The sequence below is a fragment of the Sulfurimonas lacustris genome (assembly GCF_059705355.1).
Genome location: NZ_AP046125.1, coordinates 115344 through 230686 on the forward strand (window position 1 = coordinate 115344; position 115343 = coordinate 230686).

The window sequence follows — 115343 nt, forward strand, 5'->3', positions numbered from 1 at the left end:
TTTTTATCTTGGGGAAACAAATTCTTAAAACTTCTCAATTGTTTTCAGTGAACAATGAAAAAGAGTTTGCAAATTTAATTGGTTTTGAAATTGAGCAAAAAGAGTTTAAAAATATTCCAGATAATAAATTTTTATTTTCTGATAATTTAATTTCATTATGGAAAAAATCATTCACAAATTCAATAGCACTTGGCAATAATAACTTTCAATTTTATAATGGAATAAAGACAGGCGATAATAATAGATTTTTATCAGAAAAGAAAATAGATGATAGCTATAAACCCATTATAAGAGGTAGAGATTTTTATAAATATACCCCTTTACAAAATGAATTATTTGTTCTTTTTGACCCTGAACAGTTATGGAGCAATACGAATGAAGCTATGTATTTAGTTGATGAAAAGTTAATATTTAGACAAACTTCTGACCATTTAGTTGTCACATATGATAACTTACAAAAATTTACTATGGATACAACACATATTTTATTTGATAAATCTCAAAAATTTAATCATAAATATTTACTTGTTGTTTTAAATTCAAAGCTCTTAAATTTTTTATATCAGATTATAGTCCCAGAAATTGGAAAAGCTTTTTCTGAAGTTAAAGGTGTTAATTTAAAACGATTGCCAATTAAAGAAATTTTAGAAAGCGAACAACAACCCTTCATCCAAAAAGCCGACAAAATGCTGGAGTTAAACAAAAACCTTCAAGAGACAAAACAAAACTTCCTAAACGAACTAAAACTTGAAAAACTCACAAAAAAACTCCAAAATTTTGAAGAACTGACATTTGAGGAGTTTATAGCAGAATATACAAAATCCCTCAAACTAAAATTTGCCGACAAACTAGCCCAACGCAACTTCAAACAAGAGTGGCAAGCCATCTTTGAAAACGACAAAACCCTTACATGTAAACTAAAAACAGAGATAACTAAAACCGACAAAGAGATAGATAAAATGGTGTATGAACTTTATGGTTTGAGTGATGAAGAGATTGCGATTATGGAAAATCAATGTTCCTCGTTCCCATCATTCTGATGGGAATGCATACGTGAGTTTATATGGTTGCAATATGTGTTCCAATGCGGGAGCATTGGAACGAGAGAAAAATTCTACTTTTAAATAAAGGAAAAAAATGAGCGAAGAAGAAAAAAACAAAAACAATCCGTTGCATGGTGTTACGCTGCAGTATATTTTGGAGACTTTAGTTGAGCGTTACGGGTTTAAAGAGTTGGGGAACAAAATAGACATTAGATGTTTTTTGATAAATCCGACCATAAGCTCATGTTTGAAGTTTCTTAGAAAAACACCGTGGGCGAGGGCTAAAGTGGAAGAGTTGTATATCAGAGAGTGTAAATAGATGGAGATACAGTGTTCATAAATAACCTAGCCTACGAGGCAAGTGCGGGGAGCGGGAAGACTTTTATGCTTGTCGTGCGTTATCTTAGCCTGCTTTTTAAAGGTGCGCAGCCATCAAAGATACTTGCTCTTACTTTTACAAACAAAGCCGCAAACGAGATGCAAGAGAGGATTGTGCAAACTCTTGAGGAGTTGGAGAGTAGAGGTGAGCTAGATGAGATAGTCAAGGTTACCGAACTTTCCCGTGAATTTTTGCTTGCAAATCGCGGGAGGGTTTTAGGCGAGTTTTTAAATGCTCATACGAAAATTATGACGATAGACAGTTTTTTTACCCAGATTTTACGCAAATTTTCACTCTATGCCTCTTTGATGCCCGACTTCTCAACATTTGCTTCTCAGCATGAACTCAAGCTTCTCTCCCGCTTTTTAAAAGAGGTGCGTGTTGCACGAAAGAAAGAGACACTGCTTAACCTCTCGCTCTTCTCGCAAAAGCGTATAACAGATATTTTTGAGCTTCTGGATGAGCTTTATATCAAGTTTGCAGAGCTTGGCGGGATTGAGTTTACAAAGCAAAACAGCGAACTATTTGAGCAAGAGGCACTCTCTTTGACGGCGGAGTTGAAGAAGATAGTCTCCTCAAACGGCGCAGCCTCTTCCACGGCTATTCGCTCAGTCGAGGCGGAGAGTTTTGAGGATGTTGTAAGTAAAAGCTGGCTTGAGAGGGATAGTCTGGACTATAGAACATTTGCAAAATGCTACACGCCGGAGATGGATGTATTGCTTTTGAAGATAAAAGATGCCATCAGAGCGCAAAACAGAGCCAAAGAGCAGAACTTTTTTTATGCTTTAAAAGAGCTTGTCGCTATCTACATCAAGAGTAAAAAAGCACTCTATAAAGACGACAGCGAGCTTGGGTTTAGCGACGTTACCTACCTTGTTTATGAGATTTTAAACCGCATTAACGATAGTGATTTCCTCTATTTTAGGCTGGATGCGCAGATAGAGCATATGTTGCTTGATGAGTTTCAAGACACAAGCATCTTGCAGTACGAGATACTCAAACCGCTCATAAATGAGATAACATCGGGCAAGGGGATTTTTGACAACGGCAGCTTCTTTTTTGTGGGAGACGTGAAGCAGTCCATCTATAGGTTTCGAGGCGGCGTGAGCGCACTTTTTGATGCGGTAAGAGAGGAAAATGGCACTGAGGTGAAGAAGCTCTTAACCAACTACCGTTCGCAAAAAGAGGTTGTCTCTTTTGTAAACAGTGTCTTTGAACGCAAGATAAAAAACTACACACCGCAGCTTGTAAAAGAGGGTGTGAACGGCGGATTTGTTGAAGTTTTGCAAAGCGATGAGGTGTTGCAAGAGGTTGTTACTCAGGTGCAAAGGTTGCTTCAAAGCGGTGCAGATATTAATGAGATAGCTGTTTTATGCGCCACAAACGGCGATGGTATTGCCGTGCAAGAGGCTCTTCATGCCCAAAATATAGAGGTCGTCACAGAGACCACCACAAAACTAATCAACCAAAAGAGCATCAAAGCTATTTTGGAGTATCTAAAGTACCAATATTTTGGCGAGGAGATATACAAAGAGAACTTTTTTGCACTTATCTCACAGCAAAAACGCTCCATCAAAAGAGTAGATTTAAACAAAAATGCGCTCTTGGATATCATAAAAGGAGCTATTGATGAATTCAAGCTCTTTGAGAGCGACTTTAATCTTATGAGATTTTTAAATGAGGCGGCAAGATACGGCGACATAGAGGCTCTTCTTTTTGAGTATGAGCGAATGGACGCAAGCGCAGCCGCATCCGAGTTGGAGGGTGTGCGTGTGCTTACTATCCACAAATCCAAAGGGCTGGAGTATGAACATGTCATAGTGATGGACAGGCTTACAAAAGCTCCAAGCCCACGTGATGCAATCATCTACGAGTATGAGGGCATAACCCTCAAAAACATCTATCTTCGTATTAAAGGCAGAGATATGGTGGATACGCAGTACGCCGCCGCACTGCAAAAAGAGAGAACCCTTGCGCATGAAGACAGCCTTAATGCGCTTTATGTGGCATTTACAAGAGCAAGAGAAAATCTTATCATCGTTACTAAAACAAAAGATTCGATGTTTGGCATATTGGAGTTGGAGGCGCAAAAACATGGTGTGCTTGCGTGCAAAACTCAAGCCCCAAAGATGCCAAAACTCTTCCATCCGCTTGCATATAAAGAGCTTTACTATGGAACACAAAACGATATTTTGGTAGTTGAGACGACGCATGAAGAGGATTTTGAGTCCATAAACTTTGGCATAGCGATGCACTATATGCTTGAGATGCTCCCGACATTTGAGACAAAAAGTATCGACTTTGCAAAAGATATGACAAACAACAAATACGGCGCACTCTTGCAAGAAACAGAGCTGGATGAAATTCAAAAAAGAGTTGGTATGCTTCTTGAAAACAGCGAATTTTTTGAGCTTGTTCAAGGTGAATGCTACAGAGAAAAGGCACTTCGCTACAAAAACACCCTTCGCTACATCGACCTTTTGGTAAAAAGTGAAAATGGCTACAGGGTTATCGACTATAAAAGTTCACTCTCTTTTGCGGATGAACATTTAGGACAGGTAAGCTCTTACATCCAAGCAGTAAGGGAGATAACCAATGAAAAAGTAGAGGGATATATCGTCTATCTGTTACAAAATTGTATAAAAATTGTCAAAGTAGAAGAAATTTCTAAGTTAAAATAAAGTTTTTGAACCCTATAATAACCTTATACAAAAATAAATTTATAAAAAAGGGGTGGAGTGTGAAGAGTATATTTATCATTTTTTTTCTTCTATTTACCTCTTCACTCTTTGCTCAATCAAATGTTTCTTCAAAAATCCAAGCTCCTTATCTTATAGTTGATGAGACAAGTTCGATCCCATTACACCAAGTTTTAGCCAAGGCGGAGGAGTATTTAGGAACTCCGTATCAATTTGGAAATGAAAATGCAAAGCGTACAGATTGTTCTGGATTTACACAGCAGGTTTTTGGTCAGTTTGGTATTGAGCTTCCAAGATCTGCAAGTGAGCAGTCCAAATATGGCAAAAAGATAGATGTTAAAGATTTGCAAGTAGGTGATTTGCTTTTCTATCGTACCTATAAAAAAGGACCTTCGCACGTTGCTATTTATGCAGGAAATGGGCAGATAATCCATGCATCCTACAAGGCAAAGCGAGTTCAATATGATGCTTTTAATAAAAGATACTACAAACAGCGTTTTTTATATGCTAAGCGTATTGCTTTGAACGAACTAACCCCAACAGAAACACAAAACTAAATTCCTCCCCTTTAACCTTAAAAAAAGCATAAATTAAGTTATTTATAAGCTTAAGAAGATATACTTCCATCAATTAAACAAGCATTTTATATGTGATGTTAAGAAAATTACTTGAAAGGTTCAAGAATGAAATTTACGAAAATTGCTACTCCTGAACAAATCGATCAAAAATGGGTTTTGATTGATGCTGAAGGTAAAACTTTTGGTCGTATTATTACTGAAGTAGCAACAATACTTCGTGGTAAAAACAAGCCATGTTTTACTCCAAATATCGACTGTGGAGACTATGTTGTAATTGTGAACGCTTCTAAAGCAAAGTTCAACGGTCTTGGTAAAATAGCGAACAAAGAGTACTTCTCTTACTCTGGTTATTTTGGTAGTACAAAAAGTATCAAGATGACTGAGCTTTTAGAAAAAAATCCTGAGAAGCTTTACAAACTAGCTACTCGTGGTATGCTTCCTAAAACAAAGCTTGGCGCTAAAATGATTAAAAAATTAAAAATTTATGCAAGTGCTGAGCATCCTCACACTGCACAATTAGCTAAGTAAGGATAAACTATATGAAAAAAGTATATGCAACAGGACGCCGTAAGTCGTCAATAGCAAAAGTATGGTTAACTCCAGGTAATGGTAGTATGAGTATCAATGGTCTTTCATTAGACGCATGGTTAGGCGGACTTGAAGCAAAAAAACTTCGTGTAAAGCAGCCTTTGGCTCTAACAAAACAAGATGCTTCTGTTAATATCGTAGCTACTGTACTTGGTGGTGGTTTTGGTGGTCAAGCTGACGCTCTTCGCCATGGTATTTCTCGTGCATTAGTACGTTTTAACCCAGAGTTAAAAGCTATCCTTAAACCTGAAGGCATGATGACACGTGATTCACGTATCGTTGAGCGTAAAAAGCCAGGTAAGCGTAAAGCTCGTCGTTCTCGCCAGTTCTCTAAGCGTTAATCGTCTCAAGAACTTTTTTATCAGTGCTTTTTGCACTGGTATCTCCTCCTTTAAAATTTTCCTTCTGATAACTTTGCTATAATCACTAGAAAAAGAGTACTTTTGCGCTACTTCCTATTTCTGTTTTTATCATTACACCTTGTAGCTTCCACGCTCCATCTTGCAACTTCAACCAATCCATCAAGACTAAACCCCATCTTAGCAACCGATTCAAGTTCTTCAGAGATAGCGGGCTTTTTGTTCAACGGACTTGTAAAATATGACAAAAATTTATCGACCATTGTTGGCGATTTGGCAAAGAGTTTTTACTTTGAAGATGATAAAACACTTATTTTTAAACTACATGAAAACGTCAAGTGGCATGACGGCGAAAAAATGGGCGCAAGTGATGTTGTTTTTACATATAACGTACTTATATCATCAAAAATAAGTTCTCCTTACAGCGCCAATTTTCGTTTTGTACAGAGCGTGGAAGCAGTAGATGAACTCACAATAAGAGTAAAATATAAAGAGCCTTACTTTAAAGCGCTTGAGATTTGGATGATGGGTATCTTGCCCCAGCATCTGCTAAAAGATGAGCAAAATCTTATGAACTCCTCTTTTAACACAAAACCCATTGGCACGGGAGCATATAAACTGGCACAGCTAGAGCACTCCAAAAATATTTTACTTGAAGCATTTGATGGCTACTTTGAAGGGCGTACCAAGATTGATACCATCTCGTTTCATGTTATCGCAGACCCTATGACACGCTTTTTAATGCTCAAATCCGGTGTACTTGACGTTGGAAGTATTGAGCCGATGCAGTATGAAAGACAGCTAAATAGTGATTTTTTTGAGAAATTTAACATTTATGAAAATATCTCGCAATCCTACACCTATCTTGGTTTCAATCTACGCAACGAGAAGTTTCAAAATCCAAAAGTAAGAGAGGCTCTCTCTTTGGCAATCAACAGAGAAGAGCTGACAAATATCCTCTTTTTTAGCCATGCAAAGGTGTGCACGGGTCCATTTCTGCCAAACACACCGGCATTTAACGAAAATATAAAAGCACCAAAACAAAATATACAAAGAGCAAAAGAGCTTCTAAAAGAGGCAGGTTATGATGCAAAAAATCCTTTTACTTTTGAGATTGCAACCTCAAATTCTAGCGATATAAGACCCTACGCTGCACAGATTTTACAGCACCAGCTTAAAGAAGCAGGAGTGGTCGTAACACTTCGTGTGATGGAGTGGCAGGCATTTTTAAATATGGTGGTTTTTCCTCATAAGTTCGAGAGTGTACTTCTTGGATGGGGGCTCTCGCCAACACCTGACCCTTATATGTTTTGGCATAGTAAAAGTGATAAAAAAGGTGGATTTAATCTTGTTGGATATCACAATACAAAGATGGACGGGATGATTGAGGAGTCACAAAGCATGGTCGATAGCAAAGAGCTTGCTGCCTTGTGGAGGGAGATGTTTGCCATAATTACGGATGCAAATCCCTATCTTTTTTTGTTTATACCAAATTCTATCACAGCAGTTAACAAAAATATAAAACACATTGAGCCAGCCCCTAGCGGTATCTGGCATAACTATATAAAATGGGAGAAATAGTTTGATAATTTTATTTGATTTAGATGGTACGCTTATTGATTCGACCGAAGCGATTTTAGAGTCGTTTCATCACTCTTTAGCAGTACACAATCTTCCTTCTCAAAAGGATGCCAAGATAAAGGAGCTTATCGGGTATCCGCTTGATATTATGTATGGAAATTTGGGAATCAACGCTGTACATGTAGATGCCTTGATAGCGACATACAAAGAGCACTACAGAGATATTTCTAGAGAAAAAACTGAGCTTTTACAAAACGCCAAAGAGGCGGTATTGTTGGCAAAAGAGTTTGCGACTTTGGGGATTGTAACGACAAAAACAGGTTACTACTCCAGAGTGCTTATGGAATATTTTGGGTTAATGGAGCATTTTGATGTTTTGATAGGCAGAGAAGATGTTGAGCATCCAAAACCTCATGCAGAGCCAATTTTTAGGGCTTTAGAGAAATTAGAGAGCGCAAATAAAGAGATTTGGATGATTGGAGATACAAAGCTTGACTTGATTGCGGCAAAAAACGCAGACGTGAAATCTATTGGTGTTTTGAGCGGTTATGGTACGCACGAATCATTGAAAGAGTTTACAGATATGATATTTAATGATGCATTTGAGGCAATGAAGTATCTTCAAAAGAGAAAAAATAACACATTAGTCTAGGTTGGTAAAAAAGTAACACATATCAAGCTATCTTTAAGAGCAACTTGTCTAAAATAAGAGGCTAATAAGAGAAAAGGAGAGTTTATGCTAGAGATTAGATGGCATAGTCGTGCTGGACAAGGTGCTGTTACAGGTGCCAAAGGTTTGGCAGATGTTATTTCTACAACCGGTAAGCATGTGCAAGCGTTTGCGTTTTACGGATCCGCAAAACGAGGAGCGGCAATGACGGCTTACAACCGTGTAGATGATAAAGTGGTTATGAATCATGAAAAATATATGAGACCTGACTATGTCTTTGTTATTGACCCTGCTTTAGCGATGACTACAGATGTTACTATCAACCATAAAGAGAGTACAAAATACATTATTACCACTCACTTGAGCACTGAGGAGCTTGTAAAGGCGCAACCGAAGTTAGAGGGTAAAGAGGTTTATACTGTTGATTGTATCACTATCGCAAATGAGACTATCGGGCGTGCAATACCAAACACACCAATGCTTGGTGCATTTATGAAAGTTTCTGGAATGTATGACATTGAGTTTTTTAAAGAGAGCATGAAAAGAGTTCTTGGAAAACTGCCGCAAAAAATTATTGATGCTAATATGTTCGCTATTCAGCGTGCATACGATGAAGTAAAGTAAGGAACTGATTATGGCAAAAAAAGGTTGGGATGAGTTTGAAATCGGAGCTATGCTTCGTACATTCGACGGAAAGATAGATGATATCGCTGGAACAAGACAAGAGGATCGTGCATACTCACAAAACAGCTCATACACTGCAAGTGTTGCGGACTGGAGATTAATTAAGCCTGTATTTAACAAAGACTACTGTATTGACTGTCAGTTTTGTTGGATTTACTGTCCAGATGTCTCGATAGTTTCAAGAGATAAAAAACTAATCGGTGTCGATATGGATCACTGTAAAGGGTGTGGAATTTGTGTAGAAGTTTGTCCAACAAATCCAAAATCACTCTTAATGTTCCCAGAACAAGCAGATGAAGAGACAGAGATTGCTAATTGGCCTAAAAAAGATGAGGAGGAAGCGTAATGGCATTTGAAAAAATGGAACTAAAAGATATAGAAGTATGGGACGGAAACCGTGCAGCTGCTCAGGCACTTAGACAAGCTCAAGTAGATGTTGTTGCGGCATACCCGATTACGCCATCGACTCCTATCGTTGAAGGCTACGCACAGTTTACAGCTGATGGATATGTAGAAGGCGAGTTTGTTATGGTTGAATCAGAGCATGCGGCGATGAGCGCATGTATCGGTGCGGCGGCTGCTGGCGGACGTGTTGCAACTGCAACATCTTCTCAAGGCTTTGCACTTATGGTTGAGACACTCTACCAAGCTTCTGGTATGCGCTTGCCAATCGTACTCAATGTGGTAAACCGTGCACTTGCAGCACCTCTTAATGTAAATGGTGACCATTCAGATATGTATTTAGGTCGTGATAGTGGCTGGATTCAGTTTGATGCATACTGCCCACAAGAGGCGTATGACCTCAATCTTATCGCTTTTAAAGTAAGTGAAGACCATGATGTAAGACTTCCTGCGATGGTCAATCAAGATGGTTTTATGACATCACACACTGCGCAAGGTGTCCATACGCTTAGCGATGATGCGGCGTATGGTTTTGTAGGCGAATTTAAACCTATGAATGATATGCTTGACTTCGAACATCCAGTAACGCATGGTGTACAAACGGAAGAAGATTGGCACTTTGAGCATAAGGCACGCCAACACAACGACCTGATGACAAAAGTACATCCTAAGATAAACGCAGCGTTTGCAGAGTTTGAAAAACTCACAGGACGTAAGTACAATCTTGTTGAGAAGTACAATATGGATGATGCTGATGTTTGTGTTGTATGTCTTGGAACGTCTGTTGAAACTGCACGTGAAGTTGCTCTTGAGATGCGAGAACAAGGTATCAAGGCTGGCGTTGTCGGACTTCGTGTTATCCGTCCTTTCCCATTTATGGAAGTTGCAGAAGCGCTCAAGGGTATCAAAGCTATCGCAGCACTTGATAGATCATCTCCAAATGGTGCGGCAGGAATGCTCTTTAATGAAATAGCAGGATCGCTTTTCAATACTGATACAAAAGCACTTCTTTCTGGGTATATTTATGGACTTGGTGGACGCGACTTGACAAAAGCACATCTAACAGCACTCTATAAAGAGCTTCAAGCAAACGTTGATGCGGGCAAAGTAACTACTCCACTACAACAATTTATCGGTGTTCGTGGACCGAAACTAGCGTATTTATAAGGAGACGAGTGTGAGTGAAATAAAAAATATAAAAAACTTAAAAGAGTTTTCGACATCAGCTGACCGTTTTGAGGGTGCAAACCTTCTATGTCCAGGGTGTGCGCACTCTATCATTGTTCGTGAAGTTTTAAATGCAACAAATGATGATATGGTTCTCTCTGCTTCAACAGGTTGTCTTGAAGTTTGTACAGCAGTTTATCCATATACTTCATGGGATGCTTCTTGGATCCATATTGGATTTGAAAACAGCTCAACAGCAGTTGCTGGTGCTGAAACGATGCATAAAGTGTTAAAAAGAAAAGGGCGCCTAAAGCAACCAGATCGTAACCCTAAGTTTGTCTCTTTTGCTGGAGATGGTGCGTCTTATGACATCGGTTTTCAGTGGATTTCTGGATGTATGGAGCGCGGACATAATATTATGCACGTTGTTCTTGACAATGAAGTCTATGCAAATACAGGTGGTCAGAGATCATCTTCTACACCGATAGGTTCTTCTGCAACAACTTCTCCTGCTGGAAAAGTAAGTTATGGGGAGAAGAAAAACAAAAAAGATTTGATGGGCATTATGGCTGCACATGGCATCCCGTATGCAGCGCAAGTTTCTCCAAACAAGTGGAAAGATATGGTAAAGAAGATTCAGCACGGTTTTTCTGTTGAAGGACCTGTATTTATCAATGCTGTTTCTCCATGTACAACAGAGTGGAAATTTGACCCTAAAGATACGATGCACTTAGCAGATTTGGCGACAGATACGCTTGTTTTTCCTCTTTATGAGATTATCGATGGTAGAGAGCTTAATATCACTTATAGACCGAAAAACGTTATTCCAGTTGAGGAATATCTCGCTGCTCAAGGACGTTTCAAACACCTCTTTAAAGATGAGTATAAATACTTAATCAAAGAGTGGCAAGAACGTGTAGATGCTCAGTGGGCATACCTACAACGTCGTGAGGAATCTCGCGTATAATTCTCTTTTTTGGCATTTTGCCAAAAAAGATTATAACTCTTTTTTTGCTTCTGAAAAATAGTATCCTTGTGAATAATCAACTCCAATACTCTTTACAATCTCAAATATCTCTTCGTTTTCTACAAACTCTGCAACTGTTTTCATTCCTAGTTTTTTAGAAAAATCAACAATGGTTGAAACGATAAGAAGTGCATTTTTATCTTTGTTAAGGTTTTTTATGAGTGAACCGTCAATCTTGAGATAATCTGCCTGCATCTTGATAAGGTACTCAAAATTGCTATAGCCTGTTCCAAAATCATCGATTGCGATTTTGCAGTTATATTTTTTCGCTTCACGGATAAAGTCGGTGATACCATCGAAATTATCTATAGATTCAGACTCTACAATCTCAAAAATAACTCTTGAGCCGATACCGTACTCTTGGAGCATTTGAAGGATGTAGGAAGTTGTTTGCGGCTCTAAAATATCTAAAATAGAGAGATTGATGGAGAAGTGTATATCTTTGTCTTTAAAGAGCTCAAATGCTTGGTATATGACCGCTCTTGTAATATCTGCATACTGGCGTGTCTGTTTTGCAACGCTTAAGAAGTGCACGGGAGAGATTGCCTTAGAGTCCTCAACGATTCTCACCAAGCACTCGTACTTGTTTTTTTGAAGTGTTGCATTGTCGATAATAGGCTGATAATAAGCTTGCAGATTCCCCTCTTTGATAGCGTGTGAGAGTTTTCTTGTCCATCGGATGTTTTCTTTGTATTGTTGCTCTAGTGAGATTTCTGGTGTGTAGAGAAGGTAGTCGATATTGCTTTTTTTGGCGATTTTAAGTGCCATATTTGCTGTTGCAAGAAGTGACTCTTTTGGCTCACATGAGAGACCAGCACTACAAGAGAGAAGAATCTCTTCATTGCGGACATAAAATTTCTTTTTGATAAGCTCCAAAACAGCCTTTGTTTTCTCAACAAGCAGCTCTTTGGAGTAGTCCACAGCCAAGGCGATAAACTCATCTCCTTGAAGTCTGTAAAATCTGAAATTTTTGTCATGTGAGATAAATTCATAAATCTTATCTGCAGTAGATTTGATAACCAAATCACCAAAATCATGTCCGTAAAAATCATTGATTTGTCTAAAGTTATCTATGTTAAAGATGACGATAGAGAGATTTTCCAACCTTTGCATATCGTTGTTTAGTCGGAACCTATTGCCACATCCTGTGAGAGAGTCTGTATTTGCAGCACGCTCAAACTCTTCTCTATGACGCATAATCTCTGTAATGTCAAAACGTATTTGGAAATACTCAATAATGTTGCCATCAAGACTTTTGATAGGAACAATCGTTGTTTTTGTCCAAAAAACCTCTCCTGTTTTTGCTCTATTTTTGATGATGCCATCCCAAAGAGATGAGTGGTTTGCAACATGCTCTTGCGGCGCAATGATAAAATTGAAATTTTCTCCTACAAGCTCTTCTTGGCTAAAGTGGCTTATTTGTAAAAACTTTTCATTTGCATAAGTGATAACACCATGAACATCTGTTCTTAGCAGAATAGTGCTTGAATCAATCGCCTTTTCATACTCTTTGGAGAGGTGCATCGAGCAGTTAAAGTTGTTGGTTGATATCTTGAGCTGGTCTTCAAAATACTTTGTAATCTCTTTTTGGGCTGTTATGTCGGTGCGCATAGCGATATACTCGATGATATCGCCCTCTTTAGAGATAATGGGGCTGATAATGGCTTTGAGCCAATGTGTTGTGCCATCTTTTGAGAGGTTTTTTACCTCTCCTACCCATGGTTGTTTTAAATCTTTGATAGTGTGCCATAGAGCGGCAAATGTTTCTGGGGATGAGGTAGGATGCTTGACAACGTTATGTGTATGTCCAAGAAGCTCCTCTTTTGTGTAACCGCTTAGTTTGCAAAACTCATCATTGACATAGGTGATGATTCCGTTTGCATCTGTTTTTGAGACGATGAAGCCTCCATCTACGGTTGCTTTATACTGCTCTAAAAGAAGAAGAGAACTATCATATTCGCCCTCAAGAACGGTTGCAGAGAAGAGAATCTTTCTTGTGATAGCAAGGAGCAAAAAGGTGACAACAATTGCTGAGATAGCCAAAAAGAGCAGCAGGGTCATAAGTTTGTATGAGGTGGAGTCTAGTTTTTCATTGATAAGCGTATAAACGGTAGCAAAAAGATGGTCCTCTACCTTTTTGAGCGAATCTATACTATGTGTCGCACTCTCAAACCATAGAGCGCTAGAGAGAGTAGCAAGACTCTCTTGTCTTTTGCTTAGAACAATATCTATCATTTCAAGAGAGTTTTGTACTTCTTTGCCTACAAAAGTTTTTTCATAAAAGTGAAGCATCTTTGGGTCTGCGGTAAGTTTAAAATTTTGGGTCTCAAGATGATAGATACTGAGATACTCCATTAAGTGTGAAAAGCTCTCTTCTGAAAAATCTTTATCTGAGAGAATTTGTGTGACAAGCGCTCTGATCTCTCCAAAGAACTCTTTTGCTTGGGAGAGATGGCTGTAGGATTGGATATGGTTTCGATTTGTCTTCTCATCTATAGAGGAGGGGATGATTTTGATGAGGCTTAAAAGCGCTGCTATGTTTTTGGTGTAGTACTCTCGTACCTGATTGGTCGTTTGCTTAGGTAACTGGAGTTGCTCCCTTTGCAGTAAGCTATCAAGAAGCGTGATGGAGTCGTTGTTTATGCAGGTTTTGCAGGAGGTAAAACGGCTTCTTAACTCTTTTATGGAAACATCTGAGGCTTTACGAATCTCTAAAAGCTCTTTGAGTTTTACATCGCTTTTTGCATCTGAGACAATCTGAGTTGTAACTCCTCGCTCAATTTGCAAAAGATGCACAACGCGTGAGATACCCTCTGCTTCCAAAATATGGTGTTTGGAGAACTCTAAATTTTTCTTCTCATCCATGATGTTTGAGATAAAAGTGAGTGAAAAACCTATAACAAAAAAGAGGGGAATTACTAAGAGAATAAGTAATTTTAATTTTAGATCCAATTTCATTTTATAATGCCTAAATTGTTTATTTTTTGATGTGAGTAACGAAAGCTATTTTAGCATAATTGGGGGTTAAAATGAGATAAAATTGTCACAAATTAGTTTTTTTGTAAGGGAAGTTGAGAAAATAGAGAAAAAAAAGAAGCTCCATCCAAAGGAGTGGATGGAGTGCAGAGGTAAAAGCCTAGTAAATTTCTTGGCTTGGGTGGTTAGGTTTGTTTGTTTCAACAGTCCCGTTGTTTGTATCGTATGTTACGACTGTATCAGCCCCAAGAGCACCTAAAGTTAATGCGATTAGTAAAATCAATGTTTTCATTGTGTATCCTTTTTTGTTAAGAGAGCGTTACCCTCTAGTTTGATAAGCCACTTTGGCAACATATCTTTTCTTGTGTTCAAGAGAAGATAACTTTTAAATCGGAGAAATTTTATCCGATTTTACTTTTAGGCATTATAGAGTTTTTAAAGTAGGTGTTTTCTTTAAGCTTTCTTTTTGTTCTCTCCTTGTTTTGGTGTCATGGTTTCCACTGGGTATTTTTCTCAAAAACTAAAAGCAATATCTCCCTTAGGCTCTCAATCATCTGCGGACTTAGCTCTTTTTTGTTGCAGTAGAGAAAAAAGGGAACGGTGTTGAGCATAGACTTTTTAAGTCTTTTTCTAAGCGTTGAGACTTCATCGATGGGGATGAGATTTTTACTGCCATAAAGAGAGAAATCTTTTGAAATACCGAGGTTAAAAGAGACGATTTGAAAAGCAAAAGCGACATTTTTTCCACTCTCATAGTGCATTACAAAGTTTTGGAGCGAATTTCTCAAGATAGAGAGTTTCGCTTTGCTGATGTAGCCAAAACTTTCACGAAATTGGTACTTTTGTGTCATGCTAAAGCCTAAAACATCATAAAAATCATTGAGATTTTTCCAAAGAGAGTGGAAGTATTTTTTGCCAAAGAGCACCTCTTCGTAAATCATAAGCATCTTTTTCGTCTCTTTTTCTTTGGAGTATTTGAGCACAAAATACTCCTCCTTAAAGAGTGAAATAAGCCAGTTTTCATCAAGCAGACTGATGGTGTCTAGCCTCTTTTGGTTTGACGCGGCATCCAAAAAACTCCACAACATGGATATGTCGTTTCGTTTGGCTTTTGTTTTTTTCCTGAAGTGCTCCTCGGCAAGATATAGGATAAGATTTTCAAGCATGGCATCTTTTTTTGCTATCTCATGGTTGAAAATTACCTTTTTGTAGAGGTTAAAACGCATCTCAAGCATATGTTCGATATCTAAAATGGCACCCTCAAAAAAACTAACCCTGAATTCCTGGTTTTTAAGGCTCAAAACACTCTGTTTTGCTATGCGCAGCAAATCAACCGCTCCGCCGATGTAGCCGCTTGCAAGCATGTCTCGGTTGATATAGTCAAGTCTGTCTGCATCAATGGTTGCGTCGATGAAAGAGTGAAGCACGCCAAAATCAAACCCGCCAAATGAGGCATCTTGGAGGATGTAGTCAACGACTTTGTAAACAAGTGCGATGTACTCTCTCTCGCTCTCTTTAGTAAAATCTTGGAGTATCTCATAGTCAAGGAGCATTTTTGTAAACTCTACGCCCATCGCTTCATGGAGCACTTGAGTGTTTTTTTCTGTAAGCTTTTCGTAAAAATCCAAAAATTTCTGCTCTTTTGGGTTGCACTCTTCTTGGAGCGAGAGCTTTTCGTAGAGGCTCTGCATCGCATACTCGCTTTGATGTGAAAATGGCAAATGCCCAGCGTCATGGAGTAGCCCTACAAGTCGGAGCGCTTGGAGTGAGATAAGATAGGCATACTTCTCTTTGGCGTTTTTGAGCGGGATAAGAAACTGGTAGAGTGTATCATCTTCGAAAAGTTCACACTTTTTTATCTTGCTTTTTATAGAGAGTTCATCTTCGATTTTGAGGATAACTTTGTATAAGTCTTTTAAAAAAAAGGAGCGAACATCACTTTTTGCGTTTAAAAGCGCACCTTTGTACATATGAGAAGCAAGGTGCATCGTCCCCAAAGAGTGAATATATCTTTTGGTGTTGATGGAGGGAAAAGCAAAGTAGGCAAGCGCATTTTGCGTGATAAACTGGAGACGGCTTAAAATCTTGGTTTGAAGGACTTTGCCCTCAAACTTTGTGTATTCGATATGACTGTAAATGGTGTCGTTGATAAATCTATTTGTCATTAGTCTTTTCAAATACTCGTTCGCTAAACTCCGCAAACTTCCCTCGCACTGCTTTTTCAAGTTCTATGGCAAACATACTAAGTTCAGGATGTTTTGCTCTTGTCTGTTTGAGAAGTGTTGTCAAACCGTTGTTGTATTTGTTTAAGTAAAGGTTGTCAATCTGTCTGTTTGAGCCGATAACCACCGCCATGCAGGTCTCATCAAGTCGTGAGAGGATAAGCTGTGTTGTCTTTTCACTGCTGTTTTGCCACTCGTCCATGATAACGATAGCCTCGCTGAGCGTTCGCCCTCTTGCTTCTCCTGGCCAGAGTGTTTGGACGTCGTATCGCGCCATTAGCTCTTCTGTTTTGGAGCGGATGGATTCGGGATTTTCTGCATTTACCCCTTTTTTGAGTCGTTTTTTGGCTATGAACTCCATGGTGTCACTCAGTGCCATATTGTAGATGCGAAACTTCTCGTCATTTCCCGACAAAAAGCCCACTTCAGCTCCTCTGTCGATGGACTCAATGGAGTTTCGTACATAGACTATCTTGTCATAAAGCCCCTTGTCTATAAGGCGCATTGCCGCCACAAAAGACATAAGTGTCTTGCCGCTTCCCGCTTTTGCGTCGATAACGAGGAGGTTATAGACATTTTCGATGATGGCTTTAACAAAAAATTTCTGTTTTAGATTTGCAGGTTTGACGGCAAGAGGATAAAAATCGCTCTCATCCATGACCAAAACTCTCTCATTCGCAACGATGCCATATGCACTATTCCCGTCACTTGACTCAAATGTGTAGCAAAAGTTCTCGGGTGTATATGTCTCATCTATCTCTTTGATGTTTTGGAGATTGAGGTTGTTAAAAAAGATAGACTCAAGCGGTGCGCTTTTTACAAAGGAGAAGTCTGGAACTTCGCTTTTATCGTCATTGAGTGTTTGGGTTTTTATGTTTTTGAAGAGTGCAAATGTTCGTGCATAGATGTCAATGGAGATAAAGATGACCTTTTGCCCTTTGTAATAGTCTCTTGCAACCTCCGCAACCTCGATGATGCGCTTGTCATTGCTCTCGGAGATATGGTGCTGTTCTATCTGGGTGTCGTAGCTGTCTTTTGAGATGATGTGAAGGATGATGTCGCCCTTATAGAGCTTGACAACTTTATAGTTTGACTTGTAATCTATCTCTTTGATTTTGGTGGAGGCTAAAAATCTGGCAAACTCTCTTGAGTAGTAACCAAGTTCGTTTGGGAGTTTCTTTTTGTCTTCAAGTTCAAGCAGTACCGTTTCAGGTACTACGACTATGTTAGAACCATTATCGCTTAGGGTCTCTATATTTTGCACATTTTGCAAAATAATGTTGGTGTCTATGACATAAACTTTATCTTTTTTCATGCCAAAATAATAGAAGATGTTTATTACGGCATGATTACTTTAGCGGACTTCTTTCACAGCCTAGATCCTGAATCAAGTTCAGGATGACGTCCAACTGTCATTCCAAGCTTGACTTGGAATCTAATTTTTAGGTTATAGAAGAAGTCCAGTTAAAAACCGCCTAAAAAGGCGGTTATAAGTGTGTATTCCCACAATAAGGGCATTTTTTTGCGGCTACGGGGATGCTCATCGCACACTCATCACAGATTTTCTCAGCAGGCGGTGGCGGTGGCGGGACTTCCTCTTTTGCTCTAAGTGTGTTGTAGCTCTTTACAAGCATAAACATAACTGTTCCCAAGATTAAAAAAGAGATAGTATCGTTGACAAAAACACCTATTTTGATAGCAGGTGCACCTGCTTTTTCAAGGTCTGCGAGTGTGTTGTAGCTGTTACCGTCCAGTGCCAAAAATAGGTTTGAGAAATCAACTTTGCCAAGCAACATACCCACAGGCGGCATGATAATGTTTTTTACAAGCGACTGCACAAGCGTGGCAAACGCCGCACCAAAGATAAAACCAACCGCCATATCGACCATGTTTCCCTTGATGAGAAACTTTTTAAACTCTTCTAACATTGCACACTCCTATTCTTTTGCGTTATGATGTTATTGTACACTCTTTTATCTAGGGCTTCAATAAAGAGTTTATGTTCTCTTCTAGCTGAGATGTAAAATTGATGCGTTTTGCTGCAACTAACTCATGTTTAGGTATTGCGTAATTTCCAGTTGAAGATTCAATCATGACAACATCATTTTGTTTTCTAAAAAATGACATTTTTTGAACATCATAAATATGTAAATTTTCAAGCACTAATTGAGGACTGTTTTTATGTATTTTTGCTAAATCTTGCTTTGGCACGATTGTTTGCTGTGCTGGCATTTGTGGTGTGTTTTTTGCATACTTTGGTTCATCTATTTGAAATTGCTCAGTCTTTGATGGGTCTGTATAAACATATCTATCGCAATATCCTGTTTGGTACAACATTTCTATGCCCCATTTTTTTTGGTAACACGCTACACCCAGTGTTTTAGACTTTACCTCTAAAGCTTGTTTTTCATCAATCTTTTCATATATTAAGGCTTTTTCATAAGTGTTTAATTCATTGATTTTTGAACATGGATGGTTCTTGTCGCTCATGCTATAGTTTTTATAATAGTCTCGATTTATTCTTAAATAATGGTCTCTATATTCTGAGTACATAGAAGAACAATTTTTAAGTCTCCAACTATAATGCCCTTCCCCATGAACAAATGACAAAAAGACAAAAAATAATATGAATAATTTCATAAGTTAACCTCTTTTTTTAAAATGTACTATTATGTCAGATAATTTTTTAACAAATAATAAATTTCATAGATTTTTTATGTTATTTTTTATCGTTTTTACACCCTTTCATAACTTTTTTCCAATCAAAATCAAAATTTTTGCTGATGTACGCTTTGTGGTGTGGTACGGTGCATTTTGAGCAGTCTTGATGTACTGCGCCGCCGTATCCGATGGTTGAACCGTTGTTGATTTCACAGCGACTGAGTATCTTTATGTCGTTGTATGTGCCAAGACCGTTGTCGTTAAATCTGAAGTTTGGGCATCCGCATAAGTAGCAGTTTAACTCTCGCATGTCATGGCATTTTTTGCCCATTTTGTAGAGTGGGCAGAAGTTGTTCTCCTCTTTGGCCATGTTTTCATACGCAAAATAGTCGATGATTTGCTCTTGCGTCAAACCTTTTGCTACAAGTTTTTCTATTATCTTTTGATGTTTTTGGGCGTGTTGCTCAAACCACTCTTCATAGCTCATCGTAACATATTCTCTTTTTTAACGCTAAGTTTGTCGTACATCGCTAACATGTTAGTGTAGTCGTTATGGAGTGTTATATCTATCAAGAAATCTTCACCTGCCAAAATAGCGGCTGCTTTTGTAACGGCACTTTGCGTGAAAATGGCACAAAGCCCCTCTTCATACTCCTCAAAATCAAGCCCCTCATCCTCCATGCACATCAGCTCTGCAACGACCCGTGCTAGTTTGTTAGACCCAAGTTCGAGAAGCTCCTGTGCGAGTTCTCTCTCATCCAAAAGAAGGTATGTTTGCGCTTTAAACTCTGCCATGGTAAAAGGCTCATCGAAAAGAACTCCTATATATTTTCCAACATCAAGTGAGGCATCAAGAGGCTCTATGGCATCTAAGATGTCCTCCGCATCATAGTCGCCAAAGTTCAAAACCATATCACGGATGGCTTTGCCGCTGTTTTTGTTGTTATAGATGAGGTCTTCTATGGGGTAAACCTCTGAGAGGCTGGGGATGAGAATCTGGCATGCGTAAAACCCGAGATAGTCATACTCTCTTATATATATCTGCTTCTCTAGCTCTTTTGCGATAGCGACTAAAAAATCAAACTCTTTTTCTCTTGAGTCTCCCTCGTACTGCCATGGCGCAAACTCAAAACTCTTTTTTGCACTCAAAAATCCAAATCCGAGTTTTCCGTTGGAATCGACAAAATGTGACTCAAGATTGAAACTATCAGCAACGATGCTCATGTCAAATGTCGGTGTCTCAAACCCATCCAAACTATCCAAATCCCGTCCCTGCATAAGCTCAGTCATGGTTCTCTCCAAAGAGACTTCTAGGATGGGATGCGCTCCAAAAGAGACAAAAAGCGTTGCATTTTTTGGGTTGATAAGTGAGATGGCAGTGACGGGAAACTTCCCGCCGAGTGAAGCATCAAGCACCTCAACGATGTAGCCTCTCTCTCTTAGTGCCGTTACATCGGCATAAACTTTTTCAAATGATGCAAGAACTTCATGTGGAAAATGGGGGAGGGCGTAACCGTTTTTGATGATTTGAAGTTTTGCATAACGCTCGTAAATCTCGCTAAGTGCTTGGATAAGTGCTTCTTTTTTGGAGTTGCCCGCCGCTAAACCGTTGCTAACATAGAGGTTGTTTAAGATATTGATAGGGAAATAGATTTTTTCGCCATCTTCTAACAGTTCAAAGGGCAGAGCAACGATTTTGTCCTCATGGTCACTGTTAAAATCAACCAAATCTTCATCGCTAAGTTCGCCCTCTGGGTCGTAAATGTTAAGCAGTTCATCATCCAAAAAATCCCCGCCAAACTCAAAAGCGACTTCATCAGGGTAATGTTTGCGTGAGGGAAGATAAAAATCGCTAAAAAAATTGTTGGTTTGCAGTCTCTCTATGTATTCGCCAAGTGCGCTGGCGATGGAGGCTTCGCTTGAAATCCCCTTGCCGTTTGAGTAGATATGCTCAGGTGCTTCGGTGGAGGCAAGATTTAGGGAATAACAGTTTGTTAGCGGATGTTTTGTTTGTGAAAAAATGGTTTTGCACCCCACATCCTCAAGCACTTTTTGCATCTTAGCGATGGACTCTTCTAGCGGAGCGGTTTTTGATAGTAGGTTCATTCTTTATTCCTTTTGAACGATTTTACCAAAAAATAGAGAATCAGCATCTGCACAAAGAGAAGCAAAAAGTGCATAGCGTAAACCTGCTCCTCTTTGTTAGCAATAGCAAAAGCCACCTCCAAAAACTGGTAAAAAAGGTAAGAGAGCAACATTCCTGCTAGATACCCTTTTTGCTTTGTCACATCTACTAAAGAGAGCAACATGCTTTTTTTGAGAAAAAGTGTCTCCGCACGCATGAGGTAAGAGCCAAAAATAAAGGTGAATTGGTAAGAGGCATAGAACAAAAACGCACTTGTATAGCTGTAGGAGAAGAGCAAAAAGTACAAAACCGCTAGAAGTATCACTGCCTCCACAAGTGCGAGGATGACAAAAAAGTAGCCAAGCGTGAGTATCTTATGGTAAAGCTTCGCCACAAAAAGCATCCCAAGAGCCAAAACAATCCCGCCCAAACTATAGACGGACGGCTCAAGCGGAGCGTAAAGCGTAAAGATACTCCCAACCGAAATGCCCAAAAAAAGGGAGTTTAGGAACTTGTAGTGGAGGAAGCTTCTGAGGGCGATTTTTTGGATTATCAAATTTTTAGCCTAAACCCTGCGATTGCAGTAGTTGTAAAGTTTACAGGATATATAGCGTCATCCCTTGTCCATAAACCATTTTTTTGATTAAAGAGATTGTTCACTTTGGCAAAAAGTTCTAAGCTGTCTTTTGTATAGGTTATAGATATATCAGTGCTTTTGTAAGCATCCTGTTTTTGCGTAAAACTGTTTGAGAAGTCATCTGCGGCGTATGCTTCTGAGCGATATACCTGTGTAAGCGCAAAAACAGTATTTTTGTTTGGTAGATAACTAAGTGTCGCTTTGATGTTATGGTCTGAAACACCTGGTAAATTATTGCCAGAATAGTTCTCTTCCTCATCAATAATGGCTCTGACATAGTTATAGTTGAGCGCAACATTGAATTCATCTGTCACTAGCCATTTGTCGTAAATATCCAAGCCGTATTTGTAAGATTTGTCAATATTGGTATTTGTCCAAGTTGTTGGATTGAGATAAATTTCATCTTTTAAATCAATGTAAAAAAGAGAGATTTTGAACTTGTTTTTTGGCTTTATATTGTTGTAGCCAAGTGTATAGTTGTGGGACTGAGAAGGTTTTACATAGCCCATGAAATCTCCCGTAAGCCAGTTAAATAGCCTATCTAAGCTCGAAGATTGATATGAGTGAGCATAGTTTGTAAAAAGAGACTGCTCTTTATCAAGCATATAGTTGTATCCCAGTTCAACACCGTGAAGTTTGTCCTCTTGATCATCTCCTGTTTTACTCTCAAAAGAGATATCTTCGTATCTGTAACCTGCTTTTAAAGTGCTTCTGCCAAAATAGAACTCGCTCATAAAAAAAAGTGCATTATTTACCTTTGTAAGGTCGTTGTTTGTATTTACGAGATTGCCGTCAAATCTCTCATAACCAACGGTAAAACTAAACAAATCATCAACATAATCAACCGTTGACTTAAAAGAGTTGTAGTCATAATCGGTAGTTGATTTATTGTTCCAAAATGGACTTTGGTAGTCTTGGATGGACTCTTTTTTTTCACGGCTACCATCTATATTTAGAGAGATTTTGTCATTAAAACGATAGCTTATTCCCAAGTTTAACGCATCGGTATCATACCATTGTTCAGTAAGTGTGCTTCCTGTTTGCTTTGGATTTTCATTGTATGCATCAAGCGTTAAAGAACTCGTATAGAGTACATCAGTTCTTGCAAATGAGGCACCCACTCTTAACTCTAGTTCTTCAACTGGAAGATAGGAGAGATTGAATGTTCCTGTTGTCAAAGAGTTTTCATCCTTGTCGCCACCACTGTTGATATTGCGAATCCCATTGCTTTTTTGTGCTTCACCACTTGCTGAGGCAGAGAGTTTTTCATCGCTGTGACCGAGGTAAAAAGAGCCATCGGCAGTGCCGTGTGTTCCCATATAAACAGCTACCTCTTTGGCACTTTTTTTCTTTGTTGTGATGTTGATTGCGCCTGCATTTGCTCCATCACCGCCTACAACAATACCACTAGATTTTATAATCTCTAGTCTCTCTATAGAAGCTGGAGAGATGGCGCTAAGAAGAGGTGGAACCATGTCGATGTTATTGATTTTTCTGCCATCTATAGTTATGACTATGTTTTGATAGCCATCCCCAATCCCATAGCCTCTCATGTCAAGTTTTTGCGTGAAAGGATTTCCGTAAGAGGGCATAGTTATCACTGAAGTTTGCTGATTTAAAAACTCATAGATATTTTGCACATGTGCTTTTTCTATCTCCTCGGCAGTGTATATTTCAACAGCATCGGTTGCTCTCAGTTCGTCTGTTTTGATAGCGGTTGAAGTTACGCTAAGGGGCTCTAGCTCAATATTTTGAGCGACTAATACGCTTGAAGCAAGCAGTGATAAAAGTATCTTTTTTTTCATCTTTTTTCCATATTTTAAATTTTTTTGTCGGTTAAAAGTGCAAATATGGCGGAGAGATGGCGTTGTTGAGGTTTTGAAAATAGTTTAAAAAGTAGTTTTGCGCAGGGTGGAGCAGAAGGGTTTTTCGTGTGCGTTTAAAATAGTAACAGTTGCAATGGCAAGGTTTTGCGGAGAGTTCAAGCAGAGCAAGCGAGGCGGCGGCTTCTTCTTCAAGCTCCTCATTTTCATCATCGCCTAAAAAATGAAACAGATGAAAACTCTCTACTCGTGAGGTGATGGCATGCAGCGTTACTTGGTTTGAAGTTGCGGTTATCGCACGCAAAGTAAAGTAGTTTTTGCCAAAGCCTTTTGGAAGTTTCACGGGTGTCTCGTATGTTTATTTTTGAAAGTATAACGAGATTTTTTTGCAGCCTTTCTCTTTTTTTGGACAATCTTGTATGATGTCTGTGAAAAGTTCTCACACAAGGATAGATTCCGTGCACTTCAAATACTCGACATGCAACAGGGGTGCTTTTGCTATCTCTTTGCTCTATTTTATTGCAGCGGCGTTATGGATAGTTGTCTCGGACTATGCGGTGGGGCTTGTGATTAGCAATGCGGGTGAAGCTGTTATGGTGGGGATGTATAAGGGCATCTTTTTTGTTGTGGCGACAACGCTGATATTGTACTTTTTGACCTATAAATTTTTTACTGCTATGAAGGTGCAGTATGATAAAAATTTAGAACATATTGCAAAAAATCAAGAGATGAAAGCATCCTTGAAAATCTCCCAAAGTGAACTCTCCAAGTATGATATGCTCTTAAACAGCATCCTCAACAGCTCTCCAGATGCCATATTTGCAAAAAATTTGGATGGAAAGTACATTCTCTTTAACAAAGGTGCAGTAGAAGTAACGCATTTGGGTCAAGAAGAGGCGATTGGTATGGATGACGATGCTGTTTTTGAACCTAAAACGGCAGATATGATTAGAGAAATCGATAAAAAAGTTATAGCAAACAAAGAGATTATAACCTTTGAAGAGGCGACACTTGACAAAAATGGTAAAGAGAGAATTTTTTTGGCTACAAAAGGTGCTCTTTTGGACAAAAATGGTGAAGCTTTTGGTGTTTTTGGCATATCCAGAGACATAACAAATCAAAAAGAGTATGAACGCTTTTTGGAAGAGTCAAAAGAGAAGTTTTACAACCTCTCCCATCTTGATACGATTACAAAACTACCAAACAGACTGCATATTAGCGAATTTTTGGTAGAAAAATGCTCCCAAAATACCCCATTTTGTCTCGTGCTTCTTGATTTGGATGAGTTTAAAATCGTCAATGATTCTTACGGTCACCGTTTTGGGGACAAACTGCTCACAGAGGTTTCCAAGCTTCTTGAAGAAGTTTTTGATGCTAGTGCATTTATAGCGAGAATGGGTGGAGATGAGTTTGCTATAGCACTCAACCAGAGTGACAAAAGTGAGATAGAGAAGTTGATGCAAAAACTGCATCGTAGATTTGAGCACCCTTTTAAAATAGAGATGATAGACATCTACATCACCGCAAGTTCTGGGATTTGTCTCTACCCAGATGATGCGCAAAATATGGAAGAGATGTATCAGGCTGCCGATACCGCGATGTATAATGCCAAGAAGGTAGAGAAAAATAACTTTAGCTTTTATGACGCTATGTTTAAAAAAGAGGCGGTTGCCTATACGCAGATGGTTACAAGCCTTAAACAAGCTGTTGAAAATGGCGAACTTGAGCTCTACTTTCAACCTCAAAATGAACCAAAAAGTGGAAATATAGTCGGTATTGAGGCACTGTTGCGATGGAGGCATCAAGAGAGGATGATACCGCCCGATGTATTCATACCGCTTGCGGAAAAAAGCGGACTGATAGTTGAAATAGGAAATTTTGTGCTTCACTCTGCCCTTAAAACAGTCAAAGAGTGGCGTACGCTAAAAATCTTAAAAAGTAAAATCGCTATCAATATTTCAGCACGCCAACTCACCCATCTTGATTTTATCGACACGCTCAAAGGAATGCTTAAAGAGAGCGGATGCGAAGCCTCATGGATAGAGCTTGAGATCACAGAGAGTTCTGTTTTACAAAATCCTCAACTTGTCATCCACCTCCTAGAAGAGCTAAGAGCGATGGGTTTTCATATCTCCATGGATGATTTTGGCACGGGTTACTCTTCACTCTCCTATCTCAAAAACCTACCTATAGATAAGCTCAAAATCGACAGATCTTTTATCATCAACATAACAGAACAGCCAAAAAACCAGATAATCGTCAAAACCATTATCTTTCTAGCAAAAGAGCTCGGCATACACATACTAGCAGAGGGCGTAGAAACCAATGAGGAGCAGGGCTTTTTGCTACAAAACAACATAGACTCCATCCAAGGCTACTACTACTCCAAACCGTTGCCCCATAGCGATATGGAGAAGCTGCTGCGACTGTAATTGCCTCTATGTATGCTAAAATCCTCTTATGAAACTATCACACCTAAAACAAATCGTTACGTATCTGCAAAAATTTACAAAGATATCTGCTGTCTATAGAGTAAGCGACACGACCATAAAAGTTGTCTTTGAGAGAGAAGATGAACTCTACTTTGAGATGCAACGCTCCAACTCCAAAATCTTCAAATGTGCCTCTTATGAGCGTTCCAAAGTTTATAACGCCCCCTTTGATGTGCTTTTGGCAAAACGGTTTAACCGTGCCAATATTTTAGATATCTCTCTTGTGGGCGGAGATAAGATTTTGCGCTTTGAAACTTCTGTTGCCTCGGCTTACAAAGAGGAAAAGAGCTTTTTACAGTTTGAATTTACTGGAAAATATACTAATGTGATTATCCTAGATGAAAACGAAATAGTACTTGAAGCACTCCGTCATGTGGACTTGTTCTCATCCTTTCGTGAGGTAAGAGTAGGACAAAAACTTCTCAGCGCCCCAGTGGCTCCATATGAGGCAAAAGAGTATCCGCTTGAGGATGTGGAAGCGTTTTTGTATGATGAGTATGAGGTGGAGATGCAAGAAAAACTCTCCTCTCTAAAAAAGCAGAAAATCGCACTTTTATCTAAAAAACTAAAAAAATTTGAAGAGCTTTACGGTGCGCTAGATGATGAGAATGAGCTAGAAGCCAAAGCGGCGCAATATAACCATTTTGGAAATCTGCTTTTGGCAAATATGCACACGCTCAAACCCTATCAGATGGTTGTTGAGGTAGATGACTATGATGGGAAAAAAGTAAAAATAGAGCTTCACAAAGAGTTCTCCTCCGTTGCCATGATGGCAAATTCACTCTTTGGCAGAAGCAAAAAAGCCAAACAAAGAGCCGCATATCTGCATATAGAGCGAGAGTCGCTTCTCTCAAAGATTGAGCATATGAAACTCTTTATCCATACGGTTGAAGAGGCGAAAGATACCGCAAAAATCCAGCTTCTTTTTCCAAAAAATGTTCAGGCTAAAAAGGTAAAAACCAACGATTCTATCGAGACTTTTTGGATAGAAGGGTACAAAGTGAGCCTCGGAAAAAATGAAAAAGGCAACATCGAACTGCTCCAAAATGCAAAAGCAAAAGATATCTGGCTTCACATGAAAGAGCGTCCATCGGCGCATGTTATCATTACCACCGACAAGCAAAATGTGCCAGAGAGAGTTATAAAAGGGGCGGCAAGGCTCTGTGTGGACTTTACGATGTTTGAGAAAGACAGATATTTGGTCGATTATACCCCACGCAGAGAAGTAAGTGTGCAAGAGAGAGCCAATGTGCTCTACAATAAGTACAAAACTATAGAGATAGATACGAGGTAAATTCTGCCTCTTCAGAGGCAAGCTTTAGTGCCTTAGCGGCTAGCGAAGCAAAAGGGACGAGTTCCTTTTGCGGACAAATAGATGAAGGGTTTCCTTCATTTTACAAAGTAAAATTAAGGAAATGTTATGGCGGTAGGGTTAGTGGCAAATGCTATTTATGTAAATCAGCAGACAGCGACTGTGTCATCTGTGCATAACGCCCACAACAACCGTGTTGATTTTCAAAATATGGCGGCACAGACTGCTGCGCAAGAGAAGGAAAATGAGGTTGTTGAGGTGCGCCCGACAGAGGAGAACCAAGAGATTAACCCCGACCGTGAACATCAGAAAAACGAAGCAGATCAAGAGAATGCACGAAGTAAAAAAGAGGAAAAAAAACCTCAAAAAGAGGAATCCCAACCGCTCCACATACTCGATATTAAAGTCTGATTTGCTATAATTTCTCATTATAGGAGTAAAAGGGATTTGGTATGAGTATGTTAAGCGCCCCAAAGGAACGAGTAATTACAGGTTTTTCACTTGTAGCACTGGTTCTTGTTATAGGTTTTATAGATAATTTTTTTCTTATATGGTTCTGTCTTGGGGCGATTTATATTGTCGCTTTTTATGAGGCGATGAAGTTGTTCGCTGTAAAAAATAGCACGCTTGTCTATTTTGCAGTCGCTCTTTGGGTTCTTGGAGCAGTTTATCCACATAGTGATGATCTCTTTGCATTGGCAGCTCTGGGGTATGCAAGCGCCATCGCTTTTAACAGAGAGTTAGATCGTAGAGTTTTTCTCCCTTTTATTTATCCAACAGCAGGAATGCTTTTTATCTTAGCGCTTTACCAAGATTACGGCATTTTAGCTCTTTTTTGGCTTACCGTTGTGGTTGCTCTTACGGATGTTGGTGCATATATAGTTGGTAAGAGCATAGGAAAAACGCCTTTTAGCCCAACTTCTCCAAACAAAACTCTTGAGGGGGTGCTTGGAGGCATTATAGTAGCGGCATTAGGCGGTATGTTTGCTGGGCTTTTTGTGGTAGATATGGGTGTCGCGATTATTATCTCTTTGGCAGTTTCTCTTAGCTCTGTCTTTGGAGATCTTTTTGAGAGTTTACTCAAAAGAGAAGCGGGCGTAAAAGATAGCGGCAATATTTTACCAGGGCATGGTGGTATGCTTGATAGGGCTGATGGCTACCTCTTTGGCGGTATCGTCATGCTTGTCCTTCTGCGCGGGTTAGTCTGATTTGATACTGCTCGGTTCTACAGGCTCTATCGGTGTAAACACTCTTGAGGTTGCCAAAAAATTCTCGATGAACGTTGAGGTTTTGGTCGCCGGAAACAACATCGAACTTTTAAACTCCCAGATAAAAGAGCATAATCCCAAAGTAGTCGTTATCGCAAACAAAGCTGACCTCCATAAAGTAAATCACAACAATGTTTTTGGTGGAGAAGAGGCGATTTTAAGAGCCATAGAAGAGGCGAAAAGCGATTTGGTAGTCAATGCGCTTGTCGGTTTTTTAGGCTTGCGCCCAACACTTACAGCCCTTCAAGCAGGCAAAAAAGTAGCTCTTGCCAACAAAGAGTCTCTTGTTGCATGCGGTGCTTTTATAGACACTTCAAAGATTCAACCCATAGACAGCGAACATTTCGGACTTTGGTACTTGATGCAAAACCGCCCCGTAGAGAAGATGATTATCACCGCAAGCGGCGGAGCATTTCGTGACTGGGATATTGCACGGCTTGAGAGTGCGACACTCGAAGATACCCAAAAACACCCAAACTGGTCGATGGGGCAAAAGATAACCATAGACAGCGCAACCATGATGAACAAAATGTTTGAACTCCTAGAAGCTAGATGGCTCTTTGGCGAGGGTCGTTACGATGCCATCATTGAGACAAAGTCGCTCATCCACGCACTCATCGACTTTAAAGACGGCTCAACCACTGCACACTTTGCCCATGCCAGCATGCAACTCCCCATCGCCTTTGCACTTGATGGTAAAATGCAAGAAAATATCCTCCCGCATGTCGATTTGCTAAAAATCGGCTCATTAGAGTTTCGTGAGATAACAACAGACAGATACCCGATTTGGCGCATCAAAGAGGAACTTCTAAAAAACCCGTCTCGTGGCGTAGTGGTAAATGCCGCAAACGAAGCCGCTATCGAGAAGTTTATTAAACAAGAGATAGGCTTTATGGATATAGCAAAAACGGTTATAAGAGCTTATGAAAAGTTTGATACTCTGCCAAAAAGCGTCGATGATGTATTTGCTCTTGATAAAGAAGTCAGAGCTTTTGTAGGTGCAAAATGATTTTAAGTATAGAAAGCTCATGCGATGACAGCGCAATTGCCATAACGGAGATTGCCACAAAAAAGCTTCTTTTTCATAAAAAGATATCCCAAGAGTTGGAGCACTCTGTTTATGGCGGTGTTGTTCCCGAACTGGCGGCAAGACTTCACGCGGAGGCACTTCCTAAGATTTTGGAGGAGTGCAAACCCTATTTTAATGACTTAAAAGCTGTTGCGGTCACTACGACTCCGGGGCTTAGCGTAACGCTTGTGGAGGGGGTGATTATGGCAAAAGCCGCCTCTATCGCACTAAACATCCCCATCATCGGAGTAAACCATCTTATCGGGCATATCTACTCTTTGTTTATAGAAAAAGAGGCGGTTTTTCCGCTTACCGTTTTGCTAGTTTCAGGCGGGCATACGCAAGTTATGGAAGTAAAGAGTTTAGAAGAGATAAAAACGGTTGCGAAAAGTATGGATGACAGCTTTGGAGAGAGCTTTGACAAAGTGGCAAAAATGATGCACCTCGGTTATCCGGGGGGTCCTGTTATAGAGAAGCTGGCAAAAGATGGAGATAGAAAAAAGTACAACTTTACCGTTCCGCTTCATCAGTCTCCGCTCATTGCATTCTCCTACTCGGGGCTGAAAAACTCCGTGCGGGTTGCGCTAGAAGATGCAAATGAGAGTGACTACAAAGATGTCGCTGCTTCTTTTGAGCATATAGCGACGATGCATATCATCCAAAAGCTCAAAAAGTATTTTAAAGAAGTTCCGCCAAAAACCTTTGCCATTGTTGGAGGTGCAAGTGCAAATCTCTATCTCCGTTCACAAATAGAGGAACTTTTAAAACCTCACAATGCAAAATTGCTCTTAAGTGAGCTAAAATACTGTTCTGATAATGCGGCAATGATAGGCAGAGTAGGGGTTGAGATGTATGAAAAGGGTTTGTTTAGCCCTCTTAATGCGCTTGAAATCTGTCCAAAAAGTGTCATTTAACTTAAGAGGTGCTTAGTGATAAGAGCTCTTTTTCTAATTAAGAGTTAAATTATCCGTTATTATCTATACTTCTTCCATCAAAATTAAAAACAAAAAAAGGAGCCAAAATGGCAACAACGAAATTTAAAGGTTCAGACGTAGAATTATTAGGAAATCAAGTAAATGTAGGTGACAAAGCACCAGAAGTTACAGTTGTAAACTCGGCTGGTTTGGGTGATGTAGTAGTTGGTGGCGCACAAGGTGTAAAACAACTCATCATCGTTGTTCCTTCACTTGACACTGGTGTATGTGCGACTGAAACTCGTAACTTCAACGCAAAAGTTGCAAACCTTGAGGGTGTAAAATCGACTGTTGTTTCTATGGACCTTCCATTTGCATCTGGCAGATTCTGTGCAGCAGAGGGAATTGATAAGTTAACTGTTGCATCTGACTTCAGAAACAAAGATTTTGCTAACGCTTATGGTGTTTTACTTGGTGGTTCAGTTCTTGCAGGTGTAACTTGTAGAGCGATTTTTGTAATCGATGCAAATGGTGTTGTTACATACAAAGAAATCGTTCCAGAAATCACAGAAGAGCCAAACTACGACGCTGCTCTTGCTGCTGCTAAATAATTTCACTTACGTCTAAAACACCGCTTCCCCTCTAAAGCGGTTTTTAAAGCAGAGGTGTTTTACCATCACCTCTTTTTTATTTCTCCTCCCTCTTTTTTAAGGGCTTTTGCCCTTTCTTTTTGCTACAATTTTTCATTACTACGACATAAGGAATTTTCAAATGAAAAGAAGTTTTTATGCACTCACATGTGCAGCAGTTTTGGCTTCCAGTGCTATGGCTGATATAGCGAGAGTTGAGATGGGTGCCGGCATCTGGTCTCAAAGCCCAAAAGGTAACGCAACTTACACGGACGGCGGAGCAAACGGTTACTATGTTTCTAGCCAAAAAGAGGAGAGTTCGCCTTATGTTTGGGCGCTTATCAAGCATCCACTCCCTGTCGTGCCAAATCTAAGACTAGAGTATGTAAGCATCGAAGATAGCGGCGTTGCAAGTGGGCAATTTAAAGATTTTGACATCGGTGCAGCAACAACGACCCTCTCTTATGAGATGAAACAGTACGACATCATCCCATACTATAACATTCTGGATAACACCTCTTGGATAACGCTTGATTTGGGTCTGGATATCAAAGTCATCGACGCTTCTTACACAGCGGCTCCATCAGGTCTCTTTACAGGCTATAGTGACAGTGTAACTTTTGCTCTTCCGCTTCTTTATGCAAGAGGCAGAGTTGAAATTCCGGCGACAAATATCGGCTTAGAAGCGGATGTGAAGTACATCACAACGGGAGATTCAACCGCTTATGATGTAAGAGCAAAAGTTGATTATACTTTGGACATTACCCCGCTCATTCAGCCAGCTTTAGAGGTAGGTTACAGGATACAAAAACTTGATATCGACGAGAGCGGTGCAGATGCAAAACTTGACATCGACTATTCGGGGTTTTATGTAGGAGCAATGCTTCGTTTTTAACGCTTAGCCCACAAGGCTAAGTCCAACTTTTCCTTTTTCTTCGTCTATTGAGATGACCTCGATTTGAGGCAGATATTGGTTTAGCGAGAGAACTTCAAGCGGATGGGAGATTTTTGTTGCACTCATCTTTGAGATGTGAATCATGCCGTCATTTTTCAGTCCGATATCCACAAATGCGCCAAAATCGGCAATATTTCTCACAACTCCAGAGACAAAACTTCCTACACTAAGCATTTTAATATCCGTTATGCCATCCTTAAACGGAATGGGCGGCAGCTCTTCTCTTGGGTCAAATCCAGGTTTTAGAAGCTCTTTTAGGATATCTTTGAGTGTCTCTTCTCCGACATCCAACTCTTTTGCTTTTTCTTTCACATCAACAGTCGTCAAATCAAGAGCGAGAAGTTTTTTTGCGACTTCGTAACTCTCAGGGTGGATTCCGCTGTTGTCAAAAATATTTTTGGAGTTTTTGATGCGGATAAATCCTACCGCCTGCTCATACGCTTTTTTACCCAAACCTTTTACTTTTAAGAGCTGCTCTTTTGTTGAAAATACACCGTTCTCTTCTCTAAAAGCGATGATATTTTGCGCCACTTTTGCGCCAATGCCCGCGACGTAAGAGAGAAGGGAGAGGGATGCGGAGTTTATGTCAACACCCACACGGTTAACCAAATCTTGCGTAACATCGCTTAGTTTTTTCTCTAAAAGTTTTTGGTCAACATCATGCTGATACTGCCCGATACCCAAGGATTTTGGGTCTATCTTAACCAAAGCCGCCATCGGGTCTTGAAGTCTTTGCGCTATGGAGATAGCGCCTCTTATGGTTACGTCAAGGTTTGGGTACTCCTGCGAAGCTATCTTTGAAGCGGAGTAAACGGATGCTCCCGCTTCTGAAACAACCGTGTAGTTTAGCTTAACTCCCTCTTCTTTGTTGATGCGGGCAAAAAACTCTTGCGTCTCTCTTGAGCCTGTTCCGTTTCCGATAGCTACACCCGTGATGTTATACTTGTTTGTTAGTGTTATGACCCTATTTTTGGAGTTTTCATAATCCTTTTGAGGCTCAGTCGGGTAGATGACGCACGACTCAAGGTAGTTGCCGTTTTCATCAATAACTGCTAGTTTGCACCCTGTTCTAAAAGCTGGGTCAACTCCTAAGATAACTCTCTTTGTCACAGGCGGCGTCATAAGAAGCTGATTGAGATTTTTGCCAAAGACCGATATTGCCGCTATGTCGGCTCTCTCTTTTAGCTCGGTGTGAACTTCTCTCTCAAGCGATGGAAGCAAAAGCCGTTTTAGCCCATCTTTGTATGCTTCAAAAAGAAGCTCTTTTGACGATGAAGCGTTGCGAGGGATTTTGTACTCTTTTATGTTTGCTTCCAATCGCTCTATATCTATGGTTATCTTTACAGATAGCTCTTTTTCGTTTACTCCACGCATGACGGCAAGGTAGCGGTGAGATGGGATGTAAGCTACTTTTTCGCTTTTGCCGACAAAGTTTTTAAAAGTTCCGTTTTCATCAAAACTTTTTGTTTTTTTAATCTCTAAAACACCATGGCGAAGCATATTGCCACGGATGGCTTCACGCTCTCTCGGCATATCGGCATATCGTTCTGCCAAGATATCTTGCGCACCTTGCACCGCTTCATCTACAGAAACAACACTCCCCTTTACAAACTCTTTGGCTTTTGATTTAAACTCCTCAACACTCAAAACAGCTTTTTCTAACATGTTAGCAAGCGGTGTTAGTCCGTTTTCTATAGCAGTTGCTGCACGGGAGTTTTTCTTCTCTTTGTATGGGCGGTAGATATCTTCCAAAACACGCAAACTCTCAGCCTCATCAATGCTTTTTTTGAGTGCCTCGCTCAAAGTTGCTCTCTCGGCGATGAGCCTTGAGACCTCCTCTTTTCGTTCCAAGAGTTTTTTCGCACCCAGAAACACGCTCTCAAACTCTCTTAGCACTTCATCGTCCGCACCGCCCGTCATCTCTTTGCGGTAACGGGCTATAAAAGGGATGGTCGAACCCTCATCAAGAAGTTTTAAAATATTTTCTACATGCTCACGTTTGAGAGCCGTTTTTTTTGTTAGTAAAGTGACTAAAGTGTTAATATCTTTTTCCCACACATTCTATAAAATCTTTTTCGCTCAAATCCTCACTAAGTGTTTTAAAATTTTTAAGCCCGAGGAGTTTTAGATCCTCGCCTTTTAAAGATTTTAACTCATTTGAAAATCCGCTCTTAGAGACAATAACGGAGATATCAGGTGTGAGCTCTGCTAAGCGGCACTGCTCTTGAAGTCGGCTAAGGTCACTTTTTTTGGCTTTTTGGTTGGAGTATTTGCATATGCCAGCAACAACTTTGCCAGATTTTGTTTTTGCCAAGATGTCGATTTGTGTCTCTCTGTCCCAGTAGCTTCCAATCTCCACAATCGGGTCATCCCCCAAGCTTTTTTTGATAAGCTCACTTGAGAGTTTTTTAAAAGTAAGCTCATAAAACTCACTTTTACGGTTTGCAAACGACTCCATCGCCTCTTTAAAATCGCCATCTTTGATAGTCTTAAAATAGGGAGAGACAAAAGCAAACCAAAAACGCATAAAAGGAGTGTTAAAGTGCAGTTTTTCGTCTATTTTTTCCTCCTCATTTGGCGGTGATTCGAGTGAGTATTCACGTTTGAGAAGATGTTTAGAGCAGAGCATATCTATGGCTTTTTCTCCCTCGGCTCTTGAGATGCGCGCTCGCTTAAGTGCCGAGTGAACCCTGCCATCACCGGTTGCAACCGCACTTAAGAGTGCGTGGCTCGTTTTGTCGCTTTGTGTGAGTTTTGTAATGTCACCGTGAATGTAGGTGTAGTTTTTCAAAACTTTGCTTTCAATGAGCGCATCAAGAGGCCGGCTCATATCAACACCCCAGCTCATACCGCCAAAAACAGAAAAATACTCTAACGCCTGTTCTAACTCTTGGGGCTTGTTTTGAAAACAAAAGGAGCGAAACTGTTCTAAAAGTGAAGGGTGTTTTGCCATAAGAGGACCTTTGGTTGGTTTTTGAAATTATACTTGAATAAAAATTATAGAGAGTATGAATAGAAAACTCTATTGAAAGTTTTTAAATGCTAAAATTCCATCCTTCTTTGCTCCTCATCGCTTAACAGGATAAAGCAGTCCCCTCCTAAGGGATAGCTCGAGGTTCGATTCCTCGTGGGGAGACCACAAAAAAAGAGCAACAAATGCTATACTTCAACTATGATAAATCTATCCGTAAACAAGCATCTTGAGATTATTGTTCCTAACACTAACAAGGCGTTAGCGGTTGTTTTAAAAGAAGCCACTCCAAAAGAGATGGAGGCAATTTTAAAGAACAAGGATTTAGGCTCTGTTTTAGGCTCTATTTTAAAGGAGAGCGCACAAAATAGTGATGCTAACACTGCTCTTTTAGGGCTTGTCAAAAGCAACCCGACGCTTAAGAGTTTGGGTGATGTCTCTGGGACGATAAAAGAGCTTCTTCAAGTGCTTGAGGGTGAAAAAAATCCTCCACCCGTGCAGGGAGTTTTGAAAAAATTTCTTCTCGATATAAAAGAGGTAAGCGAACCCGCTCTTAAACAAAAATTTGAAAATTCTGGTGTTTTTTTGGAATCCAGACTTAAAAATGTACAAAATCCTCAAGCAGAACTCAAAAATCTACTACAAGAACTTGAAAAAACTATCACAAAAAGTGATATGCCCGCTGCAAAACTAGCACTCCGAACTACCAAAGAACTCTTAGCCATGCCCATACTCAAAGAGGCAACGTCAGCGTCCATTGCAGAGATGTCCAAAGATGATAAAACTGCATTGGTGCGTTTGGCAAAAGGGGTTGAAGAGGTTGTCTCAAAGCTTAATGAGGGGGCAAAAAGTACGGATGCACTGCACACAAAAGCTTTTGAGAAGCAACTTGCAAAACTTGAGTTTCTCATAACGCCAAAGATGTTAAGCACGGAAAACTTTAAGGCGGATGCGCTTGTCGATACGCTGCAAAAAATGAGTGTGCAGATAGAACAAAGCCCACAGTTGATGCAAAGTACAAAACCAGAGCTTAAAGGATTACTAGAGACGCTTACAAAACTTGTAGAGACTTTTAAGGGTGGCGAAGTTGCTCAAAATCCAAAGAGTGTAGAGGAGATGCGCGGCGTGGTGGATGTTTTGAAGGTGGCACTAGAAAAAGCAGACCCCATTTTTTCAAAAGAGACAGCCGCAATCAGTTCAAAGCTTACCGCATTTATCAACCCACAAAAACTCGAAGCGCAAGAGGGTGTTAAAGAGATTTTGGCGCAAGACTTAAAAGCAGTTTTGCTACAGGCAAATGATGAGATAGCAAAGTCATCACACCCAAATCAGCAAGAAATTCTCAAGCAGATAGACAAAGCGCTGCTTCAGATAGACTATTTTCAGCTTGTATCGCATCTCTCAAACTCCTCATCGCTCTATCTTCCCTTTTCGTGGGATAGTCTGCAAGAGGGAAATATCACGATAAACAGAGATAAAAACAGTGCATTTTACTGTGATATCGACCTCACGCTCAAAGAGTATGGTGCGCTCAAACTCAAGCTCACCCTCTATGATGAAAACCAGATAAATATCCACATCTACTCCGATAGCATGGCACTCAAAGAGAGGGTAAAAGAGAACATCGCCTCTTTGCGCACAGCACTTATAGAGGCACAAATCACGCCTAGAGAGATTCGCATCTTTGATGCAACCAAAAAGAATCCACTTTTAGCTTATGGGAGTGAGCAGAGGGATATAGATATGGGATTTGAGGTAAAAGTATGAAAAAAGCAGTAGCGCTTAGATACGATACGACGAAGGAAAATGCGCCGCGTGTGGTGGCAAAAGGGCAGGGAAACACGGCAGAAAATATCATTAAAATCGCCGAACTTCATAATCTTCCAATAAAAAAAGATGAAGACCTTATAGAACTTCTCTCAAAAGTAGAGCTTGACAAAGAAGTTCCAGAGGCTTTATATAGAGCTGTTGCGGAGGTTTTTAGTTTTATCTATAAGGTAAGTAAAAATTAAAACTCCATTTGCGTGATATCTAACCCTTTTTCTTTGAGTTTTTTTCCAAGTTCTAAAATTCTGTTGTTATGCTTCTCAGTCTCCATAAACCCCTCATAGGCACCAAGTTCCCCTTTGTTTACTTTGGTTGCAATGTCTTCTATCTTCATAACAGCTTTTCTGAGCTCCTCAACAAGGTACTCAACCGTGTCCCCTAAAAGTTCTTCTGCTTGCATAGTTTCTCCTTGATTTAGGGCTTTATTGTAGCAAAAATATACTATAATTTGTCATTATATAGCGAGGTTATCTGTATGGAAAATATCTATTTAGGGCGCCAACCCATTCTGGATAGAGATGGAAATCTTAACGCATACGAGGTTTTATACTCGCAGAGAGAAAAAGCGGATAGTTATGCGCAGAATGATTTTCGCTCGGCGATGGTCATTAGCACCATTTTAAACAAGTTCGGAACTAACGAGATACTTGGAGAGCGCAGAGCTTTTGTCAAGATTGGTGAAAAATTTCTTCTTAATGACATTGTTTTTACTATTCCAGAGCAGTTTTTTATCTTCTCTTTGCTTGAAGATGTGCCTATGAGTGAGCGTGTTGTGGAGAGGCTGCAACAGCTGAGGGCAAAAGGTTTTATCTTGGCACTTGATGAGATTATGCTTGATGCAGATACGATGCAAAAGTATAAAGAGGTGTGGAGTGAACTCTCTTATGTCAAAGTAAATATGCATGCCCCATTTATAAACACTCATGAAACAAAAGAGATTATTGAGCAGATAAAAGCAAAAGGTATCGTTGTTGTCGGTACAAAGATAGAAGATGAAGAAAAGCACGAGTTCGCAAGAAATTTAGGATGTGGACTTTTTCAGGGCTATTTTTTTGCGGAACCAAAAATTTTTGAGAGTAAACAGTATGACCCCACACAAGCAAATATTTTAGGACTCTATAGGCTGCTTATGGAGGATACAAATATTGATGAGATAACGGCAGAGTTTGAGAAAAATCACGCTATTACTCTCCAACTTCTTCGCTATATCAACTCCGGTATCTTTCATTTTCAAAAAAAGATAGCATCCATCCACCATGTTTTGGTGCTTATGGGAAGAACGCCGCTTGCACAGTGGCTGATGTTTATGATCTACGCAAAGGCAGTTGCAAAAGGTGGTGAAGTCTCGCCTCTTGTGCTTATGGTGGAAAATCGCACAGAACTTATGCGTTTGATACTGAAAAAACTCAAGCCAGATGCTGGAAGCAATATGCTTGGTCAAGCTTATTTTGTCGGTGTTTTGTCGCTCCTAGATACTATTTTTGGAAGAAAAATCGAAGATATTTTAGAGGAGTTGCATGTAGATGATGTGGTAAAAGATGCGCTGCTTTATGAAAAAGGGCTGCTCGGCGAGATATATGCGCTTGTTAAAGATATAGAGCAGTTTCATACGGAAAAAGTCGCTCTGTTTGAGAAAAAATACAACCTCCAAGGGGCAATACTTGATGATTTGGTGCTTGATAGCATGAGACAGGTAGCGCTTTTTGAAGATGCAACGAAACTATAAAAAAGAGAAACAAAAGTGCAAAAAAAAGATTTTTCCATTCTTCCACTTAGTAAAGAGATGCTCCGTAACCTTGGTGAAATAGGCTTTGAGGCGATGACACCCATCCAAGAGGCTAGCTTGCCTTACATCTTAGAAGGCAGGGATGTGATAGCGCAGGCAAAAACAGGAAGCGGAAAGACGGCAGCGTTTGGCATTGGGCTTCTTAGCAGGCTTGATGTTAAAAAGTTTCGTGTTCAGTCTTTGGTGCTTTGTCCAACCCGTGAACTCGCCGATCAGGTGGCTAAAGAGCTACGGCTTCTCGCCAAATTTGCGCACAATATAAAGATTTTGACGCTTTGCGGGGGCGAGGCTTTTGGACCACAGTTAGGCTCACTCCGTCATGGTGCACACATCGTGGTAGGCACTCCAGGGAGGATTTTAAAACACCTCAAAAAAGAGTCGCTTCTGCTTGAAGATGTGACGACGCTCGTGCTTGATGAGGCGGACAGAATGCTTGATATGGGTTTTAGCGAAGAGATAAACGAGGTTTTGGATTTTGTTCCACAGTCACGACAAACACTTCTCTTCTCTGCAACTTTTGCGGATGAGATTTTATCTATCAGTGCATCGATACAAAAAGATGCCATTAGCGTAAAAACAACCCATCATGAAGTTGCCAACAAGATAACGGAGCGATTTTATGAAGTACAAAATGGACAAAAGATAGATACGCTTATCAATATTTTGAGTAACTTCAAACCTAACAACGTTATCGTGTTTGCAAACACAAAGGCTGAGGTTATAGAGATAGCCCAGACCCTGCAGAAAAACAGAATCGACGCACTCGCAATTCACGGCGATTTGGAGCAGTACGAGAGAAATGATGTGTTAGTGCAGTTTGCTAACAAGAGTTGTCCCGTGTTAGTGGCAACCGATGTCGCAGCAAGAGGACTTGACATCAAAGAGCTCTCTATGGTTGTTAACTATGACCTGCCACACAGCCAAGAGACTTACACACACCGCATCGGCAGAACGGCAAGAGCGGGAGCAGAGGGGCTTGCATTTACACTTTTTGCTCCTTACGAAGAGGAGAAGATAGAGGAGTACAGAAGCGAGAACCGCCTTTTTGAGGAGGCATGTAGCTTAGAGAAACAGAGCGGTTTTGAGATGAGTGCGCCAAATATCACGCTTGTTATCGAGGGCGGCAAAAAAGAGAAGGTACGTGCAGGAGATGTTTTGGGTGCGCTCACAGCGGATGGCACGCTTAAGGGAGATTCTATCGGCAAGATAGATATTTACGACAAGCAGAGCTATGTTGCCATAGAAGCTTCCAAAATTGATGAGGCGTACGAGAAGCTCAAATATGGCAAAATCAAAGGAAAGAAGTTTTCGGTTTGGATTCTTTAAAATATCTGCAACACTATCCGGAAGCAACAAAAAAGCAGGTTTTGGAGCTTCTTAAGGAAGAGAAGTTGGCGCATTATCTCAAAGGCAGATACCCAAATGCCCACGCCATAAAAACAGATAAAACACTCTTTACTTATGTCAATGAACTCAAAAACGCTCATATAAAAAATGCTCCCCCACTCAGTAAAGCTCTTTATGATGGCAAGATAAATGTCATCCACAACGCATTGGGGACGCATCATATCGTCTCAAGAGTTCAGGGTGCAAAGCTTAAGAGCAAAAATGAGATTCGTATCGCGTCGATTTTTAAAAATGCTCCGTTGGAGTTTTTGGAGATGATAGTTGTCCACGAACTCGCACACTTTAAAGAGAGGGAGCATAACAAGGCTTTTTACGCTCTTTGCCTCTATATGCAGCCCTCTTACCACCAAGTAGAGTTTGATTTGAGGCTCTATCTTACGCAAATGGACGCTTTTGGCAAAATAGATACGTGGAATTAGCCGATATAGCTAACCCAAGGCATTTAGTATAACATAGGAGTTTTTATGAGAGAAGAGACAAGTTTAGCCATCATTCGCGCGATTGCGGATGCACAAAAAGATTTGATAGTGGTATTTCAAGAAAAAGAGCCTCTTTTACTCAACAAAGCTTTTGAGAAGTTTTTTGCCGTTGCATCGCTAGAGCAGTACAAGCAGGAGTTTGGTCCTTTTGTACGCAACTTTGTCCCGCATCCCTCCTACTTTCACGGCGAGGGACTAGCAAAAGGAGTAAGCTGGATTGATGCGATTTTAGAACTCGATGCCCCACAGCGCCTCGTAAGCATGGTAACGCCGACTTATGAGCCACATGCCTTTTCTGTCGCCATCCAAAAGATTGAGGAGTATGCCGTCGTTACATTTAGCGACATCACTCAAACCCTCATCAAGCGCATCATGATTGAGAACAACACAAGTATCGATGCCAAAAGCGGAGCGTACTCAAAAAACTACTTTATGCAGATAGCCCAAAGCTTCCAAGATGCCGCTCTTTTTAACAAAAAAATCATAAATGCAGTGCGTATAGAAGTGAAGAAAAAAGATGGCACGCAACTAAGAGAGGATGTAGAGCTCTTAAAAACACTCACAAATAGTCTAAAGAGTGTCATTCGCCAAGACGATATGCTCATTCGCTGGGATGAGAACACTTTTGTGGTTCTCTACCTCGTAGATAACGCCGCAAACGCTGAGGCAATGCTAGGAAAACTCCAATCGCTCTCACAAAAAAAAGAGGTAGAAGGGATGGCGTGTTCTTTGCACCATTTCATTCAAAAAGAGGGCGAGAGCATCAAGAGCTTTGGGTCAAGAATCAGTTTGTGATTTTGGCTCGCAAAAAATCTTCTCGTTGCTAAAGGAGTTTTTTCAAAAAGACCTCCGTTTCTACTATTTCTATTTTTTTTGATACACTTGCAAACTTAAAAGCCATACCATATATATAGGAAACTCTATTTTGAACCTCATTATCGTCGAATCACCTGCTAAAGCAAAGACTATCAAAAACTTCTTGGGCAAGGAGTATGCGGTTATTGCGTCTAAAGGGCATATACGGGATTTGCCTAAATCTCGCTTTGGCATCACCATAGATGAGCAAAATCATCTCATCCCCGCTTATAGCGTTGCAAAAGAGAACGCGGCAACAGTCAAAGAGATCAATGATTTGGCGAAGAAGTGCGATACGATTTACATCGCAACCGATGAGGACCGTGAGGGGGAGGCGATAGGGTGGCATATCGCGCATGCTATCAAAAAAAATCCTGAGGAACTTCCTCGCATCGTTTTTCATGAGATTACCAAGACTGCCATTACGCATGCACTCGAAAATGCGCGCAAAATCGATATGGATATGGTCAACGCACAACAAGCTCGCCGTATCCTTGACAGAGTGGTGGGGTACAAACTCTCTCCGCTTCTTAGCTCTAAAATCCAAAAAGGGTTGTCTGCAGGGCGTGTGCAGTCTTCTACGCTCAAACTTGTGGTCGATAGAGAGCGTGAGATTCGCTCTTTTGTGGCGGAGGAGTTCTGGACTATCGATACACTTTTTGTAAAAGATATAGAGGCTTCGCTTGTAACGCACAAAGGGGAGAAGCTTCAAAAACTCTCCATTACCAACAAAGCCCAAGCGTTGGAGATAGAAAAAAGCGTTAAAGGCGACTCTTTTGTCATCACACAAATCGAGACGAAAGAGAGAAGAAGCGCAACGCCTCCGCCGTTTATGACCTCAACACTCCAACAAGTCGCTTCAAGCAAGCTGGGATTTACTCCTAAAAAGACGATGATGGTAGCCCAAACGCTTTATGAGGGTGTAAAAACTCCAAGCGGAACATCGGGTGTCATAACTTATATGAGAACAGATTCACTCAACCTTGCTCATGAAGCAGTAACGGCTGTTCGCGGTGTTATCGAGAGCAGATTTGGTGTGAAGTATCTTCCAAAAGAGCCAAAAGTCTATACGAAAAAAGCAAAAGGGGCGCAAGAGGCGCACGAGGCTATCCGCCCGACGATGTTGCAGTTTACACCTGAAGTGGCGCAGAGCTTTTTGAAGCCTGACGAGATTAAGCTTTACCGCCTTATCTATGAGCGTTTTATGGCGTGTCAGATGAATGATGCCATCTTTGAGCAACAGAGCATCACGTTTAGCGGAGAGGAAAATATCTACAGAGCTATCGGGCGTAAGCTTACGTTTGATGGTTTTTACGCACTCACAGGGGCAGAGGACAAAGACAAACTCCTTCCGACACTCAAAGAGGGCGAGGTTGCTTCGTTGCAAAGTGTTAAACCGACCCAACACTTCACAGAACCTCCGGCACGCTACTCTGAGGCCTCACTTATCAAAAAGCTTGAGAGTGAGGGGATCGGTCGTCCATCTACTTATGCGCCAACCATAGCAACACTTAGCAACAGAACCTACGTGACTATCGAGAAAAAGCAGATCATCCCAACGGAGATGGCTTTTACGGTAACGGAGATTTTGGAGAAAAACTTTGCAAACATCGTTGATGTCTCTTTTACGGCAAACATGGAAGAGAAGCTTGATGAGGTGGCCGAGGGACAAAACGACTGGCAAAAACTGCTAAGTGATTTTTATGTTGATTTCTCACACCAAGTTGAAGAGGGAAAAACAGCCATAACATCGCTTAAAGTAGCAACACCACTAGGGAGAAACTGCCCAAAATGCGGTGCTGAGCTTCTTTTACGCTCTGGGAGATTTGGAGAGTTTATCGCATGTAGCGCTTACCCGAAATGTAAATATACAGAGCAAGTAGAGGGCGAGAAAAAAGAGGAAAAAACGGGCGAAGCAAGCGGAGAGATTTGCGATAAGTGCGGCAAAGAGATGGTGCTAAAGAGCGGAAGAAACGGACAGTTTTTGGCATGCAGCGGATACCCTGAGTGCAAAAACACCAAAAGCATCCAAGTAGAGCAAAAAACAAGTGAAACTCCCTGCCCTGATTGTGGCGGCAAAATAAGCCTGAAAAACTCACGACGCGGACCATTTTGGGGGTGTGAAAACTACCCTAATTGTAAATTTATCTCCAAGTTTGAACCATCCACCTATAAGTGTAAAGAGAGCGGTTGTGATGGTGCGCTTGCAAAAAGAGTTTACAGAGGCAAAGAGGTCTATGAGTGTCTGAAGTGCAAAACAAAAACACCAGCAGAAGAGATAGAGCAAAAATAGTGAAAATCGGCATCATTTCAGATACACACAAAAAACCAAAAAAAGCACAGCGTGCCATTGAAGCGCTTTTGCATGACGGGGCGGAGTATTTTATCCACGCCGGAGATATTGTGGATATCGAAGTGCTGCATCTTTTACATGAGAGTAAAGTTCCCTACATCGCTGTTTATGGAAACAACGATGCCCATTTGGCGCATTTTCACACGCAGTTCAACCTTGTGCAAGAACCTTACTACTTTGAGCTTGAAAAGACGCGCTTCAAGCTGATGCATCTCCCTTTTTACATGGCGCCTGATGCTGATGTGCTTGTCTTTGGGCACACGCACGAGTTTTCGCTCCAATACACAAACAACACACTTTTTTTAAACTCCGGAGAGGTGTGTGCAAGAAACAAACCGCTCTCAGAGTGGCTCATGCTTGAGCTTCAAGAGGATGCGTACCATATCACACGCTACACACGCGCCAACAAAAGCGAGAGTGTCGAGAGAGAAAATTTTACCTTTACGAGAGAAAAAAAATGAGCGAGAAGATATTTTTATGCTCTATCTGCAACATCAACAGCGGTACATGCAATGAGGACTGCAAGTTTTGTTCACAAAGTGTGCGTTATAAAGCAGACATTGAACGCTACAAACAAAAAGATATCTCGCTCATCATAAAAGAGGCACAAAATGCACAAAACAGCGGTGCTTTAGGTTTTTGTCTCGTTACCTCCGACAAAGGGCTTAACGACAAAACAGTTGATTTTGTCTGCTCTGTTGCCGAGGTTTTGACAAAAGAGACGCCCAAACTCCGCCTTATCGCATGTAACGGCACGGCAAGTGTGGAGCAGCTCTTAACGCTCAGGGCTTCTGGCATCAAGGCGTATAACCACAACCTAGAGACTTCACGAAACTTTTACCCTCAAATCTGCACAACACACCCATGGGATGAGCGTTATGAAACCTGCAAAAATGTAAACGAGGCGGGTTTGGTGCTTATCAGCGGTGGGATTTTTGGGCTTGGAGAGACACAAGAAGATAGAGTTTCGATGCTTGAGTCTCTTGCTTCTCTTCGCCCTGCTTCTGTTCCCATCAACTTTTACCACCACAATGAAGCGTTGCAACTCCAGCCAAACCCGCTAAGTGTTGATGAAGCGTTGGCACTTGTGGCACTTACACGAAAGATGGTTCCGGATGCACAAAGAATCATGGTTGCGGGTGGTCGTGGGCTTATGTTTGGCGCAAGAGAGGGCGAGATATTTGCCCACGGTGCAAACTCCATTGTTATAGGAAACTACCTCACTACGAGCGGCAAGGCGATGGAGAGGGATTTGGAGATGCTTCACGCACTTGGACTGCAAATCGCAACAACGGTACAAAATTGATGCACGACTCCATTGTCCTTATCGTCACGATTTCACTCATTATCGTGCTCTCTCCCTTTTTTGCAAAAGTTTTAAGAATCCCCATCACACCCGTTGAGATTATCTTTGGTGCGGTTTTTGGCTATGCGGGCTTTTTACATGAGGAGCATCTTTTTGATATCGTTGCGGAGTTTGGATTTTTATATCTGATTTTTATCGCAGGAACGGAGATAAACCTTAAAAGCACACTTAAAACCCCAAGAGAGCTAGTGAGAAAAATCGTTCTCTATCTTGCTATTTTGTACGGATTTTCCATCGCTATAACTCTCTATTTTGGGCTAAGCAAGCTCTTTATGGTGCTTATGCCGCTTATCTCAGTCGGGCTTATCGCTACGCTCTCAAAAGAGTATGGCAAAACACCGTGGCTTGCTCTCTCCATGACGGCAGGAGCCATCGGCGAGATAGTAAGCATCGGCTTTTTAACGCTCACCTCTGCTACGCTTCACACGGGAGTCGGTCTTGGACTTGTGCAAACCATCTTTGCGCTTATCTTCTTTTTACTCTTTATGTTCTCTCTCTTTCGTGCTATTGAGCTTCTTTTTTGGTGGTATCCTGAGGTTGCAACATCGCTTATGCCCCATGATGACAAGAAGGAGCAAGATATCAGGCTCTCCATGGGCATCTTTTTTCTTCTAGTGGGAGCGATGCTCTATCTTGAGCTTGAGCTTGCCTTTGGGGCGTTTTTGGCGGGCATCTTTATCCCTACATTTTTTGAGCACAAAAAAGAGCTTCCTGAAAAACTAGCCTCTTTTGGTTTTGGGTTTTTGATACCTATCTTCTTTATCCATATCGGCGCTTCATTTCACCTTGAAGCACTCTTTATGGACGGACTTATCACAAAAGCGCTTCTTATTACTCTTGCTATGACAGTGATGCGTGTTGTAGCTTCGCTTGTATTTGTCAAAGAGTTAGGGATGACGGACGCCATCTTGATGGGGCTCTCCCACGCAATGCCGCTTACGCTTCTCATCGCCATGGCAACACTTGCGTATAATGCAAACAGTATCAACGAGTTATACTACTATGCGCTTATCTTGGCATCGCTCTTTCAGGCTATCTCTATCATGATAATCATCAAACTTATCAACAACCATAAACTAAAAAAGAAGGAGCAACCGATTGAAGCTGCTTAGAAATCTCTTTATTTGTTTACTCTTGGCATACACTGCACATGCGCAAACTCCTTTTGTCCTCACGGGAGTAAAAAGCTACTATCCCGTGGTAGAGCTAAATACCGACAAGATAGACGCTTCCTACAAAAAGCGCATACTTGATATGCTTGTACAAAAATCTACAGAGCTTGGAGTTGAGACTAAAAATTTCTCTACTCGTTCCCTTGCTTTTCTTATCTCCTACATCGGCGTTGGTGATACATTAGCGCTTAAAATAGAGCTTATGCTTGGTGAGAGTGCTATGCGTCTTGACACCAAAGAGGAGATTTTTGTCCTCTCTTATCTCAATGGACGCATTTTCGTTCCAGAGGATGCAGAGGAGGAGTTGCTAGAGCATGCGGAGGAGCTTTTAGAGATTTTTGCTGCACAATATAAGGAGGATAACCTATGAAAAAGATAGTTCTATTTTTGGCACTCAGTGTTTTGCTTTTAGGCGATGGGTATAAAGAGTTTGCACAAAGCATGCAGTATGAAACAAACTATGAAAAAGCAGTTGGCAAAGCAAAAGCAGAGGGAAAAAACCTTATGGTTCTTATGATAACAAACTACTGCCCGTGGTGTACAAAGTTTGAGAAAAAAACACTGAGCGATACCCAGATAGATGCCATGGTCAAATCTAACTATATCCCTCTTATCATCAACAAAGAGGAGAAAAACTTCCCCTCTTTTTTAAATGCCCCGATGGTTCCGACAACCTTTTTTGTCGATGCAAAAAATCAAAAAATCCTGCATGAAAGTGTCGGATTTTCTAACAAAACTGATTTTGAAAATCTCTTAAAAGCGCTTAAATAGCGCTTTTGTCTTGGATATGACACGCGATGGCGTAGCCGTGGTTCAGCCCCAGAGCTATGCTTCCGCCAGACTCTTGTGTTATGTCTCCCGCTACAAAAAGCCCCTCTATATTTGTCTCGTAGTTTGCATCATGAACGGGTTTGCCATCCTCCTCTTTTATGCCTGAACTTGCCAAAAATGCGCTTGGTGTCGTACCACCGATAGCGTAGATAACCCTATCGTAGATGCGTGGTTCTATGGTGTCAAAGTTGGCTTTAACTCTCCCCTCTTCATTTTCTAGCGACACGATGTCCACGCCCAAAATCGCCTCGACCTCTTTGTGCATGATGGCGTTTGCGATATCTCTTTGGTTTGTAGGATTGGCACGTCTAAAAGTCTCTCGTCTGTAGCAGATGGCTACCTCATTTTTACCGCTCAAGTCAACCGCATACTCGATGGCACTATCGCCACCGCCCACCACAAGCACTCTCTCGCCACCCATGCATGCCTCAAGCGTATAGCCAACCTTGTTTTTTATCTCCGGTGGGATTTTGTAGTCTGGTTTGTTTGGCTTGCCCATCCTGCCGATAGTTACTACCACATACTTTGCATTGACGCTTCCGCCGCCCACAAAAACCTCAAAATATCCATCTCTTTTTTCTATCTTTTGCACCTCTGTATGGGTTTTTAGCTCCACAGAGTGGTGTGCCAAAATCTCGTCAAAAAAGTCCAAAGTACTCTCCTTAGTCCCATCCACAAAGTAGATACGCCCGTCAAGTTCGACTTTTTGCCCCTTCCAATCTTTATCAACCCGCTTATTGTCTTTGTAGTATTTTCGTATGGTAGAGTTGTGGTTTTGGTCTTTTTCAAGCAAGATGATATCTCGAATGCCTTGCAGATAACTCTCCACAGCCGTAGCGATTCCGGCAGGTCCTGCACCGATAATGGCAAGATTGTACATATGGTTCATAAAAAATCCTTTAAAGTTTCTAGTCCCATTTTATACTATAATTCGCAAATGAAACGAAAAACTTCTTGCATAATCTCTGCTTGTTCACTAAGGCTTCACGGTGGGTACCCCAAATCTAGCAAGCTAGATTTGACCCTTCCGTTGCAGAATCGTTCACAAGCAGAGATTATGCAAGAAATTTAATGAAAAAGAACCATGCCTAAAGTCGATAACAAAACATTCTATTCCACTGCCATAGAGAAGTACGGCATCACAGCCAAAGGCGTAAACTGGCACTCCAAAGAGTCGCAAAAAGTGCGCTTTGAGATCATTTTGGAGATGTTGCCTCAAGATATGAGCCTCTATAGCGTTTCGGATGCGGGGTGTGGGTTTGGGGATTTGTATCTTTACATGCAGAAGAAAAAAAGAACGCCAAAAGAGTACATCGGCATCGATGCTTTGGTGGACATGTACTCCATCGCAAGTGAGCGAACGGGATGCGAAATCATAGTTGCGGATATCTGCAAAGACACACTCCCTCCTGCCGATTTTTATATTTGCAGCGGTGCGATGAATGTTTTAGAGGAGTTTGAGAGCTATCTTTTTGTGCAAAACTGCTTCAAATCTTCTCGAATCGGCTTTTGTTTCAATGTCCTTCATGGCGAGCAAAAGAGCCAGACTTACAACTACCTCACAACAGAGCAGATTATGCAGATGGCAAATCATTTGGGAGTTAAAGAGGTAATTTTGCGGGATGACTATATGCAAGACGATATCACTGTTATGTTTTTAAAGGCTTAAAGATGTGTGCGGTTTTTGGGATTTTGGGTAGCTATGAAGAGGGTATGGCTAGGGCGGCTCTTGGCAGACTTACGCACAGAGGACCCGATTTTTGCGGTGTTGTGGAGCGTAAAAACCTCTTTTTTGCCCATCAGCTTCTTAGTATCATGGATACCTCTTCTGCTTCCGCCCAACCGCTTGCTTACGAGAAGATTTTGCTCTCATTTAACGGGGAGATTTACAACTTTAAAGAGCTTCAAGCAGAGTTAAAAGAGGAGTTTTCCTTTACATCCGGCAACGAGAGCGAGGTTCTTATCGCCGCTTATCTCAAATGGGGAGTGGAGTTTGTAGCGCACTTGCGCGGGATGTTTGCCATCGCTCTTTTAGACGATGAAACGCTCTACCTTTTTCGTGACAGACTTGGCAAAAAACCGCTCTTTTATCTCCACAACAACGCATTTATATTTGCTTCGGAGATAAAAGCACTTCTTCCTTTTTTGCACAAAACAGAGATGGACGGCGATGCGCTTTTGAGCTATCTCTCCTTTTTGGCACCCACTCCGCCCTTTACTTTTTTTAAAGGCATCAAAAAACTTGGGGCGGGGGAGTACCTTGTTTACAAAAACCATTCTTACGAGGTAAAGCGATATTTTGACCTGCTTGACGCAAAACCAAATCTCATCACCGACAAAGAAGAGGCAGTTTTTCGGGTGCGAGAGATGCTTGAAGAGTCCATAAATATGCGCCTAAACGCCGATGTACCTATGGCATCGCTTCTCTCTGGCGGCATCGACAGTGCGGCGATAAACGCTTTTGCACTAAAAGGCGGTGCAAACTTGCAAACCTATACTCTGGGCTACAGGGAGTTTGCAAAGTACGATGAGCGGCAAAACGCCAAAGAGAGTGCAGAGCTTCTGGGCGTGAAAAACAGGGAAGTTGTTATAGGACAAGAGGAGTTTTTAGAGGCGAGCGAGCGGGTTTTAGAGACCCTTGACGAACCGCTCAACGACCCAGCCGCAGTACCTCTCTACCTTCTTTTTGAGCAGATCAAACAAGATGGTTACAGAGTGGTTTTAAGCGGAGAAGGAAGCGATGAACTCTTTTTGGGGTATCGGCAATATTTTGAATTTTTGGATGTGCAGAACCTGACACGGCTAAAAAACAAAAACTGGCTCAGTAACTATTTTCACTCCAACTTCTCCATGAACAGAGAGTGGGAACGCTACAAAAGAGTCTTTGACGGCACACTTTTGTTTCGCACCACAGGGGAGAGCTTTAGCGATTTGCAAAAAAATATCGCTATGCGCCAAAATGTAAGAGACAACGAATCGCTCAAATACATAAAAAGCTACCGAGAACGATTTGACGCATCTGCCCACACCGACGAGAGCATCTGGTACAGTTACATCGACTTGCACCTCTTCCAAGCAGAACACTATCTTGCAAAGCTTGACCGCGTCAGCATGGCGCACTCCATTGAGTCCCGTACCCCGTTTTTAGACCACAAACTAGCCTCTCTCATCTTTAGCATAGACCCAAAAATCCGCTACCAAGACGGCGTAACAAAAGCACTTTTAAAAGAGGTTTTAAAACCGCATATAGATACAAAAATACTCACAAGAAAGAAAAAAGGGTTCTCAAATCCTTTTATGGAGTATCTCATAGAGAGCAAAAAGATAGACCTCATAAGAGAGGTCAACGAGCAGAGCGGGATTTTTAAAAGGGACAAGCTTGACGAATACATACAAAAAGCCCACGCAGGCGGCTTCAAACAGCATGTCTGGGGGCTTTATGTTTTAAGCGTGTGGATAAAAAAATACCTTTTATAACTCTTCTTCCACCTTAAGCGAACTAAGCGGTAAAAACTGTGAGATTTCCGGATCGTAGTACTCTATCTCACCGCTCTCTATGTCGTATATCCAGCCATGGATGGCAACCGTTCCGTTATCAACTCTTTTTTTAACGGATGGATAAGTTAAAAGGTTTTCTAGTTGCGAAACAACGGAGAGTTTTTCAGTAAGACGATATAAAATCTCTTTATCTGCCTTTAACCCTAATGCCAAAATAGCTTGAGATTTAGCACTCTCACCAAGCGTGAGCCATGTTTTTGTATGGACAAGTTCAGGGTTGTTCTCACAGCTTTTTTGATGGATAGCCTCAATCGCGCCGCACTTTGTATGTCCGCAAACGATGATATTTTTGACTTCCAACACACTCACCGCATACTCGATGGCCGAAGCGGTGGAGTGAAAATCCTCATCAGGCTTGTAAGGGGCGACAAAATTTCCCACATTGCGGATAACAAAAAGATCCCCCGGTGCGCTTTTGGTGATGAGGTTTGGCAAAACTCTGGAATCAGAACAGCCGATGTAGAGTGCTTTTGGAGCCTGCCCTTTATGAGAGAGTTGTAAAAACTCCTTCTCATACGCCTTAAAAAAACTCTTTTGGAAAAGCTCGTTTCCCTTTATGATAGCATCTTGCATCTCTTAAGCTCCTCGTTTTTGTTTAAAATTGTACCCAAAGAAAGAAAATCTCTCCGCCTGCCAACGCCACCCTAGTGTCTTACAACCAGCTTATGCTCTTTAATTTTCTTGATAAGTCCTGCAAGAAAAGAGATCTTTTGCTCCTCTTCTGCAATTGATTTTGTCGCTTTAAGGTTGAAAAGCTCCATTTTTTTATCAAGGTAGCTAGTGTTTAGTTTGCCCTCCATAAAGTCCTTATCCTTTACTATCTCTCTGTGAAGTGGAAGATTTGTGATAACGCCGTCGATGTAAAATTCATCTAACGCTCTTGAAGCCTTTTTTACCGCACCCTCCCAGTCAATCGCCCAAACAATGAGCTTTCCTACCATTGAGTCGTAGTTTGGCACGATAGTGTAGCCCGTGTAAACGCTTGAGTCAAGTCTCACACCCGGACCACCCGGAGTCATGTAGTTTGTGATAGTCCCAACTGATGGCATAAAGTTGTTTTGAGGATTTTCCGCATTGATTCTAAACTCTATGGCATATCCACGGAACTTAATCTCCTCTTGCAGATATTTTAGTTTATCGCCCTCAGCAATCTCTATCATTCTTTGGATAATGTCCACTCCCGAGATGATTTCCGTGACAGGATGCTCAACCTGAACCCTTGTGTTCATCTCTATAAAATAGATGTTGTCGTCTTCATCAAGCAGGTACTCCACCGTTCCGACACTCTCATACCCTAGTTTCATCATCGCTTTTGTAGAGATTCTGTAAAGCTCTTTTCTTGCTTCAGGATTTAATCTTGGAGATGGAGCGATTTCGATAACTTTTTGATGGCGTCTCTGGATAGAACAGTCTCTCTCCCCCAAATGCACGACATTGCCGTATTTGTCAGCCACTACTTGGATTTCGATATGGCGAGGATTTTCTACATATTTTTCGATGAAAACATCCCCTTTTCCAAAATATTTTTTAGCTTCATTTGTAGCAGAGTCAAACATCTCATCAAAGAATTTTGCGCTCTTTACGATTCTCATGCCTCTACCGCCGCCGCCAAATGCCGCTTTGATGATAACCGGAAAACCGATTTTAGCGGCGATTTTTCCACCCTCTGCTTTGTCAACTATCGGCTCATCCGTTCCTTCTAAAACAGGAACGCCTATCTCACGCATAGCTACTTTTGAAGCCATCTTATCGCCAAAGAGTGCGATGTGTTCCGGTTTTGGACCGATAAATATAAGCCCTCTCTCCCCACAAGCCGCCGCAAACTCTGCATTTTCAGACAAGAAACCATACCCTGGGTGGATAGCGTCACAACCCGCTTTAAGTGCAAGCGTGATGATACGGTCATAGTCAAGGTACGCTTGAAGCGCATCCCCCGTTATCGGGTAGCACTCATCCGCCTTTTTTACCCAAATCCCCTCGACATCCACTTCTGAGAAGATAGCAACGCTCTTTATATCCAACTCTTTACATGCTCTAATGATTCTTAGAGCGATTTCGCCTCTGTTTGCGACCAGTATCTTTGTGATTTTTTTCATCTCTCGCACCTTGCGGATAAATTTTGATGAAATTCTATAGCTTTAAAAAAATAAATTCTTCACTATTTATGCTTATAAAACTATCTATTATTGCTAAATAAAATATCTTTTTTTGTATTAAAAATATAAATATTTTGCTAAAATTATTGTCATGAAAAAAGCAACCCTTCAAAAAAGAGTACAAATCGCCAACGACATCATGTACTATGTCTATACGCACATCGACACAAATATCGACATGGATGAGTTGAGCGAGGACTTAAAAGTCAGCAAGTTTCACATGCACAGGATTTTCAAAGAGATATTTGGAAAAAATATCTATGAGAGCATCAAATCCATCAGGCTTCAAAAAGCCTCAAATCTACTGCTGACCAACAGATACTCAACCATCAGCGATGTGGCAAATATCTGCGGCTACAGCTCTCAAACATCCTTTTTACGAGTCTTTAAAGAGCGATTTGGCATGACACCAAAGGAGTGGAAGAGCGGTGGATATAAAAAGTTTTCACAGCACATCATCGAGCAGTCCAAAAAAGCCAAAAAATCAACCGCAAAATTTGACCACATAGAGCCAACCATCGTAAAAATGCCGCTCATGGAGGCGTACTACATCAGACACAGCGGCTACAATGCACAGATAAAACAGACTTGGCAAAAACTGCAAACTTGGATTTTTAGCAACAATATAAAAGAGTACAAACAAATCGCACTTTTTCACGACAATCCAACCGTAACACCGCTTCATGAGTGCCAGTATGTCGCATGCGTAGTCGTAGAAAAGGGAACAAAAGTTCAAAGCGACAGACTCCCAAAGTTCAACATCTCCGATGGCATTTACGCTAAGTTTGATTTGGAGGGCGAACAAGGTGACATGCTAAAGTTTATCCAATGGGTTTACCACGAATGGCTCCCAAGAAGCGAGTACGAAACTACTACAAAGCCGCCTTATGTTATCTACAAAAAGAACAACTATTTAAGTGAAGACAGCAGGTTTGAGATTAGTTTTTATCTCTCTATAAAGTTTTAGCCAGCCCTATTTTCCTCGCACTCAAAAAGAGGTAATCTTTCCCCGTCACCACTGCTCTGTACTTTTTTTGCTGAAGGTATTTTTTGCAAAAGTGGATATCTTTTAAAACCAAACTTAGTTCGCTAAATGGGTAGTTTGGAGCTTTTGCACCGTATATCATTTCGCCCTCTATCCATCTGCAGTTTGGGAAACCTAGCACTATAGCACCGCCACTGTCAAGAAAGTTTTGGTAAAGAGACATAAATGTGGCGTTAAACTCTATGTTGGAGCTTTGCAGTGTGCCGATGGAGATGATGAGGTCAAATCTTCCTAGTTTTAGCTCTTCAAGTTTGTTGATGTCATGGCAAAAAAATGAGACATTTTTATCTGCCCTAAATGTCTCTTTTGCGTACTCTATGGCTGAGGCTGAGTAGTCGATGCCGACAAACTCTATCTTCTCAAACGCATCATCTCCGAGCATCTCTTTGATAACTAAAAACTCATCACCACGGTTGATGCCGAGGTTTAGAACTCTCTTTTTGCTTTTTACATCCACAAATTCCAGTGACTTCTGGTAGTGGTATAAAAAGCTGAACTCTTTTGTTTTGTCGATTGCAAAAAATGGGCTTTGCACGCCATACTTCTCACTGCTTGCGTCATCGGAGTTGTGAAAAGAGCTTTTTTGGGAGAGTTTTTGAAATCTTAGAATCGTAGTGGTTTCATCTTTTTTGAGCGGTGTGAGAAGTTTCATAATAAAGAGCTGTGCCAAATCGACAAATGTTTTGTAGCCGAAGTACTCTATGTCAGTGTCTAAAAATTCAAGTTCGATAACATCTCCATCGTCACACCTACTCTCTTTAAAAAAGGAGAGTATGGCGTATGCGTCTCGAGATGCGCATTTTTGGATTTGGGTCACGAAAGTATATGTCTTAACTGCATAGCGTACCAGAGCACTACAAGATTGAGGAAGAAAATCAGCATAGAACTGGCACGTGAAACTATCTTTTGGAGCGTTGTACGATTGCCTTTATGTGTCTTGAGTGCGATGCGCATATGGATGATGGTTAGAACCGTGATAGTCCCTACATAAAAGAGTTTGTTGCTCATCATATAGCCAAGTGTTGACTCGTTGATGTCGAGTGTGAGTACGGAAATAAGGTTAAAATGAACAAAGAGAAAACCACCCGTAGCGATGAGCACAACAAGCCAAAAAGTCTCAAAATAGCCATAAATCGGTCCAAGGTACTCATAAGTCTGTGCTTGCGCCTCTTTGCCCTTTAGAAGTATGCCAAGCGCAAAAAGAAGCAAAGAACCCCCTATCCACGCTGTTGCTGCTAGTATATGGATATATAAAACGACATTTACCATAAATCAAATCCTCCAGAAAATTTTGATGCATTATAATGTAAAATGCCAATAAACTTCTTGTAATGAAGCAAGAAAAAACTTCTTCATAACTTCTGTTTGTTCACTAAGGCTTCACGGTGGGTGCCCCACAACCGCTTCGCTTGTTGTGACCCTTCCGTTGCAGAATCGTTCACAAACAGAGGTTATGAAAAGTCTAAAAAGAAAGGTAAAAATGAAAGAAATTACTATTTGGCACAATCCAAAATGCTCAAAATCACGTGAGGCCATGGATATTTTAACGCAAAATGGGTGTGATGCAGAAGTTGTGCGCTACCTTGAAGAAGCTCCAAACAAACAGAGCATTCAAAAGGTTTTAAAAATGTTAGGAGTTGCTCCAAGGGAGCTTATGCGTACAAAAGAGGAGCTTTACAAAGAGTTACACCTCAAAGAGGAGCATGAGGATGACGCACTTATCGACGCTATGGTGCAGCATCCAAAACTTATTGAACGCCCCATCATCATCAAAGGCGACAAAGCGATTATCGGACGTCCGAGCGAGAGAATCGAAGCATTTTTAAAAAGCTAGTCTTCTTTACTCTCTTTCTTTACAAAGTGGCACTCGGTGGTGGAGTATGGACACATTTTTGAGATGCTAAGCTCAAACTGCTCCTCCTCTATACCGCCAAGTTTGCGTTCATAATGGCGCATTGCGGCACGAAAAGCGGTTAGTACCATATTTGCGCTGTCTTGATGCTCTGTTGAGATGTGCTCTACCTGCTCACCCTCCGGTTTTGACATATCCACTTTTGGTTTTGGAAGCGATGCGTAACTCTCTTGCACATCCTTCTCTAATGCCCCAACAGTCTCAAGTGCGTTCTCTACGGTGTCGCCTTTTATCATCTCTGTAAAAAGTGAACCAAGCGTTGTCGTATCTTGTGTGCCGTTTGTCCCAAACATCACATCCAAGATATTCTCTTCATCCCTTTTGATGTACATAATCACATAGCTTTTTGTAGCATGGTCTATCCCCACGCCCACACAAGAAGCATCTTCAAGCTTGCCGTAGTTCTCCGGCTGCATCAGATGCTTGCCTATCTCTGCTCGCAACTCTTTATCTTCTACCATTACTCTTCTCCAAGTTTTTCTATACTTACGCCGTTATCTTTGATAAATTTTGAGATTACCTCTGAGTGCGTATGCTCGTAAGGCTTGAGGTAAACGATGCGCTTTATGCCACTTGCTATGATGTTTTTACTGCATTCACTGCATGGCTCAAGCGTTACATAAATAGTAGCTCCCTCAATGCTTATCCCTTTTCTTGCCGCCCAAATGATGGCGTTCATCTCTGCATGAATCTCGTATGTTTTGGACCAGTCGTGATGTTCTGAAGTGTAGTTACCGTCCCAATGTTGACGGCAGTTTATATATCCGGCAGGGGTACCGTTGTAGCCAGTGGAGAGGATGCGCCCATCTTTGACGATAACCGCTCCCACTTGCTTTGAGACGCACTTTGAGGCGGTGGCTATCTCTTTGGCAATGTTGATAAAGTTCGTATCACTGAGCATTTACTTCGCTTCTCGAACCATTACGATATCAGCATTCCCTCGCAATCTTGCAAAGTAGTCACTCAAAACCTGCTCTCTTTTTTCACCCATAACAAGGTTACTAAGCTGATTTTTCATCTCTTCATAGCTGTTTGTAGAGGGTTTTTGCATCTCTTTGAGGTAAAAACTCATATATGCCCCTTTTTGATCCATGATGATAGGGGTAAAACTTTTTGGCTCTGTTTTTTCCAAAAGCTGCGCTAATTCTGGAGAAATAGTGTCATAAGGAAGTGTTCTCTCCTCAATCTTTACTTCACTGGAAGAAAAAACAGGTGTTGTCATTTTTTTTCTAAGTGCCTCTTCGTTTGATGATGAGTAGAGCGTGACGACAAAAGCTTTTGGACGGGAAAACTCCTCTTTGTGGAGCTCATAATACTCTTTCATAGCATCTTCATCAGGAGCTTCCATAGATGCGTAAGCTATGGCTGAATAGAGTTTTTGTGAGAGGAGTTTCTCTTTGATTTTCTCTTTAAACTCTGCCGAACTAAGACCGTTAGACTCACGCACCTTGTCGTAGAGCTGGTCAATACTCATCTTGTTTGAAGCAGCCATTTTTTTGATATCTTCATACACCTCGGTGGAGTTAACACTGATTTTTCTCTCCACAATCTCAGCAGCTTCAAGCTTTTTGCGTATCAAAATATCTCTTGCATCGGTAGCACTTGTGTTTGAGAGGCGCATCTCCTCTTTGACATCGTGAAGCGTTATAGCTTCTCCTTTGACAACGGCACTTACACCATTGACAAGCTCAGCCCCCAACATCGCAACAAATACGAACGGTAATAAAATTATCTTATACATAGCAACTTCCTCTTGAATTAAAGATGGCTATTTTACCCGCTTTTAACAAATGTTTGCTTAAAATTGCGCAACTATTTACTAAAGGCTTTTTTATGGTTGTAACTCGTTTTGCTCCAAGTCCTACGGGCTATTTGCACATCGGCGGTTTGAGAACGGCTCTTTTTTCCTATCTTTGGGCGAGAAAAAACGGCGGCAAATTTCTTCTTCGCATTGAAGACACAGACAAGGCTAGAAACTCGCAAGAGGCGGCAGAGGCGATTGTAAAGGCATTTCATTGGCTGGGCTTAGAGCATGATGGCGAGATAACCTACCAATCCCAAAGAGACGACATCTATGTCATCTATATCAAGCGTCTTTTGGATGAGGGCAAAGCGTACAGATGCTACATGTCCAAAGAGGAGCTTGATGCGCTTAGAGAGGAGCAGACGGCAAACAAAGAGCGTGCAAAGTATGACGGAAGATACCGTGACTTTGATGGCACTCCGCCAGAGGGTGTAGAGCCTGTTATCCGCATCAAAGCACCATTAAGCGGCGAGATAGTCGTTCGTGACGGTGTCAAAGGGGATGTTGTTTTTAAAGCGGAGGATATCTTGGATGATTTTGTCATCGCTCGTGGTGACGGTTCGCCGACTTACAACTTTGTTGTGGCGATTGATGACCATCTTATGGGCGTTACCGAGGTTATCCGTGGGGATGACCACCTCTCCAACACGCCAAAACAAATAGTAGTCTATGAAGCACTCGGATTCACCGTACCAAAGTTTTATCATGTCCCGATGATTCATAACCACGAGGGCAAAAAACTCTCCAAAAGAGACGGTGCGACGGATGTTATGGCGTACAAAGAGATGGGCTACACGCCACAGGCACTTCTGAACTTTTTAGTGCGCCTTGGATGGAGCAACGGTGATCAGGAGATTTTTTCTATGGATGAGATGATGGAGTGTTTCAACCCTAAAAATATCAACCGCTCCGCTTCCATCTACAACACCGAAAAGCTCGATTGGCTCAACTCCCACTACATCAAAAACACACCAAACGAGGAGCTGGTAGAACTGCTTGAGCCATACGGTCTTTTGCTCACTTCTCATGACAAAAAAGAGATTTTGCTTGACGCACTAAAAGAGAGAGCAAAAACACTCAAAGAGATGGCGCAACTTGTAAATGAGATCATCATAGCTCCTGAGAGTCTGGATGAAAAAGCCGTTGAAAAGGCGTTTAAAGGCGATGCAAAAGAGGTGCTTGAAAACTTTGTCTCAAAGGTAAGTGCGTGCAGTGAGCTTCATCTTCCAAGCGACTACCACCACCTCATGGAAGAGGTCGTCAAAGAGATGAACATCGGCTTTGGCAAAATCGGACAGCCTTTGCGTGTGGCACTTTTAGGCAAAATGAGCGGTCCAGGGCTTGATAGCGTTATGGCTATCATCGGCAAAGATGAGACGATAGCAAGAGTAAAGAGCGCACTCGCACAGATTGCATGAAAAGAGTTTTGATACTTCATGGCTGGGGCGGAAGCGATTTTCCTCACTGGCAGAGTTGGTTGGCGGTTGAAATCGCCAAAGATTACGGTTGTGTGAGCTTTTTAAAGTTTAGCAATATCGATTTTCCGAACAAAGATATCTGGCTTAGAGAGTTACAAGCGGAGATAGCGGCATTTAGACCAACTGTCGTCGTTTGCCACTCCATCGCTAACACGCTTTGGTTTCATCTCTGCAGCGGCGGCGGCATAGAAGAGCTAGAGAAGCTTTTTCTTGTCGCTCCGCCCAGTTTTAGATGCGATATAAAAGAACTTGAGAGCTTTTTCCCATGCTCTATCCCTAAAAAACTCTATGCAAAAGAGGCACTGCTTGTCACCTCGACAAACGACCCTTACATGTCACAAAATGAGGCGGCAGAGCTTCAAGAGGCTCTGGGTATAGAGATGATGGTTTTAGAAAATGCGGGACATATAAACACAACAAGCGGCTATGGCGAGTGGCAGTGGATACTAGAAGAGATAAAAAGGTAAAAACAAATCATGATACAACTTATAAATATTTCAAAAAATTTCGGCAAACAAGAGCTTTTTAGTAATCTTAACTTCAAACTAAACTCTGGCAACAAAGTCGGGCTTGTAGGGCGCAACGGCAGCGGTAAATCAACGCTTTTTAAACTTATCCTCGGCGAAGAGACACCCGATAGCGGCGAAGTGGTTATCCCAAAAGGGTACAAAATAGGCGCGCTTAAGCAGTATTTGGAGTTTAGTGAGACGACACTTAGAGAAGAGGCAGCACTCGCACTTGAAGAGGATATGAAGTACGATATCTACCGTGTCGAGAAGATTCTCTTTGGTTTGGGCTTTACGCATGAAGATTTGGAGAAAAACCCGCTCTCTTTTTCGGGCGGTTATCAGATTCGTATCAACCTTGCAAAACTTTTGGTAACAGAACCAAACCTGCTGCTTTTGGATGAGCCGACAAACTACCTTGACATCCTCTCTCTTAGATGGCTCAAAAACTTCTTAAAAGCCTTTGAGGGTGAGGTTATCATCATCACCCACGACAGAGATTTTATGGATGGCGTAACCACGCATACGATGGGGATTATCCGCCGAAATCTAAACATCATTCAGGGCGATACACATAAATTTTACGATCAGCTAAAGGCGAATGAAGAGCTTTATGAGAAGCAGAAGATTTCACAAGACAAAAAAGTAAAAGAGCTTGAGGATTTTATCGCCCGTAACAAAGCCCGTGCCTCAACCGCCGCTCTTGCACAGTCAAAAGTAAAACAGCTTGAGAAGATGGATTTGCTTGAGGATTTAGGCTATGACTCCACGCTTGAGTTTGACTTTAACTACAAAGATACACCTGCAAAAGTTCTGCTTGATGTGAAAAACCTCTCTTTTGGTTACACGCCTGACAATATCTTGTTTAAAAATATCTCTTTTGTGCTTGAAAAAGGGGAGAGACTTGGCATCATCGGAAAGAACGGCAAAGGAAAATCAACCCTTCTCAACACCATCGCAGGAGAGCTAAAGCCACTCAGCGGCGAAGTTCACATGCACACAACCACCGAGTTTGCGCACTTTGGGCAGACAAATATCGCAAGATTGCACCCTAACAGCACGGTTTTAGATGAAATCCACTCCGCAAACACAAAACTCTCAGCGCAAAATATTCGTGGCATTGCAGGGGCTATGATGTTTAGCGGCGATAGCGCCGACAAAAAAGTCTCACTTCTCTCAGGAGGCGAAAAAAGCCGTGTCATGTTAGGACAGATTTTGGCTCGAAATGTAAACCTTCTCTTTTTGGATGAGCCTACAAACCACTTAGATATGGACTCCATCGAAGCATTAACCGTAGCTATCCAAAACTTCAAAGGCTCCGTTATCATCGTAACCCACTCCGAAGAGTTGCTCCGCCGTGTATGCGACAGACTTATCGTCTTTACAAGAAGCGGTGCAGAGTATTTTGACGGCGGTTACGACCTCTTCTTAGAAAAAATGGGTTGGGAAGAAGAAGTTGAGGATGATTTTGTAAAACCAAAACCAAAAAACAGCTTCAAAGACAACAAAAAAACAAAAGCTGATTTGGTGAGAAACAAAAACAAACTCGTCTCCCCGATAAAGAAAAAGATAGAAAAGCTAGAAGCATCCATCATCAAAAGCGAAGAGACACTAGCATCCCACCAAAAAAAGCTCCTCGAAGCAACAACCAAAAATGATAGTTTTAAAATCATAGAGTTTTCAAAACTCGTCTCCATGGAGCAAAAAGAGGTAGAGAAAATGTTTGAACTCTTAGAGATTTTACAAAATGAGTTCGACACGATTTCAGGAGACTTTGATGCGAAAATTGCGGAGATTGGGGAGTAGTAAATTCTAATATATTTGGTATAATAATTGTATGAAATTTGAATATGATAGCAATAAATCAGATATAAATGAAGAGAAGCACGGTATAAACTTTGAAGAAGCACAGTTGCTATGGCAAGACGAAAACCTTTTGGAAGTTCCGCTATCTTTTATAGATGAGATGCGTCACTTATGTATAGGCAAGATAGCAAACAAGCACTATTCTGCCGTCATTACATACAGAGGTAGTGCTATTCGTATCATATCCGTGAGAAGATCAAGAAAAGAGGAGATACAACACTATGAAAACAGCTAAAGAATTTGATGAACTATTTGAGAGTGACGGCGACATAACAGAGTTTGTCGATTATTCAAAAGGACACAGACCAAATCTTGCACAAAAGCGAGTAAATCTCGACTTGCCAGTATGGATGATAGAGAGACTTGACAAAGAAGCTAAAAGACTTGGTGTTGCAAGACAAGCGATTATGAAGATGTTTTTAGCGCAACATCTGGAAAAAGCGGTATAAACAACTGATATTCTGACACTATATCGGAAGATTTTGATGCGAAAATCGCTGAGATTGGGGAGTAAGCGCCATGCTTGCCCCTCTGTTTCTTTACATCCCACCAAAATGTACAAAAATTTCTCTCTAAAAAATTAAAGTTATTTTTTCTACTGACGATTTAGTTACCATCAAGGCAAGGATGCCTCGATAAAATTAAACAGATAGAGCCAAAGCTCTACCCAAAAAGGATTTACAATGGGTTTTAGAATTAACACAAACATTGCGGCAATGGACGCACACAGAAATTCTACTATGAACAACATCGGGCTTGATAAAAGTCTTAAAGCTTTGAGTTCAGGTCTTCGTATCAACACAGCAGCAGATGACGCTTCTGGTCTTACAATTGCTAACTCGCTTAAAGCTCAGTCAACAGGTCTTGGACAAGCTATCAGAAATGCAAATGATGGTATCGGTGTTACTCAGACAGCAGATGGTGCTCTTGATGAGTACGAAAACATCATCAATACTGTAAGAACCAAATCTATCCAAGCAGCATCTGATGGTCAAAATGCCGATTCTCGTGCGGCTATCCAAAGAGATATCGACAAGCTTTTAGAAGAAGCTAACAACATTGCAAAGACGACTTCTTTCAACGGTCAAACCCTTCTTGATGGTACATTTACAAATAAGGCATTTCACATCGGTGCATATGCAGGGGAGACTGTAGGTCTTTCTGTAGGTAACGTAAAGACGGATTCTGTAGGAGATCTTAAGAGTACTAGCGGGGCTGAGACTCGCACTGCTTTAGCTACTACAAACTTGGATGAGGGTGCGGCAGGATACACTCTTAAGGCAGGCGAACTTGAGATTAATGATATTGATGTATCTACTACTATCAACTCATTGTCTCCGACAAAGCTTACTGATGCGGCGAGTGTTGCAGCGGCTATCACAAATGCTACAGGGCTTGTGGCTGAGGGTCATAACTCACTTACAGCAGCGGCAGCAGTGTCTGCAGGTGTTATAGACTCTACTAACTTTTTGAAGATTAATGGTGTTGCTATAGCGGATACTACTGTTGTGGCAAATGACAGTGATGGAGCGTTAGTCCGTGCTATCAATGCTATTTCAGATCAAACAGGTGTAACAGCATCTCTTAACACTGAAAGCAAGCTGGTTCTTGAGTCAACAGATGGTAGAAATATCTCTATCGCTACTAGAGATAATGATGTTGATACGGTTACTCTTGTCGCGTCAACGGGTGGTGGTGATGTAAGTATTACAAATGCTAATGGTGCCTCTGTTACATATACGGCGACTTCTGGTCAAACAGCTATTCAGGTAGCCGATGGATTACGCGCATTAATCAATGCAAGCAGTGAGTTTGGTGCGGTTGTTACAAGCGCTACAGGTTCAGCTACACTAACAATCGAACAAACTGTGTTGTCTGGTGAGCAGACGCTTACAGTTGCGGGTGCTGGCTTGGATGCGGGTGGTATTACAACTGCCGATGTGGGAACTAACCAAAACTCTGCAACTTACTCAGGTTTAACAGTAGATAATCTTACAAGTGCTGCTGGAACATCTGCGGTTGGAACACTTGAATCTACAGATACGGCTGCTGTTGTGATAGAGGCTGGCGAGTTAGTTATAAATGGTGTAGATATGGCAGGAACTTACGGTGATGGTGCTACAGCTGGTTCTGCTCGTTTGGCGCTACAGTCTGCTATCAAAGATATCGACGGTATGAGTGATTCATATATTGCAAGAGATGGCACACTAAACCTTTCAGTCAATAATGGAGATGATTTAAATATAGCCGGAACAGATGCAAACACCGTGTTTATGCTGACAAAAGGTGTTACAAATCAGTCGAAAGCGGGAAGCGTAGAGATTTATAGCGACGCTGCAGTCAAGGTGGGTGGAACAGATCCTGACTCTTTTGGATTTACAAGCGGCACAAAAGCTGTTCTTGAACAGGGTACATCACTAGAAGACATAGATGTGACTAGTCGTAACTCAGCAGAGATTGCTATCTTGATTACAGATTCGGCTTTAAAACAGCTTGATGAAGTTCGTTCTAACCTCGGTTCTACTCAAAACCAGCTTGAGAGTACGGTGAGAAACATCTCTGTAACTCAAGTAAACGTTGCAGCAGCTGAATCACAAATCCGTGATGTTGACTTTGCGGCAGAGAGTGCAACTTTTGCAAAACACAACATCCTTGCGCAGTCAGGCGCTTATGCAATGAGCCAAGCAAATGCTGTACAACAAAATGTTATGAGACTACTCCAGTAGTTTTTACTCCACTACAAAGCAAGTTTTACAACTTGCTTTGTTCTTCTCTTCCTACTTTTTTGCCCACTCCAGATAAATATCCATAGTTGTAATATAGAGATTTAAAATTTTTTTAAGCTGTTGTACAAAAATCTGATGTATCTCTTGTATATGCTCTGCATGGACTAACACCTCTTTAGTGTTAAAGATGTCAAATATATAACTGGCGATAGTCTGCATGTACAAAGAGAACACCTCGTTGATATCATAAACCTCATTTTTGTTTAAACGCAGTAGTTCTTTGTAGAGTGTATAAAACTCCATGATGTACGCAGGATAACTATTTAGAGGTGCATTTAGCTCAAATTTCTTAACGAGTTTTACAAGTCTCTTTGCTTCATTTATCTGTTTTTCGAAGTACTCTATCTCATCTTGTGTGAGTTCTGTTGAAGAGATAGAATCAAAAAAAGTTTTAAGTTCATCAAAGATTTTTTCTTTATGAAGAGTTTTAAATTGTGTCGTATCGAGTGCATCAGTGCGTAAAGGAGAGGCTCCTTCAAGAAAAGCCCCGTTGTTTAGGTTATAAACTTTGCACTCTTTTGAGAGGTAACGGTTTGATATAGCGCTAAATGCCATGATGGATAGTTGGTAGTTTGGGGTTGTAGGAACTTTATCTAAAAAGTTTCCTTTTGTATAGGAGATAGTGTCATGTAGCGTATAACTTAACTCCTCATGCGATGCATCCGAAATTTCTTTGTATTCATGGTGCCCTGCAGTATGATTGCTTTTTGTTTGCGGGTCAAGGGCTAAGTCTAAGCCTAAAAGGTAGATGAGGTTTGCACCAAAGAGAAGAGTTAAAAAGTAAGCTGTTTCTCCTATGCTTGGAACAGAGACTATTTTTGCTCCTTTTTTGTAATTTGATGCTGATTCTACAAAATAGAGTTGTTTTTTGGGTATTTTATCTATAACGCTTCTAGCAACAACGCTAGAACATATAAAAATGGTATTTTTAAAAAAATCATTTATATCAATCTGGTGAAAAAATCTAACATCATCTGACTCAGAATCTATATGAACAACCATGCTTGGTGCTACACCTAGCTTATGGAGTGTTTTAATGGATGAGAGTACACAAATGATGAAAAATTTATCTCTGTTTTCTTGCAGCCACTTGGAGTTGTGGTCTAGTGATGGTCCTGAAGCTATGAGTAAAACAGGTTTGTTAGCTAGGGGATGAGACTGTAATAGTTCGCAGCTTAAGTCTATAAAAGGAAATTTTTCTACAAGATACTCGGGAGCTTTTAAAAACTCTCTTAAGGCTTTTGCATAGGGGCGAATGTGGTGAATAGACTGAACGATAGACTCTTGAATCTCTTTGATGTCTTGAATGTTATCTTGAGAGAGAACAGAATATTTGATGTAGTGGTTATGTGTATATGCTTGAGTAAAAAAATCATTAAAGGTGTGAGATTTTTCTTCCATGATGGAAAAAAATAGTGTTGCATTGGCACTAAGTTTTGCATAGTCGGTAACGAACATAGAGAGACGAAAAATCTCTAGATTTTTTTCAACTATGAAAAGTAAATGGGCATGTACCTTTTTTTGTATGTAAGTGAGATGCAGGCCCAACCCTACCCCACAAAAGATATACTTGAAAATCTCTCGCATTTCATCATTTTTTGATGTTACTTTTTTGTTGTAACTGATGATTTTTGCAGTTGCGAAAAGAGAGTTTTTTAAATTGACAGTTTTATCAAAAATTTCAGCTTCAGCATCGGAAAGTGGACGTATGTTATAAAAACCTTCGATAACACTATCGTTTTTCTTATAGTTGACTTGTTGCGCCATCTGTTTTGCATGTGCGATACTGTCTTGAGTATATAAATAACTCCCACTCTTCAAATCCAAAATATCAAAATAGGACTCTTTGTACTCAAGAGCGTAGTTTTCTTTGTAGCTTCCATCTGCCATGGCTTGGTTGAGCACAGCAACCTTAAGATAGACATTTTCATGTTTTTGTTTTAAAAAAAGCAAGTTTTTCTCAAACAGTGCTATAGCCTGCTGTTCTATGGAGTCCATAATGGGGAAGCCTTTGTGAAGATAAGATGTGCTCTTAACTCAGCAAAAAACATTCCTAAAAACGGTAAACTTATGTGAGTCTTGAAAATCCGCTATGACATACCGGAGTAGATAAGTGTTCATTAAGAGTCTCTTCTTTTATGTATGTTGCAAGAGCGCTAAAAACTGCATCAACAGCTTCAAGGTATGCATCTACATCTTTTTGCTTATGTGCAAAAGAGGCATAAAAAGCCGTTGTTGCTAAAAAACCTCTCTCAAGCATAAGCTTGGTAAAGAGTGTTTTTAAAACAAGTGCATCTTTGCGTACAAAACTAAAATGCCCCAAAGGGTATATGCCACCAACAGTTATAAGGATATCGTGCGAAGCGGCAATTTGTTTCCAGCCCTCTTGTACTTTTTTGCCTATGTTGTTGAGATGGTCTGAAACATTGTGTTCTTTCAAACTATGAATGGTGGCAATCGAAGCAACTAGTCCTACTCTGTCAGTCCAATACGTACTGCTGATAAAAGTATCTTGAGTAGCATCCATCACGCCTTTTTTGCCTATGATGGCACCCATTGGGTAACCATTGCTTAGAGCTTTTCCAAAAACTGCAATGTCGGGTTCTATACCAAGAATGAGGTGTGCTCCTCCATGTGTTAACCGCCATCCTGCCGTTATCTCATCTACAATTAAGACAATATTGTCACTCTTTGTTTTTTCATGAATAACGTCTATGAAATCCTGCTGTGGATAATCATTTCTTAAAGGTTCCATAACTACCGCGGCTATATTGCCTTTGTGCCTTTCGTAGAGCTTTAAAAAACTATCAGTGTCGTTGTATTTGAAGGGAAAAGATGTCCCTTTTAATCCACGCGGAACACCGCGAGGAGAAAGTCCTGGAAGCAGATGACCATCTAGGGCTTCATTATCGCCAAGATTTGCAGCAAGATACCAATCATGCCATCCATGGTATCCGCAAAATAAAATAATATCTTTTTGTGTTTTTGCACGAGCTATGCGAACGGCTATAGCCATAGACTCACCGCCTGTTCTCGCATAGCGAACCTTATGGGCCCAAGGATGAATTTGACATAGCAATTCAGCTAACTCTACCTCTTCAGGAGCATTGAGTGTTGCCATATTTCCATTATCAACAGCGTTTTTTACCGCGTTATTGACTGTTTCATCTGCATAACCCAAGATGCAACTGCCAATGCCCATGTAGCTCATATCAGAATATTGTTTCTCGTCCAAATCCCATATTTGGCATCCTTTTGCTTTAGAGTAATAAGCAGGCCATAAATCAGGCAAGAACATTTCGGGTCTTTTGGAGAGTAGTTGTGTTCCTCCCGGAATCAACTTTTTTGCTTTTTGATATAAATCTTGAGATGTTCCCATTATGTGTCCTTGTGAAGCAGATCTTCTTTAAGCGATTTTAAGTAACCTTCGTTACGGTCAATATGTTTATTTATCTCTATAATTGACGGATTTTTTTCGAGATACGTAATCATTTCTGAGAAGGTAAAACCATTGTTGCCAAAATGATTATATATTTTTTCTATGACGTTAAAATCTTCTGCCTCATCTACGGTCAATCTCCATTGTGGATAAATTTCTTTCTTTTTTAAATCTACAGTTTTAAACAACCCGCTGTCCCTGATGAATGGAGTGGCATGCTCTAGTTGAGAGGGCTTTTTTGCTAATTTATGGGCACTCATAAGTGAGCTATAAGTAAAAACTTCAACATCTAAACCATCGGGATAGATGGGTTTTATAGCATTTGTTAAGTAGTCGCAATCGGTATTTAAAAATGCAGATATGGTTTCATCTATGATATCTGCGTCATGTACGGGACAATCTCCGGTAAGCCTAACCACTATATCGTTATCTTTAAGATTTAACGCTTGTAAGGAATCTATGAATCTTTTCAATACATTATTTTTGCTGCCTCTATAGAGGTTAAATCCATAATCAAGAACAAGTTGCGCCAGCTCATCATCGCTTGGCTCGTCGCTGGTAGCAAGTATAAGTTTGTTTATATATTTTGATCTAGATATTCTTTGAAGCTCTTGAATTATCATAGGAACACCTAAAAGCTTTTTCAAAACCTTGCCTGGTAATCTTGTAGAGTCTGTTCTTGCTTGTAGTAGTGCAATTATTTTTCTTTCCATTCTAACCACCTTATTGGGTTGTATATTTCTTCTTCTACATTATCAAAGCTACTAATTATTTGAGCTATTATATCGGCATCTAGCTTTTTGAGTTTATTATAATTTTCTATATTTTCTTTTGCTTGATGTATATTGTCACATCCAAAAAGAATAAGAGAGTTTTGAGCGAGTGTGTCAACAAAGCTAAGCACCAATTCATTTTTGGTAATATTTAATTTTTGAGCGAAAAAACTTAAAAAATCAAGATGCTTTATAGCGGACTGTAATCTATGTGGTACTTTATCTTTATCCATAACCAGTAAGCCCTGCAGATAAATGCTTCTTATAATAAGTAATTTGTTTTTTTCTCGAGCTCTTGTAAACCAGTTCTCTTTAATAGCTCTTTGGTCAAATACATTAAAAGGAATTTGGATAATGTCTATTTTGTCATTCTCAACAGCCAAATCAAACTCTTGTGAAGTGTAGATTGAAACACCAAAATGTTTTATTTTAGACTCTTTTATCAAACTTTCTACAATAAGCGAGTCACTGTCTTGCCAATCGTGTAATATTTTGCTCTCATGAAGAAGCAGCGCATAGAGTGAATCAACATTTAAATTTTGTAATGATTTTAAGATGGTTGCTTGAGCATCTTTTCTAAATAAATCTGATTTACATTTTGACACAATAAATAAATTTTTATCTCTTGGTAGAGTTTCCCCTAAAACCTTTTCTGAATCGCCATAATCTTGAGCCGTATCAAAACAGTTTATGCAGTTGTCTGTAACGTACTTTATAATCTCGTAAACACTCTCTTTGGATGGTTTTGCACTTGTGTTGGCTATGCCATAATCGAGCCCAAACTGAACAGTACCTAAAGAGAGTTTTGAAATTTTATGATTTTTGAATGTTATATATTTCATTTTCTTTTTGTTTCAAACCTATCCCCAAACTCAAAATCTTTATCAGCAACTTTCCCCAAAACATCATTCAAATATTTTGGGTGCATTCCATATCCTGGTCTGACACTTCTTATATTCTCTTTTGTAAAGAGTTCCCCTTTTTTGATATCTTTGGCTACATAGAGACTTCTTGAAAATCGTCGAGACTTTTTCTTCTTTTCATCCATGCTGTAATCAACTTTGCCAAGCAGTTTCTCAGCATCTCTTATTGCTTGAACCATATTTGAAAACTCTTGCTTATCCATTGAAAAATCAGCATCGGCACCGCCGATAGACTTATCCAGGATAAAATGTTTTTCTATTATTTTTGCGCCAAGCGTAACTGCGACTATTGGGGCTGTGCTCCCCATTGTATGGTCTGAAAAACCGGAAATAACCCCAAATGTTTGAGCTACGTTTGGGATCGTCAAAAGATTTGCTTCTTCTAGCGGTGCAGGATATGAGCTGGTACACTTCAAAAGCACAATATCACCGTTTCCGACACTTCTGCATATATCAACGGCATCTTGTATCTCATCTATCGTAGCAATGCCTGTTGATATAATCATCGGTTTCATTTTAGAAGCGGTATATCTTATAAGTTCATAGTCTGTAATCTCAAATGATGCTATTTTATAAGCAGATGGATTTAATGTTTCTAAAAAATCCACTGCACTTTTATCAAACGGGGAAGAGAATATATCTATACCTATCTCTCTTGCATAATCAAACAACTCTTTATGCCACTCCCACGGCAGATAAGCCTCTGCATATAAATCATATAGTTTTTTATCATCCCAAAGAGTTCCGCCTTTGATGATAAAATCATCTTTATCACAATTTAAAGTGATTGTGTCAGCAGTGTATGTTTGAAGTTTAATTGCATTAGCACCTATCTCTTTGGCTGCTTTAATGGTATCTTTTGCTATTTCTATACTTCCGCCGTGATTTGCGCTAAGCTCGGCAATAATGTATATGCCATTTTTTTCTAAGTCAAAACTACCTATCTTCATTTTTCAACTCCATACAAATTACTTCTCTATTATTTACTATTTTTTTTGTTATCTCTTTAAAATTGAATTTTTTATATAAGTTTATTGCCTTTTCATTTTCCGCAAAAACCTCTGCAATAAGCTTGTTAATATTCAAAGTATGAAAACCATATTCACAAATAGAATTTAATAAAACCTTACCCATTCCTTTTAATTCAATATTTGCATACAGACCAAATTCAGACCTTTTACTCTCATTATCAATGTTCGTAAAATCAATAACACCGAGATAATCGTCGTCTCGCTTTACTAAAAAATACAATTTATCCGTACAATCTTTTAAAGTTTTAATAAAATTCAAATGATCTTCCAATAATATATCATCACTATTATACATCCATTGTATTATGCTTAGATGATTTCTCCATAACAAAACCATCTTTTTTTCTTCCAAAGTTAAATCTGTAAAGTTTATTAAATTTATATTATTTGACATTTTTATCATCTCTGCTTAACAACAATTCAACATATTTTTTTAACTCTGTTTTTGTAAACTTGCTCATAACAAAATACTCTTTTTTCTTTAGATATCTATATATGTCATCTTGATTTTGAGCCGTTTTGATAGCTATAAAAGGAATTTCCATAAAATAGATTTCATTCAAGGTTACACTTGGAGTTACAATAGCAAAATCACTTTTGTTCATAAGTTTTGCTATTTTATTTGAATTAACATGTAAGTTTACCCACTTCATCTCTTTAACGTATTCTTTTAACTCTTCTAGATTCTTATTTGCTGTTGTAGTGACTAAATTTACTTTTAAATTATCAAATTTTTCCAACACCTTTAAAATTTTTATATTTATGTTGCTGTGATCAGCTCCGCCCATAGCAATAAAAACAGTTTTGACTTTGCTGTTTTTTACTTTTCTATTCTTCTTTTTTTCTTCTATAAACTCATCTCTTAAAAGCGTATATTTACTTCCGCATCTAAGCTCACAACTTTTGGGAACTAAATCTTTATACTTTTTCTTATCTGCACTTATATTATGATTTAAAAGTATGTCGCAATGGTGCTTTTCATAAGTGTCATCAAATGACAATATCTGGGCACCTGTTTTCTTTTTTAGTTTTTTTTCATATTTGTAGTCAATACCGTAATGGTCAAAGATGACTAAATCAATACTATGTTTTTTCACTAACTCTATTAGTTCTTTTACACTATTTGACTTAAGGATTTCTAGCGTGTGTCCTGCTTCTTTTATTTTATGATTTATATTGCCATCCAACTCTTGAGTTGCAAATATAACATTGTGATTTGGATACTGTTTTGCAAGCACCAAATCTCTCATAATATGCCCCGTGCCGATAATGGATGATGAGTCGGCTCGAAAGAGGATGTTAGTTTGTTTATTTTTCATTATGCTTTAAACTGTCAAAAATAATTTCTGCTTCTTTGAGACCGTTTATATGCATTGATAAAACATGGTTCCAACGACTATCATTGTGATAAAGATTTAATGAAAATATTATAAATATTCTTCTGAATATTTCAGTTGCTGCGTAGATATACAGATTTTCTGTCTCATGTTTGGAAATAGGAAATTTGCTGATTAGCGCATTAAAATAAATATTAGAAACTTTTGATATTTCTTGAAAATTATTTTTAATGTCTCTAGTGATAATAGATTGTTTTAATAGTTTATACATGGAAAAAGCTATAGGTATTAGATTAAAATCCAATTTTATAGAGTCAATATCTAGGATGGCTTTTAATTTATTTTTTGATACCAGTATGTTATGAGGATGTAAGTCAATATGAGAAAGGGTTGATGGTTTATTCAAAATAATTTCTCGATTTTCAATCAATTTTGAGTGTATTTTTTTCAAAAATTCCCAATTTTCATTTAAAATATGTGATAATTCACTTCCAAAAAATAGTAACCAATTTTTTGTATTGTTTTGCATCTCATCCATCAAAGAGCAAGTGTTTTTTAAATGTTCGATTTTATCTGTTAGATAAAACTCAATAGGAAGTGTGCCTAGTTTTTCAAAAAATATACCAATTTCTTCGGCAACAGATATAAGTTCACTATCGCTTTTCCCTGCAAAGAAATGACCATCTATAAAATCAAAAATAGACCAAAAAGAGTTACCATCACTTGCTGTTATAAATTTATCTTCATTGTTAGCATAAATTTTTCCAATTTTAATATTATTGGTGGTTAACCAATTATTTAAGTATAAGATTTTTTGTAGTTTAGTATATTCACTAACATTAATAAACTTTTTAATTAAATATATACCTGACGCAGTAGTTACTTTATAGTTGTTTGAATTTATTTCATTCCCTTGAAATTGTTCAACAGAAATATCATCACTAGAAATTAGAGGATAGTGTCTAGCAATTATCTTTTTTAATAATTTTTCAATATTGACATCAGATTTTTTAAATGTTGGAGTATAGTTGCTAAATATATCCGAAATAAATAGATTTTCATACATGTTAAAATATACTTTTTGTCAAAGCACCATCAACCATAATGCTTGTACCTGTTAGATAGCTACTTTTATCATCAGCTAAAAAACAGGCTATATTGGCAATTTCTTCAGGTTCGGCAAATCTGTTGATAGGAATTGTTTCTAGGCTTTTGCTTAATTGTTCTTCATAGCTGATATTGGCTTTTACGGATGCTTCTTTAACCAAAGATTTTAATCTGTCTGTCAATACTCCACCTGGGCAAATTGTATTTACAGTTATATTAAAAGGAGCAAGTTCTTGTGCTATTGCTTTGCTAAAAGCTGATACGCCTGCTCTTGTAGCTGCTGATAAAACCATTGTGGATGATGGTTCTTTTGCAACTGTAGATGAGATGTTTATTATTCTGCCTTTTTTTTGTTCTTTCATATAAGGTACCACAGCCTTTGTTAGGCGAATAACGCTCAATAAATTTTGTTGAATTGCAGAATTCCAAGCCTCATCATCATGAGATAAAAATGATCCAGCAGGTGGTCCTCCAGCATTATTTACTAAAACATCAATTCTATGGTATTTTGCTATAACGATATTTAAAATATTATTTGAAGATTTTGGGTTTGAAACATCTGCTTTTATGTATGTAACTTCTTGGCTTGTTGTATTTTTGATTTCTTCTGCCGCCTTTTTCAAAATTTCAACATCTCTTGAAACAATACAAATATTGTAGCCCTCCTTAGCAAGACCTAATGCGATAGCTTTTCCTATTCCTTTGCTGGCACCTGTTATTACCGCTACTTTACTACTTTTGTTCATTTTGTTCCTTGTTCATGAATAATCTTCATTGTATAAAATGATTGATTTATTTTTATCTAAAAAGCCAATTTCTTTACAGTTTTCTACTAAATCTTTGTAATATTCAAATAGTGTCGGAATATATTTTTCTACAATCGGATAAATAAAATTTTCTATTTCATTTAAATAGGATGTTCTTGTTTCATCATTAGAGTTTAGGCATAATAAAAATAAATTATCAAATTTGTCCATGGCTTTAACTATAGCAACACCTTTAGAATGAGACATTATATTGTTATAATATTCTTTTTTATAGGTTAAGTTGTTTTCTAAACTTCTGTTTACTTTTAGAATTTTTAGTGCATCCATTAAATTATTATCAAATGTCAATAAGAAATCTTTTTCAGTAACTTCTGATACTTCAAAAATATTATGTAAAAGTGCTATTATCAATGTGTCAATATCAATATCATTATCATTATTAATCTGATATATCATCGCCGCTACTCGCAATGGATGAACGATGTATTCTAGAGATTTTAAACCTGGATGTGTGAATTTAATATTATTTATAAAATTAATCGTTCTAATTATTTTTTCTTTTTGTTTAATATTGTTTTTAAGAAATTCTATTAATTCGTTATTATATTTTTCATTAAATTTTTTTCTTGCTATTAGGCGCTGTAATCTTTCTTCTTTGATACTTTTCATCATAATGCAAAATTTCTTATAGTTTCTAAGATAGTTTCAGCAACAAACCAAGCATCTTTTTGTGTCATCTTTTGATGACAAGGTAATGAAATCTCGCTTTTGTAAAAATCATCTGCAACGCTTAAGTTTACATCTCCGAAACGCTCTTTATAGAAGCTATTTTGGTATATAGGTTTATAATGTACCTGAATACCCAAGCCTCTTGCTTGCAACTCTTTAAATATATCCTCTTTAACGCAATGAAATTCAGGATTTAAAATAATTGGATAGAGATGTCTTGAGCTTATCATATTTTGAGGGATTATTTGGGTTATAAAAAACTTCTCATTTTTAAACCGTTCATCGTAGTAGGTGGCTATCGTATCTCTTGTTTTTATAAATCCATCAAGTTTTTTAAGCTGGCTTAGTCCAAGAGCTGCGGCAATCTCTGTGAGTCTGAAGTTGTGTCCTAGGCTAATCATGTCGGAGTTCCATAACTCTTTTTTTACCATACCGTGTGAGCGAAAAAGCCTTAACTTTGCCGCCCACTCATCACTGTCGGTTAAAACAGCTCCGCCCTCACCGGTCGTTATGGGTTTGATGGCATGAAAACTAAGTATAGTCATATCGGACAGCGAGCCTACCTTTTGAGTATTTATACTAGAGCCGAGTGAATGAGAAGAGTCTTGTATAACGAGGAGATTATATTTTTTTGCTAGAGAGTTTATCTTCTCTATCTCGACTACTTTACCTGCAAAGTCAACCGGCACTATTGCCTTTGTTTTTGAAGTTATAAGTTTTTCTATAAGATTTTCGTCTATATTTCCATCCAGTTTTACATCGCACCAGATAGGTTTTGCACCGAGTGATACAAACATATTTGAAGTTGCTACAAAGCTAATGGGGGTAGTTATAATTTCATCGTCTTTTTCTATGCCACAAATGCTGTAAGCTGCTAAAAGAGCAGAAGTTGCAGAGTTGAAAACTACAGCATACTTGGCTCCTGTATAGCTACATAATGCTTCCTCAAATTCTTCTACTTTTTTGCCTTGTGTCAGATGGGAGCCTCTTAGAACTTCTATAACCGCATCAATGTCGTCTTGCTCTATTAGCTGAGTAGAGTAGGGTGTCATCTTAGCTACCGAGTTGAGATATTTTTTCTAGAAGTTCGGACTCTTTTAGCCAAACATCATTATTGCCTGAATTATACTCAAAGCCTTGATGAACTTTTTTACCTATCTCCCCTAAGGAATTTTTTGAAAAATCAGATATCTTTACAAACCGTATAGTCGGTGTTATAACATAGTGGTCGTCAAATTCAAGCGTTAAATGGCTATCATCGGCAGGACACATTATCTCATGAAGTTTTTCGCCAGGGCGTATGCCTATTATCTTGTACGGTAAGTTTGGAGCCATTGCATGGGCCAGATCTACTATCTTCATAGATGGTATTTTTGGTATAAAAATCTCTCCGCCGTACATTCTTTGAAAATTTTTTAGTACAAATTCCACGCCGTCTTCAAGCGTTATAAGAAATCTTGTCATTTTCTCGTCAGTTATGGGAATCTCTTTTGTACCGTCATGCATGAGTTTTTGGAAAAACGGTATAACAGAACCGCGTGAACCTATAACATTTCCATATCTAACAACAGAGAAGATAGTATCTCCATCTCCTGTTAGGTTATTTGCCGCTACAAAAAGTTTATCTGAGGCTAGTTTTGTCGCTCCGTAGAGATTTACGGGATTCGCTGCTTTGTCGGTTGAGAGAGCAATCACTTTTTTTACATTATTATCTATCGCAGCATCTATAATATTTTGAGCGCCCATAATATTCGTTTTTATGCACTCCATAGGGTTATATTCTGCAATGGGAACATGTTTTAGCGCAGCAGCATGAATAATAAAATCAACTCCTCTAGTTGCTTTTAGAAGTCTATCTTTATCTCTCACATCACCTATAAAATATCTCATACATTTATCATCAAATACTTGAGCCATTTCATACTGTTTAAGCTCATCTCTTGAATAGATAATTATTTTATTAGGTTTGTATCTTTTCAGTAGCATCTCAGTAAATTTTTTCCCAAAACTACCTGTTCCACCTGTTATAAGTATATTTTTTTCATCAAACATAATAAGCCTGAACTGTTTATTTTAGATTATACTAGCAATTACGATACCAATTATTGAGCCAAGGGCAAATCTATCATGTATTTCTCATAAAACCCTCTTGCGCTCAAAAGTTACAAATCAGGGCTGAAAAAATCTTTATCGTTGGAGATGATGACCTCGCAACCTGCTTTTTTTGTAAGAACATACTAAGGGTGTCTTCAAGATCGTAAAAGGTGCTGTTATGAGCCATCAGCTCACACGCATCTGTACTACGTCGTGCTATGAATAACATTTCAGATTAAACTGGTGTAACTGCTTCACTTGACGCGAACAAAAAATTAGTTTTAGAGTCAGCGGATGGTTCAAATATCGCGATTACAACATCGACTGAAACTGCAGAGGTAAGTCAAGTAAACGTTGCAGCAGCTGAATCACAAATCCGTGATGTTGACTTTGCGGCAGAGTCTGCAACTTTTGCAAAACACAACATCCTTGCTCAGTCTGGCGCTTACGCTATGAGCCAAGCAAATGCTGTTCAGCAAAATGTTATGAGACTACTTCAGTAGTTTCTTCTTCTCGTTCCCATCGTCCTCGGTGGGAACATACATATTATCTGCATTTAGTTTTTTCCCTTTTTTTATTCAAATTGAAAACATACAAAACTCTTTTTCAGTACAACATTCCCATATCTAAAACAGACAGGAAATGGGGCTTCAGCCCCGTTAAAAGTTTCTTCTACATTACGATTTTTACTACACCAAAAGAGCGAGGCTAAAGCCTCACTTCCAAAAAGCATAAATTTTAACTCTCGTCTGTTTACTCTTCTCTTTATTGCCAAATCTTACTAAAATCAAATGCGATAGTTTTTGCACACTCTTTGAGCTCAAACTCTATCTTCTCATCTGTAGCGTCCGCCATTTTGACATATCTGCCCTCATGCAGTCTGTAAACTTTTGCCATGTTCTCATCGGGATCGACGATGATGTAGTACTCCACGCCCTCTTTTTCATAAATCTCAAACTTGATGCCTGTGTCTTTTTTGGCAGTGGATTTGGAGAGAACTTCAAAGATGATTTTGGGCGCTTTGGTGATGTAGGCTTCGTTTTGGGGTTTGTGGCAGATAACACTGTTGTCGGGTTGAAGCACTGTGTCATTGCTGATACGCCAGTCGATAGGCAGGAGTGCTTGGCATATTTTGCAATTTTGCAAAATATTTTTTAGCTCCCACGCAATGTTATTGCTAATGCTCTGATGTTTGATCATCGGAGCAGGGCTCATCGCATACGCAACACCGCCTATGAGCTCCCAGCTCCCTTCCCAGAGCTTGTACTCATCGTATGTATAGTGTGGTATATCTTCAAGTTTGAGCACACCCACTTTCATCCCCCTTGTTGAAATTTTGCTACTATTATACTCAAATTTTTAGTTCAAGAAAAACCGCTATCTGCCGATATGGTTTCAATAAACCTTCTAAAAAGGAGAAGTTATGGGTATAAGTTCACTAGGTGCGGGTGGGGGTGTTTTAACACAAGACCTACTCGACCAACTCAGAGAAGCTGACCAAGCGCAGTACATCAACCCGCTAGATGCTAGAAAAGCGACGGAGACGAAAAAACAAGATGCTTTTAATGTTATCAATGCTTATATGGACAATGTCGAAGCTAGCTTGCAGAGCTTGAATGAGTATGGCGTTTTTGAGTCACGCACAGCCTCGAGTAGCAATGAAGATGCCGCTACTGTAACGGCTGCGGATAGTAGTGATATCCAAGATTTCTCTCTTGAGGTTTTAAATCTTGCAACAAAAGAGATAGCACAAAGCCAAGCGGATGCATTTGCGACGAAAGAGACTACCGTTGCAACGGGAAGCGCTCAGATGGAGCTGACGGTTGGAAGTAAAACTTTTACAATTGATTATGATGCTACGACAACTCTTGAGGGGCTAAAAGACTTAATCAACAAAGAAGCGGGAGATAGCGTAAGTGCGACGGTTGTTCAAGTAAAGGATGGCGACTACAGACTTTTTTTAAATGCAAAAGAGAGTGGGACTGGGCAGGATATTGCCATAGAAGATTTGTCAGGAGTAGATGCTTTTTTAAATACAGCACTTACAACTGACCCTTTAGGTCTTACTGGTCTTGCTAACGTTCAAGAGGGTGTAGATGCAGAGTTTAAATACAATGGACAGACTATCACGCGTAGTTCTAACGAAGTCAAAGACCTTCTCTCTGGCGTTACCATTACTCTCAAAGAAGCAGGAACGACTAATGTTTCGGTAAAACAAAATACAGAAAATATAGCCTCGAAGATAGAAAACTTTATAAGCAAGTACAACTCCGCGCTTTATCAGCTCACAACCGACACAAAGTCAAGTGAAAATGCTGAGGAGAGAGGCGTTTTTTCTGGTGAGAGTTTTATGAAAACCATGAAAGCCGATATACTGAGTATGGTCGGAACTGCAGGTGGCGGTGTTGGCAGAGTTCAGGATTATGGGATTGAAATCAATGATGATGGAAGTCTTAAGCTTGATACTACAAAACTAAACGAGATGCTAAAGGCAAATCCCGATAATGTTCAAGCATTTTTTGCAGGAGGAACATTTACAAAGAGCGATGGGTCTGAAGTCACAGTGGATGGCGCTTTTGTGGAGATGGAAGAGGAGATGGAAAAATATACAAAATACAACCAGTCTCTTGACCAGTATAAAAATCTGCTTGAAGATAAAATTGAGAGTTTAACAGAACAAAGAACTAAGGCGCTTGAGAGACTTACAACCAAATATGAGATTATGGCAAAGCAGTTTGCGGCGTATGATGCAGTTATCACACAGCTTAACAATGTCTCTTCGATGTTTACAAATCTCGTAAATTCCGAATCAGCAGATAGTTAAAAAAGAGAGCAAGAAAGCTAAAGTAAATCCTAAAATAGCCGATTTGCTCTGCATGAAACAAGAAGAAAAAGATGATACAAAAGGGTCTAAAATGTATGGAAATACAGCTTACAATATCTACTCACAAAACAATGTAGGGATAGAGTCTCCTGAGAAATTGGTAGAGATGATGTACGAGGGCGTTCTTCGTTTTAACGCACAAGCAAAAAAAGCGATAAGAGATAGCAATATAGAAAAAAGAGTTTATTGGATTAACCGCTCTATAGCCGTAATAACAGAGCTTATCGCTGTTTTAGACTTTAAACATGGAAAAGTTGCATACTACCTTGAGGGGCTTTATAACTACCAGATTCAGCTTCTTAATCAAGCCAATATCAAAAAAGATGAGTCAAAGATTGATGAAGTAAACAATGTTTTCAAGGGGCTTCTTGAAGCGTGGAGAGAGACCACCAATGTGGCTGGATAAACTCAAGATTGCTGTGATAGAGGGTGATGTCGCTTCACTTCAAAAACTACTGAGCGATGTTCCTGAGCTAAAAGAGAAAAGGGAGAGAGAAGAGGCGCTTTATCTCCTCAAAGAGGCAACTTCTCAGATGCAAAAACTAAAAGATGAAACGCTGATATCTATGCAGCAAATGAAAAAAAATATTGCCTTTTTACACTCAACAGATTCACGTTCTTTTAAAAATTTAGATATTCGCCTCTAACTTAACCAAGATTTTTCTTTTTTTAGGTATAATTCCACCGCTTCTCTTTAGACCTGTGCAATGGTGCTTTGAGGTACTGTGTCAGGGTAGGAATACAGCAGCACGCCTTAGTGTATTATGTGCCGCAGGTATCTGGAGGGGAGTCTCTTGACGATACTTTCATCCAACTTCTTCGTTGGAATCTCTCAATCATTTCTATATTTTGATATCCCACACGCCTGATTTGGTTTTGGCGGATTGTTTTTCAAGTAGGTTAAATCTTCTAGTGTTTGTGTTAAAACCCTTTTTTGCTGCAGTAGCGGGAGCATACGGTTGTCTTTTTCATTCATTGGAAGGCTCATATCTAAGAGTACCGCCTCCACCTCTTTGTCTAAATCATTAAGTGCGTTGTTGATGTGTTTTATGGAATTCATACCAAAATTATAGCTGATTTGAAAAAAAATTTGGGTATAATTGCGCTCCAATTTATAAAGGAGTTTCGATGCCAAAGATGAAATCTGTTAAAGGCGCTGTAAAGCGTTTCAAAGTGAAGAAAAATGGTACAGTTAAACGTGGAACAGCGTTTAGAAGCCATATCTTGACAAAACAAGATCCACAAACTCGTACAACACAGCATAAATCAAAAGTGATTGCTAAAGTTGATGAGAAAAATGTAAAGGCTATGATTAACTAATTTTTAGTTAATTGTTTCATCTCCAGAATCCATTTCTGGGCAAGACCACCAAAAGCGTGGCACCCTGAGCGCGAAAAAAGTGACTGGGTAAAGAACATAAAGGAAAAATATGCCAAGAGTAAAAACAGGTGTTGTTCGTAGAAGAAAGCACAAAAAGATTTTAAAACTAGCTAAAGGTTTTTATAGCGGACGCCGTAAACACTACCGTAAAGCTAAAGAGCAGTTAGAGCGCTCAATGTACTACTCATTCCGTGACCGTAAGCAAAAGAAGCGTGATTTCCGTAAACTATGGATTATCCGTATCAATGCAGCTTGTCGTTTAAATGGAATGAACTATTCAACATTTATCAATGGTCTTAACAGAGCTGGCATCGAACTTGACCGTAAAGTTCTTGCTGATATGGCGATGAATGACGCAGCTGGTTTTAGCACCGTTGCAGCAGCATCAAAAGCAGCACTTAGCAAGTAAATAAGTAAGGGTGTGTAACTTTTGTTACACCTCATACACCTCTTTTTTTCTACTTCATTCACCTTCAATTCTATGTAAAAAAAGTACACTTGTCCCTTTTGCGTTGTAGTATATGCCAAGAGAAGCTTGTCGTGAGATATAAACCCCTCTGCCGTTAAAGTTTTTTCTATCTCTAAAAATATCGCTTAGTATCTGTGTATCAAAACCTTTGCCCTCATCTCTGATGGTTGTTGTGATGTATCTGTTGTTGTTGTAGTGCAGCGTGTTGATGCATACTTCTATCTTTTTATCGCTACTCTCTTCTAGCTTCTCAAGCGTAGAAAAATAGTTATCCTCTTCCATAAGCGCATGTTTTTCCACGGAGCTTAGTCCAAGATTGCCATGTTCGTAGGCATTCATAAAAAGTTCTGTAAAAACAACGCCAGCATTGTAGGCGAGTTTATAGTCGTCTGTGAGGGAGCTCCAAAGAGTTGCATACCACTCGTTTGCCTCATCGACAGCACTCAAGCTTGTTGGAAAACTTTTTTTGATGGCGACTGGCGCGGAGATGCAGTGAAGTCTGTTGAGAAAGATAAAGGTCATATCATCTTCTTGCTCTTGTGTCTTCCAGAGGATTTTTTCTCTAAGCTCATCTTTGGTAAAAGAGGACAAAAAGTCCTTCTCAAGGTAGTTTGCATAGAGCTTATTTCCCTCGCGTACACTGTTTTCTATAACACCATCACTATAAAAAAGAAACTTGAACATATCTGAAATATCTAAAGAGGATACTTTTGTCTCATTGGTGTATTTGCTCAGAGGCGGGTTGTTGGATTTGACCTTTACTATCTCATTTTTGCTTGACTGCATCAGAGAAGGTGGCATGGCAAATTTTGCATACTCAATAGTGAGATTTTTATAATCAATCACGATAAAATCCGCCGCGATAGCCTCTTCATCCAAAAGAATGGGTTTTATGTAGGCAACAGCCTCGTTGATAGTCTTTTGTAAATCAAAAGCTTTGACGTTTTTGTCGATGGTGTAGTTGATAAAGGAGGTGAGTAGCATGGAGCTAAGAGAAGCGGAGAGTCCTTTGCCCATACCATCGATGATAAAGTAAAACTGCTTGTCTGCGTCTATCTCTCTAGCACTGTAAGCATCACCACTTAAAATATCAAGCGGCTTGTAAAAAAAATCGATAAGCACAACAGAGCTGTTTTCGTGCATCTGGTAGTAAAAATCATTTCTGAGGATGTTGAGCTCTTTGGCAAAAGCTAACTCCTCTTGAAAGGAGTTGTACTTCTCTTTTTTTTCAAACTCTTGGATTTTTTGCTCGCGCTGCTCTTTAAGATATCTGTCTGCTATGGCGATTTTTGCGGCATTTTCAACGGCATGAACCATCTCTGAGGCTACGATGGGTTTTTTCAAAAAGTTAGTAACGCCCAGTTGCAGAGCTTCTATGATAACATCTACCTCTTGTATGGCGGTCACAAGAACGATAGGCACTTTTGCATCTATCTCTCTTATGTGCTTAATCATCTCGATACCGTTGAGCAGAGGCATATTGTAGTCGCTAAGGACAATGTCTATATCATAAAGAGCAAATTTTTCTAAACCATCCTTGCCATTGTTTGCAAAAATAATCTCTTTGACAATATCTTGAAAAATATATGTGTAGATAAGTTGCGTCGTTTCGTTGTCCTCGACACATAAGAGCGTCAAGGAGCGAAGATAGTCTAAAGCAGAGGTGTTGATGTCATTGTGCATTAGATTTTAAATTTACTCAACTCTTCTTGAAGTTTGTTTGCATCCATTGAGAGTTTTGAAGCGGCTTCATCGACAAGCGTTCTGTGGTCTGTGTTTTTCTTAGAGATTTCGATGATTTGATCCATCTCACCAATCAATTCTTTAGTCTTTGTCGCGATATAGGTGCTTTGGTGCATAACATCATGAGACTTTTCTGCAGTGATAGAGAGATTCTCTTTTGTGTTCTCAGAAGATGAGATAAGCTCTTGCGCAGAGTTGGCTATGTGGTTCATGTTGTGTGACGTTTTTTGCGTCTCTTCTGCTATCTCTATAACGTTTTGCGTGATAAGGTTGACATTGGCGCTTATCTCGCTAAGGCTTCTTTGTGTTCTCTCTGCGAGTTTGCGCACTTCATCTGCAACAACCGCAAATCCTCTTCCATGCTCTCCTGCACGTGCTGCTTCGATAGCTGCATTGAGTGCTAAGAGGTTGGTCTGGTCTGCGATATCTGAGATAATAGCTAAAACATCTTTGATGTTTCTTGCTTGCTCAGTGAGGGAGGAGACTTTTAGGACAAGCTCTTGTTGATTTTGGCTCCCCTCCTCGATAGCTTGTACAACAGCATCAAGCTCATTGACAAAGTTGTCTAAGACACCAAAAGTTCTTCTTAAGTCCTCTGTAACGGTGATAGATGATTCTTCGATGGCATCAAGGCGGTGTCCAACTTCTGTTACAAGGAGGTTGATATTGCCGATTTTTTTATCTGCAGCTTCACCGTTTTTAGTGAGTTGCTCAACAATAGTGCTAAGTGTTTTGCTCTCTCTTGTTGTGGTAAGAGAGACATCTTTGGCTTGGTAAACACTCTCTTTGAATGCCACTATCATCCTATGGAGCGCTCTTGAGATTTGTGAAATCTCATCTTGACCTTCAACGACGATATTGCACGTTAAGTCAAGGTTACTAGAGACACAGCCGATTTTCTCCAAAGAGCTTCTTACACTTCTGTTGACACCTCTGCTGATGAGATAGATGATAAAAAAGATAGCAACAGCAAAGGCAAGATAGCTACTTATAGAGATAGTTGCCGCTGCGATAGAGCTGCTTTTGAGTTCCTCTAAAAGGGCGCTGTTCTGCTCTGCAAGCGCATCGTCAATCTCTTTTAAGATATCAATTTTTTTGGTTATCGTCTGAAACCAGAGAACGCTGTCGATGCCAAAGTTGCCCTCAATCATTTTTGCTTTGGCAGTTTCTCGCATCTGGTTTACTTCAGCGATAACAGGTGCGTTGATTTTTTGGGTGTAAAGAGCTTTTGACTGCTCTGTCGCCATACTTAAAAAAGCATCAAGGTAAGCATCTTGTTCTGCAACAAGCGTAATCCATCTTGCAAATGTTCCCTCACTAAACTTATCCGCCGCAAAAGTGGCACTAAGAACTGCACGTTCGATTCCCGCACGCTCTTTTGATTTAAGAAAATTGCTATACGCATCAAGCGCTTTGACCAATTCTGGAGAAGCAGCTATCTTTGCGCTGAGTGAGACGATATTTAAAATCTTTGCATTCATGTTTGTGTAGTACGCTACACTCTCTTTTGCGCTGATGGAGAGCCCATCGACCTGAGAGCGGATGCCACTTACACGCTCCATATCTGACTGAAACGAGGTGATTTGACTTGTAAGTTCGTTTGAGAAGAGCGTCAAGTCAAGTGAAGCGATATACTCTTTGAGCGCCTCATACTCTTTTGTGGTGGCTGCTCTTTGTTTTGGGAGGATGTCTCCAAACTGTTTTCCGCCAGAGCCTAGAAAACCAGCACTTGCTCCACGCTCTTTTTGTGTCTCATGGATGACAAGACTTAACTTTTGCGAGAGAATATTGAGTTCTTGAGAGCGCGTTATAGTTGTTTTGTCATCAACAGCCTTAAAAGTTGCAATCGCAATGATAATAAGAGCAAATGAGACGACAATAGCCGTGATAAGATTGAGTTTAAACTTGATAGTCACTATAAACTCCTTTGTGCTTTAAAGGTAGAGAGAAGGTTTAAATCATCCAAAAGATGTAAAAGCTGTTCATTGCCTACATTGAGACGTATATCTACTTTATCTTTTAAAACAAGCTTGTTGAAGTAACCAATGACCGATGAGGTGATGGAGAGAGAGTCAACAATATTGACAATGAGAGACTTGTGTGTTGCAGCAACTGCGTCAATAGTCTGTTTGATAAGCTGAAAGTCAGCAATCGTTTTGATGTTTCCTGTGATAGTGATGCTACTTGAAGAGGATTTTATTTCCATGTGTACCTACTTTTTTTGAACTATAACGCTTTGTGATTATATGCATAAGTCTATACTTAAAAGGATTAAACCCAACTAAAACAGTTTAGGTGTTTTTGATGGCATCCATCCACTCTTTCATCTTTTTCTCATAACCGCTCTCTTTGAGTGTGACAAATGTGAGCGGTTTGGACAAATAATCCTGCTTGACATAACCGCCAAAATCATGCGGATAAAGGTAGCCATCGTGACTTTGTCTGATATGCTTTGGGATTTCTAGCATCATTCCATTTTGCACGGCACGCATCGCTTCATTGATAGCAGTGTAAGAGGAGTTTGACTTTGGAGAAGCGCAGAGATAGACAACGGCTTGAGCAAGGATGATACGGGCTTCTGGATAGCCTATCTTTGCGACACTCGTCATGGCACTTGTGGCAAGTGTGAGTGCCTGAGGGTTAGCGTTGCCTACATCTTCACTTGCAAGGATGACAAGACGTCTAGCGATAAACTCCGCACTCTCTCCACCATCAATGAGGCGTGCAAGATAGTAGATAGCGGCATCCATGTCAGAACCGCGAATCGACTTTATCATGGCACTTGTGAGGTCGTAATGCACACCTGCTTCACTGCTTCCTGCACTCAGCGCATTTGGTTTGAGCGACTTTAGCAGAGCTAGTGTGATGTGTGTGTCTATGTTGGAAGCGAACTCAAGGAGCTTAAGCATCGCCCTTGCATCGCCGCCGCTGCTAAGCACGAGATACTCCGTGGCATCCTCATCGCATACAAGTGAACTCTCCGATAGAGCTTTTTCGAGAAGTTTATGGAGCGATTCATTTGAGATGGGGTAGAGTTCAAAGAGCATGGAGCGTGAACGGATAGCGGAAGTTAGGGAAAAAAACGGGTTTTCAGTGGATGCGCCGATGATAAGGGCAGAGTTGTTTTCCATAATGGGGAGCAAAACTTCCTGCTGATTTTTTGCCAAACGGTGTACTTCATCTATAAAAATTAGCGGCTTTTCGAGGGTGTTTTTGTAGCGGTCAAAGATTTTGCGCAAATCCTCTATCTTGATGCTTGTTGCGTTGAACTCATAAAAGGGAAGTTTCATGGTTGTAGCGATGATGCGTGCAAGTGAAGTTTTGCCACAACCTGAGGGTCCAAAGAAAAAAGCGTGTCCCAAAGCCTCTTTTTCGCAAAGTACTCTCAATGGGGCGGTGGACGCACTCAAATGCTCCTGCCCAACCATCGCATCAAAAGATTTTGGGCGTAAGAGATGGGTGAAATCAGCCAAAATCAGCCTCTCTTTTTCTCTTTAAACGCCGGCTTTTTTGCAGTTTTACGAGGCTCTTTTGAGAAATCTTTTTTAAACTCTTTCTTTGGAGCGTTCTCTTTTTTGGCAGGCGTTTTTTGGCTCTCTTTTGGAGGACGTGGTTTTTTTGTCTCTTTTGCCTGCTCTTTTTGTTCCTCTTTTAAGAACTTTGCAAGTGCGGAGTACTCACTGCGTGTTAAAAAGCGTACTTTGCCCTCTGGGAGATTGTTGAGTTCTATCTCTGCAAAACTTACTCTCTTTAGGTCAACAACTTCTGCTTTAAAGTGGGCAAAAAAGCGTCTAAGTTCACGGTTTTGTCCCTCGCTGATAGCTACTTTAAGCGTGGAGTAGTTGGGTTGGTTTTTTTGGATTTTGTAGCCGATAAAAGGCTTAAACTCCATCTGCGTTATCTTTGAGTGGCTATGTCCGCCTGCTGAGGCATCTTCAAGCATCATCCCTTTTAGCATCGCTTCTTCTATCTGTGGTGTTATCTCGCCTCTTATTTTTATCTTGTAGATGCGCTCTAAGTCTGATTCCATCAGTGCCGAGGCAACTCTTGAGGTGTCGGTAAGGAGCAACAACCCCTCAGAAGCAAAGTCAAGTCTGCCCACTGGAACGTAGTGTTTGTACTCTTTTGGGAGTGTGTCATAGATGGTGCGTCTGCCTTTTGGGTCTGTTTTTGTGACAAGTTCGCCTTTTGGTTTGTTATAGACGATAACGGTGTATTTGTCTCGTGGGGTTACCTGCTTACCGCTGACATAAACATCTGAAACGCCCTCTGTTACGTCTGTTGCTGGATTTGTCTGTATCTCTCCATCGACTCTTACATAGCCGGCTTGAATCGCCTTGTCTGCTTCTCTTCTTGAGTAGCTTGCGTGGTGTGCGATATATTTGTTCAGTCTCATGAGATTCCTTTTTCTATGAGTGTGTGGATATGAAGCACCCCTTGCACTCTTTTTTTGCTATCAGTTACAACCAAAAGCTGTATCTTCATCTCCTCTATCATCACAAGTGCTTCACTTGCAAGGAGGTTTTCATCTTCTATGGTTTTTGGATTTTTCGTGGCGTACTTCCAAACGCTCTCTTGTAGGGAAAAATCCTCGCTCATCAAAGCTCTTCTGATGTCGCCGTCACTCACAAGTGCTAAAAGTCTCTGCTGTTCATCGACAACCAAAACAGTCCCAAGTCTGCCCTCGCTAATCTTGACTATGGCATCTTTTACTTTTGTGTCTGCGCCAATGAGCGGCAAATCTTTTGTGCGCATCAAATCTTTGACTTTTACAAAAAGCTGTTTTCCTAAAGCTCCCCCTGGGTGAAAGGAGGCAAAATCGCTTTTTTGAAAGTTTTTTGCTCTCATAAGACACACCGCAAGAGCGTCACCGAGGGCGAGAGTGAGTGTTGTGGAGCTTGTAGGCGCGATGTTGAGCGGACACGCCTCTTTGTCAACTACTACATCTATGACCAAATCGCTGTATCTTCCAAGCGTTGAGTTTTTGTCCCGTGTCATGCCGATAAGCGGGGTGTTAAATCTCTTGATATGCGGCAAGATGGAGCTAAGCTCTTCACTCTCTCCGCTGTAGCTGATGGCAAGGACAACATCCTCTTTGCCAATCATCCCCAAATCACCATGAAGTGCTTCTGTGGGATGGAGGAAAAAACTAGGCGTTCCAGTTGAAGCAAAAGTAGCTGCCATTTTGGCACCGATAAGCCCAGATTTGCCCACGCCTGTGACGATAAGCTTGCCTTTGCATGCAAGAACCATCTCCACTGCTTTGTCAAAAACATCGTCAATATTTTTGGCGCTCTCAAGGAGTGTTTGCGCTTCTGTTTGTAGTGTTTGTTGTGCGATTTCTTTATAATTCATGGCGCAATTATACCCTAAGCGGGTATAAATTGCATCCGAATTAGTTGATGTCAGGCTTTGGAGTTTTAGAAGTAGATGCTGGAAGTTGTGGAAGGATAATATCTGCTTTTTTGCCCTCAAGCGCTTTTAAAAACTCCTCGATAGAAGCAGCTTCTGCGTCATTGATGTCAGCACCGAGTTGGATACGTCCCATCTCTTTGATAGCATCTTTAAGCTCCCAGATTTGACCGTTGTGGAAGTATGGCGCTGTTTGTGTGATGTTTCTGAGTGTTGGCACTTTTACCATACCGTTTTTGTCACCCTTAAAGTCACCTACATCTTGAAACTTGTATGTCCCTGTGATGTTAAACGCGTTCATTTCACCGCCTAAAGCGATACCGTTATGACATGTTGCACACCCTTTGTCGATGAAAGTTTTAAGACCCTCTTGCTGTGCTTTGTTGAGCGCATTTTTCTTGCCGTTTAAAAAGGCATCATACGCCGATGGAGTAACAAGCGTTCTCTCAAATGTTGCGATGGTATCTGCTACTTTTTCAAAAGTGATCGCTACGTCTTTTCCGTATGCTTTTTGAAACTCTGCAACATACTGTGGCATAGAAGTAACTGTTGCTACGACGTGCTCAGGAGTTGCCGACATCTCAGGTGCTGCTTGGATAGGACCTTGTGCTTGCGCCTCTAAGTGTGGGTCACGTCCATCCCAAAACTGTGAGTTAAAGAAAACAGAGTTGTAAACTGTCGGTGAGTTGAGGTGATGTGGATTTGCCGTCCATTTATGCCCAATCGCTGCACCGATGCCGTCATCTCCACCCTCGCTTAGGTTGTGGCAACTGTTACAGCTGATAAAACCACTCTTTGAGAGACGTGGGTCAAAGTAGAGTTTTTTACCGAGTTCCACTTTCTCTTTTGTGATAGGATTTTTTGGGTTGTCGATAAGCTTGTTAAGCTCTTTTTTATCGCTTGGAATTGGCTTTAAACCAGCTTTTTTCGCGTCTGTAAGTAAGTCAGAAGCCAAAAGAGAAGATGCCGCAACAGCAACCGTTAGTATCGTTTTAGTGTACATGGTTCACTCCTTTTAAATTGTGTCACAAATCTTACATTTTTGTTGCTTAATAAAATATAACGTATCAATATTATAGTTATAAAAATTCTGTATAACCCCTAAATCAGATGATTGTATTTATTTAAAGATAAGATATAATAACTGCTAGAATTTTTTAAAGGAAAAACATATGAGAGACAGACTGGGAAAATATGTAAGCAGTATCAATACACTCAAAGTCGAAGAGAGAGCACTTTACTACAATACACTTATTTTGGCAGAAGAGGGCGCTGGCAAGACAAATTTGGCGTGTCGCATACGTAACTTTGTGATAGATAGCAATGTCGCAACACTCTATCTTGACTTCTCTAACTCAGAGGAACATGAGATAGAGTATCGCTATAAAGATGAGCACTTTAACTATATAAAATTTGATGAGAGTGATGCTTTTCAAGAGAAGTTCAACGCTCTTGTAGAGGCAAAAAAACATATCTATATGGCGGTTGATCCGAACTTTTTCTCGAACAAAAAAGATATCACGAGTAAGCTTACTCTTACGTTGCAGCATAAAGGGTTACTGGCAAACTACTACTATTTTTTCCATGACATCGAAAATTTAAACGGTTTTTATACACGATTTGAGGACTTTTTGCTCTATATGCTTAACTTCTTGAACCTCAAAAAGTATGGTTTGACTTTCTTGGCACAACCGCACTCTACGTTTGAAAACCCACAAATCAAGCTTCTTTTTACATTCTTGTATCTTGGAAAGTGCTCAAACTTGGAGTACTTCAACACAGCAAGTCTTAAAAAGATGCCAAAAAACCAATTTTTTTATCAGTACAGAACAAACTACCAAACACTTCTTTTTAACGATATAAAGAGCAATGTTGTCGAGATTGACGAATATACATTTGACGTGTAACAATGCAAAGAGTTTTTGAGGAGGTCGCATCACTTGATGCGAGATGTTATGAGCACTTTTTTTTAAGCGAAGAACTTCTGATGGAGCATGCCGCAAGAGGTATGGCTGGGTATATTCGTAACAACTGTAAGAAAGATGCAAAAATCATTATCGTGTGCGGCAGCGGCAATAACGGAGCCGATGGCATGGCACTTGGAAGGCTTTTGCACGCTGCATTTGATGTCTCACTCCTCATCCTCAAAAAACCCTCATCGCCCATGGCGCTTTTGCAGCAAAAAAGAGCAAAAAGCGTGGGTGTCAAAGAGATAGAAAAGCTAGAGCGTTGTGATGTTTTGGTCGATGCAATTGTGGGAACAGGCTTTAGCGGTACATTTAGTGCCGAGATACAAAAGATGATAGCGCAGATGAATGCGCAAGAAGCGTTTAAAATAGCGTGTGATGTGCCATCGGGTACCCTTTTTTATGCTGATGTGACACTTACAATGGGCGCATTAAAGAAGAGAATGTTTTTAGACAGCGCAAAAGAGTTTGTAGGCGAGATAAAAGTTCTTGATTTGGGCGTGAGTAGAGATATTTATGAGAAAGAGAGTAACTGGCATTTGCTGGATTTGCAAGATTTGAAACTTCCGCATAGAACGAAAAAAGACTCCCACAAAGGGAGTTACGGGCATTTGGCGTTGGCTCTTGGCGAGAAGAGTGGAGCGAGTATCATGAGTGCGCTGTCGGCTTTGCGTTTTGGTGCAGGGCTTGTAACGTTGGTCGGATATGAAGCGTTGCAGCTCCCACATCAGCTTATGTACTCTCATGAAGTGCCTGCAAACACCACCGCTCTAGCCCTTGGCATGGGACTTGGAGCGGAGTTTAGCCAAATGGAGCTAGAGAGATTTTTGGACAACTCTCTGCCGCTTATCGCTGATGCGGACATCCTCTCTTCTCCTGCCATTTTAGATATTTTAAAGCGAGATAGCGTCGTTGTAACTCCGCATGCAAAAGAGTTTGTTGCACTTTTAAACGTAACAAATATAGCTGAGATAACCGTTGAAGAGCTGCAAAAAGAGCGGTTTAAGTATGCAGAGCTTTTTTGCAAAACCTACCCAAATGTTACACTGCTCTTAAAAGGTGCAAACGTTATCATCGCACAGGATGAGAAGTATTACATCAACCCGCACGGAACACCTGCCCTTGCCAAAGGCGGCAGCGGTGATGTTCTAAGCGGTCTTATCGGCGCACTTTTAGCACAAGGGCACACCCCACTAGAAGCCGCAATCAACGGTTCATTAACACACGCTAAACTTGCACTTAGTTACAAAGGCGCAGATTTTTCACTTACGCCTGATGATTTGATAGATGAAATAAGTAAATTGGAAAAATAAGGACTTAAAATGAAAGAGACACTAAAAATCGGAAAATATGAGTTAAACAGTCGCCTTATCGTTGGTAGCGGGAAGTACAAAGATTTTCAAACGACCAAAGAGGCGACGCTTGCTAGCGGGAGTGAGCTTATCACTGTTGCGGTGCGCCGTCTCAACATCACAGACCCTAGCAAAGAGAATTTACGTGATACATTTGCGGGTACAAATGTGAAGTTTTTGCCAAACTCGGCAGGATGTACAACGGCGGAGGAGGCGATAACTACTTTTAGGCTTACACGTGAGGCAACAGGCATAGACCTTATCAAGCTTGAGGTTATCGGCGATACGCAAAAGACGCTTTATCCTGATGTCTTAGAGACCATCAAAGCGTGTCAGATACTCGCAAAAGAGGGCTTTACCATCATGGCATATACATCGGATGACCCTATCATGGCAAAACGCCTTGAAGATGCGGGGGCACATGCCATCATGCCTCTAGCTGCACCTATCGGAAGCGGTTTGGGGATACAAAATCCTTACAACATCGTCTTTATCCGTGAAGCGGTAAGCGTTCCTGTTATCGTGGATGCGGGTATAGGATGTGCGAGTGATGCGGCGTATGCGATGGAGCTTGGAGCTGAGGGCGTACTGACAAACACTGCCATCGCTGGGGCGCAAAATCCTATGATGATGGCTGAGGCGATGAAACATGCTGTTATCGCAGGACGTATGAGCTACCTTTCAGGACGCATCGCAAAACGCCCATACGCAACTGCTTCAAGCCCTACAAACGGACTTATTCAGTTCTAAAATATTTTATCGGAAATGGGGCTTTAGCCCCGTTAAAAGGCTACTCATAAGAAAGGCGAGGCTGAAGCCTCACTTCCGGAGAAAAAGTGTAGCTTATGCCAAAATGTTGTTAGTTAAAACGCAGCGCAGTATCTATCTCTGCCGCTCTCTTTGGCGCGGTAGAGTTGCTCATCCGCCTCTTTGAGAAGTTCCTCTTTGCTAAGCAAGCTCTCTTTTTCTTTAAACGCAACACCTGCACTTATAGTTACATGCTTCGCAATAGAGGAAAACTTATGTTCGAGTTGCAACTCTCTTACGGCTTCTACTAAAGAGTTCGCCATCTTTTTTGCTCCCTCTTTGTCAGGGTTTTTGAGTATGATGACAAACTCTTCTCCACCATATCTTGCCACAACATCCGTCGGGCGTTTGATGGTTTTTTTAAGAGTGCGAGCCACTTTTGTAAGTGCTTCATCTCCTTGCCAGTGTCCATAGTTGTCATTGTAGGGCTTAAAGAAGTCGATATCTACCATGATGAGTGCGAGAGTGCCGTTGTCTCTTTGCATCTCCTTATACTTTTTCTCTAGCGCCTCTTCAAAAAATCTTCTGTTTGATATGCCCGTGAGACTATCGCACATCGAGAGTTCTTCAAGTTTGGCACTTTTGAGTTTAAGTTCGATGTGGTTTTTTACTCTGATTTTGACGATTGCAGGGTGAAAAGGCTTTTTTATATAGTCGATAGCTCCGAGGTTAAGTCCATACTCTTCGTCATTTGCACTTGTTTTTGCGCTGACAAAGATGATGGGGATATCCTTGGTGCTAGAAGAAGCTTTGAGCTCTTGGCAGACATCATACCCACTCATACGTGGCATTTCGATATCTAGCAAGATAAGGTCCGGTTTTTCTTTGGCACGTGCAAGTTCAAGGGCTCTTTTACCGCTGTTGGCTATCTTGACTTTGTAGTTCTCTTTGAGCAAATCAGAGAGTATGGCTATGTTTGCCGCCATATCATCAACGACTAAAATTGTCGGCACATAAGTTTCATCTATCATATTTTCCACTCTTTCATAATGTCGTATGCCGCATCATAGTCGTAGCTGTCCATCGCACGCATCCACTCTTCAAGCTCATGCGCACTCACTTTTGGCTTGAGCAATGTGAAGAGAAGTTGTTGTTCTTGTAATTCTACCATCGTTCCCTCTTGAATATTCTTTAACATAAGTGCAAAAAATGTTTTTAAATCTTTACCTTGGGTTTCTACCTCTTTGGGAGCGTGTAAGCAGAGGTAGTTTTCTATCGCATCTCTAGCCCTTTGCATCGCTTGGCGTAGCTGCTCTGTCTCCTCTTGTTTTATTTCTTTTTGTGCTTTGAGTAGAGCGTCTATGTTGGTGCTAAAGGTTGCTAATTCGTTTGCGCCTACGTTGCCGCTTACTCCTTTGAGAGAGTGGATCAACGACTTTGCCGAACTCTCTTTTTGCTCTAGGAGTTCTGGAAGTGCTGCAAATTCACCTTGGAGCTCCTCTAAGAATTTGGAGATTATTTTAGAGTAAAGTGCCTGATTTTGACCTACGAGGCGCATCGCGTACTCCACATCCAAAACATTTTGCTGGGGTTGTGCGAGAGTTGTCTGTTTTTGAGCCGTTGCTTCAAATGTTGCATTAAAGTACTTTGCGATGCATCTGAGCATCTCATCGCTCTCGATAGGCTTTGAGAGATGTTCATTCATCCCCGCTTCAACTGCTTTTGTCCTGTCTTCTACCATCGCCGCAGCAGTGAGAGCGATGATAGGAATCTCTTGGTTGTACCCACGGATGATTTTGCTCGCCTCGTAGCCACTCATGATAGGCATCTGGATATCCATAAGGATGATATCATACGCATCTGGCTTTGCCAAAAACATCTCCACTGCCTCTTTTCCGTTGTTGGCTATATCTGGCGTTATCTGCACTCTTTTGAGTATCTCTGTAACAACCTCTTGGTTTATCTCATAATCCTCAACAAGCAGAAGCTTCACATGGCTCAAATCAGGGTAAACATAGACCGCTTCTTGTATCTCCTCTTGCGTCAAATCTGCTCTCTCCCACGATGCTACCCCGATGTCTATGGCAAAGTAAAACTCAGAGCCAACACCCTCACTGCTCTTTGCTTCAAGCGTACCTCCCATAGCACGAACAAGCCCCGCAGAGATGGAGAGCCCAAGACCTGTGCCGCCGTACTTTCTGGTGATAGAGCTATCGGCTTGCGAAAATGGCTGAAAAAGTTTTTGGAGTTGCTCTTGGCTTATCCCGATACCACTGTCCTTCACACTAACGTGCAGGGTTGCCTCTTTGTCCCCTTTTTTTGTAACATCCAAAGCGATTGTAACCGTGCCCTCTTTTGTAAACTTGATAGCATTGCTCACAAGGTTGATAAGGATTTGCGTAAGCCTCAGCTCATCCCCGATGATGCGGCTTGGCAGATTTTGGGAGAGTTCGTATGAGAGCGAAATCCCTTTTTCACTCGCTGTTTGTTTAAACATCATCTTGAGTTTGTTGATGCTATTGTTCAGTTCAAACACTTTGTGCTCAATCTCGATTTTAGAAGCTTCAATCTTTGAAAAATCCAAAATATCGTTGATAATATCAAGCAGCAACCTAGAAGAGCCTACTATCTTTTGGAGATAGTTTTTTTGTCTCGCATCGACATTTGTGCTTAGTAAAATCTCGCTAAACCCTAACACGGCGTTCATCGGCGTGCGTATCTCATGGCTCATATTTGTTAAAAAGGCACTCTTTGAACCGTTGGCTCTCTCAGCTTCCTCTTTTGCCTCTTGAAGCGCTGTTTTTGCTTTTATCTCCTCCGTGACTTCACGCTGTACACCAAAATGCCCTGTAATGCGCCCCTCTTTGTCATAGAGACAGATATAGTCGCCGTTGATAACCATCGGTGTACCGTCAAACTTTTGTTCATTGGTATTGATATGCCATATACCACGGTCAAAAAATTCTCTCCAAACTTTGCGCCCCTCTTGTAAGTTGTGCGCGAAAAAATCTTTTGGAGTAAAACCTAAAAATTCGCTCTCCTCTTTTGCACCGTACTGTTCAAGCATCGCTTGGTTTATCTTTGTGATGTGTTGGTGCTCAAAGATATAATCAAGCATTTTCTCTTTATCTGTGGTCTCATTCCACTCTATTGGTTCATCAAGCATCATAAAGAAAAAGCCATACATCGATTGGCGGAAAAAGAGTTCAAGAAGCTCTCCTTGTCTCTCAAGCGCCTCTTGCGCATCACGTATCTCTGTGATATCGCGTCCGATGCCAAGCACACCGATAATCCCTCCATTTGTATCGCGCACAGCCGTTTTACTTGTTTGCAGGTACTCTTTATGTCCATCGGCAAAAGGAATCTCTTCGTAGTTTATAAGCGGTACAGTTGCAGCCATAGCCTTTTTGTCGTTTTCTTTGAAAAAATCAGCAAGCTCTTTGGATACAAATTCATAATCATTCTTGCCCACAATCTCCGCTTTTGATGCCCCAAAGAAATCCTCAAATCGCTTGTTACAGATGATATAAACGCCATCTTTGTCTTTCATCCAAACGAGATCAGGGATAGAGCGTAAAAGTGATTCAAGCTGGTTGTTAAGCGCAGCGAGACTCTCCTCTTTTTTAACAAAGTCACTAATATCATGAAACACAACGATAGCACCGCCGTTTTGTGTCGATGCCACGGTCAAATCCACTGGAAAAAAGGAGCCGTCTTTGCGTATAAACCACTCTTTGCGCTCTCTTGTGTTGCCATCTTTTTGAGTTTTGTAGATAGGGCACTCTTCAACGGGGTATGTGCCATCGTCGTGTTTGTGGTGGTGGAAAAGAAGATGTTGGTCTTTGCCTAGAACCTCTTTTTCGCTATAACCCAGAAGCGAGAGTGCTTTTTGGTTTATCCATATACAGTTGCCATTTTTATCCGTGCCATAGACCCCATCTCCGATGTTAGAGAGAAGTGAAGCAATAAAGTTTTTTCTCTTTCTCTCTCGCAAATGGTAGAGAAGTCCAGCAAAGAGCGAAAGTGCGACGATAACCAAATCGATGGTGTACTGATGCAAAACTTCAAGTAGTGTTACTTGTGGCGCTTTATCAAAAGGGGGAAGTCTCAACGCACGAGAGAGCTCTTCAACTTTGAGATAGTCCGCAGGCAAACAGTAACCGTGGATGCCGCTCTCTTTGAGTTTTTCTGAAGGTTCAAGTGACAAAAGTGCGGCTGTAAACTCTTTGGCAGTGTGTCTTGAAACATGCGAGAGTATCAAAACAGGCCACTCGGGATAAAAACGGGTAGAGACGACATAGGGGTGTGCACTCTTTTGTTCATTGACGATGCGAAGCGCATCTTTTGTTATCGAACCATTGGCAAGCATCTCCTCGTAAATCCCATCACGGATAAATGCTGCGTCCGCTTTACCTTCTAAAACAGCCTCTACGCTCTTATACTGTGAGCCATCTGTTAAGAGGATTTTTGACTCTTTGGAGATATGGACACCACTTAAGTAGATCTCATACGCTTGGGCTCTGTAACCACCCATATGGGTTGTACTCGCGGCTGCTATCTTTTTGCCTTTTAGGTCTTGAAGCTTCTGGATGCTGCTCTGTTTTGCAACCACTATCACTCCTGCCAAGCTATCGGTGCTTACTCCCTTGCTGTAGGCTTGAAGCGTAGCGACAGCACCATCAAGATGGTAGTGTTGACGGATATGTAAAAAGTGCGTCGGGTTGGTCGTGATGATGTCAAGGGCGCCAAGAGCTATCTTTTCATTCATCTCCTCTTGCGTCAAAAGTTCCAAAACTACCCGCCCGTCGAGTTTTTTATTGAGCGCTTCTACTAAAGGCGCATACTGTTTGCGTGTCTGTTCTACACCTTTGTAGGCAAAAACACCAAAACGGATGCTCTCTTGTGCAGACAACGAAAGACAAAATAGAAATAAAAGGAGAGAAAAAATCTTTTTCATAAGCAAAACTTTAAAATGATATTATCGTATGTTATAGCGACTAACTTTAAATAGATGTTAAATTTCAATTTTTTGTGACAAATGCGTCATAAGAAACAGTTGCCCCATGCTCTGAAAAAAACGCTCCACACCACTATGCTCACTAAGCAGCGCTTGTTGCAGTGCTGCCACAAATGCCTCTTGAGATGCCTCAGATGCCATCATAAAACTCTCAATGATAAAGCCAAACGTAAGCGTGTGCACTTTGCCATTGACATCAAAATCTATCTTTGAGTCAAGGCTTATCCCCTCGTTGGACAAAATGGTTTTACATATCTCTGTGTTGCTCATCGCAGAGCCTCCTTATCTAGCGCACCGCTTTTGAGTTTTGCGACATACGATTCAAGTTGGCATTTTACATCGCCGCCAAGAAGAAAAAGCCCGAGAATATTTGGTAGCGCCATCATCAAAAAGAGCATAAAACTCAAATCCACAAGCACAGCAGTATCAGTAACAGTCGCAAGGAGGATAAGCGCGAGATAGCCTACTTTGTAAAGCATAGAGTACTTTGAGCCAAAGAGATAAACCCACGCACGCTCACCATAGTAAGACCATGCGATAATGGTTGAAAATGCAAAAAGTGTGATGCTAAGAGAGAGGATGACAGGAAACCAAGAAACCACCGTACCAAAAGCCGCACTCGTAAGCGCCGCTCCCTGCTTTGCCTCTATAAGCGCAGCATACGCCCCATCATGCGCATAAACACCTGTTATAACGATGACAAGCGCGGTCATGGTGCAGATGACAACAGTGTCTATAAAAGGCTCATAAAGCGCTACGATGCCCTGACGCACGGCGTATTTTGTCTTGACAGGTGCATGGGCGACGGGTGAAGAGCCGATGCCCGCCTCGCTTGAGAAAACCGCCCTTTGAAACCCCTGAACGATAGCACCCGCCACACCGCCATAAAGTGCGCTTGTAGAAAATGCCTCATGAAATATAATAGCGATGGCATCGTCAAGCTTTTCAAAATGGTACGCAAGTATCCATAAAGAGGCGCTAATGTAGATAATGGCCATGATAGGAACAAGAAATTCTGTGATTTTAGCGATGCGCGTGACACCGCCTATGATGACAAAACCGACAAAAAGTGTAACTATAAAGCCAAAAATAATCGGGAAATCTTTAAAAAAAGGCACTTCTTGCGAAACCGCGCCAAGGGATTGTGAGACTTGAAAGATATTGCCCCCGCCGATAGCCCCACCAATCATAAACAGTGCAAAAACAACAGCAAGCACTTTGCCAAATTTTACATACCCTTTTTGCGCTAAGCCACGGGAGAGATACTCCATCGCCCCGCCCATCACACTTCCATCTTGCAGAAAAACCCTATGTTGCAGCGAGAGTGTCACCTCTGTAAACTTCAAACTCATCCCCAAAAAGCCGGCAACTATCATCCAAAAAGTCGCCCCGGGACCACCCAGCGAGACGGCAAGCGCAACCCCAGCGATATTGCCAAGCCCAACCGTAGCACTCAGAGCAGTAGTAAGCGCCCCAAATGGCGAAATCTCTCCAACGTCCTCAGCTGTACGGTACCTGCCGCGTATGATGTTAAATGCATGTTTAAACATGCGAAGGTTGATAAACTTTGTCAAAAAAGTGAGGTAGATACCTCCAGAGATAAGCCACGCTACCAAAAACGGCACCTTAGCACCCTCTATCGTGCCAAAAAAAATATCGAAAAAAAGAACTGCCTCTAAAAAAGAGTTTATGCTACCCAAAAAATCACTCAAAATAAAACCCCTTGCATCCCTAAAATGTTATTGTAACAAACTACGCTTAATCTTTTTTATATTGGTATTGATGCGTGTGTTTTGAGTTTGCAAGAAGTTTGTTGAGAAATCTGCGCAAATGCTATTGACATTTTAATTCTAATTAACTATAATTTCGCCTCATTAATCAGCTGTAAGGTTGCGTTAATGTGTAGGTCGGGGTGTAGCTCAGTATGGTTAGAGTACCTGGTTTGGGACCAGGGGGCCGAAGGTTCGAGTCCTTTCACCCCGACCATTTTAAAAAACAAAAATATGGTGGGATTAGCTCAGTTGGTTAGAGCACTAGTTTGTGGCACTGGGGGTCGCGAGTTCGAGCCTCGTATCCCACCCCATTTGATAGTAACAAAAACTTAATAAACAATAAATTTTGTAGCGTCCGTAGCTCAATGGATAGAGTTTCGGACTTCGGATCCGACGGTTATAGGTTCGAGTCCTATCGGGCGCACCATTTTTTATAATGCATGCGTCCTTAGCTCAGCTGGATAGAGCAATGCCCTTCTAAGGCATCGGTCACACGTTCGAATCGTGTAGGGCGTACCACTTTTATTATTGTTAAAAAAACCATGTGCGGATGTGGTGAAATGGCAGACACGCTAGACTTAGGATCTAGTGCCGTAAGGTGTGGAGGTTCAAGTCCTCTCATCCGCACCATTCTTCAATTAAATAAATAAAATCTCTCAAAAAAATACCAAAAAATACTTTTTTACATCATGACAAACTCTTACTCTGAAATTTCAATGCAAAAAGCAACTTTTTTACCTAAAAAATAGCGTTGTGAATAAAGTTTAAAGTTAAAATTGATAAAATTTTTCTAAATATAAAATAGGAGCGAAAATGTCAGATAATTTTCATGATGACGAACTAGAAAAAGAGATGGAAGATGAGTATGAGGATGAAGAGTTTGACGATGAGGATGAGTACGACAATGAAGACGGATACGACGATGACTATGGGGATGAGGACGAAGAGGAGTAGTTAGGGAGTTGTGACTTTTTTTAAAAGTCTGGGGGAAAGAGCGTTACTCTCTCTCCAAACTCTCAAGTGCTTTTTTGGATTCTGCTTTTTGCCATGCGGCGGAGTTGTTGTTGTAAGAGCTTTGTTGTGTGTTGGAACACCCTTGAAAAAGAGCAGTGAGAAAAACAAAAAGATAGAAAATTTTCATGAGAAACCTTTGTGGTAAAGTGGGAAGTTTCATTTTACTATAAACCGCATTAAAAGAAAAAATCAAACCTCAAGCAACTCTGCTTTTATCTTCACAACCACTTTTTTTATGTACGCTTCTTTGTCATCTACTCTCAAGCATGGCATATGTGCGTCATGAGGCAAAAACATCACAAAATAGCCCTCTGCGACATGAATGCGGGAGTGACAAATGGCGTTTTTTTCATAGAATGTTATATCTTTTGTAGTGTCGTAGGGTGTTTTGATAGTGAGCGTGTCTGCGCAAAAACACTCAAAACCCTCAACTCCTCGAAGCGTTGCTTGGATGTCAACGTATTTTTGATGCGATTCTATGACTGCATCTTCTCTTGGAAGGGTGTTGTAACTCATCACGATGGCAAAAATCTCCTCACCCTCTATCTCGTACTTTGCGTCGTTGGTTGTTGGGGTAAGCGTATTTAAAAACGCAAACGCCTTTTGCCATGCCCTGCCAAAGGGGTAGTTTTGCCACTTTTCTATCTTGTCTGCGACCATTTTTGCGCCTCTTTATAAAATTTTTCAACACCTCTTTTTGCTTTTTCATCAAGGTTGTAAGAGATATATGTAAGGTAGTGGAGTATGTTTTGCTCAGATATTTGTGTTCTTGATGCAGCCTCTTTGAGGATGTAGCGTGGAATCTTTATCTTCTTTTTGAGGAAGTTTTTTTCTATCTTTTTGTAGAGATTTTTATCTTTGTGGTAGCACAAAAGCGCAAAAACAAAAGGGAGGCTATGTGTTTCATTCCATTTTTTTGCCATGTCGATATGAGGTTTGTTTTGAAGCGTATAGCGCAGTGCCTTGTCGCCTATAAGCACTTCGCCTTTGAGGTGTAAAATCTTTGCAAGGAGGTTGGATGTTTCAGACTCTTTGTCTGCAAGGTGTATTTGGTTTGGAACAACGATGACGCTTAAAACCTCTTTTTTTGCGATGATGCCGAGGTTGACATGCTTTTGCCCTTTTGCCTTGATGCTTGAGATAAAAGCGGCATCAACACTGCGTGAGAGAAACTTTTTGTTTGTCTTTGCGGGAACATCTTTGTAGTAATTCATGCTCATACCATCACGAGAGCTTCTTACAAATCGTTTCATAAAAACATGAAAAGGCAGAAGATTGAGATACTCTATTTTTCCAAAAACCACATTTCCCTCCAATAAAAGCAGAATTATACCGCTTAACTTGTAAAAAAGATGAGTTGGATATAATCATAAAAACGAAAATTTTTAGGAGAATCCTTTGGTACGAGTAGAATTTTTAGGACCTATACAAAAAGCCCCGTTAGAGCTTGAGATTACCAACTTAAACGAGTTGGCGGAGATACTTCAAGAGGATATAGAGATGCGCCAATGGCTTGAAAACTCTGCCGTTGCGGTCAATGACGTGCTTGTTAGCAGTAGAGATTTTGCGCTCAAAGAGGGCGACAGAGTTGCTCTTTTGCCTCCTGTTTGCGGAGGTTGAGTGATGCTTTATCTTTACGATGGTGCGCTTGATGTGCCAAAGATACTGAGAGAATGGTATGAGCAAGAAGAGGGGAGCAACTACGGTGCTTACATCCCTTTTGTGGGGACTGTGCGAGATGAAGATGGCATCGAGGGGCTTAGTTTTGATATCTATGAGCCGATTTTAAACTCATGGTTTGAGGCGTGGCAAGCAAGGGCAAAAGAGCGGGGTGCGGTCATAAAAATGGCACACTCAAGAGGCGATGTGCTGTTGCATCAATCTTCCTATATCGCCGCCGTTTTTTCTCCAAAACGCCGTGTGGCATTGGAGTTTATAGATGAGTTTGTGGAGGATTTTAAAGCCTCTGCGCCGATTTGGAAGTATGATTTAAAGGGTGGCGAACGCATCTATGCGCTTGATCGTTCAACTGCTATAAAAGGGAGCGGGATTTTAAAATGAGTCTATTATCTTATGAAACAAGCCAGACGATGTTGGGACTTTTGGAGGTTGACGCCCTAAGAAGCCAAAATGTTTACCTCGGCGAATCCTTAGGAAGAGTGCTCTTTGAGGACGTTGTGGCTAAGTACAACGACCCAGAGTTTCCCACAGCGGCAATGGATGGGTATGCTATCTTGCATGAAGATTTGGAGAATGGGCGCATAGAGATTGTCGGGTACAATCCTGCCGGAAGTGACGAGAAGCGCACACTTAAGAGTGGCGAGTGTATCAAAACTTTTACGGGTTCTATGATGCCTCATGGGGCAGATACGCTTATCCCGATAGAAAATGTAACTGTTGAAGATGGGGCTATTTTTATTAATGAAAGCGTGCCTCTTAGGTATGCGGTGCGTCCCATCGGTGAGGGGTATAGTGCCGGAGATGTGCTTATCAAAAAAGGGACAAAGATAGGTTTTGTAGAGATTGGCGTGATGGCGGCTCTTGGGCATGTGATGGTCAAAGTTGCGCAAAAACCCAGAGTTGCGGTGGTCTCAACGGGCAGTGAGATTTTGGATTTGGGTGTTTTTAGTGACAATCCCGCACAAATCAGAAGTTCCAACAACTACACGCTTGCGGCTCTTTTTGAACAAGCAGGGGCAGAAGTGGTTCAGCTTGGAACGGTGGGAGATGATAAAAATCTTATCATGCAAACACTTCAAAATGCGCTCTCAAGTGCCGATATCGTGGTAAGTACGGGTGGTGTGAGCGTTGGGGATTATGACTTTGTAAAAGATGTGATTCCTCGCCTTGGAGCAGAGGTGGTTTACAAAGGCGTTGCCATCAAACCAGGGAAACATATATTGGTAGCGCAAAAAGAGAAGAAGTTTTTTGTAGCACTTCCAGGGTTTGCTTACTCTTCTACCGTTACGGCAATTTTATATGTGCTTCCGCTTCTTGCAAAGATGCTTGGGCGTGAGAGTGCTTACAAAATGGTTGCCGCAAAACTAAATGAAGATTTTAAAAAGAGAAGCAAGTTAACGGAGTTTACTGCATGCAACGTTACCGTTGAGGATAATGAGTATTTTGTTGACTTTAAAGATAAAAAAGTGGGAAGTTCAGCCATACTGACAAATATGTTGGATAACTCCGCGCTCATGGTCACAGGGGAAGAGGATGGAGATCTGCCGCAAGGAACGCTTGTAAGCGTGATTTTGTTGGAGAATTTTTAGCCATTTTATGTACATTTTACATATCTTTGCTACGCTTCTTGTAAAACTAAATTGAGGTGAAAGATGAAGAAAATATTTTTGATTTTGGCTCTTTTTGTGGGAATGCTAAGAGCTGAAGAGGGTATGGTGCGTGCTGTTTTTGATTTGACTACGGCGGATGCAAAGACCTTTGAGAGCAGATTTATCAAAGGAGTTGCTTTTCATAAGGCGCACTATGAGGGTAAATTTAAAGAGCTTGAGATTGTTGTAGTTATCCATGGGGGTGCGTATAAGTTTTTTGTAAAAGAGATTGGCAAAACAGCCATAAAGATAGACGCAAAAGAGGCCGCAGTGCTCCATGAGTTAAAGCAAAGAATAGAGTCTTTAGTAAAAACCTACAACGTAAAACTTCAAATGTGTGGCATAGGGATGAAAAAATATGAGATCAAAGAGGAGAATATCTATGAGTTTGTTGAGGTTGTGCCAAGCGCAATGGTGGGGCTTATCGACGCACAAAGTAGTGGACACTCCTATATTCCTATCTTTTAGAAACGCTCTTTAATGCTTAAAAAAGTTCTTCCCGCTTTTTTACTTATCATGGTGGTTTTGCTCTATGTGCTTTTTTCCATAAGGTACGCTATCCAAACGCAAGATGTCAATGTTATCCTAGATAAGTTTCTCCTCACGCTTGAAGCACAGGTGCAAAGAGAGAAGATGGATGCTATGAAGATGGCGATATCACTCTCAAAAAATAGCGCGCTTGTAGATGCACTTGAGCGTGATGATGAAGATTTTGGGTACAAAGTGCTCTCAAATATTACCCGCGAAATTTTAGAAAATACCAACATCAACATAAGAGTTCAAATACTCACAAGTGACTACCATATCTTTGCCCGTAGTTGGGATGATATCTACACAGGGATGCCGCTAGAGGATTTTAGAAGCGATTTGGAGTACTTCAAACACAACAAAACACCGCGCTCCTCCATAGAGACGGGACGGCTTTTGAGCATCAAGACGACCGTTCCTGTTTTAAAAGATGAGAAGGTTTTGGGCTTTGTGGAGATTATCGGTTTTTTTGATACCATCACTGACTTTTTTAAAAATATGGGAATCGACTTTTATGTGCTTATGGATGATGACTACCTTGAGCGGGCGGTATTTATGCAAGAAAATGAGATGCTAAGTGGCTATGTCGTGGCAAATCGAAACTACAATCACAACAATATCGGGCTTTTAAAAAACATCAATTTTACAACCCTCAAAAGAGATAGAGTGCTTCGAGTAAGAGACAACTACGTTTTTTATGAGACTATGCGCAATGGCAATGGTGATGCTATCGGGGTTTTTGCTTTTGTTTTGCGCCAGAAGTACCTGAACTACTTTAAAGAGGAGCAGGATGAGGCATCGTTTTTCATCAACTTAACAAAAAGCTCTTTGTATGAGATAGTCCAAAGTAAAGAGCAAGAGAACCTCTCAAAGGAGTTTATAGATATGCGCGCACTTTTGCAGCTAAGAGAGCAAATCCCAAAAGAGCAGATGGAGGGATACAAAAAAGAGCTCTATGAAAAACTCGATGGTTACACCAAAGAGGAGCTTATGGAGTTGCTCTTAGAGCAGAAGATTATCAAAAAAGTGGATGGGAAGATACGATGAAAATATTGCTTTTAGAAGATGAATATTCACTTAGGCTCAGCATAAAAGAGTTTTTAGAGGATTGTAACTATGCAGTAGATGATTTTGCAGATGGGCTTGAGGCGTATGACGCTATCTACTCTAAGTCCTATGATTTGCTGCTTCTTGATGTCAATGTCCCCTCTATGGATGGATTTGCGCTGCTTCAAGCCATACGCAAAGATGAGAACAAAACCCCAGCCATCTTTTTAACCTCTATGGTTGATATGCAAAACCTTCAAGAGGGGTATAAAAAAGGGTGTTGCGACTATATCCGTAAACCTTTTGACCTTGTGGAGTTGGAGCTTCGCATAAAGCAGGCGGTAAAGAGTTTTTACCTTCAAAACGATGAGATAATCGCGCTTGGTGAAGATGTCCATTATGATATGCTCAGCGGCAAGTTAACACAAAGCGGCAAAGAGATTGTTTTAAGAAAGATAGAAAAAGATATCTTAGAACTTCTTATCAAAAACAAAAACATTGTCGTCTCGATGCAGATGTTTCAAGAGGGCGTTTGGGGCGACTATGTAGAGCCTGCAACCATCCGTGTGCAGGTCAACAACCTCAAACAAAAACTTCCGGAGTCCATCATCCAAAACAGAAGAGGCATGGGGTATATTATTGAGAGATAAAAACTATGCGCTACGCTATGCTTACATCTACACCGCTCTTGTAGCGGTCATCCTTTTAGCGCCTCTTTTCTTCTATACGCTGCATATGAAGAGTATGTACGAGATAAAAAATGAGGTAGAACTCAAAAAAAAGGCGTACCTTATTATCAAGCTTATGCAAGAGCATGGCGCACATAAAGAGTATTTTGAGTACCCTAGATTTACGACATTTACATCGGGGCTTTATGATTTGCGCCAAAAAAAGATATTTTCGCTCATCAAAGAACCCATCGTTGATTTTAAGGAGGGGTACCACATAGAGGGGGAGGATGCCTACTATGTGATGGAGCTTGCGCTTGGAAAATATTTTGGTGCAAAGTATCTTGTCGTTGCCAACAAACTCTCCTACTATGAGGTGTATGAAAAAGCAACGCTTATTTTGCTCTCCATCGTGGTGCTTATCTTTTTGCTGAGTATCTTTTTTCTCAACAGATTTGCCTCGCCATTTCAAGAGGTCAACAAAAGACTTGACCACTTTATCAAAGACTCTATCCACGAAATCAACACGCCGCTCTCCATCATCAACCTAAACATCGACCTCTTTACGAGAAAAGAGGGCTCCAACAAATACATGCAGCGCATCAAAGCCTCCGCAAAAGTGCTCTCAAACATCTATAACGACATGGACTATCTCATCAAGTATGAACGGCTTGATTTTGAAAAAGAGCGTATCGACATGAGCCAGTTTTTGTACGAGCGTGTGGAGTACTTCTCTGAAGTGGCGTCGATGAAGGGCATAACGCTCCTTCATAACATAGAAGAGGGCATCTTTTTGGAGATGAACGCCAAACAGTTTGGACGTGTAGTCGATAACAACCTCTCAAATGCCATCAAATACTCCTATGAACAAGGAACAATCGAAGTGCGTTTGCATCTGCTTGAAGATAAAAGGTGCGCACTCTCTTTCAAAGACTCAGGCATCGGCATAGAGGATGTCGATAAGATTTTTAGCCGCTACTACCGAGAAAACAGACAAACAGGCGGTTTTGGCATCGGTCTTAACATCGTCTCTTCCATCATCAAAAAAGCAAACATAGAGATAAAAGTCGATTCCGCCCCTAAAAAAGGCTCTACTTTTACCTATATCTTTCCAAAAGAGAGTATCTCTACCTCCTCTTAACCCCATTTTATACAAATTTTATACTTCACTGTTACACTTGCTGCTGAAATTAAAAAAGGAGTGTAGATGAAGAAGAGCTTAACACTATCTTTGCTACTTGGAGCTTCTCTTTTTGCTGCTGATCTTAGCAGCGTTATAGAGATTCCGGATGCGAGCAAGATAATCCAAAAAGATCTTTTAGCGCCGGTTGGTATCTATAAGATGCCCGATGGGTGCGTGACGAATGATCCAAAAGCAATCGCGAGGGGTTCATATATATTTCACAACTTAAACGGTGGCAATGCAAAAGGGGATGCGCCTGAGGGGTTGAGTAAAAAACTTCCCGATGGAAAAGAGAAGCAGTATGGAAACTGTGTCGCATGCCATAACATAGAAAAAGCTGTTGGCGGTGGCAATGTTGGTCCTGACTTGACAAAGTACCATGAGATGTTTATAAAATCAGGCGTGAGAGATGCGCAGTATGTTTACCAAAAGATTGCAGACCCGCGAGTGGACAATCCAAACACAAACATGACGGTAAACCTAGCGACAAAGCTCTTTAATGAGAAAGAGATATGTGACATAACTTCGTATGTCCTATCTATAAAATAAAACAAAGGATAAAAAAGATGCAAAGAAGAGATTTTTTAAAGAGTTTAGGTGTTGGAGCAGCGAGTGCAGTTGTGATTCCATCGATGAGTTTTGCAGCAGAGGCGCCAAAGCCAAGGGGTAAAAACGCACTTGCTTATAATGATGCGTTGGGTGTTGCAACAGGCGGTAAAAAAGCAGAGGTATCTGCAAAAGTAAAACTTAAAGTTCCGGAGATTGCAGAAAATGGAGCTGTTGTTCCTGTAACTGTTGAGGTTGAGCATCCGATGAGCGAGAGTGACTATGTAAAAGCTATCCATGTGTATGCAACAAAAAATGCAAATTCACGCTGTATTGGTGTGCATCTCTCTCCTGCAAATGGCGAAGCGATGTTTGCGACGCGTATAAAACTAGGTGAAACACAAGAGGTTGTAGCAGTGGCAGAGCTAAGTAATGGAACATTCCTTATGGCATCACAAAGCGTGAAGGTAACAATCGGCGGATGCGGTTGATTTGGCTTTTTAAAAAACAGTGTTTAGAAAACTTACTATTGAAAATAAAAAAAGGAAAATAAAATGGCGGAAAGTAAATCATTAATCAAGATTAAACCAAATAGTTACAAAAGCGGAGACATCGTTAAGGTCAGTTTTATGGTTATGCACCCTATGGAGACAGGTTTGCGTAAAGATAAAAAAACAGGAGAAACTATCCCTGAAGAGTACATCAACAGTGTAAAGTTTGAGTACAACGGCAAGGTTATCACAACTATGAATGTTTGGGAGACGCTCTCGGTAAATCCGGTATTTACTATCAACATGAAAGTTGATGGAGCAGGAGAGCTCAAAGTTACCTACACAGACAACACAGGCAAAGTCGAAGAGACTACAGAGAAGATTAAACCAAAAGGGTAAATCATGAGAAAAATAGCAAAAATAGCGCTCTGCTTTACTCTTTTTGCGTCACTCTCCTATGCAAGCGAACAGTTTGCTATGAGTGATGCGGATCGTGCGATGTATGAAGAGTTGCTTGAGAACAATCCGGCAGATATGATGCTAGCAAGTGGCGGCAATCTGCTAGAAGAGCTTGGCGGAGACGCTGCGGTGGCGAAGTTTTTGGGTGTAAAAGAGGATGCATTAGCTGCGTATTTGGCGGGTTTTCCTCGTTACTTAGAGAAGTTCGGGCGTGTTGTGAGTATAGATCAGATGCTTCAAGGCTTGATGCATGAGAGCGGAAAAAAACCTTATGTACTCAAGAGCAAAGAGATGTTTAATCTCTCCTCTTATGTCAAATCTTTGGCAAATGAACAGCCTATTAACATCGACATCAATGCGAATGAGCATATGAAAAAGGCGTATGCGTTTGGTAAAGAGGTTTTTGATACAAAAAGAGGTGCAAGAGGGCTTTCATGCTACAGTTGTCACAATCCTAGTGTTGTAGGAACTATCCTAAGAACACAACCGCTTCCAGATATTTCAGCAAAAGGAAATGCTTCAGCTGCTACATGGCCAGCATATAGAATGACAAAATCAGATCTTGCAACCTTGCAAAATAGATTTCAGGGATGTATGGAAAATGCACTTCTTGCGGTTATTCCTTTGGGTTCACCTGAGATGACAGCGCTTGAGGTTTACTTTACTCATGAGGCAAAGGGTGCTACTATGGCTCTACCTGGCTTGAAGAGATAGGGAGAAAAGATGGAAATTTCAAGAAGAGACTTTATGCACATTTGTGCTATTTTTGGGCTAGGCGTGGCATCTTCGGCGCACGCGGCTCCAAAATCGGCGTCACAAATATCGCTCAAAGATATTTACGCTTTTAAAGACACAGGAAACTTTACTCTGCTTCATATGTGCGATTTGCATGCACACTTAAAGCCACTTTACTGGAGAGAGCCATCCACGCTTATCTCTGCGCCAAATCTTACAGGAACTCCAGGGTTCTTGTGCGGTGAGGCTTTTGCAAAACACTATGGTTTAGAGCCGAGTTCTTTAGATGCGTACTTCGATGTCCATACGGATTTTGAAGCGCTTGCGAAAAAGTTTGGAAAAATGGGCGGCGTGGCGCATATCAAAACCGTTGTAGAGCATGTACGAAAAACAAGAGGAGCGCAAAATGTTCTCTTTTTGGATTCGGGTGATACATGGCAGGGCACGGGTGTCGCACTCAAAACCAAAGGTGAAGCGATTGTAAAAGCGCAAAACTATCTTGGCATCGATGTGATGGTCGGGCACTGGGAGTTTACGTACGGTAAAGAGCGCGTCAAAGAGCTTATCGAGATGCTTGATGCAAAGTTTATCTCTCAAAATATCGTAGGCGATGACTCTTTCTCGGATGAGTTTGAAGAGCTTATCTTTAAGCCATATACCATCGAAGAGCGAGGCGGTGCAAAGATAGGCATCATCGGGCAATCTTTCCCTTTCACATCAACTGCAAATCCAAAAGAGTTTACGCAAGGATGGAGTTTTGGTCTGCGCCTAGAGACGCTTCAAGAGTATGTCAATGAGCTAAGAGACGAGCACAAAGTTGATTGTGTAGTTATGCTCTCACACGATGGCTTTAGCGTAGATCAAGAGGTAGCGCGCAAGGTAAAAGGGATAGACTTTATCCTCAGCGGACATACGCATGACCCTTCTCCAAAGCCTATCGTTATCAACGGGACGGTTATTGTCATAGCGGGAAGCCACGGAAAATATGTGGGGCGTTTAGATATCGATGCAAAAAACGGAAAAGTGAAGAAGTATGAGTACAAGCTTATCCCTATCGCATCCAACATCATTCCAGCAGACCCGGCAGGCGTGAAACTTGTCGATGAGCTCTACGCACCATTTGCAGCAGAGATGAATGAAGTGCTTGGTAAAACGAAAAATATCCTCTACAAAAGAGATACGTTTTTCTCAACATTTGACCAGCTCATCAATGATGCTATTTTAGATGAAATGAAGTGCGATATCTCCTTTACACCAGGTTATAGATGGGGAACAACCGTTCTAGCGGGCGAAGATATTTTGATGGACAATGTTTATGAGATGTGCGGTATCACTTACCCTAATGTCTATACATTTGAGCTAAAAGGCGATAAAATAGCAACCCTTCTCGAAGATATCGCGGATAATGTTTTCAATGAAAACCCGCTCTATCAGCAAGGAGGAGATATGAGCCGACTTGGTGGAGCGACGTACGATATAGCGGTGAGCAACCCAAATGGCAAGCGCATCTCAAATCTTAACATCGGTGGCAAGCCCATAGATGTGAACAAAATGTACATCGTCTCTTCATGGGGTGGCAACTTGCAAAATGCAGGTACAAATCTCCAAGAGAAGAAAACGCGCGCGGTTTATGATGTCGTGCGTGACTATATCAAACGTCAAAAAGTGGTAGATGTAAGCAACAAAGGCAATGTAAAACTTGTTGATTACACATGCGGATGCCCTCCAAAGGGCAAAAAGAGCTGCAAATAAGCTCTCAACAATAAAACAAGGGGTTAGGGAATGAAAAGGATAAAAATAAGCACAGCAGTAGCAACTGCTGTTTTGCTCTTGACAACTACAGTGTCGGCTGAAGATGCAAAACCAAAGAGAACGTTAAAGCCAAATATGAATGAGGTTTACAACACGCTTCCTACGAGTGTTGACAACTTTGCAGACGCTTTTACAAAAGGAATGGTTTATGGGCATTTGAGAACCAACGTTTTTCGTTGGGATTGGGATTCGCCAGACAACGCTACAAATGCGGACAATAAAGCATTTGGCGTAGGCGGTAGCATCATCTATAAAACAGCACCGCTTTATGGCATCAGCGCAACAGCAGGTCTTTACTACTCCAATAGCCCTTTTTCAGGGCTTAGAGAAGATAACGCGGATGTTGGTTTTGTAAAATCTGGAAAAGATACCTTTAGCCGTTACGATGTTAAAGCAGAGGGTGATTGGGAGATGGTTGTTTTAGCACAATCGTATCTTCAGTATGACGTTGCAAAAACATCGCTCAAATACGGTCGCCAGTTCTTTGAGTCGGCTCTGACAGCATCCAATGATACAAAGATGATTCCAAATGCTTTTGAGGGTTTTAGCGTAGAATCAAAAGATTTGCCAAAAACAACACTTAAAGCTGCTTTTTTTACAGCACAAAAATTGCGTGACCATACAACATTTCATGATGTAATCACATTTAAAGATAGTTCAGGCGATAGCTGGAATGCAAATGACGACTCAGGAGCACACAAAGGACTAAGTTACAATAACTTTAAAAATGCAGGCGAAGATACAGAGCATGATTTGGTTGTTGCCGCTCTAAGCAACGCATCCATAGAAAATCTCAAACTTGACTTGACTTATACGGCAGTTCCCGATGTTGTCTCTTCTGCTATTGCAGAGATTAACTACAAGATAAATCTTGGAGGCGGCTATACGCTTACCCCTGGTTTTCGCTATATGGAACAGTTTGATAACGGAGGCGGAGAAATCGGAGGGGCAAGCTTAAGCGGTAACCTCGGAAGAGATAAAAATCCATCGACACTCCTTGGTTATAAAGATAGATATACACTCGATGGCTCTGCATGGATGGCTCGCCTCGTTCTTGGTCAAGGTCCACTTACTCTCTTAGTGGGCTATTCTGATGTAGCAGATGAGGCGGACTTGGTTGCTCCATGGAGAGGTTTTCCGACAGGCGGATACACTCGTGCGATGGCACAGCTCAACTGGGTAGCAAATACGCAGAGTACGATGCTTGAGGCAAAATATGATTTTGGCAAAGCCAATATCCTTAAAGGGTTTAAAACGTTGGCTCGTTATGTCGTGCAGGATTTTGATGAAGCAAAACAGAGTGCAGGAGCGATTGCGGATAACAAGATGATCCATATCGACCTTGTACAGCAGCTGACACCACAGCTTGATGCGAGAGTGCGTTTTGGAAATGTCAATGCCGATAACAGAGTGGTTGATGGCAGCGATAAAGACTCTTATAGCGAATATCGCTTCGAGATTAACTATCTCTTTTAAGTAAAACAGCACTCCCTTTTGGGGTGCTTTGATTTTTATAAAAAACTCTAACAAAGGGTATTTTGCAAGATGGTTCTTCCTTATTTTTGCCATCTTGAAGATACTCTTTTTGAGAGAGCGAATGGATTTTTGCTATGAGAAAGATACTTCTCTCTATCGTGTTTGGTTGTGTGTCTCTTTTTGGAGTCGAATGGGTAAGTTATGAGAGGGCGTTGGAGCTGCAAAAGCAGAGTTTCAAGCCTATAATGGTTGAAGTTGTAAGATCGGATTGCCGCTACTGCATCGCTATGCAAAGAGATGTGTTTGAAGATAAAGAGATGTCCAAATGGATTGCAGAGCGTTTTATCGCTGTAAAGATAAATCTCGATAAAGAGAAATTACCTCTGGATGTAAGTGTGAGTATGACACCCTCATTTTACTTTTTAGGTAAAGAGCGTGCGATTTTAAAATCTATTCCAGGTTCTTGGAGCATAAGTGATTTCAAGGATTTGACTAAAAATATAAAGGGGCACTAGAGTGAAAAAATACATAATGATTTTTCTGATTTTAGCCTCTTTTGTAAGGGCAGATACTGTTTTTGCAGAGCCAAAACCAACTATTTTGGAGCCAAGAAAGATACTCTTCTCTATCAAGAGTGCCGATAAAGAAGAGATAAGTCACGTACTGAGTGCAGCAAACAATGTTCTGAAATTTTATGGTCCAGAAAATGTAAAAATGCGTATCGTAGCCTACTACCATGGCATCAAAGTGCTTCTAAAGAGTGAAGTTGAGACGGCAAAAAGAGTAAGTGCGCTGATGCAGCTTGATGTGGAGTTTGTGGCATGTGGCAACACAATGCATACAAAAAATATCAAAGAAGAGGCGTTGATCGAGGATGTAGAGATTGTGACGGCTGGAATCGTTGAGATGACAGAGCGGGTAAAAGAGGGCTGGATTTATATAGCTCCCTAAAAAGATAAAGGATGAAAATGAAAAAGATTTTAGCAGTAGCAGTTGCGCTTTTGATGAGTGCAACACTTTGGGCAAAGGGCGATTTGCATCTTTTTGATGTAGAGAACAAAAACGGCGCAATCACGCCGCAAACGATTGAAGCGGCGTTAGTTGCCAATGGCTTTGGAGTTGGCGTCAATAGTGAGATGAACAAACCCTTTACCATACAGTTTCAAAAAACTGACTATAAGGTCTTCACGCTTTTGACAGTTTTCCATGAGAAGCTCTCTTTTGAACTTGTCAAAAAATATCCGCAAATGGGTATCTTTATCCCTATGGAGATAGGAATTTACCAGAACAAAAAAGAGGACACACTTCATGTAAGCGTTGTGACAGCTGAGGCGTTAGAGAGGATTTTGGGTGTCAAAGACCCACTCTTTAAAGAGCTTGAGAAGGAAGTTTTGGCTTCTTTGAAAAAAGCACTTCCAAAAGCAAAACAGAGCAACAGCAAAGAGCCACTCAAAGTAGAGGGTGCGCTTATAACGCAGTATGAACTAGAAGTTGGCGAAGAGGATGCACAAGAGATGTTTGAAAATGTCCTCTTAGGGCTTAACAACGGTCTGAGTCTCTATGGTTTTGTCATTCCAAGCAAGCTTGATGTCAAAGAGCGTCTTAAAGATTCTACGTACGATATCTACCAAACATACTCTATTTGTAAGCTCCCTGTTATCTATACGGTTGCGCTTACAAACCCGGAAGCTGCGGCATTTGCGCCATGTAGCATAGCGATGTATAAGAAAAAAGGGGAGAACAAAATCGTCTTAGCGTTCCCCTCTGTTTACAACTGGCTCAGTAGCGCAAATGTAACTACAAAAGAGGCAAAAGAGGTACTTCTCAAAGCACAAGAACAACTTGAATCTGTCCTAGCAGAGATAGTAGAATAGACTACAGGGCTCTTTTAGAGCCTTGCGCAAACACTCTATGATTTTTTGTTATAAGAACTTTTTATGAGTAAGTAAGAGACGACAAATAATTTCATAGCTAATAAAAAGAGAAGCCTCAAGATATGAGGCGAAAATCCGCAGGAGCTATGAATAGCTTCAAGGGTTTTTAACGAAGTAGATTGTGGCTTCTCTTTTTACCCAAAGGGCAACATTTCAAAGGCTTATCTTCTGCGTTGAACTTTACTTAACGATATTCATATCGCCAAGCAAAGTTCGCCTTGAATCTAAACCTTTGAAATGTTGTTAGCTATGAAATTATTTGTCGTCTCTTACTTATATCCTCCCCATTAGAAAATTTATTTAAGCAAAAAAACAGTAAAATCATTGAAGTACAAAGAAAAGGGTAAAAAATGGCAGTTGGAAAAAAGATAACGATTCTTATCGTTGCCATATCGTTCGTGTTGCTTCTAGGGGGATTTTTTGTTTTAAACTACTTTAAGTCGCAGATTACAGATAACACTTATAAAACGATTCAAGCGTCACTCACTTCAAAAATCCAAGATAGAATGAGTGCAAAATTTGATGTAGGTGTGACAAACGCAATCGCAATCGCAAACGATTCAAACATCGCAGATGCGCTTATGCAGGGCGATAGAACAGTTGCGATTGCTTCGATTGAGAAGATTAGCCAAAAGTATAAAAATGAGACAAACTTCAAAAATATCAAGATTCACATCCACGACAAAGAGGTAAAGTCATTTTTAAGAGCGTGGAATCCTGAAAAATTCGGGGATGACCTTAAGAGTTTCCGCCATACTAT

The 115343-nt window shown here is 40.6% G+C and carries 118 protein-coding genes, 6 tRNA genes, 1 other RNA gene and 1 pseudogene (2 of these 126 cut by a window edge); 76 read left to right on the plus strand and 50 right to left on the minus strand.

Annotation, left to right across the window (positions count from 1 at the left end; genetic code table 11):
• From AC6H4V_RS00580 to AC6H4V_RS00635, 12 genes are all read left to right on the plus strand, one after another.
• A protein-coding gene (locus AC6H4V_RS00580; RefSeq protein ID WP_497607073.1) for an Eco57I restriction-modification methylase domain-containing protein crosses the window boundary here: on the plus strand, positions 1-1040 show its 3' end. It extends 2056 nt beyond the left edge of the window; the window shows 1040 of its 3096 coding nt (coding positions 2057-3096); the start codon falls outside the window, past its left edge; its stop codon occupies positions 1038-1040.
• 97 nt (positions 1041-1137) lie between these two features.
• On the plus strand, positions 1138-1362 hold the full coding sequence (locus AC6H4V_RS00585; protein WP_497607074.1) for a VF530 family protein: 225 nt from the start codon (positions 1138-1140) through the stop codon (positions 1360-1362).
• 11 nt (positions 1363-1373) lie between these two features.
• Positions 1374-4103, plus strand: a complete 2730-nt coding sequence (locus AC6H4V_RS00590) for a RecB-like helicase (protein WP_497607075.1) — start codon at positions 1374-1376, stop codon at positions 4101-4103.
• A gap of 59 nt (positions 4104-4162) precedes the next feature.
• Positions 4163-4678, plus strand: coding sequence for a C40 family peptidase (locus tag AC6H4V_RS00595; protein WP_497607076.1), 516 nt, complete (start codon positions 4163-4165; stop codon positions 4676-4678).
• A 126-nt stretch (positions 4679-4804) separates the two neighbouring features.
• Positions 4805-5227, plus strand: a complete 423-nt coding sequence (gene rplM, locus AC6H4V_RS00600) for a 50S ribosomal protein L13 (RefSeq protein WP_497607077.1) — start codon at positions 4805-4807, stop codon at positions 5225-5227.
• Positions 5228-5238: 11 nt separating this feature from the next.
• On the plus strand, positions 5239-5628 hold the full coding sequence (gene rpsI / locus AC6H4V_RS00605; RefSeq protein WP_497607078.1) for a 30S ribosomal protein S9: 390 nt from the start codon (positions 5239-5241) through the stop codon (positions 5626-5628).
• A gap of 102 nt (positions 5629-5730) precedes the next feature.
• Positions 5731-7227 (plus strand): peptide-binding protein, encoded by a 1497-nt coding sequence (locus AC6H4V_RS00610; RefSeq protein WP_497607079.1) that lies wholly within the window; start codon positions 5731-5733, stop codon positions 7225-7227.
• A 1-nt stretch (position 7228) separates the two neighbouring features.
• Complete coding sequence (locus AC6H4V_RS00615) at positions 7229-7879, plus strand: HAD family hydrolase (RefSeq protein ID WP_497607080.1); 651 nt, start codon at positions 7229-7231, stop codon at positions 7877-7879.
• Between the two features lie 84 nt (positions 7880-7963).
• The gene (locus AC6H4V_RS00620) at positions 7964-8521 is read left to right on the plus strand and encodes a pyruvate flavodoxin oxidoreductase subunit gamma (RefSeq protein WP_497607081.1); all 558 of its coding nucleotides are present in this window, start codon (positions 7964-7966) and stop codon (positions 8519-8521) included.
• Between the two features lie 10 nt (positions 8522-8531).
• Positions 8532-8927, plus strand: a complete 396-nt coding sequence (locus AC6H4V_RS00625; RefSeq protein WP_428728765.1) for a 4Fe-4S dicluster-binding protein — start codon at positions 8532-8534, stop codon at positions 8925-8927.
• The gene (locus AC6H4V_RS00630) at positions 8927-10150 is read left to right on the plus strand and encodes a 2-oxoacid:ferredoxin oxidoreductase subunit alpha (protein WP_428728766.1); all 1224 of its coding nucleotides are present in this window, start codon (positions 8927-8929) and stop codon (positions 10148-10150) included. Before AC6H4V_RS00625 ends, AC6H4V_RS00630 begins: the two co-directional genes overlap by 1 nt.
• Before the next feature lie 10 nt (positions 10151-10160).
• Positions 10161-11117: a thiamine pyrophosphate-dependent enzyme gene (locus tag AC6H4V_RS00635; RefSeq protein ID WP_428728767.1), complete on the plus strand. Its 957-nt coding sequence runs from the start codon at positions 10161-10163 to the stop codon at positions 11115-11117.
• 30 nt (positions 11118-11147) lie between these two features.
• Here the strand turns inward: AC6H4V_RS00635 and AC6H4V_RS00640 are convergent, their stop codons facing one another.
• From AC6H4V_RS00640 to AC6H4V_RS00690, 11 genes are all read right to left on the minus strand, one after another.
• The gene (locus AC6H4V_RS00640; RefSeq protein ID WP_497607082.1) at positions 11148-14135 is read right to left on the minus strand and encodes an EAL domain-containing protein; all 2988 of its coding nucleotides are present in this window, start codon (positions 14133-14135) and stop codon (positions 11148-11150) included.
• 178 nt (positions 14136-14313) lie between these two features.
• The gene (locus AC6H4V_RS00645; RefSeq protein ID WP_428728769.1) at positions 14314-14445 is read right to left on the minus strand and encodes a hypothetical protein; all 132 of its coding nucleotides are present in this window, start codon (positions 14443-14445) and stop codon (positions 14314-14316) included.
• A gap of 196 nt (positions 14446-14641) precedes the next feature.
• On the minus strand, positions 14642-16318 hold the full coding sequence (locus AC6H4V_RS00650; protein ID WP_497607083.1) for an HD domain-containing protein: 1677 nt from the start codon (positions 16316-16318) through the stop codon (positions 14642-14644).
• Complete coding sequence (locus AC6H4V_RS00655; protein ID WP_497607084.1) at positions 16308-17690, minus strand: PhoH family protein; 1383 nt, start codon at positions 17688-17690, stop codon at positions 16308-16310. Before AC6H4V_RS00655 ends, AC6H4V_RS00650 begins: the two co-directional genes overlap by 11 nt.
• Positions 17691-17862: 172 nt before the next feature.
• Complete coding sequence (gene mscL / locus AC6H4V_RS00660; RefSeq protein WP_497607085.1) at positions 17863-18303, minus strand: large conductance mechanosensitive channel protein MscL; 441 nt, start codon at positions 18301-18303, stop codon at positions 17863-17865.
• A gap of 49 nt (positions 18304-18352) precedes the next feature.
• Positions 18353-19015 carry a hypothetical protein gene (locus tag AC6H4V_RS00665; protein ID WP_497607086.1) on the minus strand — a complete coding sequence of 221 codons (663 nt, stop codon included), beginning with the start codon at positions 19013-19015 and terminating at the stop codon, positions 18353-18355.
• A gap of 79 nt (positions 19016-19094) precedes the next feature.
• Positions 19095-19523 carry a hypothetical protein gene (locus AC6H4V_RS00670; RefSeq protein WP_497607087.1) on the minus strand — a complete coding sequence of 143 codons (429 nt, stop codon included), beginning with the start codon at positions 19521-19523 and terminating at the stop codon, positions 19095-19097.
• The gene (locus tag AC6H4V_RS00675; protein WP_497607088.1) at positions 19520-21142 is read right to left on the minus strand and encodes a YcaO-like family protein; all 1623 of its coding nucleotides are present in this window, start codon (positions 21140-21142) and stop codon (positions 19520-19522) included. The genes AC6H4V_RS00670 and AC6H4V_RS00675 overlap by 4 nt, the downstream gene beginning before the upstream one ends.
• Positions 21139-21717, minus strand: a complete 579-nt coding sequence (locus AC6H4V_RS00680; protein WP_497607089.1) for a hypothetical protein — start codon at positions 21715-21717, stop codon at positions 21139-21141. Before AC6H4V_RS00680 ends, AC6H4V_RS00675 begins: the two co-directional genes overlap by 4 nt.
• Positions 21714-23603, minus strand: coding sequence for a TonB-dependent receptor plug domain-containing protein (locus tag AC6H4V_RS00685; protein ID WP_497607090.1), 1890 nt, complete (start codon positions 23601-23603; stop codon positions 21714-21716). The genes AC6H4V_RS00680 and AC6H4V_RS00685 overlap by 4 nt, the downstream gene beginning before the upstream one ends.
• Before the next feature lie 31 nt (positions 23604-23634).
• Positions 23635-23964, minus strand: a complete 330-nt coding sequence (locus AC6H4V_RS00690; RefSeq protein WP_497607091.1) for a hypothetical protein — start codon at positions 23962-23964, stop codon at positions 23635-23637.
• A 115-nt stretch (positions 23965-24079) separates the two neighbouring features.
• On the opposite strand from AC6H4V_RS00690, the gene AC6H4V_RS00695 reads away from it, so the two are divergent.
• The 8 genes from AC6H4V_RS00695 (at position 24080) to AC6H4V_RS00730 (ending at position 32200) form a co-directional block, all read left to right on the plus strand.
• Positions 24080-26053: a sensor domain-containing protein gene (locus AC6H4V_RS00695; RefSeq protein ID WP_497607092.1), complete on the plus strand. Its 1974-nt coding sequence runs from the start codon at positions 24080-24082 to the stop codon at positions 26051-26053.
• Between the two features lie 28 nt (positions 26054-26081).
• Positions 26082-27407 (plus strand): NFACT family protein, encoded by a 1326-nt coding sequence (locus AC6H4V_RS00700; RefSeq protein WP_497607093.1) that lies wholly within the window; start codon positions 26082-26084, stop codon positions 27405-27407.
• A 126-nt stretch (positions 27408-27533) separates the two neighbouring features.
• A complete protein-coding gene (locus AC6H4V_RS00705) occupies positions 27534-27836 on the plus strand; it encodes a hypothetical protein (protein ID WP_497607094.1) in 303 nt (100 codons plus the stop codon).
• A 41-nt stretch (positions 27837-27877) separates the two neighbouring features.
• Positions 27878-28633 carry a phosphatidate cytidylyltransferase gene (locus AC6H4V_RS00710; protein WP_428728781.1) on the plus strand — a complete coding sequence of 252 codons (756 nt, stop codon included), beginning with the start codon at positions 27878-27880 and terminating at the stop codon, positions 28631-28633.
• A 1-nt stretch (position 28634) separates the two neighbouring features.
• Positions 28635-29702, plus strand: a complete 1068-nt coding sequence (gene dxr, locus AC6H4V_RS00715; protein WP_497607095.1) for a 1-deoxy-D-xylulose-5-phosphate reductoisomerase — start codon at positions 28635-28637, stop codon at positions 29700-29702.
• Entirely contained in the window at positions 29699-30676 is a 978-nt protein-coding gene (tsaD, locus tag AC6H4V_RS00720; RefSeq protein ID WP_497607096.1) for a tRNA (adenosine(37)-N6)-threonylcarbamoyltransferase complex transferase subunit TsaD, read from the plus strand. The genes dxr and tsaD overlap by 4 nt, the downstream gene beginning before the upstream one ends.
• A gap of 107 nt (positions 30677-30783) precedes the next feature.
• The gene (tpx, locus tag AC6H4V_RS00725; RefSeq protein WP_428728784.1) at positions 30784-31287 is read left to right on the plus strand and encodes a thiol peroxidase; all 504 of its coding nucleotides are present in this window, start codon (positions 30784-30786) and stop codon (positions 31285-31287) included.
• A gap of 160 nt (positions 31288-31447) precedes the next feature.
• Positions 31448-32200 carry a TIGR04219 family outer membrane beta-barrel protein gene (locus AC6H4V_RS00730; RefSeq protein ID WP_428728785.1) on the plus strand — a complete coding sequence of 251 codons (753 nt, stop codon included), beginning with the start codon at positions 31448-31450 and terminating at the stop codon, positions 32198-32200.
• A 3-nt stretch (positions 32201-32203) separates the two neighbouring features.
• Here the strand turns inward: AC6H4V_RS00730 and AC6H4V_RS00735 are convergent, their stop codons facing one another.
• Both AC6H4V_RS00735 and AC6H4V_RS00740 read right to left on the minus strand, forming a co-directional pair.
• A complete protein-coding gene (locus AC6H4V_RS00735; protein WP_497607940.1) occupies positions 32204-34303 on the minus strand; it encodes a helix-hairpin-helix domain-containing protein in 2100 nt (699 codons plus the stop codon).
• Positions 34299-35213, minus strand: coding sequence for a DUF234 domain-containing protein (locus AC6H4V_RS00740; protein WP_497607097.1), 915 nt, complete (start codon positions 35211-35213; stop codon positions 34299-34301). Before AC6H4V_RS00740 ends, AC6H4V_RS00735 begins: the two co-directional genes overlap by 5 nt.
• A 110-nt stretch (positions 35214-35323) precedes the next feature.
• On the opposite strand from AC6H4V_RS00740, the gene AC6H4V_RS00745 reads away from it, so the two are divergent.
• The 3 genes from AC6H4V_RS00745 to AC6H4V_RS00755 all read left to right on the plus strand — a co-directional run bounded on the left by AC6H4V_RS00745 (position 35324) and on the right by AC6H4V_RS00755 (position 37243).
• A tRNA-Arg gene (locus tag AC6H4V_RS00745) sits at positions 35324-35399 on the plus strand.
• Positions 35400-35432: 33 nt separating this feature from the next.
• Positions 35433-36998, plus strand: coding sequence for a flagellar hook-length control protein FliK (gene fliK / locus AC6H4V_RS00750; RefSeq protein WP_497607098.1), 1566 nt, complete (start codon positions 35433-35435; stop codon positions 36996-36998).
• Complete coding sequence (locus tag AC6H4V_RS00755) at positions 36995-37243, plus strand: EscU/YscU/HrcU family type III secretion system export apparatus switch protein (protein WP_497607099.1); 249 nt, start codon at positions 36995-36997, stop codon at positions 37241-37243. Before fliK ends, AC6H4V_RS00755 begins: the two co-directional genes overlap by 4 nt.
• Here AC6H4V_RS00755 and AC6H4V_RS00760 read toward each other — a convergent pair.
• The gene (locus AC6H4V_RS00760; protein WP_428728789.1) at positions 37240-37458 is read right to left on the minus strand and encodes a hypothetical protein; all 219 of its coding nucleotides are present in this window, start codon (positions 37456-37458) and stop codon (positions 37240-37242) included. The genes AC6H4V_RS00755 and AC6H4V_RS00760 overlap by 4 nt on opposite strands.
• 75 nt (positions 37459-37533) lie before the next feature.
• On the opposite strand from AC6H4V_RS00760, the gene AC6H4V_RS00765 reads away from it, so the two are divergent.
• From AC6H4V_RS00765 to AC6H4V_RS00810, 10 genes are all read left to right on the plus strand, one after another.
• A complete protein-coding gene (locus AC6H4V_RS00765) occupies positions 37534-38784 on the plus strand; it encodes an EAL and HDOD domain-containing protein (protein ID WP_497607100.1) in 1251 nt (416 codons plus the stop codon).
• A gap of 15 nt (positions 38785-38799) precedes the next feature.
• A complete protein-coding gene (gene dbpA, locus AC6H4V_RS00770; RefSeq protein ID WP_497607101.1) occupies positions 38800-40170 on the plus strand; it encodes an ATP-dependent RNA helicase DbpA in 1371 nt (456 codons plus the stop codon).
• Entirely contained in the window at positions 40158-40670 is a 513-nt protein-coding gene (locus AC6H4V_RS00775) for a M48 metallopeptidase family protein (protein ID WP_497607102.1), read from the plus strand. The genes dbpA and AC6H4V_RS00775 overlap by 13 nt, the downstream gene beginning before the upstream one ends.
• Positions 40671-40715: 45 nt before the next feature.
• Entirely contained in the window at positions 40716-41525 is an 810-nt protein-coding gene (locus AC6H4V_RS00780; protein ID WP_497607103.1) for a nucleotidyl cyclase domain-containing protein, read from the plus strand.
• 130 nt (positions 41526-41655) lie between these two features.
• Positions 41656-43878 (plus strand): type I DNA topoisomerase, encoded by a 2223-nt coding sequence (gene topA, locus AC6H4V_RS00785; RefSeq protein WP_497607104.1) that lies wholly within the window; start codon positions 41656-41658, stop codon positions 43876-43878.
• Positions 43827-44399, plus strand: coding sequence for a YfcE family phosphodiesterase (locus AC6H4V_RS00790; protein ID WP_497607105.1), 573 nt, complete (start codon positions 43827-43829; stop codon positions 44397-44399). The genes topA and AC6H4V_RS00790 overlap by 52 nt, the downstream gene beginning before the upstream one ends.
• Positions 44396-45244, plus strand: coding sequence for a biotin synthase (locus AC6H4V_RS00795; RefSeq protein ID WP_497607106.1), 849 nt, complete (start codon positions 44396-44398; stop codon positions 45242-45244). The genes AC6H4V_RS00790 and AC6H4V_RS00795 overlap by 4 nt, the downstream gene beginning before the upstream one ends.
• A complete protein-coding gene (locus tag AC6H4V_RS00800; protein ID WP_497607107.1) occupies positions 45244-46416 on the plus strand; it encodes a cation:proton antiporter in 1173 nt (390 codons plus the stop codon). The genes AC6H4V_RS00795 and AC6H4V_RS00800 overlap by 1 nt, the downstream gene beginning before the upstream one ends.
• Positions 46403-46846, plus strand: a complete 444-nt coding sequence (locus AC6H4V_RS00805) for a hypothetical protein (RefSeq protein WP_497607108.1) — start codon at positions 46403-46405, stop codon at positions 46844-46846. Before AC6H4V_RS00800 ends, AC6H4V_RS00805 begins: the two co-directional genes overlap by 14 nt.
• Complete coding sequence (locus tag AC6H4V_RS00810) at positions 46843-47247, plus strand: thioredoxin fold domain-containing protein (RefSeq protein WP_428728799.1); 405 nt, start codon at positions 46843-46845, stop codon at positions 47245-47247. The genes AC6H4V_RS00805 and AC6H4V_RS00810 overlap by 4 nt, the downstream gene beginning before the upstream one ends.
• Here the strand turns inward: AC6H4V_RS00810 and AC6H4V_RS00815 are convergent.
• Positions 47240-48196 (minus strand): NAD(P)-binding domain-containing protein, encoded by a 957-nt coding sequence (locus tag AC6H4V_RS00815; protein ID WP_497607109.1) that lies wholly within the window; start codon positions 48194-48196, stop codon positions 47240-47242. The genes AC6H4V_RS00810 and AC6H4V_RS00815 overlap by 8 nt on opposite strands.
• Before the next feature lie 195 nt (positions 48197-48391).
• On the opposite strand from AC6H4V_RS00815, the gene AC6H4V_RS00820 reads away from it, so the two are divergent.
• Together AC6H4V_RS00820 and asnB are read left to right on the plus strand one after the other, a co-directional pair.
• Positions 48392-48976, plus strand: coding sequence for a class I SAM-dependent methyltransferase (locus tag AC6H4V_RS00820; protein WP_497607110.1), 585 nt, complete (start codon positions 48392-48394; stop codon positions 48974-48976).
• Between the two features lie 2 nt (positions 48977-48978).
• Positions 48979-50784, plus strand: coding sequence for an asparagine synthase (glutamine-hydrolyzing) (gene asnB / locus AC6H4V_RS00825; RefSeq protein ID WP_497607111.1), 1806 nt, complete (start codon positions 48979-48981; stop codon positions 50782-50784).
• On the opposite strand, the gene AC6H4V_RS00830 is transcribed toward asnB, so the two are convergent.
• The gene (locus AC6H4V_RS00830) at positions 50779-51438 is read right to left on the minus strand and encodes a carbonic anhydrase (RefSeq protein ID WP_497607112.1); all 660 of its coding nucleotides are present in this window, start codon (positions 51436-51438) and stop codon (positions 50779-50781) included. The two genes, asnB and AC6H4V_RS00830, sit on opposite strands and share 6 nt — an antisense overlap.
• Before the next feature lie 71 nt (positions 51439-51509).
• On the minus strand, positions 51510-52961 hold the full coding sequence (locus AC6H4V_RS00835; RefSeq protein ID WP_497607113.1) for an acetyl-CoA carboxylase biotin carboxylase subunit: 1452 nt from the start codon (positions 52959-52961) through the stop codon (positions 51510-51512).
• Positions 52962-53112: 151 nt separating this feature from the next.
• On the opposite strand from AC6H4V_RS00835, the gene AC6H4V_RS00840 reads away from it, so the two are divergent.
• Positions 53113-53988: an AraC family transcriptional regulator gene (locus AC6H4V_RS00840; protein ID WP_497607114.1), complete on the plus strand. Its 876-nt coding sequence runs from the start codon at positions 53113-53115 to the stop codon at positions 53986-53988.
• Here AC6H4V_RS00840 and AC6H4V_RS00845 read toward each other — a convergent pair.
• Together AC6H4V_RS00845 and AC6H4V_RS00850 are read right to left on the minus strand one after the other, a co-directional pair.
• Complete coding sequence (locus AC6H4V_RS00845) at positions 53975-54883, minus strand: class I SAM-dependent methyltransferase (protein ID WP_497607115.1); 909 nt, start codon at positions 54881-54883, stop codon at positions 53975-53977. The two genes, AC6H4V_RS00840 and AC6H4V_RS00845, sit on opposite strands and share 14 nt — an antisense overlap.
• Positions 54880-55335 carry a hypothetical protein gene (locus tag AC6H4V_RS00850; RefSeq protein WP_428728812.1) on the minus strand — a complete coding sequence of 152 codons (456 nt, stop codon included), beginning with the start codon at positions 55333-55335 and terminating at the stop codon, positions 54880-54882. The genes AC6H4V_RS00845 and AC6H4V_RS00850 overlap by 4 nt, the downstream gene beginning before the upstream one ends.
• Before the next feature lie 211 nt (positions 55336-55546).
• On the opposite strand from AC6H4V_RS00850, the gene arsC reads away from it, so the two are divergent.
• Complete coding sequence (arsC, locus tag AC6H4V_RS00855) at positions 55547-55900, plus strand: arsenate reductase (glutaredoxin) (protein ID WP_497607116.1); 354 nt, start codon at positions 55547-55549, stop codon at positions 55898-55900.
• On the opposite strand, the gene AC6H4V_RS00860 is transcribed toward arsC, so the two are convergent.
• From AC6H4V_RS00860 to AC6H4V_RS00870, 3 genes are read right to left on the minus strand one after another with little or no spacing between them, the layout of a single operon-like run.
• Complete coding sequence (locus tag AC6H4V_RS00860) at positions 55897-56439, minus strand: iron-sulfur cluster assembly scaffold protein (RefSeq protein WP_497607117.1); 543 nt, start codon at positions 56437-56439, stop codon at positions 55897-55899. The genes arsC and AC6H4V_RS00860 overlap by 4 nt on opposite strands.
• Entirely contained in the window at positions 56439-56879 is a 441-nt protein-coding gene (locus AC6H4V_RS00865; RefSeq protein WP_497607118.1) for a deoxycytidylate deaminase, read from the minus strand. The genes AC6H4V_RS00860 and AC6H4V_RS00865 overlap by 1 nt, the downstream gene beginning before the upstream one ends.
• Complete coding sequence (locus AC6H4V_RS00870; protein WP_497607119.1) at positions 56880-57719, minus strand: peptidylprolyl isomerase; 840 nt, start codon at positions 57717-57719, stop codon at positions 56880-56882.
• Between the two features lie 92 nt (positions 57720-57811).
• Between AC6H4V_RS00870 and gltX the strand changes: the two genes are divergently transcribed.
• The 6 genes from gltX to AC6H4V_RS00900 all read left to right on the plus strand — a co-directional run bounded on the left by gltX (position 57812) and on the right by AC6H4V_RS00900 (position 64358).
• On the plus strand, positions 57812-59200 hold the full coding sequence (gltX, locus tag AC6H4V_RS00875; RefSeq protein ID WP_497607120.1) for a glutamate--tRNA ligase: 1389 nt from the start codon (positions 57812-57814) through the stop codon (positions 59198-59200).
• On the plus strand, positions 59197-59727 hold the full coding sequence (locus AC6H4V_RS00880; RefSeq protein ID WP_497607121.1) for an RBBP9/YdeN family alpha/beta hydrolase: 531 nt from the start codon (positions 59197-59199) through the stop codon (positions 59725-59727). The genes gltX and AC6H4V_RS00880 overlap by 4 nt, the downstream gene beginning before the upstream one ends.
• 9 nt (positions 59728-59736) lie before the next feature.
• A complete protein-coding gene (locus tag AC6H4V_RS00885; RefSeq protein ID WP_497607122.1) occupies positions 59737-61572 on the plus strand; it encodes an ABC-F family ATP-binding cassette domain-containing protein in 1836 nt (611 codons plus the stop codon).
• A 31-nt stretch (positions 61573-61603) separates the two neighbouring features.
• The gene (locus tag AC6H4V_RS00890) at positions 61604-61867 is read left to right on the plus strand and encodes a BrnT family toxin (protein ID WP_497607123.1); all 264 of its coding nucleotides are present in this window, start codon (positions 61604-61606) and stop codon (positions 61865-61867) included.
• Positions 61854-62081, plus strand: coding sequence for a type II toxin-antitoxin system BrnA family antitoxin (gene brnA / locus AC6H4V_RS00895; protein ID WP_497607124.1), 228 nt, complete (start codon positions 61854-61856; stop codon positions 62079-62081). Before AC6H4V_RS00890 ends, brnA begins: the two co-directional genes overlap by 14 nt.
• A 234-nt stretch (positions 62082-62315) precedes the next feature.
• Positions 62316-64358, plus strand: a complete 2043-nt coding sequence (locus AC6H4V_RS00900; protein ID WP_497607125.1) for a flagellin N-terminal helical domain-containing protein — start codon at positions 62316-62318, stop codon at positions 64356-64358.
• Positions 64359-64409: 51 nt separating this feature from the next.
• Here the strand turns inward: AC6H4V_RS00900 and AC6H4V_RS00905 are convergent, their stop codons facing one another.
• From AC6H4V_RS00905 to pseB, 12 genes are all read right to left on the minus strand, one after another.
• On the minus strand, positions 64410-66416 hold the full coding sequence (locus AC6H4V_RS00905; protein WP_497607126.1) for a motility associated factor glycosyltransferase family protein: 2007 nt from the start codon (positions 66414-66416) through the stop codon (positions 64410-64412).
• A gap of 70 nt (positions 66417-66486) precedes the next feature.
• Positions 66487-67797, minus strand: a complete 1311-nt coding sequence (locus AC6H4V_RS00910; protein ID WP_497607127.1) for an aminotransferase class III-fold pyridoxal phosphate-dependent enzyme — start codon at positions 67795-67797, stop codon at positions 66487-66489.
• A complete protein-coding gene (locus AC6H4V_RS00915) occupies positions 67797-68570 on the minus strand; it encodes a cytidylyltransferase domain-containing protein (protein WP_497607128.1) in 774 nt (257 codons plus the stop codon). The genes AC6H4V_RS00910 and AC6H4V_RS00915 overlap by 1 nt, the downstream gene beginning before the upstream one ends.
• Positions 68555-69472, minus strand: coding sequence for an aldo/keto reductase (locus AC6H4V_RS00920; RefSeq protein WP_497607129.1), 918 nt, complete (start codon positions 69470-69472; stop codon positions 68555-68557). The genes AC6H4V_RS00915 and AC6H4V_RS00920 overlap by 16 nt, the downstream gene beginning before the upstream one ends.
• A complete protein-coding gene (pseI, locus tag AC6H4V_RS00925; protein ID WP_497607130.1) occupies positions 69469-70503 on the minus strand; it encodes a pseudaminic acid synthase in 1035 nt (344 codons plus the stop codon). Before pseI ends, AC6H4V_RS00920 begins: the two co-directional genes overlap by 4 nt.
• Positions 70490-70978 carry a UDP-4-amino-4,6-dideoxy-N-acetyl-beta-L-altrosamine N-acetyltransferase gene (gene pseH, locus AC6H4V_RS00930; protein ID WP_497607131.1) on the minus strand — a complete coding sequence of 163 codons (489 nt, stop codon included), beginning with the start codon at positions 70976-70978 and terminating at the stop codon, positions 70490-70492. Before pseH ends, pseI begins: the two co-directional genes overlap by 14 nt.
• Positions 70968-71903, minus strand: a complete 936-nt coding sequence (pseG, locus tag AC6H4V_RS00935) for a UDP-2,4-diacetamido-2,4,6-trideoxy-beta-L-altropyranose hydrolase (RefSeq protein WP_497607132.1) — start codon at positions 71901-71903, stop codon at positions 70968-70970. The genes pseH and pseG overlap by 11 nt, the downstream gene beginning before the upstream one ends.
• Positions 71893-72987: a phosphotransferase gene (locus AC6H4V_RS00940; RefSeq protein WP_497607133.1), complete on the minus strand. Its 1095-nt coding sequence runs from the start codon at positions 72985-72987 to the stop codon at positions 71893-71895. The genes pseG and AC6H4V_RS00940 overlap by 11 nt, the downstream gene beginning before the upstream one ends.
• A 1-nt stretch (position 72988) precedes the next feature.
• Positions 72989-73774 carry an SDR family oxidoreductase gene (locus AC6H4V_RS00945; RefSeq protein ID WP_497607134.1) on the minus strand — a complete coding sequence of 262 codons (786 nt, stop codon included), beginning with the start codon at positions 73772-73774 and terminating at the stop codon, positions 72989-72991.
• A 12-nt stretch (positions 73775-73786) separates the two neighbouring features.
• Entirely contained in the window at positions 73787-74467 is a 681-nt protein-coding gene (locus AC6H4V_RS00950) for a hypothetical protein (protein WP_497607135.1), read from the minus strand.
• The gene (gene pseC, locus AC6H4V_RS00955) at positions 74464-75576 is read right to left on the minus strand and encodes a UDP-4-amino-4,6-dideoxy-N-acetyl-beta-L-altrosamine transaminase (protein ID WP_497607136.1); all 1113 of its coding nucleotides are present in this window, start codon (positions 75574-75576) and stop codon (positions 74464-74466) included. The genes AC6H4V_RS00950 and pseC overlap by 4 nt, the downstream gene beginning before the upstream one ends.
• Position 75577: 1 nt before the next feature.
• Complete coding sequence (gene pseB / locus AC6H4V_RS00960; protein WP_497607137.1) at positions 75578-76576, minus strand: UDP-N-acetylglucosamine 4,6-dehydratase (inverting); 999 nt, start codon at positions 76574-76576, stop codon at positions 75578-75580.
• Between the two features lie 347 nt (positions 76577-76923).
• On the opposite strand from pseB, the gene AC6H4V_RS00965 reads away from it, so the two are divergent.
• Positions 76924-77121 carry a flagellin gene (locus AC6H4V_RS00965; RefSeq protein WP_497607941.1) on the plus strand — a complete coding sequence of 66 codons (198 nt, stop codon included), beginning with the start codon at positions 76924-76926 and terminating at the stop codon, positions 77119-77121.
• 262 nt (positions 77122-77383) lie between these two features.
• On the opposite strand, the gene AC6H4V_RS00970 is transcribed toward AC6H4V_RS00965, so the two are convergent.
• Positions 77384-77932: a Uma2 family endonuclease gene (locus AC6H4V_RS00970; protein WP_497607138.1), complete on the minus strand. Its 549-nt coding sequence runs from the start codon at positions 77930-77932 to the stop codon at positions 77384-77386.
• Between the two features lie 109 nt (positions 77933-78041).
• On the opposite strand from AC6H4V_RS00970, the gene fliD reads away from it, so the two are divergent.
• The 4 genes from fliD to ffs all read left to right on the plus strand — a co-directional run bounded on the left by fliD (position 78042) and on the right by ffs (position 80291).
• A complete protein-coding gene (gene fliD / locus AC6H4V_RS00975) occupies positions 78042-79442 on the plus strand; it encodes a flagellar filament capping protein FliD (protein ID WP_497607139.1) in 1401 nt (466 codons plus the stop codon).
• 91 nt (positions 79443-79533) lie between these two features.
• Positions 79534-79908: a flagellar export chaperone FliS gene (gene fliS, locus AC6H4V_RS00980; RefSeq protein ID WP_428728953.1), complete on the plus strand. Its 375-nt coding sequence runs from the start codon at positions 79534-79536 to the stop codon at positions 79906-79908.
• Complete coding sequence (locus AC6H4V_RS00985; RefSeq protein ID WP_428728824.1) at positions 79895-80149, plus strand: hypothetical protein; 255 nt, start codon at positions 79895-79897, stop codon at positions 80147-80149. The genes fliS and AC6H4V_RS00985 overlap by 14 nt, the downstream gene beginning before the upstream one ends.
• Before the next feature lie 44 nt (positions 80150-80193).
• Positions 80194-80291, plus strand: an RNA gene (gene ffs / locus AC6H4V_RS00990) — signal recognition particle sRNA small type.
• Positions 80292-80334: 43 nt separating this feature from the next.
• Here the strand turns inward: ffs and AC6H4V_RS00995 are convergent.
• On the minus strand, positions 80335-80562 hold the full coding sequence (locus AC6H4V_RS00995) for a hypothetical protein (protein ID WP_428728825.1): 228 nt from the start codon (positions 80560-80562) through the stop codon (positions 80335-80337).
• 68 nt (positions 80563-80630) lie between these two features.
• Between AC6H4V_RS00995 and rpmI the strand changes: the two genes are divergently transcribed.
• Together rpmI and rplT are read left to right on the plus strand one after the other, a co-directional pair.
• The gene (gene rpmI, locus AC6H4V_RS01000) at positions 80631-80822 is read left to right on the plus strand and encodes a 50S ribosomal protein L35 (protein WP_300696062.1); all 192 of its coding nucleotides are present in this window, start codon (positions 80631-80633) and stop codon (positions 80820-80822) included.
• Between the two features lie 109 nt (positions 80823-80931).
• Entirely contained in the window at positions 80932-81291 is a 360-nt protein-coding gene (gene rplT / locus AC6H4V_RS01005; protein ID WP_497607140.1) for a 50S ribosomal protein L20, read from the plus strand.
• Positions 81292-81345: 54 nt separating this feature from the next.
• Here the strand turns inward: rplT and AC6H4V_RS01010 are convergent, their stop codons facing one another.
• From AC6H4V_RS01010 to AC6H4V_RS01040, 7 genes are all read right to left on the minus strand, one after another.
• The gene (locus AC6H4V_RS01010) at positions 81346-83034 is read right to left on the minus strand and encodes a response regulator (protein ID WP_497607141.1); all 1689 of its coding nucleotides are present in this window, start codon (positions 83032-83034) and stop codon (positions 81346-81348) included.
• Positions 83034-85010 (minus strand): methyl-accepting chemotaxis protein, encoded by a 1977-nt coding sequence (locus tag AC6H4V_RS01015; protein WP_497607142.1) that lies wholly within the window; start codon positions 85008-85010, stop codon positions 83034-83036. Before AC6H4V_RS01015 ends, AC6H4V_RS01010 begins: the two co-directional genes overlap by 1 nt.
• A complete protein-coding gene (locus AC6H4V_RS01020) occupies positions 85010-85300 on the minus strand; it encodes a hypothetical protein (RefSeq protein ID WP_497607143.1) in 291 nt (96 codons plus the stop codon). The genes AC6H4V_RS01015 and AC6H4V_RS01020 overlap by 1 nt, the downstream gene beginning before the upstream one ends.
• Positions 85301-85385: 85 nt before the next feature.
• Complete coding sequence (locus AC6H4V_RS01025; RefSeq protein WP_497607144.1) at positions 85386-86567, minus strand: replication-associated recombination protein A; 1182 nt, start codon at positions 86565-86567, stop codon at positions 85386-85388.
• Positions 86568-86569: 2 nt separating this feature from the next.
• Positions 86570-87490: a pseudouridine synthase gene (locus tag AC6H4V_RS01030; protein WP_497607145.1), complete on the minus strand. Its 921-nt coding sequence runs from the start codon at positions 87488-87490 to the stop codon at positions 86570-86572.
• The gene (locus AC6H4V_RS01035) at positions 87487-88449 is read right to left on the minus strand and encodes a KpsF/GutQ family sugar-phosphate isomerase (protein WP_497607146.1); all 963 of its coding nucleotides are present in this window, start codon (positions 88447-88449) and stop codon (positions 87487-87489) included. The genes AC6H4V_RS01030 and AC6H4V_RS01035 overlap by 4 nt, the downstream gene beginning before the upstream one ends.
• A gap of 40 nt (positions 88450-88489) precedes the next feature.
• A complete protein-coding gene (locus tag AC6H4V_RS01040; RefSeq protein ID WP_497607147.1) occupies positions 88490-89509 on the minus strand; it encodes a cytochrome-c peroxidase in 1020 nt (339 codons plus the stop codon).
• A gap of 169 nt (positions 89510-89678) precedes the next feature.
• Between AC6H4V_RS01040 and AC6H4V_RS01045 the strand changes: the two genes are divergently transcribed.
• From AC6H4V_RS01045 to AC6H4V_RS01055, 3 genes are read left to right on the plus strand one after another with little or no spacing between them, the layout of a single operon-like run.
• Positions 89679-90413 (plus strand): ATP-binding protein, encoded by a 735-nt coding sequence (locus AC6H4V_RS01045; RefSeq protein WP_497607148.1) that lies wholly within the window; start codon positions 89679-89681, stop codon positions 90411-90413.
• A gap of 2 nt (positions 90414-90415) precedes the next feature.
• Entirely contained in the window at positions 90416-91786 is a 1371-nt protein-coding gene (locus tag AC6H4V_RS01050) for an NAD(P)H-hydrate dehydratase (RefSeq protein WP_497607149.1), read from the plus strand.
• Positions 91787-91795: 9 nt separating this feature from the next.
• Entirely contained in the window at positions 91796-92575 is a 780-nt protein-coding gene (locus AC6H4V_RS01055) for a thiazole synthase (protein WP_497607150.1), read from the plus strand.
• A 113-nt stretch (positions 92576-92688) separates the two neighbouring features.
• On the opposite strand, the gene AC6H4V_RS01060 is transcribed toward AC6H4V_RS01055, so the two are convergent.
• Genes AC6H4V_RS01060 through AC6H4V_RS01075 form a run of 4 tightly spaced genes read right to left on the minus strand, consistent with a single transcriptional unit; the run spans position 92689 to position 99301 of the window.
• Positions 92689-93603, minus strand: a complete 915-nt coding sequence (locus AC6H4V_RS01060; protein WP_497607151.1) for a GGDEF domain-containing response regulator — start codon at positions 93601-93603, stop codon at positions 92689-92691.
• Positions 93600-97529: a PhnD/SsuA/transferrin family substrate-binding protein gene (locus tag AC6H4V_RS01065; RefSeq protein WP_497607152.1), complete on the minus strand. Its 3930-nt coding sequence runs from the start codon at positions 97527-97529 to the stop codon at positions 93600-93602. Before AC6H4V_RS01065 ends, AC6H4V_RS01060 begins: the two co-directional genes overlap by 4 nt.
• Positions 97530-97586: 57 nt before the next feature.
• On the minus strand, positions 97587-97859 hold the full coding sequence (locus AC6H4V_RS01070) for a hypothetical protein (protein ID WP_497607153.1): 273 nt from the start codon (positions 97857-97859) through the stop codon (positions 97587-97589).
• Positions 97856-99301 carry an alanine/glycine:cation symporter family protein gene (locus tag AC6H4V_RS01075; protein ID WP_497607154.1) on the minus strand — a complete coding sequence of 482 codons (1446 nt, stop codon included), beginning with the start codon at positions 99299-99301 and terminating at the stop codon, positions 97856-97858. Before AC6H4V_RS01075 ends, AC6H4V_RS01070 begins: the two co-directional genes overlap by 4 nt.
• 196 nt (positions 99302-99497) lie before the next feature.
• Between AC6H4V_RS01075 and AC6H4V_RS01080 the strand changes: the two genes are divergently transcribed.
• From AC6H4V_RS01080 to AC6H4V_RS01105, 6 genes are all read left to right on the plus strand, one after another.
• Positions 99498-99575: transfer RNA gene (locus AC6H4V_RS01080), tRNA-Pro, on the plus strand.
• A gap of 20 nt (positions 99576-99595) precedes the next feature.
• Positions 99596-99672 (plus strand) — tRNA-His (locus AC6H4V_RS01085).
• Positions 99673-99712: 40 nt separating this feature from the next.
• Positions 99713-99788, plus strand: a tRNA-Arg gene (locus AC6H4V_RS01090).
• 15 nt (positions 99789-99803) lie between these two features.
• A tRNA-Arg gene (locus tag AC6H4V_RS01095) sits at positions 99804-99880 on the plus strand.
• Positions 99881-99907: 27 nt separating this feature from the next.
• Positions 99908-99991: transfer RNA gene (locus tag AC6H4V_RS01100), tRNA-Leu, on the plus strand.
• 183 nt (positions 99992-100174) lie between these two features.
• Positions 100175-100315, plus strand: coding sequence for a hypothetical protein (locus AC6H4V_RS01105; RefSeq protein WP_497607155.1), 141 nt, complete (start codon positions 100175-100177; stop codon positions 100313-100315).
• A gap of 43 nt (positions 100316-100358) precedes the next feature.
• Here AC6H4V_RS01105 and AC6H4V_RS01110 read toward each other — a convergent pair whose 3' ends face one another.
• The 3 genes from AC6H4V_RS01110 to AC6H4V_RS01120 all read right to left on the minus strand — a co-directional run bounded on the left by AC6H4V_RS01110 (position 100359) and on the right by AC6H4V_RS01120 (position 101679).
• Complete coding sequence (locus tag AC6H4V_RS01110; RefSeq protein ID WP_497607156.1) at positions 100359-100502, minus strand: hypothetical protein; 144 nt, start codon at positions 100500-100502, stop codon at positions 100359-100361.
• Positions 100503-100564: 62 nt separating this feature from the next.
• Positions 100565-101035: a NanQ anomerase/TabA/YiaL family protein gene (locus AC6H4V_RS01115; protein ID WP_428728843.1), complete on the minus strand. Its 471-nt coding sequence runs from the start codon at positions 101033-101035 to the stop codon at positions 100565-100567.
• On the minus strand, positions 101017-101679 hold the full coding sequence (locus AC6H4V_RS01120) for an MqnA/MqnD/SBP family protein (protein WP_497607157.1): 663 nt from the start codon (positions 101677-101679) through the stop codon (positions 101017-101019). Before AC6H4V_RS01120 ends, AC6H4V_RS01115 begins: the two co-directional genes overlap by 19 nt.
• Before the next feature lie 94 nt (positions 101680-101773).
• Here AC6H4V_RS01120 and AC6H4V_RS01125 point away from each other — a divergent pair, with 94 nt between their 5' ends.
• The 17 genes and pseudogenes from AC6H4V_RS01125 to AC6H4V_RS01205 form a co-directional block, all read left to right on the plus strand.
• Entirely contained in the window at positions 101774-101995 is a 222-nt protein-coding gene (locus tag AC6H4V_RS01125; RefSeq protein WP_497607158.1) for a MoaD/ThiS family protein, read from the plus strand.
• A 3-nt stretch (positions 101996-101998) separates the two neighbouring features.
• Positions 101999-102436 carry a molybdopterin synthase catalytic subunit gene (locus AC6H4V_RS01130; protein ID WP_428728847.1) on the plus strand — a complete coding sequence of 146 codons (438 nt, stop codon included), beginning with the start codon at positions 101999-102001 and terminating at the stop codon, positions 102434-102436.
• On the plus strand, positions 102433-103644 hold the full coding sequence (locus AC6H4V_RS01135) for a molybdopterin molybdotransferase MoeA (protein ID WP_497607159.1): 1212 nt from the start codon (positions 102433-102435) through the stop codon (positions 103642-103644). The genes AC6H4V_RS01130 and AC6H4V_RS01135 overlap by 4 nt, the downstream gene beginning before the upstream one ends.
• 63 nt (positions 103645-103707) lie before the next feature.
• The gene (locus AC6H4V_RS01140; protein WP_497607160.1) at positions 103708-104172 is read left to right on the plus strand and encodes a DsrE family protein; all 465 of its coding nucleotides are present in this window, start codon (positions 103708-103710) and stop codon (positions 104170-104172) included.
• 12 nt (positions 104173-104184) lie between these two features.
• Positions 104185-105279 (plus strand): cache domain-containing protein, encoded by a 1095-nt coding sequence (locus AC6H4V_RS01145; RefSeq protein WP_497607161.1) that lies wholly within the window; start codon positions 104185-104187, stop codon positions 105277-105279.
• Positions 105276-105929 carry a response regulator transcription factor gene (locus AC6H4V_RS01150; protein ID WP_497607162.1) on the plus strand — a complete coding sequence of 218 codons (654 nt, stop codon included), beginning with the start codon at positions 105276-105278 and terminating at the stop codon, positions 105927-105929. Before AC6H4V_RS01145 ends, AC6H4V_RS01150 begins: the two co-directional genes overlap by 4 nt.
• A complete protein-coding gene (locus AC6H4V_RS01155; protein ID WP_497607163.1) occupies positions 105919-107088 on the plus strand; it encodes a sensor histidine kinase in 1170 nt (389 codons plus the stop codon). The genes AC6H4V_RS01150 and AC6H4V_RS01155 overlap by 11 nt, the downstream gene beginning before the upstream one ends.
• 66 nt (positions 107089-107154) lie before the next feature.
• Positions 107155-107679 carry a sulfur oxidation c-type cytochrome SoxX gene (soxX, locus tag AC6H4V_RS01160; RefSeq protein ID WP_497607164.1) on the plus strand — a complete coding sequence of 175 codons (525 nt, stop codon included), beginning with the start codon at positions 107155-107157 and terminating at the stop codon, positions 107677-107679.
• 17 nt (positions 107680-107696) lie between these two features.
• A complete protein-coding gene (gene soxY / locus AC6H4V_RS01165) occupies positions 107697-108167 on the plus strand; it encodes a thiosulfate oxidation carrier protein SoxY (protein WP_428728854.1) in 471 nt (156 codons plus the stop codon).
• 63 nt (positions 108168-108230) lie between these two features.
• The gene (soxZ, locus tag AC6H4V_RS01170; protein ID WP_428728855.1) at positions 108231-108566 is read left to right on the plus strand and encodes a thiosulfate oxidation carrier complex protein SoxZ; all 336 of its coding nucleotides are present in this window, start codon (positions 108231-108233) and stop codon (positions 108564-108566) included.
• 3 nt (positions 108567-108569) lie between these two features.
• Positions 108570-109340: a sulfur oxidation c-type cytochrome SoxA gene (gene soxA / locus AC6H4V_RS01175; RefSeq protein ID WP_428728856.1), complete on the plus strand. Its 771-nt coding sequence runs from the start codon at positions 108570-108572 to the stop codon at positions 109338-109340.
• A 9-nt stretch (positions 109341-109349) separates the two neighbouring features.
• On the plus strand, positions 109350-111113 hold the full coding sequence (gene soxB, locus AC6H4V_RS01180; RefSeq protein ID WP_497607165.1) for a thiosulfohydrolase SoxB: 1764 nt from the start codon (positions 109350-109352) through the stop codon (positions 111111-111113).
• A 30-nt stretch (positions 111114-111143) separates the two neighbouring features.
• A complete protein-coding gene (locus AC6H4V_RS01185) occupies positions 111144-112649 on the plus strand; it encodes an OprD family outer membrane porin (protein ID WP_497607166.1) in 1506 nt (501 codons plus the stop codon).
• A 134-nt stretch (positions 112650-112783) separates the two neighbouring features.
• A complete protein-coding gene (locus AC6H4V_RS01190) occupies positions 112784-113164 on the plus strand; it encodes a thioredoxin family protein (protein WP_497607167.1) in 381 nt (126 codons plus the stop codon).
• A gap of 1 nt (position 113165) precedes the next feature.
• Positions 113166-113600 carry a DsrE family protein gene (locus AC6H4V_RS01195; protein ID WP_497607168.1) on the plus strand — a complete coding sequence of 145 codons (435 nt, stop codon included), beginning with the start codon at positions 113166-113168 and terminating at the stop codon, positions 113598-113600.
• A gap of 17 nt (positions 113601-113617) precedes the next feature.
• Entirely contained in the window at positions 113618-114523 is a 906-nt protein-coding gene (locus tag AC6H4V_RS01200) for a DUF302 domain-containing protein (RefSeq protein ID WP_497607169.1), read from the plus strand.
• Positions 114524-114933: 410 nt separating this feature from the next.
• A pseudogene (locus tag AC6H4V_RS01205) lies at positions 114934-115343 on the plus strand (cache domain-containing protein); its annotated part runs 148 nt beyond the window's last position; the annotation flags it as partial.

Excerpts from the sequence above, each read along its gene's own strand:
- AC6H4V_RS00585 (WP_497607074.1), top strand. The coding sequence starts at position 1,138 with ATGAGCGAAGAAGAAAAAAACAAAAACAATCCGTTGCATGGTGTTACG.
- rplM (WP_497607077.1), top strand. The coding sequence starts at position 4,805 with ATGAAATTTACGAAAATTGCTACTCCTGAACAAATCGATCAAAAATGG.
- rpsI (WP_497607078.1), top strand. The coding sequence starts at position 5,239 with ATGAAAAAAGTATATGCAACAGGACGCCGTAAGTCGTCAATAGCAAAA.
- AC6H4V_RS00620 (WP_497607081.1), top strand. The coding sequence starts at position 7,964 with ATGCTAGAGATTAGATGGCATAGTCGTGCTGGACAAGGTGCTGTTACA.
- AC6H4V_RS00625 (WP_428728765.1), top strand. The coding sequence starts at position 8,532 with ATGGCAAAAAAAGGTTGGGATGAGTTTGAAATCGGAGCTATGCTTCGT.
- AC6H4V_RS00630 (WP_428728766.1), top strand. The coding sequence starts at position 8,927 with ATGGCATTTGAAAAAATGGAACTAAAAGATATAGAAGTATGGGACGGA.
- AC6H4V_RS00640 (WP_497607082.1), bottom strand. The coding sequence starts at position 14,135 with ATGAAATTGGATCTAAAATTAAAATTACTTATTCTCTTAGTAATTCCC.
- AC6H4V_RS00645 (WP_428728769.1), bottom strand. The coding sequence starts at position 14,445 with ATGAAAACATTGATTTTACTAATCGCATTAACTTTAGGTGCTCTTGGG.
- AC6H4V_RS00650 (WP_497607083.1), bottom strand. The coding sequence starts at position 16,318 with ATGACAAATAGATTTATCAACGACACCATTTACAGTCATATCGAATAC.
- AC6H4V_RS00655 (WP_497607084.1), bottom strand. The coding sequence starts at position 17,690 with ATGAAAAAAGATAAAGTTTATGTCATAGACACCAACATTATTTTGCAA.
- mscL (WP_497607085.1), bottom strand. The coding sequence starts at position 18,303 with ATGTTAGAAGAGTTTAAAAAGTTTCTCATCAAGGGAAACATGGTCGAT.
- AC6H4V_RS00665 (WP_497607086.1), bottom strand. The coding sequence starts at position 19,015 with ATGAAATTATTCATATTATTTTTTGTCTTTTTGTCATTTGTTCATGGG.
- AC6H4V_RS00670 (WP_497607087.1), bottom strand. The coding sequence starts at position 19,523 with ATGAGCTATGAAGAGTGGTTTGAGCAACACGCCCAAAAACATCAAAAG.
- AC6H4V_RS00675 (WP_497607088.1), bottom strand. The coding sequence starts at position 21,142 with ATGAACCTACTATCAAAAACCGCTCCGCTAGAAGAGTCCATCGCTAAG.
- AC6H4V_RS00685 (WP_497607090.1), bottom strand. The coding sequence starts at position 23,603 with ATGAAAAAAAAGATACTTTTATCACTGCTTGCTTCAAGCGTATTAGTC.
- AC6H4V_RS00700 (WP_497607093.1), top strand. The coding sequence starts at position 26,082 with ATGAAACTATCACACCTAAAACAAATCGTTACGTATCTGCAAAAATTT.
- AC6H4V_RS00705 (WP_497607094.1), top strand. The coding sequence starts at position 27,534 with ATGGCGGTAGGGTTAGTGGCAAATGCTATTTATGTAAATCAGCAGACA.
- AC6H4V_RS00710 (WP_428728781.1), top strand. The coding sequence starts at position 27,878 with ATGAGTATGTTAAGCGCCCCAAAGGAACGAGTAATTACAGGTTTTTCA.
- tsaD (WP_497607096.1), top strand. The coding sequence starts at position 29,699 with ATGATTTTAAGTATAGAAAGCTCATGCGATGACAGCGCAATTGCCATA.
- tpx (WP_428728784.1), top strand. The coding sequence starts at position 30,784 with ATGGCAACAACGAAATTTAAAGGTTCAGACGTAGAATTATTAGGAAAT.
- AC6H4V_RS00730 (WP_428728785.1), top strand. The coding sequence starts at position 31,448 with ATGAAAAGAAGTTTTTATGCACTCACATGTGCAGCAGTTTTGGCTTCC.
- AC6H4V_RS00740 (WP_497607097.1), bottom strand. The coding sequence starts at position 35,213 with ATGGCAAAACACCCTTCACTTTTAGAACAGTTTCGCTCCTTTTGTTTT.
- fliK (WP_497607098.1), top strand. The coding sequence starts at position 35,433 with ATGATAAATCTATCCGTAAACAAGCATCTTGAGATTATTGTTCCTAAC.
- AC6H4V_RS00755 (WP_497607099.1), top strand. The coding sequence starts at position 36,995 with ATGAAAAAAGCAGTAGCGCTTAGATACGATACGACGAAGGAAAATGCG.
- AC6H4V_RS00760 (WP_428728789.1), bottom strand. The coding sequence starts at position 37,458 with ATGCAAGCAGAAGAACTTTTAGGGGACACGGTTGAGTACCTTGTTGAG.
- AC6H4V_RS00765 (WP_497607100.1), top strand. The coding sequence starts at position 37,534 with ATGGAAAATATCTATTTAGGGCGCCAACCCATTCTGGATAGAGATGGA.
- AC6H4V_RS00780 (WP_497607103.1), top strand. The coding sequence starts at position 40,716 with ATGAGAGAAGAGACAAGTTTAGCCATCATTCGCGCGATTGCGGATGCA.
- AC6H4V_RS00795 (WP_497607106.1), top strand. The coding sequence starts at position 44,396 with ATGAGCGAGAAGATATTTTTATGCTCTATCTGCAACATCAACAGCGGT.
- AC6H4V_RS00800 (WP_497607107.1), top strand. The coding sequence starts at position 45,244 with ATGCACGACTCCATTGTCCTTATCGTCACGATTTCACTCATTATCGTG.
- AC6H4V_RS00810 (WP_428728799.1), top strand. The coding sequence starts at position 46,843 with ATGAAAAAGATAGTTCTATTTTTGGCACTCAGTGTTTTGCTTTTAGGC.
- AC6H4V_RS00815 (WP_497607109.1), bottom strand. The coding sequence starts at position 48,196 with ATGAACCATATGTACAATCTTGCCATTATCGGTGCAGGACCTGCCGGA.
- AC6H4V_RS00820 (WP_497607110.1), top strand. The coding sequence starts at position 48,392 with ATGCCTAAAGTCGATAACAAAACATTCTATTCCACTGCCATAGAGAAG.
- asnB (WP_497607111.1), top strand. The coding sequence starts at position 48,979 with ATGTGTGCGGTTTTTGGGATTTTGGGTAGCTATGAAGAGGGTATGGCT.
- AC6H4V_RS00830 (WP_497607112.1), bottom strand. The coding sequence starts at position 51,438 with ATGCAAGATGCTATCATAAAGGGAAACGAGCTTTTCCAAAAGAGTTTT.
- AC6H4V_RS00835 (WP_497607113.1), bottom strand. The coding sequence starts at position 52,961 with ATGAAAAAAATCACAAAGATACTGGTCGCAAACAGAGGCGAAATCGCT.
- AC6H4V_RS00840 (WP_497607114.1), top strand. The coding sequence starts at position 53,113 with ATGAAAAAAGCAACCCTTCAAAAAAGAGTACAAATCGCCAACGACATC.
- AC6H4V_RS00850 (WP_428728812.1), bottom strand. The coding sequence starts at position 55,335 with ATGGTAAATGTCGTTTTATATATCCATATACTAGCAGCAACAGCGTGG.
- arsC (WP_497607116.1), top strand. The coding sequence starts at position 55,547 with ATGAAAGAAATTACTATTTGGCACAATCCAAAATGCTCAAAATCACGT.
- AC6H4V_RS00860 (WP_497607117.1), bottom strand. The coding sequence starts at position 56,439 with ATGGTAGAAGATAAAGAGTTGCGAGCAGAGATAGGCAAGCATCTGATG.
- AC6H4V_RS00865 (WP_497607118.1), bottom strand. The coding sequence starts at position 56,879 with ATGCTCAGTGATACGAACTTTATCAACATTGCCAAAGAGATAGCCACC.
- AC6H4V_RS00870 (WP_497607119.1), bottom strand. The coding sequence starts at position 57,719 with ATGTATAAGATAATTTTATTACCGTTCGTATTTGTTGCGATGTTGGGG.
- gltX (WP_497607120.1), top strand. The coding sequence starts at position 57,812 with ATGGTTGTAACTCGTTTTGCTCCAAGTCCTACGGGCTATTTGCACATC.
- AC6H4V_RS00880 (WP_497607121.1), top strand. The coding sequence starts at position 59,197 with ATGAAAAGAGTTTTGATACTTCATGGCTGGGGCGGAAGCGATTTTCCT.
- AC6H4V_RS00885 (WP_497607122.1), top strand. The coding sequence starts at position 59,737 with ATGATACAACTTATAAATATTTCAAAAAATTTCGGCAAACAAGAGCTT.
- AC6H4V_RS00890 (WP_497607123.1), top strand. The coding sequence starts at position 61,604 with ATGAAATTTGAATATGATAGCAATAAATCAGATATAAATGAAGAGAAG.
- brnA (WP_497607124.1), top strand. The coding sequence starts at position 61,854 with ATGAAAACAGCTAAAGAATTTGATGAACTATTTGAGAGTGACGGCGAC.
- AC6H4V_RS00900 (WP_497607125.1), top strand. The coding sequence starts at position 62,316 with ATGGGTTTTAGAATTAACACAAACATTGCGGCAATGGACGCACACAGA.
- AC6H4V_RS00905 (WP_497607126.1), bottom strand. The coding sequence starts at position 66,416 with ATGGACTCCATAGAACAGCAGGCTATAGCACTGTTTGAGAAAAACTTG.
- AC6H4V_RS00910 (WP_497607127.1), bottom strand. The coding sequence starts at position 67,797 with ATGGGAACATCTCAAGATTTATATCAAAAAGCAAAAAAGTTGATTCCG.
- AC6H4V_RS00915 (WP_497607128.1), bottom strand. The coding sequence starts at position 68,570 with ATGGAAAGAAAAATAATTGCACTACTACAAGCAAGAACAGACTCTACA.
- AC6H4V_RS00920 (WP_497607129.1), bottom strand. The coding sequence starts at position 69,472 with ATGAAATATATAACATTCAAAAATCATAAAATTTCAAAACTCTCTTTA.
- pseI (WP_497607130.1), bottom strand. The coding sequence starts at position 70,503 with ATGAAGATAGGTAGTTTTGACTTAGAAAAAAATGGCATATACATTATT.
- pseH (WP_497607131.1), bottom strand. The coding sequence starts at position 70,978 with ATGTCAAATAATATAAATTTAATAAACTTTACAGATTTAACTTTGGAA.
- pseG (WP_497607132.1), bottom strand. The coding sequence starts at position 71,903 with ATGAAAAATAAACAAACTAACATCCTCTTTCGAGCCGACTCATCATCC.
- AC6H4V_RS00940 (WP_497607133.1), bottom strand. The coding sequence starts at position 72,987 with ATGTATGAAAATCTATTTATTTCGGATATATTTAGCAACTATACTCCA.
- AC6H4V_RS00945 (WP_497607134.1), bottom strand. The coding sequence starts at position 73,774 with ATGAACAAAAGTAGTAAAGTAGCGGTAATAACAGGTGCCAGCAAAGGA.
- AC6H4V_RS00950 (WP_497607135.1), bottom strand. The coding sequence starts at position 74,467 with ATGATGAAAAGTATCAAAGAAGAAAGATTACAGCGCCTAATAGCAAGA.
- pseC (WP_497607136.1), bottom strand. The coding sequence starts at position 75,576 with ATGACACCCTACTCTACTCAGCTAATAGAGCAAGACGACATTGATGCG.
- pseB (WP_497607137.1), bottom strand. The coding sequence starts at position 76,576 with ATGTTTGATGAAAAAAATATACTTATAACAGGTGGAACAGGTAGTTTT.
- fliD (WP_497607139.1), top strand. The coding sequence starts at position 78,042 with ATGGGTATAAGTTCACTAGGTGCGGGTGGGGGTGTTTTAACACAAGAC.
- fliS (WP_428728953.1), top strand. The coding sequence starts at position 79,534 with ATGTATGGAAATACAGCTTACAATATCTACTCACAAAACAATGTAGGG.
- AC6H4V_RS00985 (WP_428728824.1), top strand. The coding sequence starts at position 79,895 with ATGTGGCTGGATAAACTCAAGATTGCTGTGATAGAGGGTGATGTCGCT.
- AC6H4V_RS00995 (WP_428728825.1), bottom strand. The coding sequence starts at position 80,562 with ATGAATTCCATAAAACACATCAACAACGCACTTAATGATTTAGACAAA.
- rpmI (WP_300696062.1), top strand. The coding sequence starts at position 80,631 with ATGCCAAAGATGAAATCTGTTAAAGGCGCTGTAAAGCGTTTCAAAGTG.
- rplT (WP_497607140.1), top strand. The coding sequence starts at position 80,932 with ATGCCAAGAGTAAAAACAGGTGTTGTTCGTAGAAGAAAGCACAAAAAG.
- AC6H4V_RS01010 (WP_497607141.1), bottom strand. The coding sequence starts at position 83,034 with ATGCACAATGACATCAACACCTCTGCTTTAGACTATCTTCGCTCCTTG.
- AC6H4V_RS01020 (WP_497607143.1), bottom strand. The coding sequence starts at position 85,300 with ATGGAAATAAAATCCTCTTCAAGTAGCATCACTATCACAGGAAACATC.
- AC6H4V_RS01030 (WP_497607145.1), bottom strand. The coding sequence starts at position 87,490 with ATGAGACTGAACAAATATATCGCACACCACGCAAGCTACTCAAGAAGA.
- AC6H4V_RS01035 (WP_497607146.1), bottom strand. The coding sequence starts at position 88,449 with ATGAATTATAAAGAAATCGCACAACAAACACTACAAACAGAAGCGCAA.
- AC6H4V_RS01040 (WP_497607147.1), bottom strand. The coding sequence starts at position 89,509 with ATGTACACTAAAACGATACTAACGGTTGCTGTTGCGGCATCTTCTCTT.
- AC6H4V_RS01045 (WP_497607148.1), top strand. The coding sequence starts at position 89,679 with ATGAGAGACAGACTGGGAAAATATGTAAGCAGTATCAATACACTCAAA.
- AC6H4V_RS01050 (WP_497607149.1), top strand. The coding sequence starts at position 90,416 with ATGCAAAGAGTTTTTGAGGAGGTCGCATCACTTGATGCGAGATGTTAT.
- AC6H4V_RS01055 (WP_497607150.1), top strand. The coding sequence starts at position 91,796 with ATGAAAGAGACACTAAAAATCGGAAAATATGAGTTAAACAGTCGCCTT.
- AC6H4V_RS01060 (WP_497607151.1), bottom strand. The coding sequence starts at position 93,603 with ATGATAGATGAAACTTATGTGCCGACAATTTTAGTCGTTGATGATATG.
- AC6H4V_RS01065 (WP_497607152.1), bottom strand. The coding sequence starts at position 97,529 with ATGAAAAAGATTTTTTCTCTCCTTTTATTTCTATTTTGTCTTTCGTTG.
- AC6H4V_RS01070 (WP_497607153.1), bottom strand. The coding sequence starts at position 97,859 with ATGAGCAACACAGAGATATGTAAAACCATTTTGTCCAACGAGGGGATA.
- AC6H4V_RS01105 (WP_497607155.1), top strand. The coding sequence starts at position 100,175 with ATGTCAGATAATTTTCATGATGACGAACTAGAAAAAGAGATGGAAGAT.
- AC6H4V_RS01110 (WP_497607156.1), bottom strand. The coding sequence starts at position 100,502 with ATGAAAATTTTCTATCTTTTTGTTTTTCTCACTGCTCTTTTTCAAGGG.
- AC6H4V_RS01115 (WP_428728843.1), bottom strand. The coding sequence starts at position 101,035 with ATGGTCGCAGACAAGATAGAAAAGTGGCAAAACTACCCCTTTGGCAGG.
- AC6H4V_RS01130 (WP_428728847.1), top strand. The coding sequence starts at position 101,999 with ATGCTTTATCTTTACGATGGTGCGCTTGATGTGCCAAAGATACTGAGA.
- AC6H4V_RS01135 (WP_497607159.1), top strand. The coding sequence starts at position 102,433 with ATGAGTCTATTATCTTATGAAACAAGCCAGACGATGTTGGGACTTTTG.
- AC6H4V_RS01140 (WP_497607160.1), top strand. The coding sequence starts at position 103,708 with ATGAAGAAAATATTTTTGATTTTGGCTCTTTTTGTGGGAATGCTAAGA.
- AC6H4V_RS01145 (WP_497607161.1), top strand. The coding sequence starts at position 104,185 with ATGCTTAAAAAAGTTCTTCCCGCTTTTTTACTTATCATGGTGGTTTTG.
- AC6H4V_RS01150 (WP_497607162.1), top strand. The coding sequence starts at position 105,276 with ATGAAAATATTGCTTTTAGAAGATGAATATTCACTTAGGCTCAGCATA.
- soxX (WP_497607164.1), top strand. The coding sequence starts at position 107,155 with ATGAAGAAGAGCTTAACACTATCTTTGCTACTTGGAGCTTCTCTTTTT.
- soxY (WP_428728854.1), top strand. The coding sequence starts at position 107,697 with ATGCAAAGAAGAGATTTTTTAAAGAGTTTAGGTGTTGGAGCAGCGAGT.
- soxZ (WP_428728855.1), top strand. The coding sequence starts at position 108,231 with ATGGCGGAAAGTAAATCATTAATCAAGATTAAACCAAATAGTTACAAA.
- soxA (WP_428728856.1), top strand. The coding sequence starts at position 108,570 with ATGAGAAAAATAGCAAAAATAGCGCTCTGCTTTACTCTTTTTGCGTCA.
- soxB (WP_497607165.1), top strand. The coding sequence starts at position 109,350 with ATGGAAATTTCAAGAAGAGACTTTATGCACATTTGTGCTATTTTTGGG.
- AC6H4V_RS01185 (WP_497607166.1), top strand. The coding sequence starts at position 111,144 with ATGAAAAGGATAAAAATAAGCACAGCAGTAGCAACTGCTGTTTTGCTC.
- AC6H4V_RS01190 (WP_497607167.1), top strand. The coding sequence starts at position 112,784 with ATGAGAAAGATACTTCTCTCTATCGTGTTTGGTTGTGTGTCTCTTTTT.
- AC6H4V_RS01200 (WP_497607169.1), top strand. The coding sequence starts at position 113,618 with ATGAAAAAGATTTTAGCAGTAGCAGTTGCGCTTTTGATGAGTGCAACA.